The 115343-nt window shown below is 37.8% G+C and carries 100 protein-coding genes, 1 pseudogene, 1 riboswitch and 2 other annotated features (1 of these 104 running past the window's edge); of the genes and pseudogenes, 38 read left to right on the top strand and 63 right to left on the bottom strand.

The genetic code is table 11. The features are described from left to right. Window positions 1-341, bottom strand: partial view of a tyrosine--tRNA ligase gene (gene tyrS / locus HXV90_RS16930; RefSeq protein ID WP_115674505.1) — the beginning only. It extends 928 nt beyond the left edge of the window; 341 of the gene's 1269 nt are visible here — the first part of the coding sequence; its start codon is at window positions 339-341; its stop codon lies off the left edge, out of view. Window positions 342-424: 83 nt separating this feature from the next. After that, window positions 425-633: a binding site (T-box leader), on the bottom strand. 102 nt (window positions 634-735) lie between these two features. Between tyrS and HXV90_RS16935 the strand changes: the two genes are divergently transcribed. Both HXV90_RS16935 and HXV90_RS16940 read left to right on the top strand, forming a co-directional pair. Continuing rightward, window positions 736-3774, top strand: a complete 3039-nt coding sequence (locus HXV90_RS16935) for a transglycosylase domain-containing protein (RefSeq protein WP_269897649.1) — start codon at window positions 736-738, stop codon at window positions 3772-3774. A 135-nt stretch (window positions 3775-3909) separates the two neighbouring features. Next, window positions 3910-4791: an NAD-dependent epimerase/dehydratase family protein gene (locus HXV90_RS16940; protein ID WP_269897650.1), complete on the top strand. Its 882-nt coding sequence runs from the start codon at window positions 3910-3912 to the stop codon at window positions 4789-4791. A 112-nt stretch (window positions 4792-4903) separates the two neighbouring features. Here HXV90_RS16940 and HXV90_RS16945 read toward each other — a convergent pair whose 3' ends face one another. The 5 genes from HXV90_RS16945 to acsA all read right to left on the bottom strand — a co-directional run bounded on the left by HXV90_RS16945 (window position 4904) and on the right by acsA (window position 11139). Next, window positions 4904-6034 (bottom strand): acetylornithine transaminase, encoded by a 1131-nt coding sequence (locus HXV90_RS16945; RefSeq protein WP_048393719.1) that lies wholly within the window; start codon window positions 6032-6034, stop codon window positions 4904-4906. A 73-nt stretch (window positions 6035-6107) separates the two neighbouring features. Continuing rightward, window positions 6108-6893, bottom strand: a complete 786-nt coding sequence (gene argB, locus HXV90_RS16950) for an acetylglutamate kinase (RefSeq protein ID WP_048393515.1) — start codon at window positions 6891-6893, stop codon at window positions 6108-6110. Then, window positions 6856-8088 carry a bifunctional glutamate N-acetyltransferase/amino-acid acetyltransferase ArgJ gene (argJ, locus tag HXV90_RS16955; protein WP_048393513.1) on the bottom strand — a complete coding sequence of 411 codons (1233 nt, stop codon included), beginning with the start codon at window positions 8086-8088 and terminating at the stop codon, window positions 6856-6858. Before argJ ends, argB begins: the two co-directional genes overlap by 38 nt. Before the next feature lie 56 nt (window positions 8089-8144). Then, window positions 8145-9179, bottom strand: a complete 1035-nt coding sequence (gene argC / locus HXV90_RS16960; protein ID WP_048393511.1) for an N-acetyl-gamma-glutamyl-phosphate reductase — start codon at window positions 9177-9179, stop codon at window positions 8145-8147. 232 nt (window positions 9180-9411) lie between these two features. After that, window positions 9412-11139 carry an acetate--CoA ligase gene (gene acsA, locus HXV90_RS16965; protein ID WP_369700625.1) on the bottom strand — a complete coding sequence of 576 codons (1728 nt, stop codon included), beginning with the start codon at window positions 11137-11139 and terminating at the stop codon, window positions 9412-9414. A 321-nt stretch (window positions 11140-11460) separates the two neighbouring features. On the opposite strand from acsA, the gene HXV90_RS16970 reads away from it, so the two are divergent. Genes HXV90_RS16970 through HXV90_RS16980 form a run of 3 tightly spaced genes read left to right on the top strand, consistent with a single transcriptional unit; the run spans window position 11461 to window position 13925 of the window. Beyond that, window positions 11461-12093 carry a GNAT family N-acetyltransferase gene (locus HXV90_RS16970; RefSeq protein ID WP_036078398.1) on the top strand — a complete coding sequence of 211 codons (633 nt, stop codon included), beginning with the start codon at window positions 11461-11463 and terminating at the stop codon, window positions 12091-12093. Window positions 12094-12117: 24 nt separating this feature from the next. Next, entirely contained in the window at window positions 12118-12765 is a 648-nt protein-coding gene (locus tag HXV90_RS16975; protein ID WP_048393508.1) for an acetoin utilization AcuB family protein, read from the top strand. Further along, a complete protein-coding gene (locus HXV90_RS16980; protein ID WP_048393507.1) occupies window positions 12765-13925 on the top strand; it encodes an acetoin utilization protein AcuC in 1161 nt (386 codons plus the stop codon). The genes HXV90_RS16975 and HXV90_RS16980 overlap by 1 nt, the downstream gene beginning before the upstream one ends. A gap of 178 nt (window positions 13926-14103) precedes the next feature. On the opposite strand, the gene ccpA is transcribed toward HXV90_RS16980, so the two are convergent. Beyond that, window positions 14104-15108, bottom strand: a complete 1005-nt coding sequence (ccpA, locus tag HXV90_RS16985) for a catabolite control protein A (protein WP_048393506.1) — start codon at window positions 15106-15108, stop codon at window positions 14104-14106. A gap of 174 nt (window positions 15109-15282) precedes the next feature. Beyond that, window positions 15283-16368 (bottom strand): bifunctional 3-deoxy-7-phosphoheptulonate synthase/chorismate mutase, encoded by a 1086-nt coding sequence (locus HXV90_RS16990; protein WP_004226108.1) that lies wholly within the window; start codon window positions 16366-16368, stop codon window positions 15283-15285. Window positions 16369-16541: 173 nt separating this feature from the next. Here HXV90_RS16990 and pilM point away from each other — a divergent pair, with 173 nt between their 5' ends. Beyond that, window positions 16542-18695: a pilus assembly protein PilM gene (pilM, locus tag HXV90_RS16995; RefSeq protein WP_269897651.1), complete on the top strand. Its 2154-nt coding sequence runs from the start codon at window positions 16542-16544 to the stop codon at window positions 18693-18695. 53 nt (window positions 18696-18748) lie between these two features. On the opposite strand, the gene HXV90_RS17000 is transcribed toward pilM, so the two are convergent. The 9 genes from HXV90_RS17000 to HXV90_RS17040 all read right to left on the bottom strand — a co-directional run bounded on the left by HXV90_RS17000 (window position 18749) and on the right by HXV90_RS17040 (window position 28747). Next, window positions 18749-19249, bottom strand: coding sequence for a YtxH domain-containing protein (locus HXV90_RS17000; protein ID WP_004226105.1), 501 nt, complete (start codon window positions 19247-19249; stop codon window positions 18749-18751). A gap of 135 nt (window positions 19250-19384) precedes the next feature. Further along, complete coding sequence (locus HXV90_RS17005; RefSeq protein WP_048393503.1) at window positions 19385-19888, bottom strand: DUF948 domain-containing protein; 504 nt, start codon at window positions 19886-19888, stop codon at window positions 19385-19387. 109 nt (window positions 19889-19997) lie between these two features. Next, window positions 19998-21311 (bottom strand): UDP-N-acetylmuramate--L-alanine ligase, encoded by a 1314-nt coding sequence (gene murC / locus HXV90_RS17010; RefSeq protein ID WP_004226102.1) that lies wholly within the window; start codon window positions 21309-21311, stop codon window positions 19998-20000. 229 nt (window positions 21312-21540) lie between these two features. Further along, window positions 21541-24708, bottom strand: coding sequence for a DNA translocase FtsK (locus tag HXV90_RS17015; RefSeq protein ID WP_269897652.1), 3168 nt, complete (start codon window positions 24706-24708; stop codon window positions 21541-21543). 262 nt (window positions 24709-24970) lie between these two features. Then, window positions 24971-25585 carry a YtpR family tRNA-binding protein gene (gene ytpR, locus HXV90_RS17020; protein WP_048393499.1) on the bottom strand — a complete coding sequence of 205 codons (615 nt, stop codon included), beginning with the start codon at window positions 25583-25585 and terminating at the stop codon, window positions 24971-24973. Between the two features lie 2 nt (window positions 25586-25587). Further along, complete coding sequence (locus tag HXV90_RS17025; RefSeq protein WP_112116358.1) at window positions 25588-26406, bottom strand: DUF1444 domain-containing protein; 819 nt, start codon at window positions 26404-26406, stop codon at window positions 25588-25590. Between the two features lie 70 nt (window positions 26407-26476). Next, entirely contained in the window at window positions 26477-26995 is a 519-nt protein-coding gene (locus tag HXV90_RS17030) for a hypothetical protein (RefSeq protein WP_048393497.1), read from the bottom strand. A 94-nt stretch (window positions 26996-27089) separates the two neighbouring features. Further along, complete coding sequence (locus HXV90_RS17035; RefSeq protein ID WP_054549934.1) at window positions 27090-27611, bottom strand: DUF84 family protein; 522 nt, start codon at window positions 27609-27611, stop codon at window positions 27090-27092. Between the two features lie 59 nt (window positions 27612-27670). Next, window positions 27671-28747, bottom strand: coding sequence for a M42 family metallopeptidase (locus tag HXV90_RS17040; RefSeq protein WP_054549933.1), 1077 nt, complete (start codon window positions 28745-28747; stop codon window positions 27671-27673). A gap of 165 nt (window positions 28748-28912) precedes the next feature. On the opposite strand from HXV90_RS17040, the gene HXV90_RS17045 reads away from it, so the two are divergent. Continuing rightward, window positions 28913-29227, top strand: a complete 315-nt coding sequence (locus HXV90_RS17045) for a hypothetical protein (RefSeq protein ID WP_004226089.1) — start codon at window positions 28913-28915, stop codon at window positions 29225-29227. 217 nt (window positions 29228-29444) lie between these two features. Here HXV90_RS17045 and HXV90_RS17050 read toward each other — a convergent pair whose 3' ends face one another. The 7 genes from HXV90_RS17050 to pepV form a co-directional block, all read right to left on the bottom strand. Further along, window positions 29445-30671: a carboxylate--amine ligase gene (locus HXV90_RS17050; RefSeq protein WP_269897653.1), complete on the bottom strand. Its 1227-nt coding sequence runs from the start codon at window positions 30669-30671 to the stop codon at window positions 29445-29447. 127 nt (window positions 30672-30798) lie between these two features. Further along, entirely contained in the window at window positions 30799-31662 is an 864-nt protein-coding gene (locus HXV90_RS17055; RefSeq protein ID WP_048393489.1) for a YtnP family quorum-quenching lactonase, read from the bottom strand. Between the two features lie 11 nt (window positions 31663-31673). Continuing rightward, window positions 31674-32324, bottom strand: coding sequence for a tRNA (guanosine(46)-N7)-methyltransferase TrmB (trmB, locus tag HXV90_RS17060; RefSeq protein WP_016991781.1), 651 nt, complete (start codon window positions 32322-32324; stop codon window positions 31674-31676). Window positions 32325-32419: 95 nt separating this feature from the next. Then, window positions 32420-33349 carry a diacylglycerol/lipid kinase family protein gene (locus HXV90_RS17065; RefSeq protein ID WP_269897654.1) on the bottom strand — a complete coding sequence of 310 codons (930 nt, stop codon included), beginning with the start codon at window positions 33347-33349 and terminating at the stop codon, window positions 32420-32422. A gap of 3 nt (window positions 33350-33352) precedes the next feature. Further along, window positions 33353-34357 (bottom strand): nuclease-related domain-containing protein, encoded by a 1005-nt coding sequence (locus HXV90_RS17070; protein WP_048393486.1) that lies wholly within the window; start codon window positions 34355-34357, stop codon window positions 33353-33355. A 223-nt stretch (window positions 34358-34580) separates the two neighbouring features. Then, on the bottom strand, window positions 34581-35435 hold the full coding sequence (gene dat / locus HXV90_RS17075) for a D-amino-acid transaminase (RefSeq protein WP_054549929.1): 855 nt from the start codon (window positions 35433-35435) through the stop codon (window positions 34581-34583). Between the two features lie 27 nt (window positions 35436-35462). After that, on the bottom strand, window positions 35463-36869 hold the full coding sequence (gene pepV, locus HXV90_RS17080) for a dipeptidase PepV (RefSeq protein ID WP_103118673.1): 1407 nt from the start codon (window positions 36867-36869) through the stop codon (window positions 35463-35465). A 357-nt stretch (window positions 36870-37226) separates the two neighbouring features. Here pepV and HXV90_RS17085 point away from each other — a divergent pair, with 357 nt between their 5' ends. After that, window positions 37227-37448, top strand: a complete 222-nt coding sequence (locus HXV90_RS17085; protein WP_004226074.1) for a DeoR family transcriptional regulator — start codon at window positions 37227-37229, stop codon at window positions 37446-37448. 395 nt (window positions 37449-37843) lie between these two features. Then, window positions 37844-39013 carry an MDR family MFS transporter gene (locus HXV90_RS17090; protein ID WP_004226066.1) on the top strand — a complete coding sequence of 390 codons (1170 nt, stop codon included), beginning with the start codon at window positions 37844-37846 and terminating at the stop codon, window positions 39011-39013. Window positions 39014-39071: 58 nt separating this feature from the next. Here the strand turns inward: HXV90_RS17090 and HXV90_RS17095 are convergent, their stop codons facing one another. From HXV90_RS17095 to asnB, 4 genes are all read right to left on the bottom strand, one after another. Further along, complete coding sequence (locus HXV90_RS17095) at window positions 39072-40589, bottom strand: GGDEF domain-containing protein (protein WP_269897655.1); 1518 nt, start codon at window positions 40587-40589, stop codon at window positions 39072-39074. Between the two features lie 167 nt (window positions 40590-40756). Then, window positions 40757-41470, bottom strand: coding sequence for a pseudouridine synthase (locus HXV90_RS17100; RefSeq protein ID WP_048393477.1), 714 nt, complete (start codon window positions 41468-41470; stop codon window positions 40757-40759). A 10-nt stretch (window positions 41471-41480) separates the two neighbouring features. Then, the gene (locus HXV90_RS17105; RefSeq protein WP_081011001.1) at window positions 41481-43094 is read right to left on the bottom strand and encodes a putative polysaccharide biosynthesis protein; all 1614 of its coding nucleotides are present in this window, start codon (window positions 43092-43094) and stop codon (window positions 41481-41483) included. Between the two features lie 262 nt (window positions 43095-43356). Then, a complete protein-coding gene (gene asnB / locus HXV90_RS17110) occupies window positions 43357-45207 on the bottom strand; it encodes an asparagine synthase (glutamine-hydrolyzing) (RefSeq protein ID WP_269897656.1) in 1851 nt (616 codons plus the stop codon). Between the two features lie 287 nt (window positions 45208-45494). On the opposite strand from asnB, the gene HXV90_RS17115 reads away from it, so the two are divergent. Continuing rightward, window positions 45495-46745 (top strand): BaiN/RdsA family NAD(P)/FAD-dependent oxidoreductase, encoded by a 1251-nt coding sequence (locus HXV90_RS17115; RefSeq protein ID WP_115674514.1) that lies wholly within the window; start codon window positions 45495-45497, stop codon window positions 46743-46745. A 41-nt stretch (window positions 46746-46786) separates the two neighbouring features. On the opposite strand, the gene HXV90_RS17120 is transcribed toward HXV90_RS17115, so the two are convergent. Both HXV90_RS17120 and HXV90_RS17125 read right to left on the bottom strand, forming a co-directional pair. Further along, window positions 46787-47479, bottom strand: a complete 693-nt coding sequence (locus HXV90_RS17120; protein WP_054549925.1) for an AIM24 family protein — start codon at window positions 47477-47479, stop codon at window positions 46787-46789. A gap of 269 nt (window positions 47480-47748) precedes the next feature. Beyond that, window positions 47749-49017, bottom strand: a complete 1269-nt coding sequence (locus HXV90_RS17125) for an L-lactate MFS transporter (protein ID WP_004226054.1) — start codon at window positions 49015-49017, stop codon at window positions 47749-47751. 915 nt (window positions 49018-49932) lie between these two features. Between HXV90_RS17125 and HXV90_RS17130 the strand changes: the two genes are divergently transcribed. From HXV90_RS17130 to HXV90_RS17160, 7 genes are all read left to right on the top strand, one after another. Then, window positions 49933-51420, top strand: coding sequence for an ATP-binding protein (locus HXV90_RS17130; protein WP_269897657.1), 1488 nt, complete (start codon window positions 49933-49935; stop codon window positions 51418-51420). Then, window positions 51417-52085 (top strand): response regulator, encoded by a 669-nt coding sequence (locus HXV90_RS17135; protein ID WP_112116379.1) that lies wholly within the window; start codon window positions 51417-51419, stop codon window positions 52083-52085. The genes HXV90_RS17130 and HXV90_RS17135 overlap by 4 nt, the downstream gene beginning before the upstream one ends. Window positions 52086-52365: 280 nt before the next feature. After that, window positions 52366-53400: a DctP family TRAP transporter solute-binding subunit gene (locus HXV90_RS17140; RefSeq protein ID WP_066038082.1), complete on the top strand. Its 1035-nt coding sequence runs from the start codon at window positions 52366-52368 to the stop codon at window positions 53398-53400. A gap of 57 nt (window positions 53401-53457) precedes the next feature. After that, window positions 53458-54504 (top strand): DctP family TRAP transporter solute-binding subunit, encoded by a 1047-nt coding sequence (locus tag HXV90_RS17145; protein ID WP_269897658.1) that lies wholly within the window; start codon window positions 53458-53460, stop codon window positions 54502-54504. 244 nt (window positions 54505-54748) lie between these two features. Next, window positions 54749-55246, top strand: coding sequence for a TRAP transporter small permease (locus tag HXV90_RS17150; RefSeq protein WP_004226043.1), 498 nt, complete (start codon window positions 54749-54751; stop codon window positions 55244-55246). Continuing rightward, entirely contained in the window at window positions 55227-56495 is a 1269-nt protein-coding gene (locus HXV90_RS17155; protein ID WP_004226042.1) for a TRAP transporter large permease, read from the top strand. Before HXV90_RS17150 ends, HXV90_RS17155 begins: the two co-directional genes overlap by 20 nt. A 9-nt stretch (window positions 56496-56504) precedes the next feature. After that, window positions 56505-57716: an MFS transporter gene (locus HXV90_RS17160; RefSeq protein WP_269897659.1), complete on the top strand. Its 1212-nt coding sequence runs from the start codon at window positions 56505-56507 to the stop codon at window positions 57714-57716. A 15-nt stretch (window positions 57717-57731) separates the two neighbouring features. Here the strand turns inward: HXV90_RS17160 and HXV90_RS17165 are convergent, their stop codons facing one another. From HXV90_RS17165 to HXV90_RS17180, 4 genes are all read right to left on the bottom strand, one after another. Then, window positions 57732-58637 carry a DMT family transporter gene (locus HXV90_RS17165; RefSeq protein ID WP_269897660.1) on the bottom strand — a complete coding sequence of 302 codons (906 nt, stop codon included), beginning with the start codon at window positions 58635-58637 and terminating at the stop codon, window positions 57732-57734. A 157-nt stretch (window positions 58638-58794) separates the two neighbouring features. After that, window positions 58795-60006, bottom strand: coding sequence for an amidohydrolase (locus HXV90_RS17170; RefSeq protein WP_048391128.1), 1212 nt, complete (start codon window positions 60004-60006; stop codon window positions 58795-58797). Next, entirely contained in the window at window positions 60003-61253 is a 1251-nt protein-coding gene (locus HXV90_RS17175) for an amidohydrolase family protein (RefSeq protein ID WP_269897661.1), read from the bottom strand. The genes HXV90_RS17170 and HXV90_RS17175 overlap by 4 nt, the downstream gene beginning before the upstream one ends. 44 nt (window positions 61254-61297) lie before the next feature. Beyond that, window positions 61298-62857 carry a glutathione ABC transporter substrate-binding protein gene (locus HXV90_RS17180; protein WP_269897662.1) on the bottom strand — a complete coding sequence of 520 codons (1560 nt, stop codon included), beginning with the start codon at window positions 62855-62857 and terminating at the stop codon, window positions 61298-61300. A gap of 182 nt (window positions 62858-63039) precedes the next feature. Between HXV90_RS17180 and HXV90_RS17185 the strand changes: the two genes are divergently transcribed. The 7 genes from HXV90_RS17185 to HXV90_RS17215 are packed head-to-tail and all read left to right on the top strand — an operon-like array spanning window position 63040 to window position 69683. Further along, on the top strand, window positions 63040-63942 hold the full coding sequence (locus tag HXV90_RS17185) for an ABC transporter permease (RefSeq protein ID WP_112116388.1): 903 nt from the start codon (window positions 63040-63042) through the stop codon (window positions 63940-63942). A gap of 14 nt (window positions 63943-63956) precedes the next feature. Continuing rightward, window positions 63957-64877 (top strand): nickel ABC transporter permease, encoded by a 921-nt coding sequence (gene nikB / locus HXV90_RS17190; protein WP_048391119.1) that lies wholly within the window; start codon window positions 63957-63959, stop codon window positions 64875-64877. A gap of 15 nt (window positions 64878-64892) precedes the next feature. Further along, complete coding sequence (locus tag HXV90_RS17195; protein WP_054549920.1) at window positions 64893-65906, top strand: ABC transporter ATP-binding protein; 1014 nt, start codon at window positions 64893-64895, stop codon at window positions 65904-65906. Further along, the gene (locus HXV90_RS17200) at window positions 65903-66895 is read left to right on the top strand and encodes an ABC transporter ATP-binding protein (protein ID WP_066038090.1); all 993 of its coding nucleotides are present in this window, start codon (window positions 65903-65905) and stop codon (window positions 66893-66895) included. Before HXV90_RS17195 ends, HXV90_RS17200 begins: the two co-directional genes overlap by 4 nt. 37 nt (window positions 66896-66932) lie before the next feature. Further along, complete coding sequence (locus tag HXV90_RS17205) at window positions 66933-67685, top strand: sensor histidine kinase (protein WP_269897663.1); 753 nt, start codon at window positions 66933-66935, stop codon at window positions 67683-67685. A 38-nt stretch (window positions 67686-67723) separates the two neighbouring features. Next, on the top strand, window positions 67724-68422 hold the full coding sequence (locus HXV90_RS17210) for a response regulator transcription factor (protein WP_004226027.1): 699 nt from the start codon (window positions 67724-67726) through the stop codon (window positions 68420-68422). Window positions 68423-68444: 22 nt separating this feature from the next. Next, on the top strand, window positions 68445-69683 hold the full coding sequence (locus tag HXV90_RS17215) for a permease (protein ID WP_269897664.1): 1239 nt from the start codon (window positions 68445-68447) through the stop codon (window positions 69681-69683). Window positions 69684-69718: 35 nt separating this feature from the next. On the opposite strand, the gene HXV90_RS17220 is transcribed toward HXV90_RS17215, so the two are convergent. Next, complete coding sequence (locus tag HXV90_RS17220) at window positions 69719-70654, bottom strand: DUF4181 domain-containing protein (protein WP_066038092.1); 936 nt, start codon at window positions 70652-70654, stop codon at window positions 69719-69721. Next, on the bottom strand, window positions 70641-71162 hold the full coding sequence (locus tag HXV90_RS17225) for a sigma-70 family RNA polymerase sigma factor (RefSeq protein ID WP_269897665.1): 522 nt from the start codon (window positions 71160-71162) through the stop codon (window positions 70641-70643). The genes HXV90_RS17220 and HXV90_RS17225 overlap by 14 nt, the downstream gene beginning before the upstream one ends. Window positions 71163-71512: 350 nt before the next feature. Between HXV90_RS17225 and HXV90_RS17230 the strand changes: the two genes are divergently transcribed. Further along, entirely contained in the window at window positions 71513-72694 is a 1182-nt protein-coding gene (locus tag HXV90_RS17230) for a NupC/NupG family nucleoside CNT transporter (protein ID WP_048391105.1), read from the top strand. Window positions 72695-72829: 135 nt separating this feature from the next. Here the strand turns inward: HXV90_RS17230 and leuS are convergent, their stop codons facing one another. The 4 genes from leuS to HXV90_RS17250 form a co-directional block, all read right to left on the bottom strand. Then, window positions 72830-75247 (bottom strand): leucine--tRNA ligase, encoded by a 2418-nt coding sequence (gene leuS / locus HXV90_RS17235; protein ID WP_054549916.1) that lies wholly within the window; start codon window positions 75245-75247, stop codon window positions 72830-72832. A gap of 86 nt (window positions 75248-75333) precedes the next feature. Continuing rightward, window positions 75334-75544, bottom strand: a binding site (T-box leader). Window positions 75545-75609: 65 nt separating this feature from the next. Beyond that, entirely contained in the window at window positions 75610-77352 is a 1743-nt protein-coding gene (locus HXV90_RS17240; RefSeq protein WP_269897666.1) for a SulP family inorganic anion transporter, read from the bottom strand. 56 nt (window positions 77353-77408) lie between these two features. Further along, window positions 77409-77756, bottom strand: coding sequence for an ArsR/SmtB family transcription factor (locus tag HXV90_RS17245; protein WP_048391099.1), 348 nt, complete (start codon window positions 77754-77756; stop codon window positions 77409-77411). A gap of 147 nt (window positions 77757-77903) precedes the next feature. Then, a complete protein-coding gene (locus HXV90_RS17250) occupies window positions 77904-79082 on the bottom strand; it encodes an MDR family MFS transporter (protein ID WP_048391096.1) in 1179 nt (392 codons plus the stop codon). Window positions 79083-79307: 225 nt separating this feature from the next. Here HXV90_RS17250 and HXV90_RS17255 point away from each other — a divergent pair, with 225 nt between their 5' ends. Continuing rightward, window positions 79308-80264, top strand: coding sequence for a tRNA modification radical SAM protein MnmL/YtqA (locus tag HXV90_RS17255; RefSeq protein WP_048391094.1), 957 nt, complete (start codon window positions 79308-79310; stop codon window positions 80262-80264). Continuing rightward, entirely contained in the window at window positions 80261-80839 is a 579-nt protein-coding gene (locus tag HXV90_RS17260; protein ID WP_269897667.1) for a tRNA 5-(aminomethyl)-2-thiouridylate-methyltransferase MnmM, read from the top strand. The genes HXV90_RS17255 and HXV90_RS17260 overlap by 4 nt, the downstream gene beginning before the upstream one ends. A gap of 60 nt (window positions 80840-80899) precedes the next feature. On the opposite strand, the gene HXV90_RS17265 is transcribed toward HXV90_RS17260, so the two are convergent. Together HXV90_RS17265 and HXV90_RS17270 are read right to left on the bottom strand one after the other, a co-directional pair. Further along, a complete protein-coding gene (locus HXV90_RS17265; protein WP_269897668.1) occupies window positions 80900-82408 on the bottom strand; it encodes an alanine/glycine:cation symporter family protein in 1509 nt (502 codons plus the stop codon). A 126-nt stretch (window positions 82409-82534) separates the two neighbouring features. Further along, window positions 82535-83341 (bottom strand): alpha/beta hydrolase, encoded by an 807-nt coding sequence (locus HXV90_RS17270; protein ID WP_269897669.1) that lies wholly within the window; start codon window positions 83339-83341, stop codon window positions 82535-82537. Between the two features lie 134 nt (window positions 83342-83475). On the opposite strand from HXV90_RS17270, the gene HXV90_RS17275 reads away from it, so the two are divergent. Beyond that, window positions 83476-83988, top strand: a complete 513-nt coding sequence (locus HXV90_RS17275; protein ID WP_016994472.1) for a gamma carbonic anhydrase — start codon at window positions 83476-83478, stop codon at window positions 83986-83988. A gap of 179 nt (window positions 83989-84167) precedes the next feature. Here the strand turns inward: HXV90_RS17275 and metK are convergent, their stop codons facing one another. Beyond that, window positions 84168-85364 (bottom strand): methionine adenosyltransferase, encoded by a 1197-nt coding sequence (metK, locus tag HXV90_RS17280; RefSeq protein WP_004225981.1) that lies wholly within the window; start codon window positions 85362-85364, stop codon window positions 84168-84170. Between the two features lie 258 nt (window positions 85365-85622). Then, a riboswitch (SAM riboswitch) is annotated at window positions 85623-85741 on the bottom strand. A gap of 393 nt (window positions 85742-86134) precedes the next feature. Between metK and pckA the strand changes: the two genes are divergently transcribed. Next, window positions 86135-87721, top strand: a complete 1587-nt coding sequence (gene pckA / locus HXV90_RS17285; RefSeq protein ID WP_066038097.1) for a phosphoenolpyruvate carboxykinase (ATP) — start codon at window positions 86135-86137, stop codon at window positions 87719-87721. Between the two features lie 65 nt (window positions 87722-87786). Here the strand turns inward: pckA and HXV90_RS17290 are convergent, their stop codons facing one another. From HXV90_RS17290 to HXV90_RS17335, 10 genes and pseudogenes are all read right to left on the bottom strand, one after another. After that, window positions 87787-88563, bottom strand: coding sequence for an alpha/beta hydrolase family protein (locus HXV90_RS17290; protein ID WP_048391082.1), 777 nt, complete (start codon window positions 88561-88563; stop codon window positions 87787-87789). Beyond that, window positions 88547-89013 (bottom strand): annotated as a pseudogene (locus HXV90_RS17295) (NUDIX domain-containing protein). The gene HXV90_RS17290 and the pseudogene HXV90_RS17295 overlap by 17 nt, the downstream one beginning before the upstream one ends. A 202-nt stretch (window positions 89014-89215) precedes the next feature. Then, on the bottom strand, window positions 89216-90139 hold the full coding sequence (locus HXV90_RS17300; RefSeq protein ID WP_269897670.1) for an aminopeptidase: 924 nt from the start codon (window positions 90137-90139) through the stop codon (window positions 89216-89218). Between the two features lie 11 nt (window positions 90140-90150). After that, window positions 90151-90912, bottom strand: a complete 762-nt coding sequence (locus HXV90_RS17305) for an IclR family transcriptional regulator (RefSeq protein ID WP_004225962.1) — start codon at window positions 90910-90912, stop codon at window positions 90151-90153. 134 nt (window positions 90913-91046) lie between these two features. Beyond that, window positions 91047-92315: a M20 family metallopeptidase gene (locus HXV90_RS17310; protein WP_048391075.1), complete on the bottom strand. Its 1269-nt coding sequence runs from the start codon at window positions 92313-92315 to the stop codon at window positions 91047-91049. Next, window positions 92308-93261 carry a DUF1177 domain-containing protein gene (locus tag HXV90_RS17315; RefSeq protein WP_048391073.1) on the bottom strand — a complete coding sequence of 318 codons (954 nt, stop codon included), beginning with the start codon at window positions 93259-93261 and terminating at the stop codon, window positions 92308-92310. Before HXV90_RS17315 ends, HXV90_RS17310 begins: the two co-directional genes overlap by 8 nt. 44 nt (window positions 93262-93305) lie before the next feature. Beyond that, window positions 93306-94313, bottom strand: coding sequence for an ABC transporter ATP-binding protein (locus HXV90_RS17320; protein WP_112116398.1), 1008 nt, complete (start codon window positions 94311-94313; stop codon window positions 93306-93308). Continuing rightward, the gene (locus tag HXV90_RS17325; protein ID WP_269897671.1) at window positions 94297-95319 is read right to left on the bottom strand and encodes an ABC transporter ATP-binding protein; all 1023 of its coding nucleotides are present in this window, start codon (window positions 95317-95319) and stop codon (window positions 94297-94299) included. The genes HXV90_RS17320 and HXV90_RS17325 overlap by 17 nt, the downstream gene beginning before the upstream one ends. Window positions 95320-95336: 17 nt before the next feature. After that, on the bottom strand, window positions 95337-96203 hold the full coding sequence (locus HXV90_RS17330; protein ID WP_004225950.1) for an ABC transporter permease: 867 nt from the start codon (window positions 96201-96203) through the stop codon (window positions 95337-95339). Between the two features lie 2 nt (window positions 96204-96205). Next, the gene (locus tag HXV90_RS17335; RefSeq protein ID WP_004225947.1) at window positions 96206-97168 is read right to left on the bottom strand and encodes an ABC transporter permease; all 963 of its coding nucleotides are present in this window, start codon (window positions 97166-97168) and stop codon (window positions 96206-96208) included. 219 nt (window positions 97169-97387) lie between these two features. On the opposite strand from HXV90_RS17335, the gene HXV90_RS17340 reads away from it, so the two are divergent. The 4 genes from HXV90_RS17340 to HXV90_RS17355 all read left to right on the top strand — a co-directional run bounded on the left by HXV90_RS17340 (window position 97388) and on the right by HXV90_RS17355 (window position 101939). After that, window positions 97388-98989 (top strand): ABC transporter substrate-binding protein, encoded by a 1602-nt coding sequence (locus HXV90_RS17340; RefSeq protein WP_269897672.1) that lies wholly within the window; start codon window positions 97388-97390, stop codon window positions 98987-98989. Between the two features lie 63 nt (window positions 98990-99052). Then, window positions 99053-100123: an amidohydrolase family protein gene (locus HXV90_RS17345; RefSeq protein ID WP_048391066.1), complete on the top strand. Its 1071-nt coding sequence runs from the start codon at window positions 99053-99055 to the stop codon at window positions 100121-100123. Continuing rightward, entirely contained in the window at window positions 100120-101262 is a 1143-nt protein-coding gene (locus HXV90_RS17350) for an amidohydrolase (protein ID WP_269897673.1), read from the top strand. The genes HXV90_RS17345 and HXV90_RS17350 overlap by 4 nt, the downstream gene beginning before the upstream one ends. Before the next feature lie 5 nt (window positions 101263-101267). Further along, window positions 101268-101939 (top strand): AroM family protein, encoded by a 672-nt coding sequence (locus HXV90_RS17355; protein WP_054549906.1) that lies wholly within the window; start codon window positions 101268-101270, stop codon window positions 101937-101939. Between the two features lie 44 nt (window positions 101940-101983). Here HXV90_RS17355 and HXV90_RS17360 read toward each other — a convergent pair whose 3' ends face one another. Continuing rightward, window positions 101984-102301 (bottom strand): hypothetical protein, encoded by a 318-nt coding sequence (locus HXV90_RS17360; RefSeq protein WP_009371464.1) that lies wholly within the window; start codon window positions 102299-102301, stop codon window positions 101984-101986. A gap of 137 nt (window positions 102302-102438) precedes the next feature. On the opposite strand from HXV90_RS17360, the gene ytzI reads away from it, so the two are divergent. The 4 genes from ytzI (at window position 102439) to HXV90_RS17380 (ending at window position 104147) form a co-directional block, all read left to right on the top strand. After that, window positions 102439-102585: a YtzI protein gene (ytzI, locus tag HXV90_RS17365; RefSeq protein WP_004225932.1), complete on the top strand. Its 147-nt coding sequence runs from the start codon at window positions 102439-102441 to the stop codon at window positions 102583-102585. A gap of 29 nt (window positions 102586-102614) precedes the next feature. Further along, window positions 102615-102776 (top strand): hypothetical protein, encoded by a 162-nt coding sequence (locus HXV90_RS17370; RefSeq protein WP_016992522.1) that lies wholly within the window; start codon window positions 102615-102617, stop codon window positions 102774-102776. Next, window positions 102773-103006, top strand: coding sequence for a membrane protein insertion efficiency factor YidD (yidD, locus tag HXV90_RS17375; RefSeq protein WP_016992521.1), 234 nt, complete (start codon window positions 102773-102775; stop codon window positions 103004-103006). The genes HXV90_RS17370 and yidD overlap by 4 nt, the downstream gene beginning before the upstream one ends. A gap of 109 nt (window positions 103007-103115) precedes the next feature. After that, complete coding sequence (locus HXV90_RS17380) at window positions 103116-104147, top strand: metal ABC transporter solute-binding protein, Zn/Mn family (RefSeq protein ID WP_269897674.1); 1032 nt, start codon at window positions 103116-103118, stop codon at window positions 104145-104147. A gap of 21 nt (window positions 104148-104168) precedes the next feature. On the opposite strand, the gene HXV90_RS17385 is transcribed toward HXV90_RS17380, so the two are convergent. The 6 genes from HXV90_RS17385 to HXV90_RS17410 form a co-directional block, all read right to left on the bottom strand. Next, entirely contained in the window at window positions 104169-105320 is a 1152-nt protein-coding gene (locus HXV90_RS17385; RefSeq protein ID WP_269897675.1) for a transglutaminase domain-containing protein, read from the bottom strand. 131 nt (window positions 105321-105451) lie between these two features. Beyond that, the gene (locus tag HXV90_RS17390) at window positions 105452-106876 is read right to left on the bottom strand and encodes an o-succinylbenzoate--CoA ligase (protein WP_269899044.1); all 1425 of its coding nucleotides are present in this window, start codon (window positions 106874-106876) and stop codon (window positions 105452-105454) included. A gap of 217 nt (window positions 106877-107093) precedes the next feature. Further along, the gene (gene menB, locus HXV90_RS17395; protein ID WP_004225917.1) at window positions 107094-107912 is read right to left on the bottom strand and encodes a 1,4-dihydroxy-2-naphthoyl-CoA synthase; all 819 of its coding nucleotides are present in this window, start codon (window positions 107910-107912) and stop codon (window positions 107094-107096) included. A 63-nt stretch (window positions 107913-107975) separates the two neighbouring features. Further along, on the bottom strand, window positions 107976-108785 hold the full coding sequence (gene menH, locus HXV90_RS17400) for a 2-succinyl-6-hydroxy-2,4-cyclohexadiene-1-carboxylate synthase (protein ID WP_269897676.1): 810 nt from the start codon (window positions 108783-108785) through the stop codon (window positions 107976-107978). After that, window positions 108782-110497, bottom strand: coding sequence for a 2-succinyl-5-enolpyruvyl-6-hydroxy-3-cyclohexene-1-carboxylic-acid synthase (menD, locus tag HXV90_RS17405; RefSeq protein ID WP_269897677.1), 1716 nt, complete (start codon window positions 110495-110497; stop codon window positions 108782-108784). Before menD ends, menH begins: the two co-directional genes overlap by 4 nt. Continuing rightward, complete coding sequence (locus tag HXV90_RS17410) at window positions 110490-111875, bottom strand: isochorismate synthase (protein WP_066038112.1); 1386 nt, start codon at window positions 111873-111875, stop codon at window positions 110490-110492. The genes menD and HXV90_RS17410 overlap by 8 nt, the downstream gene beginning before the upstream one ends. 247 nt (window positions 111876-112122) lie before the next feature. Here HXV90_RS17410 and HXV90_RS17415 point away from each other — a divergent pair, with 247 nt between their 5' ends. Further along, window positions 112123-113043, top strand: coding sequence for a 1,4-dihydroxy-2-naphthoate polyprenyltransferase (locus tag HXV90_RS17415; protein WP_054549900.1), 921 nt, complete (start codon window positions 112123-112125; stop codon window positions 113041-113043). Between the two features lie 12 nt (window positions 113044-113055). On the opposite strand, the gene HXV90_RS17420 is transcribed toward HXV90_RS17415, so the two are convergent. The 3 genes from HXV90_RS17420 to HXV90_RS17430 all read right to left on the bottom strand — a co-directional run bounded on the left by HXV90_RS17420 (window position 113056) and on the right by HXV90_RS17430 (window position 115316). Further along, window positions 113056-113982 carry a dipeptidase gene (locus HXV90_RS17420; RefSeq protein ID WP_066038114.1) on the bottom strand — a complete coding sequence of 309 codons (927 nt, stop codon included), beginning with the start codon at window positions 113980-113982 and terminating at the stop codon, window positions 113056-113058. Window positions 113983-114029: 47 nt separating this feature from the next. After that, window positions 114030-114479, bottom strand: a complete 450-nt coding sequence (locus HXV90_RS17425; RefSeq protein WP_131521250.1) for a TraR/DksA C4-type zinc finger protein — start codon at window positions 114477-114479, stop codon at window positions 114030-114032. A gap of 75 nt (window positions 114480-114554) precedes the next feature. Further along, window positions 114555-115316: a MerR family transcriptional regulator gene (locus tag HXV90_RS17430; RefSeq protein ID WP_103118696.1), complete on the bottom strand. Its 762-nt coding sequence runs from the start codon at window positions 115314-115316 to the stop codon at window positions 114555-114557. Window positions 115317-115343: the final 27 nt, after the last annotated feature.

Consider the following 115343-nt stretch of genomic DNA (forward strand, 5'->3'; position numbering starts at 1 on the left):
GCAAATTCGAAAATACGTTCTAATTGACTACGGATTCCTTGAACGTTTTTATCGATTTGCTCTACTGTTTGTAATTGGCGCTCTTCTGAACGGCCAGATGGGTCACCGATCATCCCTGTCGCACCACCAACAAGTAAAATTGGACGGTGGCCCGCTTTTTGGAATCGACGAAGTGTTAACAATGGAACAATATGTCCAATATGCATGGAGTCAGCTGTTGGATCTACCCCACAGTATAAAGATACAGATTGTTCATCTAATAATTTTGCCATGCCTTCCGCATCTGTTTGTTGGTATAGCAAACCACGCCATTCTAAATCTTGTAATAATTCGTTTGTCATGTTCATTCCTCCTAAAATGGTTAAATTCATTACGTGCATGGACATGTTTAAATAAAAAAAGTCCCTACACGCAAACAATTGCATGCAGGGACGTTAAGTTGCAAACTAACGCGGTACCACCCAGCTTGAAGATGTCATCCACCTTCCACTTCATTCAGCCGCCTTTATCGCAGGCGCGCACGTCTAAGCTCCAAGCACGTAATTCGTCTCTACAATATGACCAGTTTTCACCAACCACTGGCTCTCTAAACAGGGAATATAGACACTACTGCAAGCTCTTCATCACCAGAAAACTATAAACATAATTTTATACGATTCTTTTTCAAAGTCAATAACTATGTTCGTGCTAAAACAATATGTGCTATAATAGACAAGATTTTAGGAGGTCGATACATTGAAAGATTGGATTGAAAAAATCAATGCAAAGATCGATGAATTACTTGAACAAAAATGGATGAAGAAATTACGTATTTCAGGTAGTGTTACCTGGAACTTATTTTTACTATTTTTAGTCTTTGCATTGGTTGGCACTGTATTTGTCGGTTCAGTTGGAGCTGGTTATTTTGCTTCTCTTGTAAAAGAAGAACCGTTACGCTCAAAACAAGAGTTAAGGGATCAAATTTTTAGCTATGAAGAAACCAGTGAGATTTATTTTGCCAACGATATTTATATTGGGAAATTAAGGACAGATTTAGATCGACGTGAAACTTCGCTTAGCAATGTTGCACCAGAGGTCGTGAATGCTGTTCTGGCAACAGAAGATGAATATTTCCGAGAGCATAACGGAATTGTTCCTAAAGCAGTTATTCGTGGGTTATTACAAGATGTCACAAACTCTGCAACGCAGACAGGTGGTTCTACACTTACCCAGCAGCTTATTAAAAACCAAGTACTAACTAATGAAGTATCATACGAGCGTAAAGCTAAGGAAATTTTACTAGCGATGCGTTTAGAACATTTTATGACGAAGGAAGAAATATTAGAGGCTTATTTAAATATCATTCCCTATGGTCGTAACTCTTCAGGACGAAATATTGCAGGTGTTGAAACAGCTGCGGAAGGAATTTTTGGCGTAAAAGCAAAAGAATTGACTCTTCCTCAAGCTGCGTACATAGCTGGTATTCCACAGGCACCATTTGCTTATACACCATTTACAAATACAGGTGAACTGAAAAGTGAAGAAGCTTTGAAACCAGGTATTGATCGTATGAAAACAGTACTTTATCGTATGAAAGAAGCTGGTTATATTGATGATGCACAGTATAATGAAGCGTTAAACTATGATATTGCTGCCGATTTCCGTGGACCAGAAATGCGCGCGGAGGATCGTTATCCTTGGTTGACTTATGAGCTTGAAGCTCGTGCAAAAGATATTATTGCTGAAAAATTAGCAAAAGATGATGGGATTGACCCAGAGCGCTTAAAGTCAGAAAAAAAATTAAAGGATAAATATACGATTTTAGCAGATCGTGATGTTCGTTCAAAAGGCTATCGTATTTATTCAACCATTAATAAAGATATGTATGATGCGATGCAAAAAGCAGCAAAAGACTTCCAGTATTATGGTCATACGTATACTGGTAAAGGGAAAGATCCTGTTACTGGTGAAGAAATTGATATTGAGATGCCGGTACAAGTAGGTAGTATTTTAATAGAGAATACGACAGGTCGTATTTTAAGCTTTGTCGGTGGTCGAGACTTTAAAACCACTCAAGTAAACCATGCAACACAAGCTTATCGTTCTAACGGTTCTACAATGAAACCATTACTTGTTTATGGACCTGCCATTGAGTATGGCGTAATCGGTGCGGGTAGTCCATTAGTTGACGTGAAATTCTCAATCGGTTCTTGGAGTCCAAGTAACTATATTACGAGTGATGAGCGAGGTCTTATTCCAGCACGTGAAGCTTTAGCAGATTCTCAAAATATTTCAGCACTACGTTTATATAATGATATTATTAGTAGACGCCCTGCAGATTTGTTAGTAAAAATGGGATTCTCAAAATTACATCCAGATGATTTTACTAACCTAGCAACTGGGATCGGTGCTTTAAGCGAAGGAACTACTGTTGAAGAAAATACAAATGCATTTGCTACCTTTGCAAATGGTGGCCAATTCATTGACGCTTATATGATTGATCGAATTGAAGACCAAGAAGGAAATATTGTTTACCAACATGAAGTAGAACCTGTTCAAGTATTTAGCCCAGAGACATCTTATATCGTGACAGATATGCTACGTGATGTTCTCACTAAAGGAACAGGGACAATGGCACGAAATACATTAAAATTCTCTTCTGATTTCGCTGCAAAAACAGGGACTTCTCAAGAATATAAAGATGTTTGGTTAGTTGGTTATAACCCTAATGTATCTCTTGGTGTTTGGATGGGTTACGATCAACCTCGTACACTTTATGCATTTAACAACACCTATTTACAGCCAAGCGTTCGGGTGAATAAGCTATGGGGTACTTTAATGAATGCTGTTTACGATGCGGACCCTCAGCTAATTGACCCTCCAACAAGTTTTAAGGCGCCTAAAAATGTTGTGACAGCATCATTCTGTGGCATTTCCGGCATGGCCCCTTCTGCAGCTTGTGCTAGCGCAGGTCTTGTACGCTCAGATTTATTTAATGCGAAAGTATTTTTACCATCACAACCTGATGATAGCTTAGCATCTTCAAGTGTTGTGACGATTAAAGGAAAAACTTATAATGCGTTGCCAAATACACCAGCAGAGTTTGTAAAAGCAGGTGGCGCAGGCATTAATCAAGACTTTATTAAACGAATGTTAGGTAGACTTGGCGGGAACCCTGCTAGTCTGTTACCAAAGAATTCTACATTGTCGAATTCATCTGTATCAGCAGTTGATTTCCCAGCGGATGGTAGCCCTCCAGCAGCTGTCTCAGCTTCAGTAAATGGCTCTACATTATCATGGTCAGAGTCATCGAATGATGTTGTTGGTTATCGTATCTACAACGTTACGAATGGCGGTAATACACTTGTAACGTCCGTACTAGAGTCAACACAAAGCATTACCGTTGCTAGTGGACAAGCTTATGTAGTGGTCGCTGTAGATATTACAGGTTTAACATCACCACACTCCAATGTTGTGTCTACTGGCGGTAGTGAAAATGAACCTGACCCAGAGGAAAACGACCAAGAACCAATACCACCTACAACACCACCTACTAATGGCAATGGCAATGGTAATGGTTCGGGTAGTAACGGCAATGGCTCCAATAACGGGAACGGGTCTGGTAATAACGGCAATGGCTCCAATAATGGTGATGGTTCTGGTAACAATGGCAACGGCTCCAATAACGGGGATGGCTCCGGAAGCAATGGCGATGGATCTGATAACCCCGGAGATGGCACAAACGGAGGAGACAATGGTAATACCACTACTCCAACTGAAACATCAAGGCGCTAATCCATTATGCCTTAGCAAAAGCATTTGTATTAGATAATCAATTAAACAGACTTACTGCATATTACTTATGAATTGTAGTAAGTCTGTTTTTTTGTCATTATTAAGAGGACTACTATTTTGAAGGGGTGAAAATATATGAACATATTGATTTTAGGAGGCACACGTTTTTTTGGAAAAAAGCTAGTTGATCTTTGTATTCAAAATGGACATAATGTAACAATTTTAACACGTGGTCAAAGTGGCAATCCCTTTGGTACACATGTTAAGCAATTAGTAGTAAATCGTAATGATCGTGATGCTTTAGAGCAGGCACTAGCCAATACAACATGGGACATTGTCTATGATAATATTTGCTATTCGCCCAAAGAGGCACAAGCGATTTGCGAGATATTAAAGGGAAAAACGAAAAAGCTCGTCTTTACTTCTACTCTTTCAACATATGAGGTAGATGGTAAGATGAAAAAGGAAGAAGACTTTGATCCATACCAGTATCAAATTCGTATGGGACATCAAGAGGAATTTTCTTATGGAGAAGGAAAACGACAAGCAGAGGCAGTCTTATTCAAAGAAGCTTCATTCCCAGTCGTAGCTGTACGTTTCCCAATTGTGATGGGTGAAGATGATTATACTCGACGTTTACATTTCCACGTTGAACATATTTTACAGAATCAGCCAATTACTTTACCGAACATAGATGCAAAGATGAGTTATATTACAGATGGGGAAGCTGCTGAATTTTTATACTTTGCGGGCGTTACTCCTATTGAGGGACCATACAATGCTACCGCATCAGGGGCCATATCTCTCAAATATCTAATTGCTCTAATTGAAGAAGCAAGTGGTCAGCGCGCAAAAATTTCCCTCATTGGTGGTGATGAGGAATCACAGTCTCCTTATGGGGTGCCTGCTGATTGGTATATGTCCAATGCTAAGGCTGAGAAGGCAGGATTTACGTTTAGTCAGCTTGAAGATTGGTTACCAAAATTAGTGACAACATTAGTAAAACAGCTACAATAGCATTTATAGCGCAAAGAATCTGCTCATATCTAGCAGATTCTTTGTTCATCCCTAATGTCTAGACATTTTTGCCGCTAATGCCTCACTTTCATTGCTGAACGAAAGTGTATTATCACGGTAATATGTTCTTTAAAATAGCTACTGCTTTGTCAATCTCTTCCTTCGTGACCGTTAATGGAGGCAAAAGACGAATAACTGTTGGCCCTGCCCCTACTAATAAAAGACCACTTTCTTCCGCTGCCGCGATATAAGGCGCAACTTCAGTGTCCCCACAGCCAATCCCTAACAAGAGACCCTGGCCTTGAACAGTATAGCTAGAAGATAAATGAGCCCTTAGTTGTGCCACAAAATAGGCAGATATTTCTCGTACCTGCTGTAAAAAATCTGGCTCAAACACATGATTTAAAACAGCTTGTGCCACATTCATCGCAAGAGGGTTTCCACCGAATGTTGTACCATGTGTTCCTGGACTAAATGTAGCATGAAGCTCAGCAGTTCCGAGCATTGCACCAACAGGGAAACCACCACCTAAGCCTTTTGCCAAAGTTACGATATGTGGCTTTAATACCGTTTGTTCAAATGCATAGCGTGTTCCTGTTCTTCCAATGCCCGTTTGCACTTCATCAACAATTAGTAGTACACCTTGCTCCTCACAGACTTTTGCAATAGCTGCGGCAAATTCTGCTGATACACTATTGACGCCACCCTCTCCCTGAATCATTTCTAGCATTATAGCTGCAACTGAATCATCAACGGTTGCTTCAAGTGTAGCAGCATCATTAAATGGCAAAATCGAAAATTTTTCTACGAGTGGTCCAAAGCCATTATGTACTTTGCCTTGACCTGTTGCAGACATTGCTCCAAAAGTACGACCGTGGAATGATTTTTCAAATGTAATAATATGATGTTTGCCTGTATGCTTACGAGCTAATTTAATGGCCGCTTCATTAGCCTCAGCCCCGCTATTACAAAAAAAGGCATGTGAAAAGTGTGTATTAGCAATTAATTTTTCTGCCACCTTTTCCTGACCTGGTATTTCAAAAAGATTTGAAATATGCCATAGCTTTTGGCTTTGCTCTTGAAGTGCCTGTACAACGGCTGGATGGGCATGACCAAGACTCACCACAGCAATGCCACTAGTAAAATCCAAGTATTGCTTCCCTGTTGAATCCTCAACAATTGTCCCCTGACCTTTAACAATTTGTGCACGACGCTTGCCGTAATTCTCAAATAAAACACTCATGTTATCATCTCCACTATCATTTAAAATAGTTTCTTTCAACAACTATACTTCTCAAGCTATCCTATTTAGAACACTAGGAAGAAAGAAGTTCACTTGTGGCTACAATTGTTGTACCAATTAAAGTTGCGCCTACAATTTGTACAGAAGGAATCCCTGCCCGTAAACAGTCAATCGCTCCTTGCACTTTCGGAATCATTCCACCGTAAATATGGCCCTGCTCTGTCCATTGATCTATAAGACTAGGTGTAGCTATTGCTTGATATTCATCTTCAATACGGATACCACTCACATCTGTCACGAGTAGTAAGCTATCTGCTCCGACGGCTAAAGCAATTTCACTTGCTACCGTATCGCCATTAATATTAAGAGCCTGACCTGCTTCGGTCGTACCTACGCAGGCAATAACAGGTACAATCCCTACACCCATTAAAGCTTCCAATAAGGATGTATTGATATTTTTAATAGCTCCTACATACCCGTAAGTCTCTTGATCTAAAAAGTCTACGACTATCAACTGATTATCAAAGCCATTTAATCCGATGGCTGCTATACCAGCTGTTGTTAACTCATGAACTAATGCAGTGTTTACTTGCCCTATTAGGGTCGATTGGACAACTTTAATTGCAGCCTCGTTAGTGACACGTATTCCATTTAATGTATGTGATTGTAGGCCTTGAGCAGCTAGTTCTCGATTTATGGCTGGCCCACCCCCGTGGGTAATAATAAGCTCTACCCCACTCTCTTGTAATCTTTTAAAATTATCAAAGAAAGCCTCATTTAAACCTTCCAGTGTACTGCCCCCAAGCTTAATGACCACACGTTTATGAGCGGTATGATGCATTGATTTGGACATAGTCATATGTTAAGTCACATCCCCAAGCATGCCCCTTACCATCACCCACACCAAGGGACACATAGATTTTTACTTCATGCATTTTTAATATTTGAATTAACTCGTCCTCAGAAAAGGGAATTGGTTCACCGTTTTCTACCATAGTAGCACCACCGATTTGGATAGTAATTTTATCTGGATCAACTGTTGCGCCACTATACCCTACTGCTGCAATAATACGCCCCCAGTTGGCATCACAGCCGAAAACTGCAGTCTTTACAAGTGGTGAACCAACGACTGTTTTTGCAATTTTACGTGCCTCCTCGTCTGAAATTGCACCAACAACTTCCACTTCGATAAGCTTCGTTGCTCCTTCACCATCTTTGGCAATCATTTTTGCTAAATCTTCCGCTACTGTTTGCAAAGTGTTAAAGAAATTTTGCCAATCTGGATGCTCTGGAGTTAAAGAATTATTCCCTGCCAAGCCATTAGCCAATATTACCACTGTGTCATTAGTGGATGTATCCCCGTCAACTGTAATAGCGTTAAATGTTAAATTAGTAATAGTCGATAAAGCTGCTTGTAACACATCAGATTCAATGTTGGCATCTGTTGTAATAAAGCCTAGCATTGTTGCCATATTAGGTTCGATCATACCTGAACCTTTTGCTACACCAGCAATGATAACTTCCTTGCCATCCACAGTTGTACTATAGCTTGTGTTTTTCATGACGGTATCTGTTGTCAAAATAGCCTGCGCAAAGTCAATCGCACTTTCTAAATTGTCCTTTGGCTCTAACTGAAGAATACCATTTGCTACTGGCTCTAATTTCATCATTTCTCCAATAACACCTGTCGAGCAAACTCCCACCAAATTTGGTGCAATCCCTAATTTTTCAGCAGCTAGCGCTTGCATTGTTTGGGCATCTTTTACACCTTGTTTACCTGTACAAGCATTCGCATTGCCTGAATTCACGATCATCGCTTGCATTTTCTTAGTTGCATAAACAACTTCCTTCGTGACTTTTAATGGTGCTGCTTGCACAGCATTTGTAGTAAAAACACCCGCAACACTTGCTGGGACTTCACTTACTAAAAGGGCTAAATCCTTTTTCTTATGTTTTAAACCACAGTGTAATCCGGCTGCCTTAAAGCCTTTTGGTGAAACAATATTTTTACTTGATAATTTTTTCATTACATTCGTTGAAGTGGTAACTGTCATCCGAAATTCCTCCTTAGATTAATAAATAAGAGAAGCATACAGTTGCCTGCATGCTGTTAAATAAAGAACGGTACAACATCTAGCCCTGTCGTTTGTGGTAAGTCAAATTGCACATTCATATTTTGGATAGCTTGCCCTGCTGCTCCTTTGACAAGGTTATCAATTACACTAACAATTGTGGCGCGATTTGTACGGGAATCTACTTTCACTAGAATGTCACAATAATTTGATCCCTTGACACGATTTGTCCCTAAACTCGATGCATCCGTAACGATTCGAACAAATGGATGATTCTCATAGGTTGCCTGTAAGCAAGTGATCAATTGCGACTCTGTAATTCCCTGCATTACTGGTGCATAGGATGTCGCCAAAATTCCCCTGGTCATTGGAACCAGATGCGTATTAAAAGTAACCTTTGTATCTGCTTGAGCAAACATGGAAAGTGCCTGTTCAATTTCGGGAATATGTTGATGTGTATTTACTTTATAGATCGAAAAATTCTCATTTGTCTCACTAAAATGGGTAGTTTGTGAGGGCTTATTGCCTGCTCCTGAAATGCCACTCTTTGCATCAATAACTAGAAAACTAGGATCAATTAAACGTTCTTTTACAAGTGGTAGTAAGGATAATAAAACTGCTGTTGGGTAGCAACCCGGATTAGCAACAAGTGTTGCTTGACGTATAGGCTCTTCATTCCATTCTGTTAAACCATATACACTTTGTTGAACACTATGGAACGGTGCAGCTTTTTTGCCATACCAGGTTTCATAGCTTGCTAGATCTTTTAACCGAAAATCACCAGATAAATCGATTAACTTTGGTCCTTTCCCAACCAAAGGCGGTAATAGCTCACTTGTCACCCCAGATGGTGTACTCGTAAAAATAACATCGAATTTTTCTAAAGTGTCATACGCTATCTTTTGTAACGGTGTATCAGCTATCCTAACAAGATGGCCAAATTTCGAAGAAAATTGGACACCCTCTTCTGAAGAAGTAAATAAATCAATTCGTTCTACAGCTGGATGATTATGTAAAAATCGAATAAGTTCTAGACCACCATATCCAGTTGCTCCAATAATACCTACTTTCACTGCACTCACCTCTGAAATAAGTTAAAAATAGTATACGTCTGCATATTTATTAAGTCAACTGAATTTTTATTTAATTCATTGTTTTTTGAAATAGATAATATTTCACCTACTCTCACCTCTATACTATTGTAAATCCAGAAAAAAGAAGGCAAGAATCCTTTCGCCCATCGAATGAATCCCTGCCTTCTTTTTATGCACATGTTGTATAAATATCAATTGATGTTGTAGATAATTAATCTTCCATGGTTGATAAATCACCAGTTGGTAAATTTAATTCCCAAGCTTTCAAAACGCGACGCATAATTTTACCACTACGTGTTTTTGGCAATTTATCTTTAAATTCTATTTCACGTGGTGCTGCATGTGCAGATAAACCTTTTTTAACAAAATCACGTATATCTTCAATTAATGCATCAGAAGGTTCAATCCCTTCTCGTAAGGATACAAAGGCTTTAATGATTTCACCTCGCACCGGATCTGGTTTCCCGATAACACCCGCTTCAATCACATCTGGATGCTCAAGTAGCTTACTTTCTACTTCAAAAGGTCCTACACGTTCACCAGCCGTCATAATGACATCATCCACACGCCCCTGGAACCAGAAGTAACCTTCATCATCCATATAGGCTGAATCTCCAGAAACGTACCATTCTCCTTTTAGGAAATAAGATTCATAGCGCTCTGGATTGCCCCAAATTTGGCGCATCATGGCAGGCCAACCACGACGAATAGCTAGATTCCCCATTGTAAATGGTGGAGCCTCATTGCCTGCATCATCTACAATCGTCGCATGAATACCAGGAAGAGGTTTCCCCATTGAACCTGGCTTAATATCCATCGATGGATAATTACAAATCATATGTGCTCCCGTCTCTGTCATCCACCATGTATCATGTATACGATGACCTAGTTCCTCTACTCCCCAGCGAATAACTTCTGGATTCAAAGGCTCACCAACAGACAGCACATGGCGTAAAGATGTGAGATCATAGCTTTCAAGCAAGCCACTACCTGCGCCCATCAGCATACGGAACGCTGTTGGTGCACTATACCACACTGTCACACTATAATCTTCTATAGCCTGATACCATGCTTGTGGTGAAAATCTTCCTCCGACGATTAGCATTGTTACACCGTTTAACCACGGACCAAAGATGCCATAGGCTGTTCCTGTAACCCATCCAGGATCAGCTGTACACCAATAAATATCATCTTCACGTAAATCAAGTACCCATTGTGTCGATTGATATTGCTGAATCATAGCATTATGGACATGCAATACACCCTTTGGAGCACCTGTTGATCCAGAGGTATAGTGAAGAATCATCCCATCTTCTCTGTCTACCCACTCTATATCAAAATGAGCTGAAGCTTCTTTTAAATGTTTAGTAAAGTCTAGTATTTGAGCTGTTTCCTCAACGCCCTCCCCTACTAAAAAGATATGCTCCAATTTAGGTAATTTAGCTAAAGGTACACGTTCAAGTAAAGCAGGTGTCGTGACTAATACTTTCGCCTCACTATCAGCAAGTCGATCATACACAGCACCTTCCATAAAAGCTTCAAACAATGGTCCAACAATAACCCCCATTTTCAACGCACCTAATAATGAAAAATAAAGCTCAGGTGAACGAGGCATAAAAATAAATAAACGATCACCTTTCTGCAGATTAGTAGTCGCTTTAAAAACATTTGCTGCTTTGTTTGTTAACCTTTTCATTTCATTAAATGAATATGCCTCTTTCCGTTTACCATCATTAAAATACAATGCCACCTTATTTTTGCGATGTGTTTCTGTATGGCGATCAATAGCCTCATATGCCATATTCACTAAACCTGTTTCGCTCCAACTAAATGCCTTTTCCGTATCTGCCCAATTATGAGATTCTGCCACTTCTTCATAATTCGTTAAATGGTGTTGACCAGGTAAAGCCATTAACTTCTCCTTCATTTTCATCCCCATGAAAATACCCCTTTCTTTGCTTTTGTTTTTGACTAAATTTCAACAATCCCCCCTGTTGAAATTCAGAGAATTTCCCAAAAGCAAAATTGATATGTAGCAATTGTTATATAACAGTTATCCATAGTATTAATGTTCGAATCCCTAATAGCACTACTTTTATCTGTTAAATAACAGAAGCAATATAATCTTATTTTACACGAATTCAGATAGATTGTCTCAATATTTTTATTTTTCCAAAAATACAGGTATATTTTGCAAAAATAAGCGTTTTTACGCAAAAAATCAGCTATAATGGAATTATTAAACTCAGGTGGTGTAATTATGGAACATAAAAAAACTTTTTTTTCTGTCACAAAGGAAACAAAGCATGGTACTGTGTATGTGGAAGGACCTGTGCCTCCAGAAAAATTAGCTACATATTCATTCCATGAAGGCTTGGTTGCCTTCAGACCTCCAAAACAGCAACAGCAGGCCATTATAGAAATTGCTGGACTACCCGAAGGCCGTATTATTATTATTCGAAACGAAGATATTATTGTAGGCTATGTTACCTATCTTTACCCTGATCCACTTGAACGATGGGCAGAAGATCGTATCGATGACATGATTGAATTAGGTGCCATTGAAGTCATTCCAGACTACCGTGGTACTGGTGCTGGGAAGGCACTACTAGCCGTTTCATTTATGGGGGATGAAATGGAAGATTATCTTGTGATTACTACCGAGTACTATTGGCATTGGGATTTAAAAGGAACTGGTTTAAATGTTTGGGATTACCGCAAAATGATGGAGAAAATGATGAGCTCTGCTGGTTTCGAATATTTTGCAACAGATGATCCTGAAATTACATCACATCCAGCCAATTGCCTGATGGCGCGCGAAGGAAAAAGGGTGCCTCCTGAGACAATGGAAAGATTTGATAGACTTCGTTTTAGAAATCGTTTCATGTATTAAAACTAATACAAAGGGGATGCATATATGATTGTAGAAGAAATTATGAATGATAAGCCTTATACATTAGCTCCTACCAATACCGTGCAGGAGGCACTAAAGTTAATGCGTGAAAAGAAAGTTCGTCATTTACCAGTTGTAGATGATGAACACCACGTTTTAGGTGTAATTACTGAACGAGATATTAAAGAGGTCTTGCCCTCATCTTTGCAGGATGAACCAAACTCTCCTATTTTTAATGCAAAAGTAGAGGATATTATGGTGAAAGACCCCCTTATAGGTCATCCACTAGATTTTGTTGAAGAGGTGGCACTTACGTTTTACGAATCAAAAATAGGCTGTTTACCTATTGTCTCTGGTGGAAAATTGGTAGGCATTGTTACGACAACAGATTTACTCTATACATATATAGAGCTGACTGGTGCTACAGAGCCTGGGTCAAAAATCGAGATTCGGGTATCCGATACCCCGGGAGTTTTATTTGAAATTACCAAAATATTTCATCAACATCATGCCAATGTCCAAAGCGTCTTAGTTTATCCTGACTCTGAAAATACACAAAACAAAATTTTAAGCGTCCGAGTAAAAACACTAAATCCTTTAGCAATGATTGAAGATCTACGCAAAGAGGGCTTTGATGTCCTATGGCCAAATTTACCGGGTGTTTCGCTATAATGAAAAAGGCCGTATTCGTATACTCGCCAGAACAACTCGGATATAAATTTTCAGATACACATCCTTTCAATCATAAACGCTTGACGCTAACTATGGATCTACTAAAAAATATTAATGCACTCGATGATGTAGATATTGTACCAGCACGTGTTGCAACGGAAGAAGAGCTATTGCTTGCACATGATTCAAAATATATAGATATTGTAAAAAAAGCAGGACATGGTGAATTATCAGAAGCACAATGTGAAAGCTATGGGATTGGCACTGAAGATACCCCTATTTTTGAAAATATGCATGAAGCAAGTGCACAGCTAGTTGGTGGAACTTTAACCGCTGTTGATTATGTAATGGAAGGAAAAGCCGAACACGCCCTTAACCTTGGTGGAGGACTCCATCATGGTTTCCGTGGTCGTGCATCAGGTTTTTGTATTTACAATGATAGCACAGTGGCTATTCGTTACTTGCAGGAAAAGTACAACGCTCGTGTACTTTATGTAGATACAGATGCTCATCATGGGGATGGTGTCCAATGGAGCTTTTATGAGGATCCTAATGTTTGTACACTGTCCATACATGAAACTGGTCGTTATCTATTCCCTGGAACTGGAAATATTACTGAGCGCGGCAATGGGCAAGGCTATGGAACCTCCTTTAATTTTCCAATGGATGCGTTTACTGAGGATGAAAGTTTCCTAGAGATCTATGAACAGTCAATGCGAGAGATTTTTGAATTTTTCAAGCCAGATGTTGTATTAACACAAAATGGTGCAGATGCACATTATTTTGATCCATTAACACATTTACATGGAACAATGAATATTTATCGCGAAATTCCTAAGCTAGCTCATCAATTAGCACATGAGTATTGTGATGGTCGATGGATTGCAGTGGGGGGCGGTGGCTACGATATTTGGCGAGTGGTGCCCCGTGCCTGGTCCATGTTATGGTTGGAAATGACTGACCAAGCGTTACCAATGGGGCCACTCCCTCAAGCATGGCTGGATCGCTGGCAACCAGAAGCACCTGTTCCTTTTATTCCAACATGGGAGGATCCGATTCCTTTATATGAGCCAATTCCTCGTAAAGCGGAAATAGAGGAAAAGAATGCTCAAATGTTAGCCAAATCGCTACATATTATTCGGAATGAAAGACGGGATTAATTTCTTGGCCTCACGATATTCGTGAGGCTTTTTAAATTAGATGAATGCTTTTGGTGGTATATCCATCAATTCTTTTGTTCTATCCCTCACCTTTGAAACGCTATCCTCTATTTTTGACGTTCCATCCAGCAAATAAAAACACGCAAATCCTTCATTAGCGATTTACGTGTTAGTATCATTATTTACTTTTGACAGATTGTCGATGCTCAATACGGTGTGGTAAAATAACCGCTTCGTCCTCGACAGTTTCCTTGCTCATTAATTTTGTCAGCAGGCGCATTGCAACAGCTCCAATATCGTAAAGCGGTAGCGCGACACTTGTTAACTGTGGGCGAACCATTCGTGCTAACTTTGAGTTCTCAAAGCTGATAACTTCAATATCTTCTGGAACATTTTTGCCCGCATCTTGTGCGCCATGAATTAAACCGATGGCCAATTCATCACTTCCTGCAAAATAAGCTGTTGGTGGCTGTTCAAGAGCAGATAAAATCTCCCAAGCCTCTAAGCCCATATCATAGCTGGACTCTTCTGCAGCAATTAATGCTTCATCTATTGGTAAACCAGCATCCTGCAATGCTTTCTTATAGGCTGCTAGCTTGAATTTTCCGTTAATTGTATACGAAAGTGGGCCAGTTACAAAACCAATCCGTGTATGGCCATTTTGAATAAGTAATGAAATAGCTTCATAAGCCGCCTGGAAATAATCGATATTCACAGTTGCAATTGTTTGGGATTCATCCACAGAGCCTGCAAGCACAATTGGTACTGGCGAATGATCCATCGTTTGCTGCATCTTTTCTGTAACCTCATCACTCATCATGACAATACCATCAACCTGTTTTCCAAGCATTGTATCCAGTAGCTGTAACTCTTTATCTTCATGTTGATCTGAGTTGGCTAAAATAATATTGTAACGATACATTGTGGCAATATCCTCTACACCACGAGCCAGCTCCGCATAAACATTGTTTGCAATATCTGGGATAATCACGCCAACTGTTGTTGTTTTCTTACTTGCTAAACCTCGCGCTACTGCGTTTGGACGGTATTCTAATCGTTCAATTACTTCTAGTACTTTTTTTCGTGTTGCTGGTTTTACGTTTTGATTACCATTGACTACACGAGAGACCGTTGCCATGGAAACATTTGCTTCTCTTGCAACATCATAAATTGTAACAGTCATCGTACGTGCCTCCCTTTTTTCCTATTATAGCCTTATCATACGATAATTTTCATATTATTTTCAAGAAGAACTACGTAAAAACCAAGTACTAATAGTCCTATTCTAGACATTATTTTGTCACGATATAACAAACACCGCCTGCCGAAGTAAGCAAGCGGTGTTCGCTGTTAACAATTAAGCATGAATTTCATGGTTTTTCATGAATTTTTGTAGCGTTTCATAGAATGCGTCAAATGTTGGGATGTCCATTTGTTGTTGTGAGTCAGACAATGCCACAGATGGATCTGGATGCACCTCTGCCATGACGCCATCAGCACCAATTGCAATAGCTGCTTTTGCACAAGGTAATAATAAATCACGACGCCCTGTTGAATGTGTAACATCTACGAATACTGGCAAATGCGTTTCTTGTTTTAAAACTGGTACGGCTGAAATATCTAATGTATTACGAGTTGCTTTTTCATAAGTACGAATACCACGTTCACAAAGGATAATGTTTTCATTTCCTTTAGACATAATGTATTCTGCAGCATGAATGAATTCATCAATTGTTGCAGCTAAACCTCGTTTTAATAAGACAGGTTTATTTGTTGCACCTGCTGCTTTTAATAATTCAAAGTTCTGCATATTACGTGCACCAATTTGGATGACATCAATATAATCCAATGCTTCCTCTAAATGACCTGGTGTCACGATTTCTGTAATAACACCTAAACCATATTCCTCGGACACACGTTTTAAGATTTTCAGACCTTCTAATCCAAGACCTTGGAAGTCATAAGGAGAAGTACGTGGCTTATAAGCACCACCACGAATTAACTTTTCGCCTTTTGCTTTAATAGAAGCAGCAACTGCTGCTACTTGCTCATAAGACTCAACCGCACAAGGACCAAATACGAAAGATGGTTTTCCTTGCCCAATTAATTCACCATTGATATTAATAATTGTATCTTCTGACTTCTTCTTACGAGATACAAGCAACTCTTTCTTTTTATCAGCCTCAAGTTGTTTTAAAGCTGTTTTAAAGATTTGCTTAAATATATAATCAACCGTCATTTGGTTTAATGGACCTTGATTGTGTTCTTTAATAAGATCAAGCATGTGTCTTTCACGCAGCGGATCATAGCGATTCACACCTTGTTTTTCTTTAATTTTACCGATTTCATCAACTACAGCTGCACGTTCATTAATTAGACGAAGAATTTCTAAGTTTAAACCGTCTATTTGACTACGTAAGCTTTCTAAATCTTTTTGGCTCATGCTTTCTTGCTCCTCTCCTCATGACAGACACTTTCAGAACTCTGAAATGTATGTTACATTTTTAGATAATAGCATTATTATAATCAATGTTGTTCAGAATGTCACGCATTTTTAATTTAGCGCTTCAACTCGCTAAATTATTTTCAAGTATGACGCGAAAGGAAGCGATTACATTGAGTTCTAAACTATTCGCACTTGATATTGGCACTCGCTCAGTGGTCGGGATTATTCTCCAAGAAGAAAATGATCATTTTCATGTGGAAGATATTTTAGTAAAAGAGCATAAAGAACGTGCCATGGTAGATGGACAAATACATAATGTCATGTATGTGGCAGAATTAATTAATGAAATAAAACGTGAACTTGAAGAGAAACATGGGCCTCTCACAAAGGTAAGTGTCGCTGCAGCAGGTCGATCTTTGAAAACTGAACAAGCTAGTGTGACCATCAATATTCGTAATCGACCAATTTTTACTGAAGAAGATATTAGTCGCTTGGAACTTCAGGCTGTTCAACAAGCACAGCAGCAACTCTTGCAACAAAAAGAGGATGCAAAAATTAGCCACTATTATTGTGTAGGTTACTCAGTCCTGTATTATCGCTTGGATGGCGAGGAGATCGGAAGCTTGTTGGATCAACAAGGGGATGAAGCCCAAATCGAAGTGATAGCAACGTTTCTACCTCGTGTAGTTGTGGAATCATTGATTGCCGCTCTTAAACGAGCTGATTTAGAGATGGAAGCATTGACGTTAGAACCGATTGCTGCCATTAATGTGCTGATTCCTCCAACGATGCGTCGCCTAAATGTGGCACTTGTTGATATAGGAGCAGGTACATCAGATATTGCCATTACGGATAAAAGTACAGTTGTAGCTTATGGCATGGTCCCTACAGCTGGCGATGAAATAACAGAAGCTTTAAGCGACCACTATTTGCTAGACTTCCCTGTAGCTGAACAGGCTAAACGTCAGCTACAAACCTCTGAAGAGATATTGATTCAAGATATTCTAGGCTTTGATCAGTTCTATCCAAAGGAAGAGGTTTTTTTAGCAATTGAGCCTGCAGTTAAACAGTTGGCGAAGTCTATCGGAGAAGAAATTCTACGACTCAATAATCGAGTAGCACCCAAAGCCGTTATGCTGGTTGGTGGCGGTAGTTTAACACCCAACCTTACTACAGAACTAGGTCAAGTTCTAGATTTACCAGCTAATCGTATTGCTGTTCGAGGCATTGATGCTATTCAAAACTTAACAAAAGAAGATCATATAAAAGCCTCACCTGAATTAGTCACACCTATTGGTATTGCCATTGCTGCTAAAAAAATGCCGATTCAATATATGAGTTTAACAGTCAATAACCAAGTGGTACGCCTTTTTGAACTAAAAGAAATGACTGTTGCAGATGCCTTTCTAGCTGCAAATATTCGTGCAAAGCAATTATATGGAAAACCAGGACATGGACTATCTATCAGTGTCAACGGACAGGACATATTTATACCAGGTGGACATGGTCAGCCTGCTGAAATATTGGTAAACGGGCAACAGGCATCAACAAAAAGCCTGATTAAAACTGGAGATGCCATTCAGTTAATAGAAGGCCAAGATGGGCAACAGGCGACGGCTACAGTAAGAGATCTTATAGATGATGCAGCAATAAAGACTGTGACAATCCAAAACACCAAATATGTGATTGAGCCCAAAATTTCTGTCAATAACTCTTCTGCATCACTCGATACCGTTTTAAATGATCGTGATATCGTCGTTTTTGATATTGCCGAAACAATTGAGGATGTATTCAAAATCACTAATAATTGGCATTTATTAAAGCAATTTGAGTCCTATACGATTCAAGTAGATGGACAACCTTTATATTTACCAGAGTTCTCTTCTCAGCTAATGATTAATGGAAAAGTAGCCAAATTGAGCTATGCTGTACAAAATGGAGATGTGATAAGCTTCCAACAACCATCTCTACCAACAGTACAGCATATCGCAGACCAAATGAATCTTTTGCTAGAGGATAAAATCATTATTCATTTCCAACAGGAAGTTTTGGAACTAAAGAAGACTGCAAATGAAGCGATTGTTAATAAAATGGTTGTGTCACCACAATCCACTGTACCCAATGGAGCGACTTTAGTATTTAAAGAAAAGGATCGTAGTCGTTGGATTTATCAAGATGTTTTCCGATTCTCTAATTGGCAGCTGCCAAGTGCCTTTAAGGGGAATTTTACGATTTTAAGAAATGGTCAGCCAGCGAGCTTTGATACAGAGATATTTGGTGGTGATCAATTAGAAATAATATTAGAAGCTACACCTATCATTTAAAAAAAGGGATACGTTACAACTTTATCTTGTAACGTATCCCTTTATATTATGCATTATGCACGAACTTCTTCATTTGTTTCTTCTTTTTGATCTGCTTTTTCTGTCGTTTCTTCGGCTTTTGGTTCCTCACTTGGAATATAATCCTCTAATGGTTCTTCCCCTTCAAAGGAAACCGTACCATCATCAAAAACAGTTGGTGCTTTTGCTGTTTTTAGTGTTTTTACTTTCTCTACTAATTGTGTAGATTGCTCTTGAATTTGTTTAGAAAGTTGAACTGTTTTATCTTTTGCAGTTGTCGAGAAGTCTGCACTCTTATCTTTTAGCTGAACAGCTTGTACAGCCACATCACTGCGTAAATCTTTTCCTGATTTTGGAGCTAACAGTAGACCTGCAGCAGCCCCTACGATTCCACCAACTAATGCGCCAATCACAAAATCTTTCATGTTTACACGCTCCTCTTCATAAATCGAGTCTTGCGGATGATAAAGCTGAGGCAAAGAACTTTCAAGCTGCTGTTCCTTTACTTCGTTAAAATTTGGCTTTTGAGTTGTCATGCAACAATTCCTCCCCATCTAATTATCAAATTTGTCTAGACTGGTTGTCCATCTATTTTCACAGATGCATCTTCAACTTATATGTCTAAGACTTTATTTTTATTCAGCCAGCATAGAATACTCACTGAATAATTATCATTTTTTACGACCCCATTTTCTTTTTGGTGTTTCTTCTACTTGCACAGTTTCAAATGCATAGGCATCAGGTGATACCGTTTCCTGCTCGATGATTTTTCGCTTTTTCCATTTATCAGCAATACCCATCGCAACATTACTCCATTGTACAACTTGTGCAATTTTTTCTTCATTTTGTTCTACGCTTTTAGAGACAGAAGTAGTAATCTGCTGAACAGAATTATTTAAACCATTAACGGAGTCACCAATACCTTTAACAGCTTGAACAACTGAATTTAATTGTTCAGATTTATGTTGAATATCCTCTGCTAAGCTATTTGTTTTTGATAATAAAGAAGTTGTTTCGCGTGTAATGCCTTCCATTTGGCCTTCAATCCCAGATAATGTCCCTGCTAAGCTGTTTAAGATGGATTTAAGCGAGAATAATGTCATGCCCACGCTCACACATAAAATTAAAAAACCGATTGCAGCAATAATGGCTGCAATATACAAAATCACTTCCATAAGTTGACCTCCTGCTAGTAAATTGTCTTTACTATTACTTTCCCTATCTTCGACAAAAAAAACGGAATTCCTGCTTAAATTTGAGAAAAAACAGCTTAACCCCTACGGACTAAGCTGTTTCATTGTTTTTAAGCACGTCTTCAAAAGCATCTTGGAACTTGTGAACATCACCAGCGCCCATAAATAAAAATACTGCGCCATTATGTTTTGTTAATATATCAATTCCTTCAGTGGTAATCACTGCACTGCCTTCAATAAGTGACGCTAAATCATGAATAGAAAGCGCGCCTTGCGTTTCTCTCGCAGAGCCAAATATATCACATAAATAGGCTGTATCTGCAAGGCTCAAACTATCCGCAAAATCTTGTAAAAAAGCTTGTGTACGTGTAAATGTATGTGGTTGGAAAATCGCAACTAGCTCACGTTCAGGAAATTTTTGTCGTGCTGATTGAATTGTCGCGCGAATTTCCGTTGGATGGTGTGCATAGTCATCTATTAAAACATTATCCCCTATATCCGTCTCAGTAAAACGTCTTTTTACACCTTTATACGTGTGTAAACGCTCCTGAATAATATCTGGAGAAATGCCTTCATATTCACATAGCGTAATAACCGCCAATGTATTTAAAACAGCATGATCCCCAAATAATGGGATAAAGAAAGTGCTATAAAATTCATTACGTACAAAAACATCAAATTTTGTACCCTCAGTTGTTTTTTCAACATTACGAGCTTCAAAGTCATTTTCAGCACCAAATCCATAATACACAACTGGTACTTTTGCTTGAATACGTTGAAGCTGTTCATCATCACCACATGCTATAATTGCTTTTTTCACTTGTAATGCTAATGATTGAAATGCAGAATATACGTCCTCTATATTAGCGAAGTAATCTGGATGATCAAAATCGATGTTCGTCATCACAGCATAATCAGGATTATATGCTAAAAAGTGACGGCGGTATTCACACGCCTCCATTACAAAGAAATCAGCATTTTCATGACCTGCCCCAGTACCATCACCAATTAAATAAGATGTCGGTTTATAGCCACCTACCACATGTGCCATTAAACCAGTCGTAGATGTTTTACCATGTGCACCTGTGATGGCAATAGATGTATAGTTGCCAATATATTCACCTAAAAATTTATGGTAACGAATGACTTCTACACCTATTTCTCGAGCACGTACTAATTCAGGGTGATCATCAGAAAATGCATTACCTGCGATCACTGTCATACCTTCTTTAATATTATCTGCATTAAATGTAAAAATTGGAATATTACGTTCACGTAACGGTTGCTCCGTGAAGAAATATTTATCGACATCTGAGCCCTGTACTTGTTCACCAGCATCAAATAAGATTTGTGCAAGCGAACTCATGCCAGAACCTTTAATGCCTGTGAAATGAAAAACTGTCATTAATTAAACCCCCCGGGAATTTCAATATCCCATCTATCATCTATTAGGTGTATCGTATTATTTCACGAATGGTTAGGTATTAATACCTTCACAAGTGTTAAAAAATACGTACTATTCAACACATCTTGTCTATTATAGCACTTTTTATGCATAAGGATAGATGTGTAACTTTTCTAAAAAAACTAAATTCGACGTAAATTAGATAATCTAGACGAAAACAATGCAATTCTTATTCAAACATAGTAATTAAATCTTCTTCTGTAATGTAACTTTCACGTGGCTTACTTCCTCTTGCTTCCGAAACAAAACCATGTGATTCTAACATGTCAATTAAACGAGCAGCACGATTATAGCCAATATGATACTTTCGTTGAATCAATGAGGTAGAAGCGCCACCTTGCTCATAGACAAATCGACAAACATCTTCAAATAAATCGTCCTGTTCTGCGGACACCTCTGTTTTCTTTAATAATTCCTCTTGATCGAAAATATAATCAGGCTCACCCTGTTCACGAACATGCTCAATAATCGATTCAATTTCATCATCTGTAACAAAAGTTCCCTGTAAACGCACGGGCGCTGACATACCATTACCTAAATATAGCATATCCCCTCGACCAAGTAACCTTTCAGCTCCTTGCCCATCTAAAATGGTACGAGAATCAATTTGAGAGGAAACTGCAAAGGCAATACGTGTAGGGATATTTGATTTGATTAACCCTGTAATAACATCCACTGAAGGTCTTTGCGTTGCAACAATTAAATGAATACCACATGCACGTGCCTTTTGAGCAATACGGCAAATGGCCTCCTCTACATCTGCTGGAGACATCATCATTAAATCTGCTAACTCATCAATGACAATTAAAATGTAAGGCAACTTCAGGCTATGTTCATTATTTTTATCAGCTATGGCATTAAAACGTGTAATATCACGTGCACCTGCATGAGCGAATAGTTGATAGCGACGCTCCATTTCCTCAACTGCCCATTTTAGTGCCGCCGTTGCCGCCTTTACATCTGTAATGACAGGACTAACTAAATGCGGAATATGATTAAATGGCGCCAGCTCTACCATTTTAGGGTCGATCAGCATAAGTTTTAGCTCGTGTGGTGCAGCTTTATATAATAAACTAACCAAAATAGAATTAATACAAACGGATTTACCCGAACCCGTTGCACCAGCGATTAAGCCATGTGGCATTTTACGTAAATCTAACGTAACAGGTTTTCCAGTCAAATCAAGTCCTAATGCTGCCTCTAATGGTGAATCTGACTCAACGAAGGAGGCACTATTTGTTACCTCAGATAAGCGAACAGCTCGTGATACTCGATTTGGGATCTCAATACCGATCGAACTTTTCCCAGGAATTGGTGCTTGAATACGAATATCTTTTGCTGCTAGGGCAAGTTTTAAATCATCTGCTAAGTTTCGAATTTTACTCACCTTTGTACCATGGCTCACCGTTATTTCAAATTGAGTAACAGCAGGACCTTGCATAATCGATTCAATTTGCGCAGAAACTTGGAAATAAGATAGTGCTTCGACTAATGTGTCGCCCTGTTGCTCCATCCAATCCGTATCCTGTGTTTTTTCCTCTGGTGGCTCTAGATATTCATCCGTTGGCTTTTGATAAACGTGTACAGGCTTTGCTGGTATCTCAGCTTCTACTTCTACTTCTACTTCTACTTCTACTTCTTGTGGTGCTACTTGATTCTCAACAGATTCTACCGGAGCATACTCTACAATTTCTGAAACTACTTCAGGTTCGATAGCTAGTTCTGGTTCTGACACTTGGTCCCGTTCTGAAGATAGTTCAAGTTCTGGTTCTAACTCAAGCTCTGGCTCAATAGTTGCAGAAATTTCATCAGCAGCTGCTTTTTCAATTTCTATTCTTTCATTTGTTGAGATACTTGACATGGATGTAACAGGAGCCATTGTAATTACAGCAATAGGCTCTTCAGCACTACTTTTTGTAGGGACACTTTCTACTTCATCTTTTACCTCAAGTTGCACTGGACCATCTACTTGCAATTGAACAGTCTCTGACATATGGAAATCGTTGTCATCTTCTGGTGGTGAAACGGACATTTCATTTGTTGTCATGCTGTCTAAGGACGATGATTTTTCTGGCATCACATCCACTAGTTTGTTTTTCTCTGTTTCTGGCATGCTCTCTACACGTATAGGCTGCTGAGCCATCTTCAATTGCTGTTGGATTCTCCATTTTTCTTTATCTGTTTTTAACATTAGTACATTAAATGGAATTCGACTTTTTTCTTCCCTCGATGCAGTATCAGGAGATTGGTCATCCATTGACGGTTGAACGACAGTAACTTCTCCAATATGGATCGTAGAATTTTCTATTTGTACTTGTTCCACAATCATTTCTTTGACATGGATTTCCGATTGATCTGCTGAAAGTTGTTGAACTGTTTGATCTTGAACAACAGCTTCCTTCTCTTGCCCTTCAAAATCCATAGCAAAAGAAGTCGTTTGAGGCACAGCTACATTTGATGACAAATTTTCCTTATCATCGTTCTCTTCAACCAACAGTTCTTCCTCAAAAATAATTGGTTCACTTACTGTCGAAAGTTCTTTCGATTGAATAATCTCATGGTGTTCCGTTAAAACCGTTTGGTTTGTGCTAGCCGGCTCTTTTTCTTCTAGTATATTTTCATTGACCTCATTTGTTGTCGCTTCTTTTAAAGGCATTGCAACAGTAACCCTTTCAACTGCCTGTACATCGGTTTCTTGCTTCTCATATTCCTCTTTTCTTTTATCTAATAAATCTTTGATGGGACTTGGTTTTGCAAAACCATAGACAGGTGAAGGCACATCTGTTGGAACAAATCGTTTGCGATTCTCAGGCATAATATTTTCAACTTTTTGTTCTTTTCGCTGACTCTTTTCTTTTGGTGCAGGTGCAGTCATAGGACTTATAGTAGCTGTTTCATTTTGTGCATCTCGAAAGACTAAGCTTGCTCTTGAACGAAATTCTTGTTCTGAAGGCTGACTTTTCATCATTGTTTTTCTACCTGTACGTTTAGAGCGATTTGCTAGTAAATCTCGAATTCCTGAAACCTCAACATCATAAACACTAGAATCGACAATATGATGATTTAAATGTTTTGGTAACGATAAATCCCCAATTTGTCCATAATCATCATCTTCCATTTGATCAAACATTTCTTTTGAGTGCGTATAGGATGCTTCACCTTCATCATCGTCAATCAAAGGGAAACGGAAAGTCTTTTGCTTAGCGATTGGTGGTTCTTTTTGTGTATGTAATTGCTCCGACTGAACTTCTCCATAATCCTCATAATATTCTTCATACTCATAGTCTTCATCTTCTTTATTAATAAATTTACTAATTTGTTTTTTAAACCAGTTCACTTCGTTTCACTCATTTCTCTTACACTTCATTTATAGCATTGTCTAGTTTTAAATTTATCAATAGCTCAATGTCTACATCAAAAAGCATACCATAAAAACGGTCTTGAAACTTGCATTTAGAGGCTCATTCTAAACAAAAAAATCGTTATGCTACTAGCATATTAGTAACATAACGATTTAGGGCATTTCACCTTGACACAAGGAATAATATCATGATAAAACATTTAAATTTTAATAATTTCTTTTTTAAATAGGGGAATTTTTATTTAGTTGGTGATTCAAAAGCACTACCAACTATAGCATCCTCTGGTAATACTAAAATTCCTTTTTCAGATGGTGCATTAGGAATCGCTAATTCACGCGCTGAACAAAGCATGCCGTAAGACTCAACACCACGTAAATTTCCTTCTTTAATAAGCATTCCCGAAGGCATTACGGCACCAATTTTCGCAACAACTACCTTCTGACCTGCTTCTACATTAGGAGCTCCACATACAATTTGTAGTATCTCATCTCCTACATTCACTGAACATATACTCAATTTGTCAGCATTTGGATGCTTGTCCTTTGTTTCTACATAACCAACCACAAATTTTGGTGAAAAATCAACATCAAGATTAATATTAGCTCCATTTTTTTCGATTGCCACCGCTAGCTGTGCTACTAATTCTGGTGTCACTTCTACTAAGCCTTTAGCATCTGTTTGGATGTAACTGCTCGCATTAAATAAATTGAAGGCTTTAATTTCTCCCGTTTGAGCTTCCCTTAAAATAGCAATATCACCAGCACGTTCTACTTCTGTTTTCACAATAGCCTCCGTTGCTAGTTGAACTAGTAAGACATCTCCTACATGCTCTTTGTTGTAAAATACGTTCATTGTTATTCTTGCTCCTTTTTCACTCTGTTTTTTGCTAAGATAAAGATTGGTTCTAGTTCTCCATCTTCATAAATAAAAGATAATGACGTAATCGGTACAGTACCGACTGCAAAGAAATGCATCGTCATCTGTGCTAATACATCATACCCTGTTTCATTACGAATATCACCTATAATTAATACATCTTGATGAGGCACGGATAATGTCATATCGCCCTCTACTTGTGCCTGCATTTCTTTTAAAAAGCTCTCATTTAAAATACGGCTAGCATCATAGCCATCATTCACATTGACAAAATAAAAAATATTACCTGCTACCTCATCTTTTTTATAGGCGGTTGGTAGTTGTTTCACCGAAAAGCGTGCCATTTCTCGAATTTGTTCTACCGTTAATTGTAAGGCTTCTAGCATGGATTCATCAATAAAGCGATAGGTTTTACCTAAATCGAGTGCATAAAAAACGCGCGTTTCAGCTGTATGCTCAGTTGTAATAAAGGCATGCCCTTCTTTCGATGCCTGTGGATAAGAAGTGGCACGAATCACGGGATAAATCTGTGTAGTCGTTTGGAAACCCTGTTCTTTTTCTTGTACCATCGCATTAAAGGTTTGCTCAATTGTATATACAACTTCTTCAATCGCTGACTCTTGCTTGTCATTATATTTTGCTAAGATCCCAGGTAAGGAGAGCTCCATCCCTTTTTCAATTGTCTTATGATTCAAGCGTAATTTATCGTACTTTTTATCAAAATGAAATTCATATTTCTCTTCAGTTAATTGCTTTTTTAATAGCTCGACTAGTTGTTCAGACTTCATTCGCTTCAACTTTTTCACATCCTAACTTCAAAATGAAACGGCTCACATGTTTGTGAACCGTTCTGTTCATTCCTTCTATTTATTTCATCTTAACCGAATGAACGATTTTCGTCATCTCACGCAAATTATTTTCAATTTGTTTTGCTTTTGAAATGGTTGTCATCTTCACACCACCACTACTAACAATGAGCTCCATTTCATTTTCTTCGTCCGTTTTTAGAACCGCTGTGAAGCCAAAACGACCATCCTTATCAAAAGTCGATTCCTCGATAATTTTGTCCGCTTCATTTTCTTTTAAAAGATTATAATAAAGTTTACTGTCTTGTGCTTCACGATCATTGATAAAAAGAATGTAGCTTTCTTTGCCTTTTGAAATCACAATATTATAAGCATCTGAACTGTCTTCAATTTTAAAGTTTGAAGGTAAGTATAATTTGATATCCCCAATTTCTACTGTATGTTCTTCTGGCTCTTCAGCAAAAACCTTCTCCGTTAATTGGAGCCCATTAGCAATTTGATCATCAATAGATTGATTGCAGCCAGAAAGGACAAGAAGTATAAGCATTAGGCCAATTGCTCTTAGCCATGAAAATAACATGTCTCTCTTCCTTTCACTACTAACTTTTTTCTATTTTAAAAAAATTAATCATAAGATGCAACCTAACTATCCTCTCACCACTAATTCTTTTTAACTATTTTTGTGAAAATGTGAACAAATATTGACCAACTAAAAGCGAGACAATATGCTCAAACATCATCTGTCTACTAACTAAACCTTGCGTAAAAATACCTACAGCACCTGCGCCTTGACGAATATCTCGACGCTTTGTATATTGCTCCATAATCGGTCCAAGTTCTCCACCAGTTCTTATTTCCTGGGCAATTTCTTTTGGCAGAATAATTTGTGCGCCAGCAGCTGTAAACATTGTTCCGTCTGACACAGTTAATGCACCCCAGTTACAAACATACATGTCATCATCGATTTCAGTTACGCCACCTTCTAAGCCAAATGATAATTCTGCATCCGTTAAAATCAAGGCGTTTTTAGCACGATTCATTGCCCCTAATCTAGTTTCTTCATTACTTATCGGTTGATCTGATACTTCAGAAGCAGCTTTGACATGAGTAAAGAGAGAATCCTCAAAGTATTTGCGAACAATTACTTCAACTGCTTCTGTTTTGGCCTTATTAGTTGTGCCAATTGCTATTTTCATTTAATCCCCACTTTCTTTCCATAGAAAAAGATGCCTCTAAAAGGCATCTTCCTAGCTTCTTATACATTAGCGTGAATTGACTCTAATGTCGAACGATCTGCTTTTTTCACTAATTCAACAATTAAAGCTTTGGCAGCTGCATAATCATCAATGTGAATAATTGACGCTGATGTATGAATATAACGTGAGCATACACCAATAACTGCACTTGGAACGCCATCGTTTGCTGTATGCACTCGACCAGCATCTGTTCCACCTTGGGAGACAAAGTATTGATAAGGGATATGATTGGATTCGGCCGTATCTAAAATGAATTCACGCATACCACGATGTGTTACCATTGTACGATCTAAAATACGAAGTAAAGTACCTTTGCCGAGCTGTCCAAATTGACTTTTTTCACCTGACATATCATTGGCAGGAGAAGCATCTAGTGCAAAGAATAAATCTGGTTTAATCATGTTTGCTGATACTTGTGCACCGCGCAAGCCAACCTCTTCCATTACATTTGCACCTGAGTATAAATGTGAACCTAATTTTTCGTGCTGTACTTCTTTCATTAGTTCAATCGCTAGACCACAGCCATAGCGGTTATCCCAAGCTTTAGCCATAATTTTCTTCGGATTAGCCATTGGTGTGAATGGACAAATTGGTATGATGGATTGTCCAGGACGAACACCCATAGACATAGCATCTTCTTTATTATCAGCACCAACATCGATAAGCATATTTTTTATATCCATTGGCTTCGCTCGTTCTGCATCTGTTAATAAATGGGGTGGGATGGATGAAACTACACCAGGAATTGCCCCATTTTTCGTATATACTTCTACACGCTGTGCAAGCATAACCTGGTTCCACCAGCCGCCCAATGTTTGAAAACGGATCATTCCATTATCTGTGATAGAAGTAACCATAAATGCTACCTCATCCATATGACCAGCAACTAATATTTTCGGTGCATCCGTAACATCACTGTGCTTAACACCAAAAATACCCCCCAAATTATCTTGAACGATTTCATCCGAGTACTTTTCTAACTCAGAACGCATGAACGCGCGTACTGCGTGTTCATTACCCGGAGCGCCTGGTAATTCTGTTAATGTTTTAAATAATTGTAATGTTTCCTCATTCATGATGACTCTCTCCCCACGAAGTAGAATATTCTTCCTTGCCTATTGTAACACAATTATTTCCGAATTCGAAATATTGATACATTTCCTCAATCCGCTTAATTGTGAACGTGCATTCACTCTATAGGCTATGCTAAAATAAAGGTATAGAAAAAGGAGGAAAAAAGTATGAAATTACGTGATTTTTTAATTGGTGTCGCAACTGGCTTAGCTGCCGCAGTCATTATTAAAGAAGCTAGTGAAAAAGTTTCTCCGTTCGTACCTGCAGGACAAGTACTTGAAAACATAAAAAGAGAATTTAAAAAGGATTCACCGATTGATGGTTCTTGGATTTTTATGAAAACTGAAGATTTTACAAACGGTATTATTACCATCCCAGTATATCGTGGGGGGATCTCGCGTATGCATGAAGGTGAGATGCAGACATTCGAATTTGCAGCCGATGCACGCTCTGGTGTTGTCGTGGAACTAACAGAAGTTTAATTATGTATATACAATAGAAGCCATCTCATAAATTGAAGATGGCTTCTTATAATGTTAAAAAACAAAACATTTTTGTGAAAGGTGAAAAGAGATTTCCAATGCGCTGGCGGAACGGAAATCAACCCCTCACCTTGCTAAAGGGCCTTTTCTGCTACTCATAATATCTAATTCAACAACATAAGAAGCCATCTCATAAAATGAAGATGGCTTCTCTATGTTATTCGGATAAACCTTTATTATTAAAGTACTTTTTATACTTACGGTAATAATTTAAATTATTGAGTGTTAGTTTCACCCAACGCTTCGCATTCATATCCTCGTTAAAGTAAAGAGAATTTGTGTATTTACCCTCACTAATTAATTTTTTTGCTTCTAGTTTGAGCTTTTCATTCGATGCATATTTGAATAATACACCTTTAGGAATAATCATCCATAAATGCTTGTCCTGCACATATGTGACTTCTTGCTCGATATTTAACATATGGTCATCCGCAACATACTTCATTAAATTATGCCCACTTGCTGTTACATAATAGCTAGAACGCCCATTACGTAAATTGATTTCAAAAAGTTTATATTGCTTGTCTCGAATATCATATTTCATATCAAAATTCGCAAAACCTGTATAGCCAATGTCCTCTAGGAAGAAACGTACTTGATCCATTAATTCTTTATCATAGGTTGTCACGATGGCTGCATAACTTCCGATTCCTTCAGGAGAATGTTCTTCTAGAATAGGGTTACCTAGACACATCAGCTTCACTTTTCCATCCTTTCCTACATAGGCATTTAACACACGCATATAGGAATCGTCCCCAGGAATAAATTCTTGAATAATCATTGTATCCTGATAAGTAGAGCTATAAATAGCTTTTAATATAGCCGTTTTTTCCGCTTCATCATGTGCAACAAATACTTTTTTCTTCCCAGGGAATTTACAAGCCCAATATTCTACAGAGTTGGAAGCCTTTAAAATGATAGGGTAAGAAAATGGTGGTGTAAAGTTTTCATAGTTGTCAGCTGTCACCGTTGTTGTACCTGGATATTTAAAATTATATTGATCACACATTTTATAGAAATTTTCTTTCAATAAAATTTCATCCATCAACGATTCGTCGATATAAGGTACGGTAAAATGCTCTTGTAATGCTGGCTTATTTTTGATGATCAGCTTGGCATAATCGTCTCCACATGCTAAAAGTAATAGTTTTTTATCAGCATATTTTTTTGCAACTTCTGCAAGGGCAGGTGCAAAAACATCTTGTTCATTTAAACGGTCTATTTCTTGAAATTGTAGGATATGGCTATCTTGTGTTGCTGTTAAATGAGAACGTCCTAAAACAAGTGGTTTAATACCATATGCTTCATAAAACGCACGTGCCATACCATATGCATTCATATCTGATCCAAGTAAAACGGGTAAAAATGGTTGTTCAGTTGCCATGTTTATTTCAACTCTCTTTTGTATTTTAGTATCGTGTTAAGTGTATCATATTTTCTATCCTGTTCACGAACAAAAACGCGAGGTATTGACATTTTATATGCCAAATACCTCGCCTTTGCTTGCTCGATTAAAATGTAATAACAGCTTGTCTACTACGCTCTAGTTTATCCACAATCTCTTTGCCTGACTCATCCCATCGAATCATACGGTAATAAGCATCGTGATAGAAAATAAAGCCATAGTTATTTGCAAGGGCTTCTTTCATCAGTCGCTCTTTTGCAAATACACTTGTCATTGGATAATCGTCATAGGCTAATACCCATAATGGATTTTGATGAGCATGAGTCGGCATAATATCTGCCATATGCAATAACACTTCATCATTTTGCGTTAGCTTGATGACAGCATGACCCTCACTATGACCACCAGTATGAAGCATTTCGATTCCAGGTACTACTTCCAATGACTCTTCGTAGGTTTCAACTAAATGCTGAACTGGCTCCCAATTTTCTTTCCAATAAGTATTTTTAGAACGGATATTGGGGTTACGCATTTCATCCCATTCAATTTTCGTTACAAAAATCTTGGCATTTGGGAAAGTTGGTACAAGTACATCCCCTTCCCACTGTGTTAACCCCCCAGCGTGATCAAAATGTAAATGCGTCATTAACACTGCATCAATATCTGCTGTCGTTAATCCTAACTCTTGTAAGCTATCAGCTAACGAAGATTCTTCTGTTACACCAAAGTTTCGTAGCTGCTTTTCATTTAATTTGTTAAAGCCAACACCCGTATCAATAAGGTAGTTTTTGCCCCCAAATTGAATAAGGATAGGTTCTGTTGGTAATTCAATTTGGTTTTTTTCATTGACTGGATATTTGCGGGACCAAAGAGGCTTTGGTACAACACCAAACATCGCACCACCATCTAGGCACGTAACACCCCCGTTTAGCCATGATAATGACATATTGTGAAACTGTAACTGATCCATCCATATTCCCCCTACAATTTAGTGATAAATTGCGATTCTAAGCGATAAATCGGCTGCCCCTTGGCAGAAAACTTCTCTTCATATTCTGTCATCACATTATCCTCTGGCATATTTGCATGCAGGTCGAGAGATACATACTTTAATAACATCCCATATTCAGACATACTGATTAAAGAATACTCGAAAAGACCTCGGTTATCCGTTTTAAAATGGACTTCCCCATTATCCACTAAAATCGACTCATATAATTTCAAAAAATCCCCGTGCGTTAAACGTCTTTTTGCATGTCGTGTTTTTGGCCAAGGATCTGAGAAATTCAGGTATACACGTGATACATCGTTTTTGTCAAAGAATTTATATAAATCTGCGCCATTTACTTTTAGTAAACGTAAATTCGCTGGAGATTTTGCCTCTAGCACTTTTTCTAGTGCACAAACAATCACACTATCGTAAAGTTCAATGCCAATATAATTGATTGTTGGATTTTGCAAAGCCATACCGGTCACAAATTGTCCTTTTCCAGACCCTACTTCAATATGAATAGGGTTGTCATTGCCGAAAACAGCCTGCCAATTTCCTTTAAAGTCTTCAGGATTTGGAATAATCACCTCTGGGTGATCTGTAATCATTTCCTCTGCCCAAGGCTTATTTCTTAATCTCAATGTTGTTCCTCATTTCTTTCTTGTGAAATTATTGATTTTTTATAGTATAACGTATTCCCTTATAATTCGCATGAAATTATTGCACAATGATATTTTTATGAATCCTTAACAATAACCTGCCAAGCATTTTGTTGTATTGTACAGTGGATATTGGTCTCTTGATTGACAATGCCAATATAATTACCATCCATATGGCAGTCAACCTTATCAGCTACGATAAGATCAAAGACCTGCCCCTGTAAAAAAGTAACTTCCTTAAATTTTGTATGTTTTTCAAAAAACACAGTGACAAATACCAGTAATAATTTGATACGAGAAATACCATGTACAATTGTGATATCCACTTGCCCATCATCTGCTTTTGCGGCAGGTGATATTTTCATGCCGCCTCCAAAATAAGGTTGATTACTCATCGCCACAAACCACGTCTGCTGAAATTGCCATTCCTGTCCCTCTGAACGTATCGTTATGTCAAAGCGTTCAAAGCGAAATAACCCTCTAATTACAGCGACAGCATACGAAAGTTTCCCTAATCCAATCTTATTGAGATAAAACTTAAGACGAGAAGTGTTAATTGATTTTGTCACAAAGGCATCGAAGCCTATGCCAGCATTATTAACAAATATTTCTTTTCGTTGATTATCAATCTGAACGATCCCTGCATCCATTCTTACATTAGCCAAGGTAGTCTTTACATAATCCTCGATTTGCTGGGCATTGGAAAAGGTATGAAAATAACGTGCAAAGTCATTACCAGAGCCAGCACGAACTACACCAATTATGATGTATTTATTATGTATAACACCACTAACTACTTCATGAATGGTGCCATCACCACCAACAACGACAAGCAATTTCTTCTCTTGTTGCTGGTGTGCCCATTGTTGAGCGATTTCCTGTCCATGTCCTGCATATTCAGTAAAAGCCACTTGATAGGAAATCGTTAGTTGCTCTTGAAGTTGGAGCCAAACTTTTTTTCCTTTTCCATTCCCAGCGGCCTCATTGACAATAAATAGAACGTTCATACATCATTCCTCTGTTGGCTGAGATGCTTGCTGCCATATATCTCGGTTAAAGGAGGTGGTTTGGACCGTATTTAAAATTGTCTGTGCAGCTCGGATTTGCATATGCTTCATAGGAGAGGAAACTTTTCTTAAATGCTCTATCCATTCATGGTAATTTCGACGATCAACAAAGCGTACCCCAAATGGTGAACCAGGATAATCAAAATACCCATTACGAGATAGCACAACCTTACGGATGGGCATATCAATATCCTCTTGTTTAAATAATTGCGACAGGACCGATTCCATCCGCCCTAAGTTAATCGTTGGATTCAAAACTTTAGAATCCTTCGTCCCTACTTTTTTAATCCAGAAGCGATCGCTGCCACCTACATATACAGCTTGATTTTCAGCCTCTAAGACCGTAATACAAATACACTCTGTCGGCGACATTAACACTACATCTAGCTCTATAGGTGCTTTTCTAATTTGTAGTATTGGATAATAAAACAATAGATAATTATCTGGCAATGTTTGCAATAGCATACGGAGCAATGAGTCACGCATGAAGCGAGGATCTACATATGATTTTTCCCGTAATGTTGAACTGGCCCATTTCATTTGAAAATGAAAGAACTGATCAATAAACATTCGTTTCAACTCATGGATGGATTGTGGTGCATACACAATTTTAGGTTCAAATGTGAGTGTCGTTTCTTCTTCAGGAATTATATCCTCATCACTGACAAGCTCATTTGATATTTCTACTTCTTCAACATCATCTGTTGTTTCCTTTTGCCGTCCAGCAAACCATTTTTTTATGAAGGTAAAACGTTCTTTTTCCTCGTAAGCCTCCGCTTCCACCTCATTGTCGACATGTTGCCACTCGCTAATATCTTCTCCCAATTCCCACTGTCGCTTAATGCGCTCCCATTGGTTTTTCTTCAAGCGCACAAATTGTGTTGGGTATCTCGCTAAATCAATTTGATAGCGTGAAATGTAATCTTGTAATTTCACCAATTGTGCCATGTAAAGGTCACTCCATTCTTACTCACCATATCTATAGTTCTCTTTTTATCTAGATTGCTTTGGTAGAAAAGAGGCATTGTATTCAATACATCGACAATTATTCTACAAATTTCAATCTGTAAAATTATTCATTACTATCCTTTTTATTTTACATGACGATACCAAACATTACATCCATAAAAAAGAGAACTACCCTTATCGATAGTTCTCTTAAACGGTTCTTTTATTTTGTATTCAAAGAAAGTGGTAATTTCGCCTCAAAAGCTTGTTGCAATTTACGCGTCCATTCACCTGGCACTCCAGTACCGATTTGGTTGCCATCCACATCAATAACAGGAGTAACTTCTGAAGATACAGAGGATACAATAATTTCATCCATTGTTAATAAATCAGCTTTTGTCATTGGTTCTTCAACTACAGGTAAACTAATCTCTTCTGCACATTTTAAAATGACCTGACGAGTAATACCGTTTAAAATGAAGTTATTTGCTGGGTGTGTATAAAGCTTACCGTCTTTAATCCCATAAACATTTGCTGATGAACATTCTGTTACGATATCCCCGCGATGTAAAATTGCTTCGTAGCAGCCCTTTTCAGCTGCCTCTTGTTTTGCTAATACTGCACCAAGTAAGTTTAAAGATTTGATATCACAGCGCAACCAACGAATATCCTCTACAAACGTAGCCTTAACCCCTTTTTCAAAGTTTTCATATGCACGTTCACCAGCTTTCACATTACCCGTTAATACAGCTGGAACACTTGCATCTGGGAAAACGTGATTACGTGAATTGGCACCACGTGTAATTTGGAAATAAACATGCCCTGTATCAAGATTATTTTTTTCAATCAGCTCATGTAATAATTTGTGTAAAACGTCTTTTGTATAAGGAATAACAAGACGAATTTTTTCGGCGCTTGCATAGAAACGATCAATATGCTCTTGTGCTGTAAACATATTTCCGTTATAAACTTTGATTACTTCATAAATACCGTCACCAAATTGATAGCCTCTATCTTCTGGTGATACTACAATGGATCCTTCTTCAACAATTTGATCATTCCATAATGAATATGCCATGTTTTGTTCATCCTTTTCGTCTTTGAGTTATTTTTTTCCTGCAAGTTCAACAATTGCTTCAGCATAAATTGCCGCTGCTTTTACAAGGTTTTCAACGACAACAAACTCATCCGCTCGATGCGCTACATCTGGCTCCCCTGGGAAGAGCATGCCAAATGCCACGCCTTTTTTCATCACACGTGCATACGTCCCACCACCAGTTGATAATAAAGGTGTTTCTGTATCTCCCGTTTGACGTCTATAGATAGCTGCTAATGTCTGGATGAATGGATCATCTTCGCTGACATAATGTGGCTTGGAGTCGTCTTGTATGTCTAGAGAAAACCCTTTTTCTACCGTTAAGCGTTGTGCTGCTGTTATTTTTTCATCGAATGGATAGGAAACTGAATAGCGCATACTAATTACTAAACTGCCGCCTTTATGGACATCATAGCTTACGATCCCTGGATTTAATGTTGTTTGTCCTGACATTGTATCCTCAAACTGCAGATCGAGCTGACTACCATAATGATCCTGATAAAAAACATCTGCAATAAAGTCGACAAATTGTTTACTTGCTTCTGTCGTCAACTCTTGTTGTAAAAATGCTGCAAGATAAACAGCTGCATTGATACCTTTATCTGGTTCCATTGCATGGGCTGCTTTACCTTTGATAGTTATTATATAGCGAGACTCCTCCATTAATAAAGAGCCTTCTAGCTGATTTTTACTTAAAAATGTTTGAAAATTCTGTTCGAATGATGCTGTTACGTGCTGAATTATTGCTTTTGCAAAATCAGGTACCATATTTGGGCGCTTTCCTGCATTAAATAGTAGTAGTTGTTCTTTCGTTGCATCACCCACTTTATTTTGAGAGAACACAAGCTCTGCAATGCCTTTTTCTGCATTGATGAGCGGGAAATCCGCATCTGGTGCAAAACCAATTGTCGGCATTTCCTCCTGTTTAAAATAGTGGTCGACACAGCGGAATCCTGTTTCTTCGTCTGTACCAATAATCATTCGTACTCTTTTTTCTAACGGAATACCTGCATCTTTCACAAGTTTCATGGCCATCCATGCCGCAATCGTAGGCCCTTTATCGTCAATCGCACCACGTGCAAATAATTTACCATCAGCTACTGTGCCGCTGAAAGGAGGGTAAGTCCAATCTGCTTCTTCTCCAATTGGGACAACATCAACATGACATAAAATACCAAGTAAATCTTCACCAGTTCCCATTTCAATATGTCCAGCATAATTATTAACATTTTTCGTGAGCAGGCCTTCATTTTGACCTTTTGCAAGTAACCATTCAAGCGCTTGAAGTGGACCATCTCCAAAAGGTACTTCAGTAGTTATTGTATCCTCATCGAGCACACTATTTATTTGCACAAGCTCCTGTAACTCTTGTATTAATTCGTCTTGCCTTTCTTTTGCAGCTTGTAACCAATCCATACCATGTACCTCCTTCAAAGTATTAACATTATTCTACACCTAACAACATATATGACAATCAGCTTTCTGACAACTATTTTCAGTAACTTCTACTGTCACTACCATATATAGCACGTTTTTCACGTATTCCCACAAAATACAGTATAAATTTTATATATTAATTGTAAATTTCTCTTGCATTCACTAGAAAATTAAGTAGTTTTTCTATATAATAAAGTTATCAGAATAATTGTTCTGACTATAAAATTAGAAAAGGGGATGTCTAAGGCAGCTACTTATTAGCCTAAGTGCACTCCGCACATATTGTCGTCCGCTAGTCTTTGCCAAGAGAATTAAGATGAAGGAGTGGTTCATTTAATGAAACCAACTACTGATCGAATGCTTAATCGTATTAAAGACGTGTACATGTTTATTTTAGACAAAGGAACCGTGTCTACACAGGATTTAGTCGAAGAGTTTAGTATCACTCCTCGCACCGTTCAAAGAGATTTGAACGTGTTAGCCTTTAACGATTTGGTGACGAGTCCAAGTCGAGGCAGATGGACAACGACGAAGAAAAAAGTAAAATTAACGTCTTAGTTTTACGTTTTGTACGTAAAGCATTGTGTATGGAAAAAGAATGACCTTTCGTCGGGGTCATTCTTTTTTGTCGTTAGAAGATTTTTAGATTTTTTTCCCACTTTGCTTACTGACTTCTCCAGCTTGCTTTCTGTGTAAAGTAATTATTTACATCACTTTTTTAGTCATCTATCTATGCAAAGCAATGATTTTTATCTTACTTCCATTCATCTATATAAAACGATTATTTACATTGCTCCTTTACCCTTCAATCTAAGCTTCACATCTTAGCATAGCAACATAAAACTGCGCGCCATTATCTGCTCTGTGCTCTTTCAAGATTATTTTAACTATTTACAGTTGCTTAACAATCCGTTAAACTCGAAACATTCTAAATGTTGAGAGGAGGATTTTATATGACTTTGTCAAAGTTGTTTCATCCATTAGTTTGGATTATTTTAGGTGGAACAATTTTTACACGTATTGCAAGCTTTATGGCAATGCCTTTTTTAGCTATTTATTTACATAATGAAATTCAAGCCTCTCCCTTACAAATTGGATTGACAATTGGTATCGCGCCGCTCATTTCCACAGTAGGTGGATTTTTCGGGGGTTATTTAACAGATCGCTTTGGTAGAAAAAGCGTTATTCTATTAACAATTATCGTTTGGAGTCTTGTGTTCTTTGGCTTCGCCACAGTTCATGCTGTTTGGCTTTTTATTCTATTCAATGCTTTGAATGGACTTTGTCGATCATTTTTTGAACCTTCCACACAGGCATTGATGATTGATTTTACACCTGCCGATAAACGAAAAAGACTATTTTCCTTACGTTATACAGCCATTAATATTGCAGCAGTTATTGGTCCAATTATTGGCGTGTATATCTCACAGCTATCCAGTCCAAGTATCCCTTTTATGCTGACAGGGATGATGTATATTATTTACGCAGTCTTTTTATTTTTTGTGTTAAATCGCTATCAAATGCAGCAACCCAAAGCGGTTACACAAACAAAAATACTCAGTACATTCACGATTCTTTTGACAAATCGTGTGCTGCTTAGCTTCATTTTGGGTGCCATTTTAATCAATATTGGTTACTCGCAATTTGACTCAACGCTACCACAAATTATCGAATTAAAAATTGATGAAGGTGCGAAACTTTATTCGTTATTAATCTCTCTCAATGCAGCAGTTGTGTTATTACTACAATTACCTATTAGTATAGTATCAGAGCGCTTTTCATCTACAGCAACATTATTAGTAGGTGTACTGTTCTTTGCTATTGGATTATGTATGTTTGGATTCTCCAATAATTATACGCTCTATATCATTGCCATGATTATTTTTACCATAGGTGAAATCTTTGCCTTCCCTACAATGAATGTCATGATTGATGAAATTGCGCCAGATACTCAAAAGGCAACCTATTTAGGTGCTGCACAATTTAAAAATTTAGGTGGCTTTATTGGCCCAATAATAGGCGGTTGGCTCTTGACTCATTATATGAACGCTATGTTTCCAGTCATCGCTGTTCTTGTTTTATGTAGTTGTATCTTTTATAGAACAAAAATAGCTGCTCATTAATAAACGCCCCATTGCTATCAAAATAGCTAATTATGCTATCGATAGAATGGGGCGTTTTTTAACTAATATAATCCTCGTCAGCAGCGACCTCTGCAAAACTAGAATATTGATCCTTACCAGCATTTTTGGATTGATAAAGCGCTTTATCGGCCCGTTCAAATAAGCTCATTTCTGTATCCTCAGCATGATTATAAATGGCTCCGCCCATGCTCACAGACAACACAGACCATTTCTCGCTAGCTTGGCCATCATATCTAACTGATCTTATTTGAGTCAAAATGTCCTCTGCCATGTGCTGCATCTGTTCCTCTGTTGTATCGTATAAAACAATGGCAAATTCATCCCCACCGAAGCGTACGACAAAACCACTTTGTTTCACAACATGCTTTAAAATTTTCGCTGTTTCAATGAGGATATGATCTCCTTCTACATGACCAAATTGATCGTTTACTTGTTTAAAGTTATCTAAATCAATTAACAATAAACCTGGCACATTCAATTTTCTTTTTCTTAATAAATTATCAATTTTCCTAATATATGTAGCACGGTTAAAGACACCAGTTAACGGATCGAAGGTAGCTAGGTGTATTGTTTTAGATAAAATTTTATTAATAACTAACAGCATAATAAAGGATGTTAGTAGGGCAATAGACAGTAGAATCCAAAATTGTTTCGTATTTTTTTGGAGAGCTTCCATTTTAGTGAAATTGATAAATTTCACATAGACAATTCTTTTGGATGACTCCCCTCTCACTGTCTCTGCTTCATAGGGCAGAAAACGATGTGTTTCTATATAACCATTGTCTAAAGCCTTTTCATACTCAACTGGCTCCATTGTTTTCTTTGCTAGCTCGAAGTATTCTTGAAATTGCTTAGATTGCTCCTGTACAGTGATTCTCTTCGATCTCGAATCATTAAAGAAAACGCCACCTGCATTAATAGCTTGCACATCCACTAAATCAATATACTTACCTATTAAGTACTGTGCAGTTTTCTCAAAATTAAAGGTTTGGAAGACAGGATCATTTAGTAGGTCTATACCTAACTCGAGCAAATATTTCTTATCATGTGTTGCCAGATAGCCAAATTTCCGATATTCACCTGTTGATGTTGAAATATCGAGTCCATCTGTAAAAAATTCGCCACTAGCGCGCCGTTCATCTAATAAAGCAGAAAAACGTTGACAGCAAAGCGAGAAATCCAAGCCAATATCTTTGACAAAAGTTGTGTAAACTACTGTATTTGATTGATCCACTATGTAAATATCCATACCATGTTTCTTTTTCATTTGCTGCAAATCCCAAGTAGCTACATTAGGGTTTTCATGGTAATAGTTTTTTAGCTGTCTAAGCTCCTGTTCCATTTTGTCTGAAATATTATTATCAAAATAAAAATGGGCATCATCGACAGTTTGCATATCTGTCAAAATATGATTTTCAATTAATATTTTATTCATGCTCACTTGCTTTTCTATCTCTGTTACCAGTATTTGTCGGTTCACATATGAAATAACAGCAACAAGTATGACTGCAAATGCTATTAGAGATAGTAATAATTTAATACGCAGGTTCTTCATTTAATTGTCCTCTACTTATTTTATACCATCGTCTTTTGGGGAATATTTCAAAATATGATACATTCTATGACTATATCACAATAACTCATTTCATATTATACAGTTACAGTCATATTACTGTATATAAAAATCCCCGATGCTATGTGATGCATCGAGGAATAATATGTTTAATGATTGTTTTGTAGACCGTTTAGCTCTTCAGCAGTGAGCTCACGATATTCACCTAACGCTAGATTTTCATCTAATTTCAGGCTTCCCATGGAAATACGCTTTAAATATGTTACACGTTTTCCTACAGCCTCAAACATTCGCTTTACCTGATGAAACTTGCCTTCTTGAATCGTTAGCTCTATTTCAGATTGCTGTGCAGACTTTAAGATCACAAGCTTTCCAGGCTTTGTAACATAGCCATCATCTAGCTCAACACCATTTGCAAATTTCTCGGCATCTTCTTCTGTCACAACGCCTTCAATCTGTGCGTAATAAACTTTTGGCACATGCTTTTTGGGAGACAATAAATTATGAGCTAATTGACCATCGTTTGTTAATAAGAGCAATCCTTCTGTGTCTTTATCTAATCGACCAACAGGAAACGGTTGAAAATGCTGGTGTAATGGCTCTAATAAATCAATGACTGTTTCATCTCTTAAATCTTCAGTGGCAGAAATAACACCAGGCGGTTTATTCATTATAAAATAAACAAATTCTGTATAAACAACGCGCTCTCCAAACACTGATACAATTTGCTTTTCTGGGTCTACGTGTAAAGCTGCATCCTTGACATAATCACCATCTACTGTGACTGCTTTTTGCTTTAATAGCTGCTTTACTTCCTTACGAGAGCCGTACCCCATATTTGCTAGTAATTTATCTAAACGCATCGTTCCACTCCTATTTCAATCCCAGTTTACTCATAATACGGGTTAATCGTTCACCTAATAGCTTTTGGGCTAAACCTAGGCGTAATGATAAAAAGCCATAAACAGCCGCACCAACACCCGCACAAATAATTGAGAATAGTAATGCTGAGAATTTACTATCAACTGGTCCCATTAGTAATTCCAATAATTTATGCACAATCAGCACGCTAATGGCCATCGCCATTGTCAATAAAGCAATTAGCATGACACGACGCACAACCATTTCTGATCGATAATTCAACGTTTTTCGTAAAACAAGCATATTAATGATAATCGAAACACTGTAGCCAATAGCTGTAGCTACTATAGCACCATCAGCCTCTAACCAGCGAATTAAAGGAATATTTAATGCTAGCTTTACGAAAATTCCAGATAATAAGCTAAAAACAATCCACTTTTGAAAATCAATTCCTTGAAGTAAGGCTGCTGTGACTTGGAATAACGCAAATAAAATCGCAACAGGTGCATAATGCGCTAAAATGGTTGCTCCCATTTCGCTTTCTGAATAAAGCATAAAATAAATTTCATTGGCTAATAGAGAAATACCAACCACAGCTGGCAATGTAATAAAAATTAAAATTTGATAGGTTTTATCCATTGCATGGCGGAGCGCTAAATACTCCCCCTGTGTAAAATATTTTGTAATTGTTGGTACAAGCGCCATCGAAAATCCAGTCGCTAGCATAACAGGGATAATAACAACTTTATGTGTCATAAAGTTAATCATCGATAAATAAGTATCTGTTACTTCTGCTAAACCAATGGACGTCATTGCTCCATTAAACGTAAGCATGTCGACTAATTGGAACAACGGATTCGCCACCCCTACAAACACCATTGGGATGGAATAGGTAATCACTTCTTTATAAATATTGGACATTGGTAGCTGTGTGGAAGTCACACTTTGGCTGCGTAATAAGTTAAATTCAGGCTGATATTTTTTCCAGTAATAATAAAGAACACCTAATCCACCGATTGCCCCGATAAATGCAGCAAACACAGCAAAGGAGATGGCTGTCTCTGGTTTTCCTTTAAACACAATCACCACTAGGAACGACCCACCAAGTAACACAACAATCCGCACAATTTGTTCCACCAATTGTGAAACGGCAGTAGGCTCCATTTTGTCGTAGCCTTGGAAGAAGCCCCGCCATAGACTCATAAATGGCACTACGATTAAGGCAAAACTAACCCATCGTATTACTGAGGCAATTTGTTCAACTGTAAAGACCTGTTCCTCACTCTTAATAACTAGCCCTGCAATTGGCGTAGCAAGTAGAAAGAGGGCAATAAATGCTGCAAAGCCAGTCATCATCATAATAAGAATGCCAGATTTCATCAGCTTGCGCCCCGATTGATAATCTCCCATTGCATTATATTTGGATACAAATTTAGAGACGGCTATTGGCGCACCTGAAATGGCGATTGCCAGCATAATTGAATAGGGAATATATGCATATTGGTAAAGCGCAATGTTCTTCTCGCCAACAATTGCATAAAACGGAAAAATATAAATTAATCCGAGTACCTTCGATAAAAACATCCCCATTGTTAATATCGCAGTACCTTTCATTAAATTGGACATCATACCCATCCATTCATTGTAAAATCAATATTATTATCGTAACACTTCAAAGGATACTTATAAAACTTTTTCGTTTTAAAACAAACGATATGCAAGCGCTGTCACTCTAAGAGCAATAAAGTAAACCAACTGTAATCTTAACATATTTATAGGAAATGAGACGCATAAAAACACCAAAAAGTTCATTCATAAAGAAACTTGATGAAAAAAGGCCTTAAAATAATCGGTGAGGAATTGAACATCCCCACCGATTAGGTATTTCTTATACCATGTCCACAAAGAACTTTTTATACCATACTAGGAATACATAAACTGTCCAAATATAACGACCGCGATTTGCTTTCCCTTCGTAGTGCTCATCTAGATAGCCAACTAATTGTTTTGTATCAAAAAATTCATTTGCAAAGTCAGTTGTAAACATTTCTTTTACCATACTGTAATACTTTTCTTCACGTAACCAGTGGCGAATTGGCACTGGGAATCCGAGTTTCGGACGCTTTGCCCATTCTTCTGGCAATTCCTGATGCGCAGCTTGACGTAGAACATATTTTGTATCGATATCATTCACACGGTATCTTGAAGGAATATTTTTCGCTAATTCCATTACTTCTTTATCTAAAAATGGTACACGTAATTCAATTGAGTGTGCCATACTCATTTTATCTGCCTTTAATAAAATATCACCAGGCATCCAAAGATTTAGATCTAGATACTGCATTTTAGTCACATCATCATCGCCAGGTACTTCATCATAAATACGTTTTGTAATCGATTTTACAGATGGGGCATTTTTATAAGCTGGCTTTAAAACATTAATAGCATCCACTTCATCCCAAACTACCGCTTCCCCAATAAAACGCTCTTCTACTGTTTGAGCACCTTTAATAAGGAAATTCGTGTATTGATTTTTCGGTAGGGATTCTGCCATTCCACGTAATGTTTTACGAAGACCTAATGGTAATTTTTCGTATTTTTGCATTCTTCCTGAGTTTTGATACCAAGCATACCCACCAAAAATTTCATCAGCACCTTCACCTGATAAGACAACCGTTACATCTTTTGAAGCAAGCTCCGAAAGGAAGTAAAGTGGCACTGAAGATGGATTGGATTGTGGTTCATCCATATGCCATTGAATTTTAGGTAGCGCTTCAAAGCACTCATCTGCGGTAATGTATCTACGTTCATTTTGAATATTCAACGTATCTGATAAATCTTTTGCAAGATTTGTCTCATTGAACATATCTTCATAGTCCGCAAACCCGACTGAGAAGGATTTATCTGGGCGTAATAAAGACGTAATATAACTAGAGTCAATACCACCCGATAAGAATGAACCAACTTTTACATCACTGATTTGATGAGCCTCTACAGATTCTTTAACAGTTGAACGAATTTCTTCAATATATTTTTCGATTGGTGCTTCTTTTGCATGGAATTTTTTATCCCAATATTGCACGATTTGCTTTTGTCCATTTTGAATCAGCATATAGTGTGCTGGTGGTAATTTAAAGACACCTTTAAAGAATGTTTCATCCATAGATGAATACTGGAATGTTAAATAGGGGCGAAGTGCCTGTTTATTTAACTCTTTAATAAATGATGGGTGTGGTAAAAATGATTTAATCTCAGAGCCAAAAATAAACGTACCGTCTGTTGTATGCTCAGAGTAATACAATGGTTTGATTCCAAAGCCATCGCGCGCAATGAACTGTAAATCATTCTTTTTATCCCAAATACAGAAGGCAAACATCCCACGCAGTTTCTTCACAAAATCTACGCCATATTCTACATAGCCATAAATAATGACTTCACTATCTGACTGCGTTTTAAACGTATGACCTTTTTCAATTAAATCTGCACGCAGCTCTTGGAAGTTAAAAATCTCTCCATTAAATACAAGCACAATATTGCCGTCTTCACTATATAATGGTTGATTCGCTACGTCTGATAAGTCAATAATACTTAATCGACGGAAACCTAACGTTACTTTATCGTCACTATGAATACCGCCGCTATCCGGTCCGCGGTGAATAATTGTATTCATCATATTTTCTATCGTCTGATGATGATCAATCACATTTGTTCCATTAATATAACCTATAAATCCGCACATTCTATTTTTCACCTCATAATTTAGTGCATAACCTTTACCATAATAGCACGAAAAGACATTCATTTCATGCTGACAATGCTAATAAAGGAAAACTTTCATTCATCCAATTGTATAACAAAGAATATTGTGTTTCATTCTACTGTATAAGCTCTTCATCCCAAAAGAAGAGATAAAGAATTATAAAACACTTTTCTATTATTTTCAATGTCAAAGAAAGTCCCTCTCTATATAGACTTCATGTATAATAGGAAAGATTCCTAATTTGAACAGAAAGTGAGTTTCTAACTATGTATGATGTAATCGTGATTGGTGGTGGCCCATCTGGTTTAATGGCGGCGATTGCTGCTGGAGAGCGCAAAAAGAAGGTGTTATTGTTAGAAAAAGGCACAAAACTAGGCAAGAAATTGGCCATTTCTGGCGGAGGACGCTGTAATGTTACAAATCGTTTGCCTATTGAAGAAATTGTGAAGCATATACCCGGTAATGGCCGTTTTCTCTATAGTCCATTTACCGTTTATAATAATGAAGATATAATTGCATTTTTTGAAGGGCTTGGTGTCGCCCTAAAGGAAGAGGACCACGGTAGAATGTTCCCTGTATCCAATCGCGCACAAGATGTCGTTGATGCGCTGATTAGACAGCTACAACGTCTTCATATTGAAGTTCGTTTACACACAGCTGTCAGTAAGCTTCTAATGGATGAAGATAAAATTTTGGGTGTACGTCTTGCTGACGGCACCGAAGTCCGTAGTCAAGCAGTCGTTGTAGCCGTTGGGGGTAAGGCGGTTCCACAAACAGGCTCAACAGGTGATGGCTATCCTTGGGCTGAACGTGCGGGTCATACAATCACAACCTTATTCCCAACAGAAGTCCCTGTTATTTCAAAAGAAGATTTTATTCAAGCACGTGAGCTACAAGGACTAGCATTGCGTGATGTTGCTGTCTCCGTGCTCAATAAAAAAGGCAAGACACTCGTCACCCATCAAATGGATATGCTCTTTACCCATTTTGGTTTAAGTGGTCCTGCTATTTTGCGTTGTAGTCAATTCGTTGTGAAAGAATTAATGAAAACAGGCTATGAGCCCGTGACAATGCGTATTCAAACACTGGTACATTATAATGAAGAAACATGTCTACAATATTTAAATAAATTAATAAAAGAAGATCCGAAAAAGGCTGTGAAAAATGTTTGGAAAGGCATAGCACCTGAAAGATGGCTCTTGTTCTTATGTGAGCGATCACACATTGATGTTCAATTGACAGGCGCTGAATTATCCCAAGAGAAAATTCGTCAGCTAGCACGTTTACTAGTAAACTTCACGTTAACAGTGAGTGGCACACAGTCACTTGATAAGGCATTTGTAACAGGTGGCGGTGTCTCTGTAAAAGAAATCGAGCCAAAAACAATGGCCTCAAAGAAAAAAGAGGGACTGTTCTTTTGTGGAGAAATTCTTGATATTCATGGCTATACAGGCGGCTATAACATCACTTCAGCCCTCGTAACGGGACGTATTGCAGGAATGCATGCGGCATTATAATAGAAGAAAAAGCGTGTCCGTGGAACAACGGACACGCTTTTTTAGCTTTCACTAGACATATAAACTTCTTCAAATGGTTGGATAATAACAAAGCCCTCACCAGAAAACGCCATCTGGATGGATTCTCCACTGCCTCGGCCGATAAATGTACGGAAGCTAATATCTGTTTTAAATTCAGGTGTTAAGTTGCCTGACCATGCGACAGTAGCATGCGGATCAGTGTATACTGTTTCACCTGGTTTCACTAATAATGTCAGTGGTTCAAAATGAGTTGTAATCGCAACCTTCCCTGTTCCTTGAAGGGTTACATTAAATAAACCACCTGACATGATGCCAGCCATTTTACGCATCAAACGTATATCCCATTCGATGCTAGGCTCAAAGGCAAGTAAATCATTGCCATTGACACAAATACTGTCGTTTTTCAAATCAAAAACAGTTACTTTCTTTCCTTGGTCCGCTAAATAGAGTCTGCCCTTTCCACTAGCTTTCATCAATTGCGTACCTTCACCCGTTAAAGCCTTTTTAAACATTTTGCCAAAACCATGCTCCAAGACGCGCTCACGTTCAAATTTAATATCACCTGTATAAGAAATCATAGCGCCCATTTTTGACCACACTTCACCGTTTAGATTAACCTCTAATACACGTTCAGTTTCCAATTCAAAATAATCATTCTCATTATCGTCCTGCTGTGTTTTATGAACAAATTCATCTAAAGAAAATTTCCCCATGATTGATCCCTCCCTAATTACTTTATATACGTTGTTCTTTGAGAAAAGATTCAATTTTTAATAGTTTGTTCCTCATCATGAATTTCGTTACAAAATTTCTCTTTTAATTACGAAATCACTTTATTTCCAGTAATGTTATTGACATCAGACATGTACTGTTATACATTAAACAAAGAAATTACAATTGTTATATAACAAACACTTCAAAAAAATAACTATATAAGTGCCATCCACGAAATGACACCTATATAGTAAATTGAAAGTTCATATTATTGTGTAGCAGATACATCTCCAACATTTTGCGCTGCTTTTAAAGCTGTTTGCTTACGTACATCTGCACGTAACGTTAAGGAAATAATCAACGAAGCTGCGATTAAACCTGCGAATACATAGAATACAGGAATATAGCTTCCATACGCATTTTTGATTGCACTTACTAACAATGGTCCAAAAACTCCACCCAATGACCACGTTGTTAATAAATAACCATGAATCACACCAAGTTGCTTTGTGCCAAATAAATCACTTGCAAATGCAGGTAGATTTGAGAACCCACCACCATAGCAACTAACAACTAGGAAGATAAGTGCTTGGAAAATAATTACGTTAGTTGTATGTGGTAAAACGATAAAGGTGATTAGCTGTGCAGTAAAGAAAATAACGAAAACGTTAGAACGACCGATATAATCAGACACAGCGGCCCAGATTAAACGACCACCACCATTAAATAACCCCATAATTCCTACCATTGCGGCAGCACCTGCTACTGATAGACCGACAATTTCCTGTGCCATTGGTGAAGCAACAGAAATCATCATAATCCCTGCTGTTACATTAACTAAATGCATGGACCAAAGCATCCAGAAGTGCTTTGTTTTAACAGCTTCTCGTGCTGACATAACAGCTAAATCTTTCTTAACTACGTCCTTACCATTATTGGCAGCTGCTTTCATATTAGCAGGCATATAACCTGGCTTAGGTGGTGCTATATATGAAGCCCCTAAAATCATTAACGTGAAGTAACTTGCCCCTAGAATAAAGTATGTTGTAGAAATGCCAACTGCCTCCATTAAGTTGGCTGCGACTGGTGCTGTAATAAGTGCACCCGATCCAAAACCAAGTACGGCCATACCTGTTGCTAGACCACGACGGTCTGGGAACCATTTTACAAGTGTTGATACAGGTGCAATATAGCCAATCCCCATTCCTAATCCACTAAGAACACCATATGTTAACCAATACATAACAACAGAATCCATTGAAATGGCTACACCAGCACCAGCTTGTCCTGCTCCAAATAAGACAGCTGCTACCATAGCCGATTTACGTGGTCCCATTTTTTCTACTAAACTACCAAATAATGCAGCTGAGAAACCAGCTAATCCCATCATAATGGTAAAGGCAATCGTTACCTTTGTTTCACTCCATCCCATTTCTGTGACAATCGGTAGCTTGTATACACTGTATGCATAGGCCCCACCGATTGAAAGGTGAATAGCGATTGCAGATAATGCAATTAACCATCTATTTTTATTCATAAATTCTCATTTCTCCCCTCTTTTGCTACCTGTGAAAATTCTATGAACGTCCATGTAAAACAATTTACCACTTAGAATTATTCAAATGCAAGATGTTTTTCTAAAAAATATTATTTCTCCAAAAAGTTTTTCATTCTTTTCTTAAAAATTAAAATCAAACAAACCTTACAGCCTCTAAGAAAAATGAAGTTTTACAAACTAAAAAATCTACATATACTAGATTTTATTATTTTTCTACTCTACTTTATCGTTATATATTAATTATTCTTGAATAATTATTTTTGTGTATATATTCACATACTGTTTATGAATAAAATCTTGATTAGAATATTAATTCTATTATTTATCTACAGAAAGAACGTTTTCTTTAGTTTATTTACGCTAGAATTTTTAAGAACAGAAGAGAAATTCGAAACTATTTTCTACAAGATTTTCACTTTTATATGTATGAATGAAAAGCTGATTCCCGTCTTTTATTTCCATATTTTTTATTTTATTTAAAAAATCAACAATACAATCAATGTATATTTCAAATTATTTATTGAAAGTGAAATATTTTTTATTATTCAAATATATATATTAGAGTGCAATTTTCTGGCATATGAACGCCACTACAACAATATAAATCATATTTATCATTTGTTTTGTTATACTACACAATAAAAAAAATACTCTTCAACAAATCTTGTATTACAACAGCTTTGTTATTTATGGTAATTTAGTATAAACTAAGAATTTTTAGTAGGTTTTAAGGTAAACATGCTTATTTTGTAGAATTGGGGGGATGAATGTATAAAAGAAAGCTAATAGCTATCGCTCTTTTATATGTCTATGAAAAATATATCTTTACGTCTAAAAATGTTTATTTTTTCATTTATTATTGTCCTTTTTTCTATAGCAACAAGTGGTGCTATCATGATCCATAACCTTTCGGGTGCATTTGAGAAAGAATTTGGAGCACGAGCCATTGCTATCGCGAGAACCGTTTCACAACTGACAGATGTACAAAATAATGTTGGGAAACCGAATGGATTTGAAGTTATTCAACCCATTGCAGAGAGAATTCGTTTAACAACTGATGTTGATTATATCGTGATTATTGATATGAAGAAAATCCGCTATTCTCACCCTTCTGAGAGCAAACTTGGCACAGTTTTTGAGGGTGGAGACGAAATAGAAGCTTTTTCACAGCATGAATACATATCAAAAGCTCAGGGAGTGCTTGGCTATTCCATCCGTGCATTCGTTCCTATAATGAATGAAGAAGGTACACAACAAGTTGGTGTTATTACAGTTGGGTTACTCACCCCAAAATGGTACAACCTACTAGATGAATATCAATTTGATATATTGATTTCTCTTTTTTGGGGACTAGCTATTGGATTAGGTGGTTCAGTCTGGGTGGCTAATCACCTAAAGCGTCAAACATTTAATTTAGAGCCATACGAAATCGCTCGCTTAGTGGAAGAGCGATCTGGCATTATACAGGCAATGGATATTGGTATATTAGCAACCGACGAAAGCGGTAATGTATCATTTATTAACCGCCTCGCAAGGCAATATACTCATTTCTTTGAACAAAGAATTTCTCGCAAAGAATTATTTAATGGGACATGGCTTGCGGAAGACATTTTACAGCAGCATGAAATATATAGACCTTTACTTATACATGACCAGATGTATTTAGTACGCACCTTCCCTATTCGAATTTTAGATCAAAATGCCGGATACCTTATAATGTTAACGGATCGTAAAGAGGCAAATATGTTAGCTGAAGAATTAACAGGGATTAAAATGCTTGTGGATTCCTTACGAGCTCAACAGCATGAATATATGAACCGTTTACATAGTATTGCAGGATTAATTCAACTAGATCGTAATGATGAAGCTCTGAGTCTTATTATTGATGAAATTACGGATGAAGAGGAAATTATACAAAATTTACATGATAAAATACTTGATTACTCGATACAAGGTTTACTACTTGGGAAGTACTCGCGAGCAAAAGAACTCGGCGTGGAACTGACCATTGATGATGATTCAAAGCTAGACGATATTATGAGCGGTTTTTCTAGTGGTGATTTGGTAACTATAATTGGAAATTTGCTTGATAACGCGATGGAAGCATGCTTTGAGTGTACGTATAAAGATGTACGATTAACGTTAATTGGCGATAAGCATTATCTATATATAGAAGTACAGGATAGTGGCATGGGGATAATAGGTTTACCGCAACGAATTTTCGAATATGGTTTTACTACCAAACAAAAGGAAGGACATGGTATTGGCCTTGCACTTGTTAAACAAATTGTAGAATCTAATAACGGAAATATACAAGTGGAATCAACGGTCAATATTGGTACAAATATTACTATTGAGGTAGGGGTGATAGAAGATCAATGAGTAACATTTCAGTTTTTATTGTAGAAGATGATCCAATGGTGCTTGAAATAAATAAAGGTTTTTTAAATAAAATGGTTGGTTTTCAGCTTGTAGGCGAATCTATCACTGGTCGTGATGCTTACGAAAAAATTAAAGTGAAAAAACCAGATTTAATTTTACTAGACATGTTTTTACCAGATATGACCGGTATGGATTTATTTTTAAAACTCCGTTCAGAAAGGATTCCCTCAGATATTATTCTGATAACTGCTGCGCGAGATGCACCGACTGTTCAAGAGGCTTTACGATTTGGTGCAAGCGATTATCTCATTAAGCCCTTTCGCTTCGAACGTTTTGAAAAAGCTTTACAGCAATATAAAAATAGCTCTAAATTGTTTACTAATTGCACAGCCTTAAATCAAGAGGATATTGATAGTTGGCTAGGTATACAACAAGAGTCAAATGAATTACCTAAAGGCTTAAACAATTTAACGATGAAACAAATATTAGATTATTTAACAACATATCGAGTAGCTATAACCTCCGAGCAGCTGGCTCAAAATGTTGGAATGGCAAGGGTCACAGTTAGGAAATATTTAGATTTTTTAGCAACTAAAGGAACCGTTAGCATTGAACTACAATATGGAACAGTTGGACGACCAACGAAATATTATTCCATAAAATAGTTAAGCATAAATAGTTATTAAAATAAAAACTCATATAGAATCTGCTATTTTTCTTATTATGCATAGGTTTATGATGCTTTACTATGCACATTAATAAAAGAAAAGTAAGCAGATTCTTTTTTCTCTAGCAATTATCTTGTATTATAACAATTTATCAATATAACTAATTGTTATATACCATAAATACCAAAATGTTCATTAAAACCATAATATTGAATATTTATTCGTATAAAATACAATAGAAAGCGTTCACATCTTATACAGTTAGGAGTGAATTAACATGTGGCGTAACCCTATAAAAGTACTTTTCTTAAACTTATGTTTTTTAACCATCCTCATAGGTTGTCAACAGCAGACCTATCCAACTGACAATGAGCAATTAAGTCATGAAGAACAAATTGTCATTCGTTTTTCACATGTTGTTGGTGAAAACACACCTAAAGGAATGGCAGCAATTAAATTTGCAGAGCTTATTAAGGAACGAAGTAATGGTCATGTAGAAATTCAAGTTTTCCCGAATGGCGTACTGTACAAGGATGGTGAGGAGATGAATGCTCTTTTAAGAGGAGATATTCAGATGATTGCCCCTGCCATTTCAAAAATTACTACGTTTGTACCCGAATGGTCTGTCATGGATTTACCTTATGCATTTAAAAATGCACAAGAAGTTCATACATATGTTGAAAGCGAAGTTGGACAATCATTAATGAAGAGATTAAATAAACACAATCTAATCTCGATGGGCGTATGGGATAGTGGCTTTAAACAGTTAAGTAATAGTATTCGTCCCATCCAAAACTTAACTGATCTACAAGGTTTACGCATGAGAATAATGCCAAGTGATATTTTAGCAGAGCAATTTTCCATTGCCGGTGCCTATCCTAGACGAATTGATTTTAATACGGTCTTCCATCAACTACAAAAAGGCAATGTTGATGGGCAAGAAAATACGCTCACTAATATTACAAGCAAAAATCTACATTCACTTCAAGATTACTTAACTATTAGTAATCATGGTTATCTAGGCTATTTGTTATTAATGAATAATGAATTTTGGAATTCCCTCCCTAAAAATGTACAGGAGCTTTTGATTGATACTCTTGAGGAAGTACAAAAATGGGAGTGGCAACAAGCAGAGAATTTAAGTACGGAAAGACTTCAGGAAATGGAAGCATGTCAATGCATACAAATTCATTATTTAACGGAGGAAGAAATAGAGGATTGGGAGAACGCCTTTAAACCTGTATACGACTATTATGCAGAAAATTATGGTTTTAAATATATTGAGGCACTTCCTAAAAATCAATTTCATTAACTAGGGTTTAAAAGGTTGCCCTTTTAACTATAAATATAAATTTTAGGGGGATATAGAATGAAAAAATGGCTTTTCATGTCATTCATGGCTTTGCTTTTACTAGTACTTGCGGCTTGTGGTGGCGACAAAAAAGAAGCAGCTTCTGCTCCAGCAGCTGAGGGAGATGGTGGCTACACCAAAGAAAAACCTCTTGTTATTAAATTCTCTCATGTAACTTCAATTGATAGTGTTAAAGGTAAAGCAGCTGAGGCATTTGCAAAACTAGTGGATGAAAAAACAGAAGGTAAAGTGAAAGTTGAGGTTTATCCATCCTCACAATTATATGGAGATAATGATGAATTAGATGCCTTAGTATCAGGAAATGTGCATATGATTGCTCCTTCTGTAACGAAAATGGTAAAAATCGATCCTCGTTGGCAATATGTTGATATGCCATACCTTTTTGAAAATCAAGAGCATGCTCGTAAGTTCTTTAATTCAGATGTTGCAAAACTGATTCTAGAATCAGACCAACTAGCAGCTAACGATATTAAAGGTCTCGTGTTCTGGGAAAATGGCTTTAAACACTTTTCCAATAACAAACACCCACTTGTGACAGTGGACGATTTTAAAGGACTAAAATTCAGAGCACAAGCAGGTAAAGTTTTAGAATCGCAGTTTAAAGCTTTGAATGCTGGTTCTGCGACCATTGCATTTGGTGAAACGTACGCTGCCTTACAACAAGGAACAGTAGATGGACAAGAAAACACATTTAATAACTTTGATACTCAAAAATATCAAGAAGTTCAAAAATACTTCTCCGTATCTGAACATGGTCGTCTAGACTATGCTATCTTTGTAAATAAAACATTCTGGGAAAAAATACCTTCAGAGCTATTGACAGCAGTTGAAGAATCATTAAATGAGGCAACAACGTTAGCTTGGGATTTAGCTGCGGAAGAAAACGAAAAATCATTCGAAAACATTAAAAACTCTGGTATTGAAGTCATTGAGCTATCAGATGCTGAAAAAGAAGCCATCAAAAAACAACTGGAACCAGTTTATGAAGAGTTTACTGATGTTATCACAGAAGAACTAATTAATGGTATTCGTGATTTAAAATAAACATGGTTCTTAAAAAACTTACTATTCCAACAATTAGTTGATGTAAGGAATAGGAAATCGCAACAATTTCTTGGCTATTCTTTGTTAGGAAGTTGCCCGTAGTAGTGAGTTATCGTCAATATCAATAATTTTATTAGTATATCGCTTACTTACAAACGGGTGCTAAGAAGCTCACTTCAAACTGCAACATTTACAGTGGGAATAAAAGCACCCGTTTTTAACTTTAAATAAAGGAGGCATCAACATGAAGACCGTTTATAAAATATGGGGCTACTTAGAAGAAATTCTTGCTGGAATTTTTTTCGTAGCAGGTGTTGTACTCATTTTTTATGGGGTTATTATGCGCTACATATTCAATGAACCACAAGCATGGGTAGAGGAATTAGCACGCTATTCTATAATTTGGGGTACATTTTTGGGGTTTGGCTTAGCTCTTCGCCACAATCAGCATATACAGGTGGATATTCTATATGACAAGTTAAAGCCATCGAAAAAACGTCTATTGGATTTAGTAGCAACAGGCTTGAGCATCGCCTTTTGCTTAATTTACACGTACTATGGTTTTGTTTTAGTGGAAAATCGCTATACATCTGGTATGGTTTCACTTGATATCGGGATCCCAATGTGGATTGTATATCTAGTCCTACCTCTTTCAGGTATTTTATTTTTACTAAGATTCGTAGAACGATTAGTTAATATTCTACGAGGAAAGGATGAAGAATATGCTAATCCTCTTACTTAGTTTCTTTTTGCTATTATTTCTACGAGTACCTGTTGCTATTAGCTTAGCACTATCAACAATTCTAGTTTTCTTCCAAATAGATTTTAATATGAATATGATTCCACAGCGCATTTTCACTGCATTAGATTCCTTCCCTATGATGGCCATCCCAGGATTCGTGCTGGCTGGCGTATTAATGGCGCGCGGTGGGATATCCAAATATTTAATTGAAGCTTTACGTGCATGGATTGGTCACCTGCCAGGTGGTCTTGCAGTTGTTACAATTGTTGCCTGTGCTATTTTTGCCGCTATTTCAGGCTCTTCACCTGCCACAGCAGCAGCAATCGGCTCTATTATGATCCCAGCAATGATTTCAGCAGGCTATAAAAAACGTTATTCCATGGGACTTGTAGCAGCAGGTGGTACATTAGGAATTTTAATTCCACCGAGTGTTCCATTAATTATTTATGGTATCACCTCAGAGCAATCAATTGGTGAATTATTTATGGCTGGGGTTCTTCCTGGATTAGCTTTAACAGGAATTTTAATTATTGCTGCCATCTTTTATGCGAAACGCAATGGATTTAATGGAGATCAACCAGCTTCTTGGGAAGAACGTGGGCGTAAATCTTTAAAAGCCATTTGGGGAGCATTTTTACCTTTTTTAATTTTAGGAACAATCTATTCAGGAGTTGTGACACCAACTGAATCAGCGGTAATTGCAGTTTTCTATGGTCTTATTGTATCCTTGTTTATCTATCGTGAGATGAAGCTAAAGGATTTCCGCGAAGTATTGGTAGAATCTATTAATATTACCGCTATGATTTTCTTAATAATAGGTGCCGCTTCGTTATTTGGGCTTTATTTAACAAATGCACAAGTACCACAACAAGTGGGCGCATGGATTGCTGAAAGTGATTTAAATAAGTGGATTTTTATGATCATTGTCAATATTTTGTTCTTTATTATGGGTATGTTCTTAGAAGCTGTCTCTATTATTTTAATTACTTTACCAATATTATTGCCAATTCTTGCACACTTTGATATTAATCTATTACACTTTGCCATTATTATGACGATTAATATGGAATTAGGTATGATTACACCACCAGTTGGATTGAATCTCTTTGTGGTAAGTGGGATAGCAAAAGAAAAACTTGGGGAAGTGGTAAAAGGCGTTATACCGTTTATCATTTTAATGATTATCTTCTTAGCACTTGTTGTCTTAATCCCACAACTTTCTCTCTGGTTACCAGAGCAAATGAAATAAGGGTTTAAGATGGGTATAAATACAAAGGGTTATTCAATAAGAGATCGTTCTTTTTGGACAATTGTCATTAGTTTGGGCGGGGCTTCTGTTTTTGTCTTTGCAGCAATGTATTCTGTTCAGCCCCTGCTCCCCTTCTTTACAGAGCAATTTCATATTTCTGTATCCGTTGCAAGTCTATCCGTATCTATGACTACTCTATCAGTAATTCTTGGATTAATCGTGCTAGGTTTTTTATCAGATCGTTATGGAAGAGTTTTGTTCATTCATTTATCCATAGTTTTTACTGTCATACCTTTTTTTTTCATGCCACTAACTGATTCTTTTTCTACTATTATTTTATTACGCTTTATTCAGGGCTTTGCTATTGCAGGTGTACCTGCAGCAGCACTTGCCTATCTTAGCGAAGAAATTGATCAACAATCAATGGGCTTTGCCACTGCATTGTATATTTCTTGTAATGCACTAGGCGGAACAATTGGTAGACTCATGATGGGGTATGTCACTGAATATTTTTCATGGAAAATGGCATTTGTTTCATTAGCCATTATGGGGTGCATCGTTATGGTAATTGTCTGGTGGATGCTACCTAAATCCAAAAATTTTTCGGTACAACAGCGTACGATTCAACAGGATTTACAAGGCTTTTGGTTTCATTTGAAAAACCCTCAATTATTGATACTTTTTGGATTAGGAGTTATTTTACAATTATCCTTTACTGGAGTTTGGTCATTTATTCCCTATTACTTAACAGCGCCTCCTTTTCTATTATCTTTACAAAGCATTTCTTTTATTTTTTTAGCGTATGGATTAGGTATTATTGGGTCGCCTATTGCTAATGCACTTGCAGGAAAAGTTGGATTACATACCATTCGAACATTTGGTGTTTGTTTATTAACTGTGGGAATACTTTTTACATTAAGCAAGTCACTTTTCATTATTGTAATAGGACTTTGTCTAGCATGTTTAGGTTTTTTTACTGCTCATGCATTAACTTCCTCATTGGTAAGTCGGCTAGCTCTTTATCAAAAAGGAAGCGCCTCTAGTCTATATTTGGTCGCTTATTACCTTGGGGTGGCCTCTGGAAGTACAATACTAAGCCCTGTTTGGTCATTATTTCAGTGGCATGGTATCGTAATCATTACTGCTTTTCTGCCAATAACATACCTATTTATTTTAAATTCGCTACAGAAACAGCAAAAAAGAGATGTACTCAAAAAATGAGCATCTCTTTTTTTGCTAATTCATTGTTTTTTTTACAAGGACAATTGCTTTAATTTCTTTATAATAAATACACAACAAAATTCCTACTAAAATTAATAAAGAGCCATATATTTGAACACTTGTAGGGAATTGTTTTAAAAATACAGCACTTAATAGCATGGCTATAGCTGGCTCAAAGTTTAACAACAACGACGCATTTGTTGAGCCGACCTCCTTCATTTTTTGATTCCACATTAAATTGCTTACCCCATGAATAATAATCGCTGATAAAATGAGCAAAAACCAGTAGGGTATTGCAACTTGCCAATTCGTCTGCGGCAAAATAGTAAATGAAAATGGCACAAGCACCAGTAAACCTATTAAATTTGTATAGAACGTAATCGACTGTGCTGACATTTTCAGACTAAGATGATTGACAATAATGAGGAACAAAGCAAAGCTTAGCATTGTAATTAAGCTCAGCACCTCACCCTTACCGATTGAAATGGTGATAAGTGCCCCTTTTGTAATGATGAGGCCAACACCAACAAATGAAAGTATTGCACCTAGCCAAAATATGCCGTTACGTGATTCATGATAGATCATTTTATTCAGCAGAGATGTGACAATCGGTGCACAGGCTAATATTAAAGCCGCAGTGATAGGAGAAGTGTGCTGGAGACTAGCATAAAAGCTATAGTGATTAATGGAAACGCCCAGTATTCCTGCAAGGATCAATAACAATAAATCATTTCTTGTAAATGTTGTTCGGTAGATTGCTTTCCAACTAATCCCCCCTAAAAAGAGAACAATGACAATCAATCTAAAAATGGCAACCGTTAAAGGATCCCAATGTTCAATTAAAATAGAGCCAATAATGAAGTTACTGGCCCAAAAAAATACACAGCTAAATAAAATCATATAGATTGTTAGTTGTTTCATATTTTATCGCACCCGCAAATAAAGAGATTTCTACATAAGTAATGGCAAATCTACTTCCCTTTCCTTTATTCATCTTTTCTATTAAAACATAAGTATAGCAAACTAGAAAATTTCTAGTTTGCTATGTTATCTAAATAAGGGGGATTTAGATTTATGCTTAATTGATAAACTTTCCTTTAGACATAACCACTCGGTTGGATGGTTTACGCGCAATAACTTCCGCGCTTGATACTGCGTCAAAGAATACAAAACTTGCTTCGTCCTTCACATTCGGCCAAACCTTCTGACCATTTGCATCTAATGGCGTGACACCACTTGTAATATATTTTAATGTTTGTCGAATAGAGCGTTCATCAAGTTTACGAGAAATATCTGCAAAAGTAGTCGCTTTTTCTAAAATATCTCCTGAGCCATTAGGACTCCAAGAATCATAAAAGCCGTCACAACCAAAATGGACATCCACGCCGTGCTCTGTTAGTAATTCAATCGGTGGAATTAATCGTCGCAAATCAAATGGCACCGTTGACATTATTTTTACTTGTTGTTGTGCTAAACGATCTGCAATTTTATGTTGCTCCATGATTGATACATCACCAAGTGAAAAGGCATGACTTATTGCCGTTCTCCCCTGATATTTGGCATCCTCCACGATGTCTATCCATTTATCGATTGTATAATACCCAACATGTCCACCATCATGTAAATGAATATCGACATCAACATTAAATTCCTGTGCAATATCCATCACTTCATAAAGAGAAGGCTCGATCGAGTTATCGATGCCAGCTGGATCTAGGCCGCCAATCATCGTCGCTCCATTGCGTAAAGCTTCACGCAATAATTTAGGGACATCATCTCTTAGTAGACCATGCTGTGGAAAGGCAATGACTTCGGATGTCACGACATCTTTATAATCGTCCAATGCCGCTAGTACACCTTCTAAATTTTTTAATCCAATGTATGGATCGATATTGACATGTGTACGAATATGATTCGCACCATTTTTAAGGATTTTTTCAATCATTGCAGCCGCACGTTGTTTACCTGTTGTAGCAAGAACGGATAACTCTTGTGCTTCACGATCAAGTCGTTCCTTTAAATTCTTTACGGGCACACAAGCCTTCCACGGTAAAGATAAGTATGTTTTATCTAAATGATTATGCATTTCCTTAAAGGCAGGTAATAGCAGCTTCCCTTTCATATCTGTGACTTCGTTTTGAGAATCGATTGCGTCTGTTGCGGGTACAATTTGCGAAATGAAGCCATCTGTAATTTCAAGGTGAAAAAGCTCCACTTTCGTTCCAACTGTATCATTTTCCTTTAGATATTCTCCTGTTTCAAGTAGAACATTTGTAAGCCAGTGCTTCATCTGAATTCTCCTTTCAACTCTCCTACATCCTGTTGGTGAATCATTTTGCCTTGTGAAATGACCGTAGTAATTGGGCATCTTCTTGCTATCACATGGGCAGTGCTCACGCCATCCACTAACAGCATATTCGCTTTATCACCAACTTGTGGCCAAACACGTTCTCCTACATCATTCAATGGTGTGATACCACCAGAGGCGTATTTCCAAGCTCGACTTAATGAATATTCATCAATAAAACGGAATCTCTCCGCCATGACATTTAATTTCATAATCGTATTACCAGTACCATATGGTGACCAATGATCTGTTAAGCTATCATGTCCCACAGATACCTTTACACCATTGTTATAAAGATAAGGAATTGGTATTGTCGAACGGTTCAAATCGATTGGTACAGTTGTTGTTACATCCATTTGTACCTCAGCCATGGCTTGAACTAATTTTTCTAAACGTGACTGTTCTAAATCAGCAAGTGCCATCGCATGGCTAATTGTGACTTGACCTTCTTTTTTCGCCTGTTTCGTTAACTCAATCAGTTTATAAAATTCAAATTCGCCTAGCGTGTTCGCTGTGTGAATATGAATATCGATCCCTGCATTATAGTCTTGTGCAATACCCATCGTTGTTTGCAATGACTTTTCGATATTGCGATCTACAATGGATGGGTCAACGCCTCCAACAAGCGTTGCTCCCATCGCCATTGCCTCACGGATTAGTCCCTCTACATTGGAGCGTAATAAGCCATGCTGTGGAAAGGCTACAATATCATAGGTGATTTGATCTTGATAGTTTGCTAAAACCTGTTTTGTAATTTCAATATGCTTTGTCCCAATTTGTGGGTCAACATTACAATGTGAACGAATATGTGTGTGTCCTTGGGAAATGAGCCACTTCACCATTTCCTCAGCTCGATAAGCAGCTGTCGGCAATTGTTTAGGTAGTAGTGTTCTTTCTTCTTCAATGCGTGTTAAAATCCCTTTAGTAATGGGTCTTGGTGCCTGCCATTCTCCGCCGAAATACGTTTTATCAATATGAATATGCATTTCTCGGAATGAAGGGACTAATAGTTGCTGTTGTGCATCTATTACTTCTACATCTTCATCAGCCACTATATCCTTATCTACTTGTTGAACATGTCCATCTTCGATTAGAACATCATAAATACCTGTACGAGTAGCAACAATGTGTTCATTTTCGCGCTCATATGCTTCTTCTAATCTCACATTTTTCAGCAATAGTTTACTCATAGTTTCCTCCCAATTGGTATTTTTTCGTCTATCACCAAATTTAATTACTCTACAATTTCAACGCCACTGATCATCGTGTAGTTAGATGCATCTAACCAGAAACCTTTTACAGCATTGCTGTAAACTGCTAAATGCTCATAGTTACGCACTGGAATATACACAGCTTCGTCTAACTCGATTTGCATTGCTTTTTTGTAGATTTCATTACGTGCCTCTTGGTTTGCTTCAGAACGCCCTTGCTCAATTAGCTTGTCTACTTCTGGATTTGAATAGTAGAAATGGTTTCCTGGAGGTCCCATAGATGCAGTGTGGAATAGATTGTATTGGTTATAATCAGCATCACCCGTTGCATTACCCCAACCACTAATAAAGATTTGATGCTGTTCTTTCGTAATTTCAGAAATAAATGCACCATACTCCATTACTTGAATATCAACATCTAATCCGATTCCTTTTAATTGAGATTGAATAACCTCCGCCATGTTGATACGCTCTTTACGGTCACTTGTCAGTAATTTAACTTTTGTTCCCTCTTGAACGCCAGCTTCTTTTAACAATTCTTTAGCCTTCACTACATCATAGTCATACGGTTTCGTTTCACTAGAATATCCAATAATTTTGGGACTCATTGCAGAATTTGCAAGTGTTCCTACATTATCATAAATACCGCTAATAATTGCTTCACGGTCGACAGCATAGCTAATAGCTTGACGTACTTTTACATCAGATAATAACGTATCTTTCACATTGAATCCGATAAATTCTACTGCTAGTCCTTCTGCACGGAATAAATTCATCGTTGAAGAATTTTCAATACGATCAATCTCTGTTACAGGTACTTGTTCAGCAATATGTGCTTCTCCACTTTCAATCATTGCTAGACGAGTAGAATCCTCTGGTACAACTTTAAATGTTACTTTATCTACTTTCGGTACAGTCGCCCAATAATCTTTATTTGAAATTAAAGTGATTTCTTGACCAGATTTCCAAGTTTCAAATACAAATGGGCCTGTCCCTACTGGATGAGTTGCTAATTCGTCCGCTGCTTCAGCAATCGCTTTCGGGCTCATCATGCTACCCTCTTGACTGGCTAAAATAGATAGAAGCGGAGCATATGGTTCTTTTAATTTCAACGTTACAACATATTCATCATCTACCACTACTTCACTAATCATAGATAATTTATCACGCTGTGGTGATCCAGTTGCAGGATCTAGAATTCGGTCAAATGTCGCTTTTACAGCCTTTGCATTAAAATCTGCTCCATCATGGAATTTAATGCCTTCATTTAATGTAAATGTCCAAGTGACTTCATCTTTTTGCTCCCACTCTTTTGCAAGTAATGGAACAATTTTACGATCTCTATCAAAAGCGACAAGTGTTTCATATACCTTGCCATGAATAATATTTGCTGATGGAATATCTGTAATAAAGTGAGGATCAAGACTTGTTGCATCTGCTGCTCTTAGAACAACTAATTCTCCTCCTACGCTTTTTGATCCCTCTTTGGAACCTTCTGTACTATTATTGCTAGCAGTAGAGCAGGCTTGCAGAATAAGTACAGTTATTAGTGCCATGAATAAAAACAACTTCATTTTCTTCATCAACATTTCCTCCTTGTGTGATTTGTTCCTTACATTTCGAATTATAAAGAAATAAAATTCACTTGTTTTTTAAAATTTTTACGTGTTTTTTAAATTTTCTGACTAATAAGCCATAAAATATTTACATTCTTTACGCTTTTCACTAAATTGAAATCAAATCAAATAGAAAAGGAGTATTCGATATGAATAAAGTAACAACTACAATTGATCATTCTGTTTTAGTGAATGCACGCAAGGCATCTAGAAAAAAGAATCTTGTTTCTTTCCTAAACAAAATCAAAAAGAATAAAGCAGCTGTCGTAGGAGGCATCATCATTCTTCTATATATATTGATGTTTCTTATCGGGCCCATTTTAGCCCCCTACGATCCCTACGACGTACAATTAGATCAAAAATTACAAGGGCCAAGCGTTGAACATCTAATGGGAACGGATGACAAAGGGCGAGATATTTTAAGTCGAATTTTATATGGATCACGTTTATCAATTGGTGTTGGTATTTCAGCTGTTTTATTCGGTGGTACAATCGGCACTTTCTTAGGTCTTATTGCTGGCTATTATGGCAGATGGGTTGATTCTATTATTAGTAGAATTTTAGATATCATGCTTGCGTTCCCAGGTATTTTGCTAGCTTTAGCGATTGTTAGTGCATTGGGGCCGAGCCTTATCAATGTCACAATTGCTGTTGGTTTTTTCTCTATTCCTATGTTTGCTCGTATTGTACGTGGCTCAACAATGGAGGTTAAAAAATTAGAATATATCGATGCTGTCAAAACACTTGGAGCAAATGATATGACGATTTTATTTAAGCATATTTTTCCAAATATTTTATCACCCATTATTGTACAAGCATCAATGCGCTTAGCAACCGCTATTCTATCTGCAGCAGGACTATCATTCTTAGGTTTAGGTGCTCAGCCACCATCTCCTGAATGGGGTGCCATGCTTTCTAACGGACGAGATTTCCTATTTACCGCTCCTTATATGGCGCTATTCCCAGGTATTATGATTTCTATACTTGTATTAGGCTTTAACTTATTTGGTGACGGTTTACGCGATGCGCTAGACCCAAGAATGAAAAATTAAAGGAGAGAAGACACATGACATTATTTATCTTAAAACGACTAGCTCAAATTATTCCAGTAACACTTGGTGTAACGCTTGTTGTTTTTCTAATTATGCAGATGATTCCCGGAGACCCAGCGATTATTTTAGCAGGAGAAGGAGCTTCTCAAGAAACGGTTGCAGAATTACGTGAAAATTTAGGGCTCAATAAACCATTAGCAGTTCAATATACAGACTATATTAAAAATCTTCTACAAGGAGATATGGGTAACTCTTTAAAAAATAATCAACCAGTATTCGAGGAAATTACCTCCCGATTACCGATTACCATAGAGCTAGCCTTTTATAGTATTTTAATCACCATTGTTCTGGGGCTTATTGCGGGTATTATCTCCGCTATCCGTCCTTATTCTTTGATGGATGTAGGATTAATGGTTGTCGCTTTATTAGGGATTTCCCTTCCAAGCTTCTGGTTAGGAATTTTATTAATGTATGTATTCTCTGTACAGTTACACTGGCTTCCTGTAGCAGGCTGGGATAGTGCCAAACATATTATTCTACCAGCTGTCACACTTGGTGCTGGTGGAGCTGCCATCGTCGCTCGTATGACTCGCTCTAGTATGTTAGAGGTTGTAAACCAAGACTATATACGAACAGCGAAAGCAAAAGGCTTAAAAGGATACATCATCATTTTAAAGCACGCATTACGCAATGCCTTGATTCCAGTTATTACAGTAGTAGGCTTACAGTTTGGTAGTTTACTTGGCGGAACAGTTTTAGTTGAATCGGTTTTCGCTGTAAACGGATTAGGACGAATGATTGTAGATGCCATTCGAACACGTGATATACCAGTCGTACAAGGTGGCGTTCTTGTTGCCTCATTAATATTTGTTTTCATTAATCTTTTTGTAGACATATTGTACCGATTCTTTAATAAACGAATGGATTTAAACTAAGGAGGGGAAAAACGGATGAAACAAGAAACCGTGTTGGAAGTAAAAAATTTACAAACCTATTTTTATTCGAGTGAAGGGGTTGCCAAAGCTGTCGATGGGGTATCCTTTACTCTTCAAAAAGGAGAAACACTGGGCATTGTTGGTGAATCTGGTTGTGGAAAATCCATGACTTCCCTGTCATTACTTCGTTTAGTACCATCGCCTCCTGGTAAAATCATCAATGGCGAAATTTTATTAAATAATACAGACATTTTGAAGCTCTCAGATGAAGAGCTACGCAAAATTCGGGGCAATAAAATCTCGATGATTTTCCAAGAGCCTATGACAAGCTTAAACCCTGTATTATCCGTTGGAGAGCAAATTGCTGAATCCATTCGATTGCATCAAGGCTTATCACGTAAAGAAGCATGGCAAAAGGCTGTCGATATGATTCGCCTAGTTGGGATTCCTGCACCCGAAAAAAGAGCGAAGCAGGAGCCTTATCAGTTAAGTGGTGGGATGCGACAGCGCATTATGATTGCCATGGCACTAGCGTGTACACCAGATGTGTTAATTGCTGACGAACCGACAACTGCCCTTGATGTAACTATTCAAGCTCAAATTATTGATATTATTCAAAACCTGCAAAAACAACTAGGCATGAGCATTATCTTCATTACCCATGACCTTGGTGTTGTAGCAGAAATCTGCGATAAGATTGCTGTTATGTATGCGGGACAGGTTGTAGAAGAAGGCACAACAGAAAGTCTTTTTGAAAAACCGCTACACCCTTATACAAATGGATTAATTCAATCATTACCAAAGCTATATGAAGACCAAGAAGAATTATCTACTATTCACGGAACTGTCCCAAGTCCCTATAATTATCCAATTGGCTGCCGTTATGCAGAACGTTGCCCATTTGCTACAGATTTATGTCGTGAACAACAGCCTGAGCTTTTGACTGTTGAGCAAGGAAAAAAGGTAAGATGCTGGATGTACAGTAATGAATGGCAAGGAGAAACACTTATGAAGGAGCTGACAGTATGACAACAGCGCAACATACACAACCACTATTACAAGTAAATGATTTAAAGCAGCATTTTTTCTTAAAAAAAGAAAAGCTCTTCGGTCCACAGCAGGTTGTAAAAGCTGTGGATGGGGTGTCTTTCGACATCATGCCTGGTGAGACGCTCAGTATTGTAGGAGAATCTGGCTGCGGAAAATCAACAACTGGTCGTTCTATTTTAAGATTAGATGAGCCTACTGCTGGAGAGGTATTATTATTCGGTAAAAATTTAGTGAATATGAACAAAAAAGAGCTTCGTGCTGCACGCAAGGACATTCAAATTATTTTCCAAGATCCCTATGCGTCCCTTAACCCACGAAGAACCATTCGTAAAATGTTAACAGAGGCCATGTCTATTCAAAAAATTGTACCACCTGAGCATCAAGAAGCACGCATGATTGAATTAATGTCTCTTGTCGGGTTACGTCCTGAGTACTTAGAGCGTTATCCACATGAATTTTCGGGTGGTCAGCGTCAGCGGATTGGTATTGCCAGAGCCCTTGCTGTTAATCCTAAAATTATTATTTGTGATGAGTCTGTTTCTGCCCTAGATGTTTCCATTCAAGCTCAAATACTAAATTTACTAAAACAACTACAAAGAGATTTAGATTTAACCTTTTTATTTATCTCACACGATTTAAGTGTTGTTCGACATATTTCAGACCGTATTATGGTGATGTATCTTGGAAAGGTCGTAGAAATTGCTGATAAGCATTCCCTTTTTACTCAGCCACATCATCCTTATACAAAAGCACTGTTTTCTTCTATACCAGTCATTGATAAGCAGCATCGTAAGGAGCGCATTATTTTAAAAGGTGACCTACCATCACCTCTTAATCCCCCTACTGGCTGTAGCTTTCACACACGTTGCCCATTCGCAACGGATAAATGTAAAGCAGAAGTGCCAGCACTACGAGCGATCACTGCAACACATAAGGTAGCTTGCCATTTCGCAGAAAATTTAGTTTAATGTATCTTACACTTACAAAATAAACGGAGAGGTCATTATGTTACAACCAGAAACCTTCAACATATATATTCTCCTATGTGTAATTGCTCCAATTATTGGAGCTTTTCTGCTTACTTTTATATTTATTTTCGAAAAGCAAATCGATAGCCTTGAGGAGGAAAAAAGAAATTTAGAGCTTGAGCAGGATTTACAAAGAGCAAATATTCTCCAGTTGAATCAGCAAATACAGCCACATTTCTTTTTTAATGCATTAAATTCATTATTAAGCCTAGCTCGCATCAATCGGAAGGAAGATTTGGTTGCGGGCATTGAGGCTTTGGCAACATTTTTTAAATTTAAATACAATAATCATGAGGTGTTAATTGCGTTAAAGAACGAGATACAATTTGTCGATAGTTATTTAAATATTCAACAATTGCGATTTGGCCATCGTTTGACTGTAAATAAATATGTTGATGATGAAGCACTATCCGTCCAAATACCACCTTTTATTCTGCAGACTATTATTGAAAATGCCTATAAACATAGCTTTGAAAAACATATAGGACCTGCAGAGCTATCCATTACAATCAAAAAAATGGATAATAGCTTATTAATTGAAATTAAAAATACACAGCCTTTAGAAAAAATAGAAATGACTACTGAACAGGTAGTAGACGAACTGCAGCAAGGTTATGGGCTCGAAAATATTAGAAAACGGCTTGAGCTCATTTATAGGCTCGAAAATATTTTATTCTCGATTCAAAACAATGAACAGCATTACACTGTTACCATCCATGTTCCCGCTTAGGCATTCTATCAACTGGAAGGAGAAAGGAGTATCTCGCCATGAATATTTTAATCGCAGATGATGAGCCATTAGAGCTTGAGCAAATGATTTATTTATTAAAGCCACATTTTCCGAATTGGACCTTCCATACTGCCCAAGATGCCTCACAAGCTCTGCAATTAGCTAAGAAGCACCGTATGACTATCGCCTTTTTGGATATTCAAATGCCTGGGAAAGATGGAATCACGTTGAGCAAGGAATTAAAAGCGCTTTATGAGGTAGACATCATCATGGTAACAGCTTATCAAACCTTTGAATATGCCCAACAAGCATTGCGTATCGGGGTAAAGGATTATCTTACAAAACCAGTCATTGCAAGTGAATTAGATGCTATTGTGGAGAAATATAAGGTGTGGAGTTCTAACCATGATGCGATACAAAGCGCACTTTCCTATATTCATGAAAACTATTATGAAAAACTGAGTCTCAATATTATTGCTGAAAAAATTCATTTGAATCCGAGCTATTTAAGTCGTAAATTTTTGGAGGAGCAGTCTATTGGCATTAATGAATATATTAATAATTATCGCCTAGAAATGGCTGTAAAGAAAATCAATGAAAATCTTGACACAAGTATGTCTGCAATTGCTGAGAGCTGTGGTTTTAATAGTCAGCACTATTTTAGTGTTGCGTTTAAGAAAAAATATAATCAATCACCACGTCAATATAAATCCTCTAAAATGAGTAAAGGTCTTTAATAGTATGCTAAGGAAGTTTTCATTGCTCGTTCCATTTGCAAGTTTAAGCACAGCAGCAGGAGTCATTATTCTTTTAGCGAGATGGATTAATGGTAATTTATTATTGTCCTCTCCTTCAGCCCTTATTTCTTTTGGTTTTATGGCGGGCATTTGTTATACATTAGCAACAGCTATTTCATTTATCATACTTGGCTCATTGCTGAATAAGAGCGATTACACACAAAATCAGCATACACAAAGCTTTTTGCTCTTTACCATACAGCGTAAATTGTCTGGAATGAATTTAAAGGTTATACGTCTATTTTACTTGTTAACAGGTATTGAACTTTGGCTTATTCAATTAATAAGCATTAGTGTATTGTCTGAAATTATGTTAAATATTCCAGTCCCTATTACACTTTTTTTCTTTTTAATCGGCATCTTACTTCTTGACCGCATCATGTCAGTGAAAAGTATACTATGGTTGGAAATTTTATTTATTATTGCTCTTTTTTCATTACTTATTTTTATCCCTATTTATTACTTTGTACTAAATGGGGCAAGCACAGTATATGAGGGTATTCGCTTATATCACCCTTATTTATTTTATTTTAAAAATAGCGAAATTCTGCTGTTCTATGTCATTATTCAACTAGCCGTTTTAGGACAAGTATTTTTTGATAAATCAACATGGTATTTAATTGCCTTTATAAAACCTAAAAAAGTACGTAGCAGTCTGTTTTCCTCAGGTGTAATTTTAGCGTTATTAACGCTATCATTTACGGCAATTTTAATGATTGCCCTATATAGCGGATCATTTGGCCAATTCCAAGTACTGATTTTTACGTTTTTATATGAAGTACAACCAGGCTTTCTGACATTTGCTTTTCTCGTCATTGTCCTATTAGCCATTGTCACAACCTTGCTTGTAGACATGCGGGCAACGAAACGTTTTTTTGTGACGAAAAGACCCTATTATTTCTATTTGATCGGCCTGATGATTATTTTATTCACCTGTTTCTTATCTATCGATTTAACGATTTTAGGTGTTATTTATTCTTTTGCCTTTATGCACATTACCATGCTACCGTTTGTGTTAATCCTTTTATTTACGAATCGCCATATTCATAAGCATAGCTGGCTTGTCATCCTGCTATCCATCATCATTGGAATTGGTGTTGGTTTAAGCTTTAATACGCTTTACGGATTAGCTACCAGCTTTATGATCTCGAGTATTTATCAATTAATGCTTCAGACTGAAACGATGGAAAAAAATACCTGAACTCGAGATTATTCGGGTTCAGGTTTATAAGTTATTTAACTGATATAAAATAAAAATAGGATTAGTGATAGCAAGCCAACAATGGCCGAACTAATGGAAAGATAATGTCTTTTTTCCTCTCGACCATAGTAATAGTCAATGAAAATAGAGCTGAAAAGGCTGACAACTAAATATCCTCCAATGATAACAGTAAATAAAATCCACCCTTTAATTATGATCACCATGAGCATCATGGTATTCAAAATTTTAATAACCCAAACAGCACGTCTATGATGACTATTGACATACTCCTTTGGTATATTAAACATTTTCCTCATTAGTTTATCGCCAAGCATTTGGATAGCTAGAAAAATAACTAGCATAACGATTAAACCTGACATTCCAAATTTAGCATCATCATTGAGAATAAGATCTAAATAAGCCTTGGCCAAATCTTTATTTTCTACTTTATAAAATGAATTGTTATCATAATCAACAATTCCGATATCCTCGTCGTTTATGAACATTTTCAGCTTCATAACCTGACCTTTTTCAAATTCTACCCAGACATCACGTTGTAATCTAAAAAAAGTACGCTCATTCATTTGAGTCACTGTAGCTTGCTGTAATAGTTGTTGTAATAACACTTTTTCTGAACTTTGCTCCATTACTCGTTGTCCAATGACCCACCCAGGTCTTCCAGCCTTAAAGATCTCCTCATCCGAATTGTAAATCATTGTATATTTCTTTATTGATTGCTGCTGTGCTAATTGAACAATTGAAGCATGTTGCGTTTGCTCTATCTGCCCTAATGGACCGATTTCTATTATCAATAGAAACATAACTATCGCGCCTATGATAATCAAAGGATATGACCAGCGTCTTGTCTTTTTTGTTTGCCGCACTTGCCGTAAAATATCCTCCTGTAAGGATTTCGTAAATCGTGGTGCTTCGCCAAGTTCTTGATCCAATTTCTCTTTAAAAGTTGTCATTCATTAACACCTCCCACTTACTATTCGCTAATTTTTCCTGTAACATTTTTCTTGCTCGATGCAATCTGGTTTTAACTGTATTTTCTGCACATGTAAGAATATCTGCAATTTCTCTAACCTTTAATTCCTGATAATAATAAAGGATGACGACTTCTCTATAAGTAATAGGTAACTCAAATAAAGCATTTGTTAATGTTGTCCGTTCATCCTGTGCTAATAGCATCGTTTCTGGTGTTCGTTTACTTGCACCAATATGCAATTTTTCCAACAGTTGATGGCGTTTATTTTTCCAGCTTCGCAAATAATCATGACTTTTATGTACAGTTATTTTAACTAAATAGGTCTTTAGAGATGCTCTTTGTTCAAAGCGATCCTGCTGCAGATAATAAGAAAAAAAGACATCCTGGACTATTTCTTCTGCCATCGCCCAATCCTTTACATAAAGAAAAGCCACTCGTAAGCAATATTCTCCGTGTTCTTCCATAATGGCCACTAAATGCTCACTCATCCAAACACCTCCTATAAACATTCACCCTATAGTCGTAACCCGAACTTAGTTGGTTTCAAAAAAAATCGAAAAGTTTCGTTAACATGAAGGTCATAAAAAGAAAAAATCCTCACACAATAAGAGGGTATTTTTTATGAATAGTAACTCCTAAAGAAATAACCTACATTTTTAAGAGTGAATTTATTTGTATGCCATGTTGCATACTTTTTTTCTTTTATCTATTGAATAACTAGCAAAAAAACTGTTATAGTGAGATTGTTTGTCTGACGTCTGACTAATTAAGATCTTTAGCTGTTCTTCTGAAATTGGAACATTAGGACAAAATATCACAGATACTTATGGAGGAACTTATGAGATACTTAATATCCTTTTGTGGATTGTTACTTGTTTTTGCCTTAGCTTTATTAATGAGTAAAAACAAAAAAGAAATAAAATATAAATATATAGTGATTATGTTGATCATCCAATTTTTATTGGCAGCTTTACTACTTAATACAACGGTCGGCTATGTGCTAATCAAAGGAATCACCAAAGTGTTTGATCACTTATTGTCCTATGCAAATGCAGGTATATCATTTGTTTTTGGTGGCTTAGCAAATGAAGGCGAATCACCCTTCTTTTTAACAGTTTTATTACCGATCGTCTTTATATCTGTTCTGATTGGGATCTTGCAGCATTTTAAAATTCTTCCTTTTCTGATGAAATGGGTAGGTTTATTTTTAAGTAAAGTAAGTGGCATGGGGAAATTGGAATCCTATAATGCTGTTGCTTCTGCTATGGTAGGCCAATCCGAAGTGTTCATAACTGTTAAAAAGCAATTAGATAAGATTGCACCACAACGTATGTATACATTATGCGCTTCTGCTATGTCGACTGTTTCGATGTCAGTAGTTGGAGCTTATATGACGATGATTGAGCCAAAGTATGTTGTTACGGCCATTGTATTAAACCTGTTTGGTGGATTTATTATTGTTTCCATCATTAATCCATATACTGTGGATGAAAAAGAAGATATCTTAACAATTGAAGATGAACAGAAGCAAGCGTTCTTTCAAATGATTGGCGAATATATTATGGATGGCTTTAAAGTAGCCATCATTGTTGGGGCAATGCTTATTGGTTTCGTAGCATTAATGGATTTAATCAATTCATTATTCGATATGATTATCGGTATATCTTTCCAAGAAATATTAGGCTATATCTTTGCGCCAATCGCTTTCCTAATGGGTATCCCATGGGCAGATGCTGTGGCTGCTGGCGGTATTATGGCAACCAAATTAGTAACAAACGAATTTGTTGCTATGATTAACCTTGGCGATGTTGCCGAGTCCATGAGTGAACGTACATTAGGTATTATTTCTGTATTCCTCGTATCTTTTGCCAACTTTTCATCAATCGGGATTATTTCGGGAGCTGTAAAAGGTTTGAATGAAAGGCAAGGGAATGTCGTTGCTCGATTTGGACTAAAGTTGTTGTACGGTGCTACACTCGTAAGTATCCTAACAGCTATTATTGTGGGATTGATTATTTAATTGTATCAGGAGCTATTTATTGAACTGCACTCAGTTAGATGGGTGCAGTCCTTATTTTATTGCTTAAGCTCTAAATTAAAAAATGTACATTACTAAAATTGAATTTAGTAATGTACATTTTTATTTTATATCTCTTTATTTTACGACAATATTGACAAGTTTGCCTGGAATAACGATGATTTTCACTAAGCTCTTTCCTGCCATGTATTCTTGAACCTTTTCATCAGCAAGTGCTACTTTTTCAATATCCTCTTTTGAAGCATCTTTTGCTACGACGATCTTAGCACGAACTTTACCAGCAACTTGTACAGCAATTTCTACTTCATCATCCACAAGCTTTGCTTCATCATATGTTGGCCATTGCTCATATGAAAGAGTTGAATCGTGTCCTAATAGTTGCCATAGTTCTTCTGCAATATGTGGAGCGATTGGAGCTAGCATTTTCACAAAGCCTTCAGCATAAGTCGTTGGAATCACATCAGCTTTATAGCAATCATTAATAAAGACCATCATTTGTGAAATAGCTGTGTTAAAGCGGATGCCTTCATAATCCTCTGTCACTTTTTTCACTGTTTGGTGGTATGATTTTTCAAGTGATTGATCGTTAGACACTTGAATTTTTGCTGAAATTGCGCCATCTTCTTCACTGACAAATAGACGCCAGATACGGTCTAAGAAGCGACGTGCTCCATCTAAACCATTTGTAGACCATGCAACAGAAGCCTCTAGTGGGCCCATGAACATTTCATATAAACGTAATGTATCGGCACCATGTGACGTAATGATTTCATCCGGGTTGACAACATTGCCCTTAGATTTAGACATTTTCTCGTTACCTTCACCTAGAATCATTCCCTGGTTAAATAATTTTTGGAATGGCTCTTTTGTATGAACAACACCTAAATCATAGAGAACTTTATGCCAGAAGCGAGCGTATAGTAAATGTAATACAGCATGCTCCGCACCACCAATATAAATATCAACAGGTAACCAACGTTTTAGTAACTCTGGGTCTGCAATCGCCTCTGTATTTGTAGGGTCGATATAGCGTAGGAAGTACCAGCTCGAACCTGCCCACTGCGGCATTGTATTTGTTTCACGACGTCCTTTTTTACCTGTCTCTGGATCGACAACATTTACCCATTCTTCAATATTTGCTAATGGTGATTCACCAGTACCTGATGGACGGATATTATCTGTTTTTGGTAGCATTAAAGGTAATTCTGATTCTGGAACTGGCGTAATCGTGCCATCTTCCCAATGAATCATTGGAATTGGTTCACCCCAATAACGCTGACGGGAGAATAACCAGTCACGTAGACGATAAGAAATTTTCTTCTCCCCTACACCTTTTTCCGCTAACCATTCAATGGCTTTCGCAATGCCATCTGCTTTATTTAAGCCATTCAGGAATTCAGAGTTAATATGTTGACCATCACCTGTAAATGCTTCTTTGCTAATGTCTCCACCTTCAAGTACAGGAACGATGTCTAAGCCAAATTCAGTTGCGAATTCATAGTCACGTTCATCATGTGCTGGCACCGCCATAATAGCACCTGTACCATAAGACACTAACACATAGTCAGCAATCCAAATCGGCACTTTTTTACCGTTAATCGGATTCACTGCATAAGCACCTGTAAATACACCTGTTTTTTCTTTCGCTAAATCTGTACGCTCTAGGTCGGATTTCATTTTAACTTTCTCTAAATAAGCCTCAACAGCTTGGCGTTGGTCAGCTGTTGTAATTTGTTCCACTAATTTATGCTCTGGTGCAAGCACACAGTATGTAGCACCAAACAATGTATCAGGACGTGTTGTGAAAACTGTGAAGTTTTGATCTGAACCGTCAATGGCAAATGTCACTTCTGCCCCTTCTGAACGGCCAATCCAATTGCGTTGCATATCTTTAATAGATTCAGGCCAATCAACTTCTTCTAAGTCATCGATTAAACGATCAGCATAGGCTGTAATTTTAAGCATCCACTGCTTCATTGGTCTGCGTTCTACTGGATGACCACCACGCTCTGATTTCCCATCAATTACTTCTTCGTTAGCTAATACCGTGCCAAGTGCTGGACACCAGTTAACAGCTACTTCATCCACATAAGCTAAACCTTTCTTATAAAGCTGGATAAAAATCCATTGTGTCCATTTATAATACTCTGGATCAGTTGTGTTAATTTCGCGATCCCAATCATAGCTGAAGCCTAGCTCTTGAATTTGACGTTTAAATGTCGCAATATTTTTAGCTGTAAATTCAGCTGGATCATTCCCTGTATCAAGTGCATATTGCTCAGCTGGTAAACCAAAAGCATCCCAGCCCATTGGATGAAGTACATTATAGCCTTGCATACGTTTAAAGCGTGATAGAATATCAGTTGCCGTATACCCCTCTGGATGGCCTACATGTAGTCCTGCGCCAGATGGATAAGGGAACATATCTAAAGCAAAGAATTTAGGCTTCGCTGTTTCATTTTCAGTTTTAAATGTTTTGTTATCAGCCCAATATTGTTGCCACTTTTTTTCAATTTGTTCATGATTAAAACTCATTTTTTTTCCTCCTTCGATTGATCGTGCTGCTCTCCATCATAATTGACAAAATATTTAAAAAATAAAAAAACTCGCCCCTTTCTTATAGAAGGGACGAGAGAATTTGTACTCCCGCGGTACCACCCAAATTAGTGATTACACTCGGCTCAAGCTTCCTTAACGCGGAAGAAACGACACACGCTGTTTCACGCGGGCAGACTCAGAAGGCGAGTTCAACTTGCATTCTTACTAGCTCCCACCAACCGCTAGCTCTCTAAAAAGAACCACAAATCTACTATTCCTCATCACAGTCTTTACATGATATTGCATTTATTCTAATGGAAAGTATTGAAAAGCACAAGCCTTTGTTTACAGCTTACCCATTACTGAACAATTAAATCCTTTTCTTCCTTAGACTTTGATAAATCCTGACATTCATGAAAAGCAAAGTGCTGACAACCAATACATTGATTGACGTTTAAATAATGGAAAGCTTTTGTAATCGCTTCTCCAGTATGCTGAAAAAAATGCTGCGCGCCTATTTTATCGTAAAGTCCATTGTGCTGAAGAGCATCCTTTAAATCTCCTTGCACACCCGTTACCAAAATAGTACCGCCCTGTGCTGTATAATTTTCAATGATATTACTAAAATATGCTTCTCCAGTAGAATCCATAAAGGGCACTTTCCCCATCCGTAATATCAAAACTCTTGAGTGCTGATGCAAAGTACTTTCAATCGTTTGTTCAAACATTTGTGCAGCACCAAAAAACAACGGCCCTTCAATTGTGTACATACTAATTTGCGGGCAATCATGCTGCTGATGCACTACATGTGGCTGTACCTTTTCACTTTTATTTGAATGATCTGGAAGTACTTTTGTAACAACAAGCTTTTCACTCATGCGTTTTGCAAATAATAGCACAGCCAGCACAAGCCCTACCTCAACTGCTAATGTAAGACTAGTGAATACCGTTAATAAAAAGGTAATCAATAATACCAGTGAGTCGCCTGATTTTAATTTTGCGATATGTGAAAAATGATGTCGTTCACTCATATTCCAAGCTACGACCATCAATACCGGAGCCATGCTTGCTAACGGAATATGAGATGCATATGGAGCTAATAACAATAATGTGATTAAAACAAACACACCATGAATGATACCAGACATAGGAGATACTGCGCCTGTTTTGATATTGGTCGCTGTACGTGCAATGGCGCCTGTTGCTGGAATACCACCGAATAAAGGCGTCACAATATTAGCAATCCCCTGACCGATTAACTCACGATTACTGTTATGCTTACTATTTGTCATCCCATCCGCCACAACTGCCGATAATAAAGACTCAATACCACCTAGCATTGCAATGACAAACGCTGGGCCAATAAGTTGTTGTAATCGTTCGAGCGTGATGTTCGGTAAGGCGAAATGAGGTAATGTATTAGGAATTTGACCATAAGCCGTTGCAATGGTAGCAACTTGTCCTGAAAAGAAGAAAGTTGCCATAAGTGTAGAGACAACGATACCCGCTAATGCTCCTGGAACCTTTGGAAAAAACTTTGGAGTTATCATTATTGTCGCCAAGCATACGACAGCAGTAAGAATACTATACGTATTTGTCGTACTAAGCTGCTTAATGATTTCCTGTATGTTGGCGATAAAATATTCATGCCTTTTAACATTTGTGAGCCCTAGAAAGTTAGCGATTTGACCTGTAAAAATAATCACTGCTATCCCTGCTGTAAAACCAACTGTTACAGGACGTGGAATAAACTTAATTAGAGTCCCTAACTTAAAAAAGCCCATGACACAAAGCAATACCCCTGCCATTAAACCCGCAAGTAATAAATCTTCATAGCCATAGGTAAGAACAATCCCCAATAGAATTGGCACAAACGCCCCCGTAGGCCCACCTATTTGATATTTAGAACCTCCAAAGAGAGAAATAAGAATACCTGCAATGCAAGCCGTATAAATCCCATATTCAGGTTTCACACCCGATGCTATGGCAAAGGACATGGCAAGTGGAATAGCAACGATTCCCACAATAACCCCTGACAATAAATCCTTCTTTACATGTTGAACTGAATATCCTTCAAAGCGTCCTGTAAACAGTGACTTCATAGATAAATCTTCCCTTCGAAATAATAAGCAAAGCCCAATTTTTCATCATCATTGATTTACTTATTCTCTTCGTCACCTTCATTACTTGTCATTTCCTCTAATCTCGAAATGGTATTAACCAAATGGTTATTAAAAATATCCTTTGCCACCCCAAGTAATGCACCAATCATTGGGTCACTTAAAGAATAATAAACTTTTTTTCCTTCCTTCACGCCATAAACAATATTTTTAGCACGCAATACACTTAATTGCTGAGAAACAGCAGAACCCTCTTTCTCTAAGCAATCTTGAATCTCATTGACACTTTTCTGTCCATCTACAAGGAGTTCAAGTATTCTGATGCGTAACGGATGTGCTAATGCTTTGAAAAAATCCGCTTTAAACTGTTGTAAGCCCTCGTCCATAAAAAACCCCTCCATATAACTACACATTCAAATATTTGAATATGTATGATTGTAATCCTGTCACAACATTTTTTCAATATCTACTATTAAAAAAAGAACAAAAACAAGTGCTTAACACTCGTTTTTGCTCTTTTCAGTGCGACATTATTAATCTGCTACTATTTTGTTCTTCTTTAAAGGATAATCGTATGTTAAACATGGAATAATCGCCAATAGTACGATGACCACCAATGTTAAAACGAGAGGAATCATGCCAAATTGATCTACCATAATACCACCAAATAGTGGACCAATCATCCGTCCTCCAGTAGCAGCACTATTGATAATCCCTTGATAGAATCCTTGACGACCTTTTGGTGCCAGTTGATTAGCAATCGTTGGTAATGCAGGCGTATAAAACATTTCACCAAATGTTAAGACAAGCATCGCTGCTCCAAACATTTTAAAATCGTTTGCAAAGGCAATAATACCAAAGGAAAGTGCAATCAGCGTTACACCAAATACTAACTGACGCTTTAAATTGTGTTCCCACCGCTTTACGAGCGGTGCAATGAGTGGTTGCCCAATGACAATTAGAAGACCGTTGATTGTCCAAAGTAAGCTATATTGCTTTAATCCCAATCCTAAGTCTTGTGTATAAGATGAAATGGTTGCACTCCATTGAGAATATGCTAGCCAGCATAAAACGGAGGATGCACTAATTATTAACAAAGCATAGAAAGGTGCCTTGTTTACAATTCGCTTACTTTCGCTCAAGACATTTTTAGGTGCAATACTGCCCGCCTCCAAACGCTTAAATGTAAATAAAGCAATGAAAAAGAATAAAATATACATACCTAAATTCACTTTAAACACATAGTCAAATTGATAATCTGCCACTATACCGGCAAGGGCGGGACCTACGGCAACACCGACATTTTGTGCTAAATAGATAGTATTAAAAGCCTTACGTCCACCTTCTGGCCAGGCAGCCCCAGCTAAGGCAAACATACCTGGGAAAACAATACCCCCACTAAAGCCTAGTATCGTTAAAAACCACACATAATGTGGCCAACCGTGCCAAATTGTTAAGCCAATTAATGAAGCAATCGTTAACAGGATACCAAGCATAATAGCTTTATAGCCACCAATTCTATCAAATAAGTAACCACCTAATAGATTACCTAATACTCCAGCAGCAGAATTCAGCATTAAGACAAAACCAGCCATAGCTAAAGATTTGCCTAAATAATCATGCATATAAATGGCATTCAAAGGCCATAAAAAAGAGTTGCCTGTTGTGTTCACAAGCATTCCGATAATTAAAAACCAAACACGTTTTGGCATAGGATGACCTCCATTATTTCGCTTCTCTAAATAGTTAGTGTATGCTGAAATACTTAAAAGTACAAGGAAAATAATTTTACCTTTTATACAAGACTTCTATCCTATTTTCAATCGTATTTAGTTTTGTTCCTTTCCATTTTTCTTTATCCAAATCATGATATTACCCTTACCCCATGACGGAACGAAATGCACATGATAGAATAGAGCGTTAGAGGAGTGAAATAAATGACAGAGACGAATTTTCCTTTTCCTTCAGAGGGGAAAAGATACTATACATGGAATCGCTATTTACGTGACCAATTTGGTCATAAAGTATTTAAAGTGGCATTAGATGCAGGATTTGATTGCCCTAACCGCGACGGCACAGTTGCTTTCGGTGGCTGTACATTTTGCAGTGCTGCAGGTTCTGGTGATTTTGCTGGTAATAAGGTAGATCCAATTGATGTTCAATTTGCTGAAATCCGAGACAAAATGCACCAGAAATGGAAGGATGGCAAATACATGGCCTATTTCCAAGCCTACACAAATACACATGCCCCTTTGCCAGTTTTAAAAGAAAAATTTGAGGCAGCTTTAGCGCAAGAAGGTGTAGTAGGTCTTTCTATTGCTACTCGTCCTGACTGTTTACCCGATGATGTTGTCGAATATTTAGCAGAGCTAAATGAGCGGACGTATTTATGGATTGAGCTCGGTCTACAAACGGTGCATGAGAAAACGGCTAATCTTATTAATCGTGCCCATGATTATGCAACGTATGTGGAAGGCGTTGAAAAATTGCGTAAGCATGGCATTCGTGTTTGCTCACATATCATTAACGGATTGCCTCTCGAAGACTATGACATGATGATGGAAACGGCACGAGCAGTTGCACAATTAGATGTCCAAGGCATTAAAATCCACTTACTTCATCTATTAAAAGGAACGCCTATGGTGAAGCAATATGAAAAAGGTATGCTAGAATTTTTAGATCAAGATGTATATACAAAACTAGTAGCAGACCAATTAGAAATTTTACCACCAGAGATGGTCATTCATCGTATTACAGGTGATGGACCGATTGATTTAATGATTGGACCCATGTGGAGTGTAAATAAATGGGAAGTACTGAATGGCATTGATGCTGAGCTTGAACGTCGTGGTAGTTGGCAAGGGAAGTTGTATAAGGCAGAGGTTATGAAATGATACTACAACGCGTTTTACAATATGCCCAGCAGTTATTAAAAGATAATATAAAAGAGGGAGATACAGTTGTTGATGCAACTGCTGGAAACGGCCATGACACATTGTTTCTGGCACAGCTTGTTGGGGATGAAGGGCAAGTTTATGCCTTTGATGTCCAAAAAGAGGCGGTTGACGCGACACTCCTCCGACTTTTAGATAATGGTTTAGAACATCGAGCACTCGTTTTAAATAAAGGGCATGAAGAAGTTACACAGTTTGTACACAAGCCAGTAACTGCGGCAATCTTCAATCTCGGCTATTTACCTGGTAGCAACCATGATATTATTACAAGACCTAATACAACAATCCAAGCCATTGAGAATATATTAAAGCTCTTAAAAGTTGGCGGTTTGATTGTTCTTGTTATTTATCATGGTCATCCAGGTGGAAAAGAAGAGCGTGATAAGGTCATTGATTATGTAAGCCAACTGCCACAAAAATATGTTCATGTCTTAAAATACGCATTTCTGAATCAACAAAATGATCCACCCTTCGTCATTGCATTAGAGAAAATGAAAGAATATCCTATTCAATGATTACATGCTAAAAGGCGATCAGTAGTTTCTATCAAACTAGCTGATCGCCTTGCTCTTTATCTACTTGTTATTGCGTTTTTCATTATAGTCAACCCAGAAATCTGCACCTTTAATTCCTAGTTTACGAGGATCAAAGACTGGGTCTTTTCCTTCTTTTTTCTGTTTCTCGTAATCTTTTAATGCGACAATAGCTGGTTTCATGATAATTAAAATAGCTATAACGTTAATCCAAACCATCAAACCAAGACCTACATCTCCCATTGCCCATGCTAGACCAGACGTACGGATTGTACCATAAAAGGCTGCAACTAAAATGGCAATTTTCGCAATCCAAATGAATACCTTTTCTGTGCTACCTCTAAATAAGTAAGCGACATTTGTCTCTGCAATATAGTAGTAAGCCATGATTGTTGTAAAGGCAAAGAAGAATAACGCAATGGCTACAAATGGAGCACCAAAGCCAGGTAATGATGAGTCAACTGCATATTGTGTATACGCAGCTCCTGCTTCAATACTTTTCGCAAAAGTCATTTGCTCATCGCCTGCTAATCCACCACTATTAAATTCTCCAATATGGATAAATGGATCTGCTCCCTCAGCTGCCTTTTCATCTTGTACATTGTACATACCTGTAAATAAAATCATAAATGCCGTAGCAGAACAAATTAATAATGTATCAATATAAACAGACGCGGCTTGTACAATTCCTTGCTTAGCAGGATGTGATACTTCCGCAGCTGCCGCAGGGTGAGCACCAGTTCCTTGACCAGCCTCATTAGAGTAAATTCCACGTTTAACACCCCAAGCAATCGCTGAACCAATAACCCCGCCAAAAATTTCTTGAGCACCAAATGCACTAGAAAAAATTAATCCGATAACTGTTGGTACTTGTGAAATATTCATAAAAATAATGACAATTGCCATAATGATATAAGCTAATGCCATAAATGGTACAATAATTTGAGCAGCGTTTGCAATTGATTTAATACCACCAATGATAATAGCACCTAGTAACACAACAATTATAAGTCCTGTGATCCATGTATCCAAACCGAAAGCGTTTTCAACAGCACCTGCGATGGCATTTGACTGCACACCAGGCATCAAAATTAACATTGCTATTAAAGCCGCCACAGCAAAAATTACTGCAAACCATTTTTGACCCATTCCTTTTTCTATGTAAAAGGCCGGTCCACCACGATATTCTGTATCTTTCTCTTCTTTATAGATTTGAGCTAATGTTGATTCTACATACGCGGTAGCCGCACCAATGAAAGCGATTGCCCACATCCAAAAGACAGCACCAGGTCCTCCCATTCCAATTGCTGTCGCAGTACCAGCAATATTACCTGTACCTACACGTCCTGATAATGCGATAGACATTGCTTGGAAAGAGGATATTCCCTTTTCCGATTTCTCCCCTTTAAACATTAAAACAAACATATCTTTAATGTGCCTTACCTGTAGGAACCTTGTGATAATTGAGAAAAATAACCCAATCAATAAGATACCATAAATAAACCATGGTCCCCATAAAATACCATTCAACTTCTCCACAATTACATCCATTTTACCCCTCCAATTTAAAATACCTTACTTTAGATCATTATAGTATTACACTTTTCAGAAAATTACAATATTATTTTTGAGTAACAATATTTAAGTAAGTAACCTAGTAAATGGAAGGGGATAAACCTATTTAATTATATAACCAATTCTTCGAAGAGCATTATTAATAAAATCTCGTGTATACATATAAATTTCTTCGCGCTCTCCCTCATGAAATAAATTATGATAACAATTTGCCCATTCTTTAAACTGAAATTCTGTGAATTCCTGTTGATGAAGCCAATTTCGGGTTTGGCGAGTGTCCGTAATTTTATCCTTCTCAGCTGTCATAATTAGCATAGGCATATTAGGCATTTCACCTTTAGGCAGCATCACTAAATTTTTCATCATTTGCTGAAGTTCTCGATACCATTTCACAGAAACAACAGACATGAGCGGTACATCATCTTTCATTTCTTCTCTGCCTTCAACACTACGCGTTAATTTCTCTAATGTAATATCATGTGTCAACTTAACATTGGCTGTTAACGCACTTAGACTTGTTAAAGCATTTGTTAATTTACCTGGTAATAGCTTTAGTTGCAACCAAGGTGATGTTAAAATAATGCCTGCACATTCATATTGTCTCTTTTGCAGTGTATGGAGGATTAATGTTGCACCTAGTCCATGCCCTATTACAAAGGTTGGTAAATTATATGAAAAAGCATTTTCAATCAGGTTTCGTGTATACTTATTGTACAATTTGAAGTCTTCATCATGGACTCTAGCAAATCTTGCATTACCACCATGATTCGGTAAATCCCCCATGACTATGTGGAAGCCTTCTAATCTTAATTTCTCTATCAGCCATGCATACCAACGGTGATTTTCATAAGCACCATGAAGAATAGCAATCACAGCTTTTGCTTGTCCATCAGCTTCCCATTTCCACATTTACATAGTCCTCCTAAAAAATAATTACACTTTGATTATATCGAAATAAATAGCACATTTTAATTTTATATTTCCATAAAGTTGCGTATTTGATACGATAATACTACATTATAGAAAGAAAAGAGGCGATTTTCATGATTTATCCATTTAAAGATAAAACGCCAAAGATCGATCCGTCTGTTTTCATTGCTGATTACGCAACTGTTACGGGCGACGTAACAATTGGCGCCGAAACAACCATTTGGTTTAATACGGTTATTCGTGGTGATGTTTCCCCAACGATTATCGGTAAACGTGTCAGTATTCAGGATCTTTGCTGTTTACACCAAAGCCCAAAATATCCGCTCATTATTGAAGATGAGGTAACAGTTGGACACCAAGTCACTTTACATAGTTGTACAATTCGCAAAAATGCCTTAATTGGTATGGGATCCATTATTTTAGACGGAGCTGAGATTGGAGAAGGTGCATTTATTGGAGCTGGAAGCCTAGTACCTCCTGGTAAAGTCATTCCTCCAAATAGTTTAGCATTAGGTCGTCCAGCAAAAGTTGTCCGAGAATTAAATGCTGAAGATAAAGAGGATATGGAACGCATCGTACGAGAATACGCAGAAAAAGGTCAATATTATAAATCACTTCAGAAATAAATAACCTACACAAAAAATCAATACTAACGAAAAAATCCCTCGCGTTTTCGTGTACCGAATATGTTCACGAATCCTAGCGAGGTATTTTTGTAAAAAAAACAAAAGGAGCAATGTTGCTCCTTTGTTTATTAATACATTAGAATAATTTTCTAATGACTTCATTACTTTAGTTCAATAGTTTATAAACGTGCTTTTTCTCGTAGCGCGTCTGCTTTATCAATTTGCTCCCATGGTACATTTAAATCTGTACGACCAAAATGTCCATACGCAGCAGTTTGTTTATAAATTGGACGACGAAGATCAAGCATTTTAATGATACCTGCTGGGCGTAGATCGAATAGCTCGCGTACCCATTCAACGATCTCGCTTTCTTTCACTCTACCTGTGCCAAATGTATCGACAGCAATGGAAACAGGCTGAGCAACGCCAATCGCATAGGCAAGTTGCACTTCAGCACGTTCTGCTAAGCCAGCTGCTACGATGTTTTTCGCTACATAACGTGCTGCATATGCCGCCGAACGGTCTACCTTGGTTGCATCCTTACCTGAGAAGGCACCACCACCGTGACGTGCATAACCACCGTATGTATCAACAATGATTTTACGTCCTGTTAATCCAGCATCACCTTTTGGCCCACCAATTACAAAACGGCCAGTTGGATTGATGAAGTATTTCGTATTAGCATCTAATAATTCACTTGGTACGACTGGTGCAATAACAAATTCTTTTAAATCTGCTTGAATTTGTTCAAGTGTTGCTTCTTCATCATGCTGTGTTGAAATAACAATTGTATCCACGCGAACCGGTACATTATTGTCATCATATTCAATCGTTACTTGCGTTTTACCATCAGGACGTAAATAGGCAAGTTCACCTGATTTACGTACTTCTGTTAAACGGCGTGCTAATTTGTGTGCCAAGCTAATTGGTAATGGCATTAGCTCTGGTGTTTCATTACATGCATAGCCAAACATTAAGCCTTGGTCACCAGCACCAATTGCTTCAATATCAGCATCTGTCATAGAGCCTTCACGTGCCTCTAATGCCTGATCAACACCTTGAGCAATATCAGGTGATTGTTCACCAATTGCCACAAGCACCGCTAAGTTCTCAGCATCAAAGCCATATTTACCTCGTGTATAGCCAATTTCAGCTACAGTGTCACGAACAATACCTTTAATATCCACATAAGTAGAAGTAGTAATTTCTCCTGCTACTAATACTAATCCTGTTGTTACAGTTGTTTCACACGCTACACGTGCATTTGGATCTTCTGCTAAAATAGCATCTAAAATGGCATCCGAGATTTGGTCACAAATCTTATCTGGATGTCCTTCTGTTACACTCTCTGATGTAAACAGTCGACGGTTTGTCATTTGGTTTTCCTCCTAAATACTCTTACAATAAGTAGTTGTGTATGAATACGGTACTCATTACCCATGTCAAGTCCGCTCCTAAGGATTGAACTCTCAAGCCGTTACTGCTGCTTTTAACACGAGGATTTCGAAAGATCCGTCATTATAATAAGGAAAGAACTACATATACTTACCTTTACATTGAATTTTAACAATAAAAAAATCCTTTTCTCACGTTACTTTACATGAGGAAAGGAATAATGACTGCGTAACCTTTCACTCTTATCGTTCAAGGGATGTTCCCTTGCATCAGGTTGGCACCAACGCATGTCGTGAAATAGTTCATGCAGGTTGCCGGGTTTCACAGGGCCTGACCCTCCACCAGCTCGGGATAAGAGTATCCGTTCAATCTCATGTTACTGAAAAGGTCGAACGTTGTCAAATATTTTCTTATGTATTACTGTATAGAAAGGAAAGAACGAACTTATTACACAAAAACTTTTCATACTTGGATGATGATGTAAATAGAAGCAAATTAATCCCTACAACATACCTAGCTACTTGTGGTAACATATGTGTGGCTCAATTTTCGTGCCTAATTACAGTAGGATTGATGGTATTCTACTCGAAAAACATTATTTTTTGTCAGTTTATTGAAAAGTGGTAAAAACTCTAAAATAATTTCTTAATTAGTATAGATTATTTAAGCAATTGTGTTATACTATTTTTGAAATTAAGAAAAAATCCCTCTAAATCAAGGGAATACTATAAAAAAGGATGGTATTTAATCGATGAATTCAGTAGAAATTGCAAACGAACTGAAGGAATTATTAAACGGCGGTAACATTAATGTTCAACTTTCAGTACCACAATTAGCAGAAAAAGCTACATCTCGTGGTGAAGCAATGTTAACAGTAGATGGCGCAGTTCGTGCAGAAACTGGCAAATACACTGGTCGTTCACCTAAAGATAAATATACGGTAGAAGAAGAAAGCACAAAAGATCAAATTGACTGGGGTAAAGTCAACCAACCGATTTCTTCTGAAGTGTTCGATAACCTATATGTAAAAGTAATAAAATATTTAAAAGAACGTGACGAGTTATTCGTATTCAAGGGCTTTGCAGGTGCTGACAAAGACTCACAATTAAGCATTCAAGTTATCAATGAATACGCATGGCACAATCTTTTTGCTCATCAATTATTTATCCGTCCAACAGCAGATGAATTAGCTTCTCATGTTGCCGACTTCACTGTCATCTCAGCTCCTAACTTTAAAGCAGATCCTGCGGTTGATGGTACTGCTTCTGAAACATTCATCATCGTATCACTTGAAAAGAAAATTATTTTAATTGGTGGTACAGAATATGCTGGTGAAATGAAAAAATCTATCTTTGGTATCATGAACTATTTATTACCACAACAAGGTATTCTTTCAATGCACTGCTCAGCAAACGTTGGTGAAGCTGGCGATGTAGCGTTATTCTTCGGTCTATCTGGTACTGGTAAAACGACGTTATCAGCTGATCCTGATCGTAAGCTAATCGGTGACGATGAACACGGTTGGTCTGATAATGGTGTATTCAACATTGAGGGTGGTTGCTATGCAAAAACAATCAACCTTTCTGCTGAAAAAGAACCAGAAATCTACAATGCAATCCGCTTCGGCTCTGTATTAGAAAACGTAGCTGTTGATCCAGAAACTCGTATTTGTGACTATGATGATGGTTCGCTAACAGAAAATACACGTGTAGCTTATCCAATCCAATACATCGAAAATATCGTTGATCCTTCTGTTGCAGGTCATCCAAAAACAATCATCTTCCTAACAGCTGATGCATTTGGCGTGTTACCTCCAATCAGTAAATTAACAAAAGAACAAGCGATGTATCACTTCCTAAGCGGGTTCACTTCTAAACTTGCTGGAACTGAACGTGGTGTGACTGAGCCAGAACCAGTATTCTCTACTTGCTTCGGGTCTCCATTCCTTCCACTTCCTGCAACAGTATACGCAGAAATGTTAGGACAAAAAATTGACGAGCACGGTGCACAGGTATACTTAGTAAACACTGGTTGGACTGGTGGCGAATATGGCACAGGTAGCCGTATGAAACTGTCTTACACACGTACAATGGTCCGTGCAGCAATCGATGGTAAATTAGCAGATGTTGAAACAACACAAGATGCTGTGTTTGGTTTACACATTCCAACAGCAGTTGAAGGCGTACCTTCAGAAGTGTTAAATCCTCGTGAAGCTTGGGCAGATAAAGCTGCATACGATGCAAAAGCTGCTGAGCTTGCAGGCTTATTCAACGAAAACTTCAAGAAATTCTCAAACGTTTCTGAAGCCATCACTACACTTGGTGGTCCATTAAAATAACGTCTATATAAAAGACAAAGGGAACAATTTATTCGTTCCCTTTGTCTTTTTGTTTTCTCTATGCTTTATTGTTGTTTCATCCACTTGCAAAGAGCACGGACAGTTTCACGATTTTTTGCTGGTGGATATTGATGTGCATAGTTAAGATCATACCAAGTTTCGAATGATTTATTTGCTTCCTCTAAAAAAAATGCCAATTGTCTGGCATGTTCAATATCCACATTTTCATCACGATAGCCATGAATGATAAGAACGGGAGCTGTTATACGCTCTATCTCAAAAAGTGGTGTTCTTGCATCATACGCTTCTGGTACACGATTAGGTGTTCCTCCAATAACACGCTTCATCATTCTGCGCATATCTGTACGTTCCCAATAAGTGGCCGTTGCATCAGAAACACCTGCCCATGTTACAACAGAAGTAATATCCCTTCTTAAAATAGCTGTCCACAGAGCCATAATACCACCTCGTGAAAAACCAAAAACATGGATATTGTCATTGCAGAATTGTTTGAGTACATCTACGGCATAGACCGCATCGTAACGGTCTGCCCCTGCAAACTCGTCACGCCCCTCTCCCCCACGATTCCCACGATAGTATGGGGCAAATACGATAAAGCCCTGCGCCGCAAATTGTGCAATACGAGATGGTCTTACCATCCCAATGCTTTGCATGCCGCCTCTTAAATATAAAAAGCCATCATATGTACCTTCAGTCTTTGGCTCTGCTAATAATCCTTTTATACGTAAGCCCTGTGAAAGATAGGTTATTTCCGTTAAACGTATAGCTGGATTTGGTGAAGGATAGGGGCGTTTTTCGATAATATCACCATTGTGTGTCACGATGTTTCAGCTCCTCCAGCATTTTCTTCATCCCCTCATCCTTCATGTGAAAACTCAAGTTAGGATGCTGAGCAAATTCTTCATCGGTTAACCAAAGCATGCCTGACGTTTCTAAATCAAATTCTATATCCTCTTGCGCTAAAAATTGTGCAGTGAAAACGGATTTACAAAAACGATTTCATCATACACTGCATACTCTGCAAACCATTGAAGATTCTTCACATGAACACCTGTCTCTTCAAAAACTTCTCGAATAGCCGCCTCCTCTAAGGTTTCCCCTTCTTCTAATTTCCCTCCTGGCACTTCTACACCACGTCGTTTATGGACAGTACATAACCATTTATTTTCATGCTTTAAAAGGACAAGGACGTGTTTAGGTTCTACTTTAAATTCGCCTCTTGTAAAACTCAAATCTACTTGTAGGCCATGTAAATCTGTAAATGTTAACATCTCTTCAACCTCACGTTCTTTCTTGTTGCAAAACAAAAGTTACTTTCTTTATCATTACTTCTATTTTATGGACGGAATTTAATCATCATCCCTATTCCTATCTATATTAACTATATTGTAAACCTACAATGACAAGCAACCCTAAGCTACAGTCTTGTAAAGCATGAAAAAAAGCGTGCTTCATAGGAAGACACGCTTTTCTTTAGATTACTTGCTGACCGTCAAAATAGACGATAGGACTTTTCACAACACAATCAATATGAACATCTGACGCATTGGCTCCACCAAATGGCGCATTACTGCCAAAAGCGATATGGATGGTCCCATACACCTTCTCATCCTCTAATACATTGCCACATAGGATAGCACTTTTATTGGCTCCGATGCCAAACTCTGCAATGACTCTACCATTGCCTTCACCAAGTAATGCCAGTAGTCGTGGACCATCAGGACCGATTGCTTCTTCTAAGCGACCATTCTTTATTTTTAATAATAATGGCTCCTTTAAGACACCAATATTAGCAATAGAGCCATCTACTAATATCTCTCCATTCGCAGATGTTTCTATTGGTGCAATATACGATTCTCCTGAAGGAATATTCCCGTACTCACCAGGTTGACGAATAACCCCTGTGGACTGAATTCCGAAACGGCCGTCTACACTAAACGTCAGCTCATGACCATCCTTGACAATACGAATATCTTTTGTCGTATTAAGTAAAAGGACATATTTTTCTACCGTAGCTTCGATCTCCTGTGCATCTGCATGAAGGGCACCTTGCTCCAGCATCTCCAATGTTACCCCTGGCATTGTTGCTACACGTCCACCCTTTTCACAGGCATGTTTACGAGCCAGTGTATGTGTTAGGGAGTGGGAGGTAATACACAGTGTAACATCGGCATTTGCCATAAGCTCAGAAACTGCATGGATTGGTTCCTGCCCAGATTTCTCTAACAGGGGCATCACCATGAACATTGTATTTGCAGTAATTGACAGTCCAGCTTCATAAAAAATTTTCGCGATGTCTTGTTTGTGGCTATCTGTCAAAATTAATAGTGACTCAGAAGATTGAACATTTAAATTGCCTTTTAAAACATTTAGTGCAATATCATGTAAATGATGCATAATAGGGCTCCTTAATTAAAATTCAAATGATATCTACGAATAATTCCTTCTATTTCATTTCTAGCTTCCGTTAAAGGTCCCAAAAAATCAGGAACACGTTGCTCTGTAAAACGATAAATTGGTCCAGAAACGGTAATAGACGCTACGACCTGTTCCTCACTATTAAATATAGGCATAGCTAGCGCCAATACATCGACCGAATACTCACTGTTACTAAGTGCATAGCCACATGTTCTAATTTTTTCTAGCTCTGCCCTTATTTCTGTGGCATCTGTCATCGTATTATTTGTATAAGCTGTTAATGGTTCATCTATGACCTTTGCAATTTGCTCTTCATTTAAAAAAGCAAGCATTGAACGGTAAGATGCTCCTACATACAGTGGCGATCTACTTCCTCTTGAAACTGTAAACTTCACCTTATTTACAGGCTCTGCTTTCAGTAATGTTAACGCTTCCAGTCCATTCAGTACGGTAAAAATAGCTGTTTCACCAGTGACATCCTTTAATTTCTCAAGAACTGGCATACATAGCTGATCTATGTTTAATGAATCATACATATTCATACCTATTTCCCATAATGCAATACCAAGAGAATATTTTTTTGTTATAGGATCTTTTGTTATAAACCCATTATTTTCGAAGGTTTCAAGAATGCGATATAAATTTGTATGATTCATGTTCATCGCCAGTGCTAACTCTCGACCACCCCATGTGGGCTTTTCCTTTGTAAACATTTTTAAAACCGCAATTGATAAATTTAATGTCTTTAGCATATCTCTCATCCTTCTGAACTATTTATCTGTACAAACGGCTGCAAATCTCTCTCTTAAGGGGGAAATAATCGACAGATTTAGCAGCCGTCAGCACCTGATATCACTTTATCAAAAGTAAGAGAGTAGCTAATCTCTTACTTTTGATATAGGAAATCAACAGCAGCAGTTATATAAACTTTTGCACAGCGTACGATATCCTCAACACGCACTTTTTCATTATAACCATGAATACTTGGTAAATAAGCTGGGCCGTATTGCAATACAGGAATATCATATTGTCTGAAATGACGAGCGTCACTACTTGCCCATTGCATGACACCATATGCCTCTTGCCCTGTAACATATGATATATTTTCCACTATCGATTGGCATACAGGATTTTCAGCAGGCGTATAATTGGCTACGCTTTTAAAGCCAAAACGTTGGATTGAATAATCGATAGCCAAGCCATCTAGTTTAGTTGTCAAGATTTCTGTTACTTCTTCTTGTGTAATACCAAATGGTAAACGACAATCGACCTGGACCTTACAGTAATCTGGGATTACGTTTGACTTCGTACCTCCCTCAATTGTACCAATATTTACAGTAATTTTCTCTAAAACTTCTTGATATTTCAAGCGATCTTTCTCCACTTCACGCATGTATTTTTTTGATACCTCGATAAGTGGCTGTACCTCTTCAGGAATTGTGATTTCTACATCCCATAGTGTACGAATCTCTTGTATAGCTCGGATTGCATCAACAATGGCATTTCGTCCAGCCAATGGTGATAGGCTTCCATGACCAGGTTCCCCACGCACCTCTAATTCAAACCAGTAAGAGCCCTTTTGTCCAATAGTTGGGTTTAAAGGTGAAGAGGGCTCAGCGATTAAACAACCATCTCCCTGCACATAGCCTCGCTCTAACAGCCAAGGAACACCAAATTCACCGCCAGTTTCTTCATCTGGTACGATCGCCAAAGTTAATTTCCCTGGTAGTTCAATGTTCAGTTTCTTTAATAACTTTGTTGCAAAAATAATACCTGCTAAACCGGCTTTCATATCACTCGCCCCACGTCCAAGCATCCAGCCATCCTTCACTTCTCCTGAAAACGGATCAAAATCCCATTTTGATAGATCACCGACAGGAACAACATCGGTATGGCCACAATAAACGAGTTCTTTTCCTTCCCCATTTCCAATAGAAGCTACTAAATTAAACATTTTATCAGCAGCTTCATATTTTTGATAAGTAATGCCTACATCATTTAAATAGTTTTCGATAAAAGCTGTTATTTCAGTCGTATCCCCTGGAGGATTGACACTTGGAATTTGAATGAGCTTTGAACAAAACGCTATCAATTCATCTTGATGATTTTCAACTGCCTCTACTAATTGAGCTTTAAGTGCTTGTAAATCATTCATGTGTGTGTACCTCGTTTCCTTTCGTTTGTAGATGACTCATGCTACCATATAAGCCTTTCATATGTGTAAATTGTGTTTCATCAAAGAAAGAGCATTTATTAGCACCGTAAGTTTTTGCTACCTCTAACACAAATCGCACAACATTTTCTACATCTGTGACATGGGTTGCACCTGTTGCACAGCCTGCCACAACAGATTCAGTTGTAATCGCTACACCTACAACAGGGCTAGATGTTGCAACTGCTGGTTGTAAAATACTATTGATATGGAATAAACCATTACCATATGGTGTAATGTCTTGCATCGTGATTGGCAGGACAACTGGAGAAATGCCAGCAGATTGTGTATATACGTGCAATAAATCATCACTAATTTTTAATATGTAACCTTCTTTGACAGTTGGCGTTATCGCAAATCCTTTATGGTTACATACTTGATTGCCTTTTGTTGTATCAATTGATAGAATAGCATCCATTGTATCTTCTACTTCATTTTCGTTCATGACACTAATATCCACTGGCGAGTTCATAAATGGCACTGGCTCATGTGGTAAGGTTGGAGCTGTTGGACAAATATGTGTGGAGAAAATAACGTCACCCTCTAATTGATCACCCTTTAAGGCCATATCAATAGCTTTTGCTGCTCCTGCCAGACATGCCAGTGCGCCGTCTCCATCTGATACAAAGCCTGTCATTTCAGGGCGTGCTCCAATACCACCTAATCGACCAATAATTCCTAATGTAGGTGCATTTCCGCCAGAGGATTTGCCGTTCTTTCCTTTGACGAGGACGCGAACAAAATCAGTTGAGCCGCTTTCGCCTTGAATAGTTTTTACCTTGACATCTGCTGTGGAATCAATATTGTGTAAATACTTCTTAATCGTGTCTCCGTTTACATAAATACTATCCATTACCTCGTATAATTCAATAACATGCTTCAATGACATAATCAGTCCGCTCCTTTTTCTGCTTCAATAAATTTTATCTTTCGTTAAATTGATGATACTTCTTGCTGTATCGACTTATATAAATGACACGATACTTGATGTGTAGCTGATACTGTATCAAGTGTCGGTTGGACCTCTGCACATTTTTCTGTAGCAAAACGACAACGCTTATGGAATGCACAGCCACTCGGGGGATTAACCGGGCTTGGAACATCGCCAGATAAAATAATACGGTCCTTTTTATCAAAAGGATTTTCCTTAGGTATGGCCGATAACAAGGCTTGGGTATAAGGATGCTGAGGGTTCTCATAAATTTCCTTGTATGTGCCAATTTCCACTATTTTTCCTAAATACATGACAGCAATACGATCACACATGTAGTTCACCACATTCAAATCATGTGAAATAAAAATATAGGTTAAGCCGAATTCTTTCTGTAAATCTTTTAATAGATTGATAACTTGAGCCTGTACAGAGACATCTAATGCGGAAACAGGTTCATCACACACCACAATATCTGGATTCAGTGCAAGAGCCCGAGCAATATTTATACGTTGTCTTTGTCCACCAGAAAATTCATGTGGATGGCGCTTTGCATGGTATGCACTTAATCCGACTGTTTCAAGTAATTCAACCACTCGCTTTTTACGGGATGCCTCATCACCAATCCCATGGATCACTAATGGCTCAGCAATAAGATATTCAATCGTTTTACGAGGATCGAGTGATGCATAAGGATTTTGGAAAACCATTTGGATGGATTTTCGAGCAGAGCGGATATCTTTTGAATTTAAGCTTGCTAAATCCGTTCCCTTAAATTCAACTATTCCCTCTGTTGGTGAAATTAGCTGGTTGATTAAACGGGCAACCGTTGATTTACCACACCCCGACTCTCCCACAATCCCCAGTGTCTCACCTTTATATAACTCAAAACTTACACCATCTACCGCCTTCACAAATTGTGTTGGTTTTTTAAAAGGAATTGAACTTTTAATGGGAAAATGCTTTTTTAAATTACTTACCTTTAAGACAAGTTCATTGTACTGTTGCATTAAAAATCCCCTCCTTCCTAGGGACAATTTGATCTTTTGCTTGTAAATGGCAGGCTACAAAATGGTTGTCCTGTACTTCCACTAAATCAGGCACAGTACTACGACAAATATCTGTCGCTAAAGGACATCGTGCTGAGAAGTGACAGCCACTATGTGGCATTGTTAAATCTGGTGGACTACCAGGAATAGCCGGCAGCCTTTGTTGCTCTTGTGTCCCCATTGTAATTTGAGACTCTAATAATCCCCACGTATAGGGATGTAAAGGTTTTTCATAGAGCTGTTTTGTTGTAGTAGACTCTACTGTACGACCTGCATACATAACATTTACTTTGTCACATAGCTCCCAAACTACACCTAAATCGTGCGTAATCATAATGATGGCTGTATCATGTTCTTGTTGTAATTTTTTCATTAAATCAAGAATTTGAGCTTGTACAGTTACATCTAGTGCAGTTGTTGGCTCATCAGCAATGAGTAGTTTCGGGTTACAAGCTAGGGCAATAGCAATCATGACACGCTGACGCATTCCACCTGAAAATTCGTGAGGATACATTTTTAATCGTTTCTCTGGCTCAGGAATCCCAACCATTTTTAACATATCGACTGCTTTGATAGCGGCATCTTTCTTCGATATTGTTTCATGTGCTTGGATGACTTCAATAATTTGATTGCCCACTGTTAAGACAGGATTCAAACTTGTAATTGGATCTTGGAAAATCATTGAGATGTCATTGCCTCGCACATTGCGCATTTCTTTTTCAGAAATTTCGATTAAATCGCGGCCATTAAATAGAATTTTTCCATTCGTTATTTTTCCTGGCGGAGATGGAATTAAACGCATGAGAGCAGTGGCTGTAACACTTTTTCCTGATCCTGACTCTCCCACAATACCTAGTGTTTCCTTCTTATTTAATTGTAAATTTACTCCATTAACAGCTTTCATTGTAGAGCCGCCACTTTTAAATTCTACTGTTAAGTTTTCTACATCTAGTAAACGTTCAGTCATGACTCCACCCCCTTCCATTAAACTTTCATTTTCGGATCTAATGCATCGCGTAATCCGTCCCCTAATAGGTTAATTCCAAGAACTGTTAATAAAATACAAATGCCTGAAAATGTCGCCATTTGGGGATTTAATACTAAAAAGTCTTTGCCATCTTTTAAAATACTGCCCCATGAAGCTGTCGGTGGTTGAACGCCTAATCCTAAAAAGCTAAGGGCAGCTTCTGAAATAATAGCGCCAGCTGTACTCATCGTTCCATAGACAATTAAAGGGGCTAAACAGTTCGGTAATATATGGCTAAAAATGATCCTCGTATGTGTAGCACCTAAAGAATGCGTTACTTCAACGAATTCTTCCTCTTTTACACTTAACACCTGTCCTCGAACAAGTCGTGCGAAACCTGGAATATTAGCAATACCAATCGCAACAATAACATTGACAAGTCCTTGCCCTAATACCGTCATTAATGTAATAGCTAGTAATATAAATGGGAATGCGAAAAGACCATCCATTGTGCGCATAATAATGGAATCAATGCGTCCACCAAAATACCCTGCCACTAAGCCTAGCAGTGTGCCAAACACAGCACCAAATAGCACCGCCGCAATCCCAACAATCATTGAGATTCGTGTACCGTAAACTAAGCGACTAAACAGATCACGACCATAGTTATCTGTTCCTAATAAATGTCCTTCTGTATTCATCGGTAAAAACGATTTACCGACAATCATTTCATTCGGTGGATGGGTAGCAATCAATGGGGCAAAAATAGCAACAATACCCATTAAAGTGACAATGATTAACCCAATTGTCGCTAATTTATTTTTTAGCAACTTGCGCAATAACGTATTTCTTTTTTTCGTTTCTTGGACGATTGCTTGAGTCATTGTTATTTTTTCCCCCCATCCGATTCTAAATTGACCTTAGGATTGACCACTTTATAAAGTACATCGACTACTAAGTTAACAAGCACAAAGATAAACGCAATGAAAATAACAGTACCTTGGACGACTACAAAGTCACGTTTATCAATGGCATCTACAATTAATCGACCCATCCCAGGCCAACTAAAAATTGTTTCTGTTAAAACCGCTCCGCCCAGTAAATTAGAAATTTGCATTCCTAACACGGTTAAAATCGGTGTTAGCGCATTCTTAAATGCATGTTTACCAATTACTAAATATTCTTTAATACCTTTAGAACGAGCTGTTTTAATATAATCTTGCGAAATAACCTCTAACATACTTGAACGGGTAATCCGTGCAAATGTCGCCATTGGAATCGTTGCTAAAGCAAATGCTGGCAAAATTAAATGCTTCAAATAGGTCCATAGGCCATCGCTGATATTCCCCATCCCAGTTGCTGGGAACCAACCAAGGTTAACACTAAAGAATAAGACAAGCATGATGCCCAACCAGAAAATTGGCATAGATACACCAACTAATGACACAAGCATTACAACATAATCAATGATGGTATTTTGCTTTCTCGCTGCAAATATTCCTGCTGGGATGCCAATCACGACGGCTATTAACAGCGCTGCCAATGCCAATATCACTGTATTAGGGAACCTTTCGAGAATAAGTCCGATGACAGACTCACTATAAGAATAGGAATATCCTAAATTTAACTGTGCTAGATCTCCTACATATGAAATAAATTGCGAAGGCATGGATTTATTTAATCCTAGCTCTTCTCTTAAATTCTCTACATCTTCTACACTCGCTTGTGGTCCAAGCATGACTGAAGCCGGGTCACCAGGAATCATTCGCGTAATAATAAAGACGATAATTCCTACTACTAGCAGTGTCGGGATGAGGTTAACTAATCTTTTTAAAATAAATGAGCCCATCTTAGCAAGACCTCCTTTTCATTATTAGAATCAGTGGTTCATATTGTGAATAATCACATAGTACACCACTCATTAATTGTTTGTAAATATATTTTTTTCTGAATCTTTGTAATTTTATATTTACTTTCTATTTATAAGTGTGCTAATTTTAATCTCGAACCTACCATTTTTGAATCAACGGTTCATATTGTGAAACAAAAACTAAGGAGGCTAGTGCATATGAAGAAATTAAATGTAAGAAAGTCTTTACTACTACTCTTTTTAACTTTACTAATTGGTGTTTTAGCTGCTTGTGGTGGAAACACTGAGAAAAGTACTTCAACGGATGAAAAAGAGGGAGAAGCTACTTCTGGAGGCACATTAAATATTGGTCTGTCAGCCAATGCAAAAACATTTGATCCTATCAAATATACAGGGGTTTATGAATCACAGGTGATGCGCCAAATGGGTGATACGTTAGTTGTTTATAACAAAGATCTATCTGATATCATCCCTTCGTTAGCAACTGAATGGAATGTATCAGAGGATATGTTAGTCTACACATTCAAATTACGCGAAGGTGTTAAATTCCAAAAAGGTCAGTATCAGGATGGCCGTGAAATGACAGCTGAAGATGTGAAATACTCTTTAGAACGCTCTGCTAAAGAATCTGCTATGAATCGTTTAAGTGGTGTAACAGAAGTGAAAGTGTTATCGGAATATGAAGTAGAGATTCACTTAGCTACACCAAATGCTGCCCTACTTGCTATGCTAACGGATGCAGGGAATATTATTATTCCAAAAGAAGAAGTTGAAGGATGGGGCGATAATTTTTCTGAACACTTTGTTGGTACAGGTCCATTCCAACTAACAGAATGGAAAAAAGACCAAGAAGTAAAATTAGTTCGTCACGATAATTACTGGGGCGATAAGCCAAATGTTGATAACTTAACAATGAAGTTTATCTCCGATCAAAATATGATGACAAACGCATTACGTTCTGGTGATATTGATATTGCCATGGACGTTAAAGGTCAAAACCGAGAAATCATCAACCAAGATAGTAACCTTGAGCTTTTAACAAATCCAGGTCTATCGATTGTTTATCTTGATCTTAATAACAAAGTAGGTCCAACTGCTGACAAACGCGTTCGTGAAGCGATTTATATGGCAACAAATGTAGAGGAAATTATTTCTGGCGTTAACCAATGGGGTGGCGGCGATGTTTCTTATTTACCATTACCACCTGGTTCATGGGGATATGATCAATCGTTAGTTGATATGGTACCAAAATATAATCCAGAAGAAGCAAGAAAATTACTAGCAGAGGCTGGTTACGCTGATGGCTTCAAGACAGAGATTTTCGTATCAGAAGCACGTGTTCCTTACGCAACGATTTTCCAAAGTCAGTTAAAGAAGAACTTAAATATTGATGTGGAAATAAAAGTGCTTGAATGGGGTACTTACAGTGATACTGTGGCAAAGGGTAATGCGCCAATGAATATTGGTGGCTGGACTTGGTACCCAGATCCTTATTTCTTCCTTTATCAATTATTCCACACAAATCAAATTGGTGCGTTAGGAAATGGTAAAGGCTACAGCAATCCAGAAGTGGATAAATTATTAGAACGCGCCGTATCAGAAACAGTAGTGCAAGAAGAACGTGCAAAATTATACCAAGAAGCATTAAAGCTGATTTTAGCGGATGTTCCACGTATTGAATTAGAGGCAACACAAACGGTTGCAGGTGTAAACAAAAAAGTACAGGGCTTTGAGGTTTCTGCTGATAACTCCGTACAAATTGTGCATCCAAATGGTACAAACGTATCCATTACTAAATAATTAAACTTGAAAAGTGGAGATACCAGTCTCCGCTTTTCTCTTCATAAGGAGAGATTTGATCCGATGACACGCTATATAAATGGACTTGTTTTTAATTCTGAGACTCGTAGCTTCAATAAGCAATCTTTTCAAGTGCAAGGGCAATACTTTGAACCCGCTACTCATTCACCTGAAACAGAGTTGGATTTAGATGGATACTATATTACACCAGGTTTTATCGATAGCTGCTCACAAATCGGTCTAGCTGAAATAGGGATTCGTTGGGAAGGTGATGATAGCTATGAATTTGACTCACATTTGCAATACTCTGTAGTTGATGGCATATACCCATTTGATACTGCTTTTCAAAAAGCTGTTTCTCATGGGGTGACTGCATCTCATATTGTTCCCTCTCCTAAAAGCTTGATAGGTGCAAAAACGGCTATTATTCACCATACACATACAACGGTTGATGAAATGGTTATTTCAAAAGATGTGGCTTATTCCTTCTCTATTGGACATCAGGCAAAAAGTACATTTTTCGCTGAAAAGAAAAAACCACTCACTCGTATGGGCATCGCCAAAATTTTAAGAGAAACATTACAACAAATTCAGCAACAGGAGCCCTCCATTACGAAAATCGTTATTCGAGCGCACAAAGCCGTTGATCTTGAATTCATTAGCCGCCTTCAGCAAGAATTTGGGTCAATTTTTGATTTTCATATTATCCATGGCACTGAAATTACATTCCTTCATGAAACATCCTTTAATACGGTTATAGCTGGTCCTACATTTCGATATATTGAGCACAATGAGATGATGGCACTATCACCCAAAATGTATCATCAACTGTATAAGCACAATATTCCATTCGTTTTTTGTACGGATCATCCTGTTAGCAGCACCTCGCATCTAACATTAGAAGGATGCTTAGCTGTAAGAGAAGGTATGGCACGCCAGGACGTGCTATATGCTCTCACAACGGGGGCTGCAAATTTTCTAGGGATCTCCCATAAAACAGGTGCTATTCGTGATGGTCTTCTTGCTGATTTTGTTATTTGGGATAAGCATCCATTAAATTTAGATGCACAGGTTGTCGCAACCTATATTAAAGGAACAAAAGTTTATGCACGGGAAGAAGGGTTTACACAATGATTATTTATCATCATGCAAAGTTTCATACAGTCAATGAGCAAAACGATACTTGTGAACAGTTATGGGTCGAAGATGGGCGTATTGTCTATATTGGACCAGCCAAAGAATTTCCCCCACAAGCAGAGCTAGTTGATCTACAGGGAGCTTATGTTACACCAGGGTTAATTGATATTCATGCCCATGTTGGAACATGGGCTGAAGTCACTGAAGACATTAATGATGCCAATGAATATAGCGAACCCTTTACACCTCTTATGCACGCTTTAGACAGTGTAGATATCCGACACTTTTCCTTTCAACATGCGTTAGAAGGGGGCGTAACCACTGTGCAAACTGGGCCAGGTAGTGCCAATGTCATTGGTGGTATTTGGAGCATTCTTAAAACAGCAGGACCTACCCTTTCCTCTCGTGTTCTAGTAGAGCGGAGCGGTTTAAAGGGGGCCCTAGGGGAAAATCCGAAAAACGTCTTTGGCAATCAGTATAAGCGCAAGCCGATGACTCGTATGGCCATTGCACAGCTTTTACGAGATGGTTTCCAACGTGCAAGTCAACTCAATGAACAACAACAAACTGAGCAAATTAAACAAAATGCTGAGTTACGCCCGTTTATTGAGGTACTTCGAGGTGACATGCCACTTCGCCTTCACTGCCATAGAGCAGATGACATTATGACAGCAATTAGAATTGCCAAAGAATTTAATGTGAAGCTTCATTTAGAGCACTGCACAGAAGGCTATCTCATTGTGGATGCCGTTAAAGAAAGTGGATTCCATGCAACGCTTGGGCCCTATATGTTAACGCCATCTAAATACGAAACGCGTCATTCTACACCAGCAATTGCTGCCGTTTTTAAAGAACATAATATTCCATTTGCTATCATGACAGATCATCCATTTGTACCAATTCAATACTTAAAGTATTGTGCCACAGAAGCGATTCGTTATGGTTTAGATGAAGACACAGCCCTCAAAAGTATTACGATCAATGCAGCTAAGCTTGTACAGCTTGATCACCGCATTGGCAGCCTTGAGGAAGGCAAAGATGCTGATTTTGTTGTTTGGTCGCACCCTATTTTTGAAACAGAAGCAAAGGTTTTACAAACTTATGTAAATGGACAAAAATATTACGAAGCGGAGTGAGCGTAATGCAACATTCGAAAATTGCCGTTGTAACAATTGGTCAGGCACCTCGTAAAGATATGGCAGAGGATATACAGCAATTAAGAGAAGCAGGTTTACATGTTCATGAATTCGGTGTACTTGATTCACTATCCTCAGAGGAAATTGCTACACTTTCGCCTTCTCTTGAGGACTCAGATGTTTTAGTGACACTTCTTACCAATGGTCGACAAGTAAAGCTCAGTAAACAAAAGCTCATGCCTTATATTCAAAGCTGCATTGATGATCTACATGAATTCACTTGGATACTACTTATGTGTACAGGAGATTTTACGAATAAATTATCCTATAAAAATCTTTTACTACCTGATCGTATGATGACTAATTTAGTGAAGGGCTTACATACAGAATTAGCCATTGGTTTAATAGGCCCCGAACCCGAACAACATCGAACGGTTGCAGAGAAATGGCAAAAAGCACAGTTCGATGTAACTTTTTCAGCAAGCTCCCCATACCACTTTGATAACCAACATTTATTGTCAAAAGCACAACAATTAGAAGAGCAAGGAGCCGATTTGCTTATTCTTGATTGTATGGGCTATTCCACAACAATGAAAAACATGATTAAAGATCAACTCACTATCCCCATCATCGTCCCCCGAGAAGCGGTTTTTACAATTTTAAAAGCCATTTGTTAATAGAAGAAAAGGTCACTTCTGATTCAGTGACCTTTTCCCATTCGCTAGACACGCTTGTTGAAATAAGGAAGCTGCTCAACGAATGCCTTCGTATCATCATCTCCATATTCATGAACAAGTGCATAGATTTTCATTAATCTTTTATCTATTTCATCATTTTCTCTATCTTGGTGATACTGTATATACGGTAACTGAGCACGCCATGCATTCGAAATTTCTAACAGTTGCATTTGCTGAAAGATTCTCTCAAATACATCTAATGCCTGTCGATCTACATTGAGTTCGAAATTCCATGGTCCTGCATATGGGTTGGTATAATACGTTCTATTGGCAAGTGAAAAATATACGCGCTGACGATCCATCTTTACGATTCACTCCTTTTTCCATAGTATGGAGTGATAGGTGGGGTTTTATTCGCTTTTATGTCAAACTTCCTTCACAATTAATAGGACCAGATAATTTATAATAGGTATGATGAATAAAGAACGGAGTGAATACTATGAGTTTAACTACGCTCTTAATAGTCGCAGTTATCATCGTTATTTTAATCACCATTGCGACAATTATCAGTGTAAACCGTGCCTATGCCTTTAAACATACTGTTGATGAAAAACCGAAGCAAAACTATCATCAAGAGGAAAATTAAATACCATTACTGAATTTGGAGTGAAAGAAATGGGCGTACCTTTACCAATTATCATTATGATTGCGATGATGATGCTAATGTTTGGTGTTTCTGTCATTATCATTATGAAGAAAAAAAATAATATTTTTACACAAACAATTGATCCAAAGCCTGAACAACTTACGTCTCAGCAAAAGGAAGAGCAACGATGAAATACCCCTTTATTTGGCTCATCCAGTTTTATAGAAAATTTATTTCACCTATGACGCCACCTACTTGTCGTTTTCATCCTACCTGTTCTTCTTATGGGCTCGAAGCTTTTCAAAAGCACGGTGCATTCAAAGGTTTCCTCTTAACTATTACACGTATATCCAAATGCCATCCATTTCATCCTGGTGGCTTTGATCCTGTGCCTGAAAAATGGCCTTCGAAAAAGAATTAATTTCGGAGGGCATTTTTTTCTTGTACTTTTTTAAGTTGTGCGTTATCATAATAACTGTTCTAAAAAATAAATCGTAATGATTACTATTTAAGAGAGGTATCTTACTTATATGAAAAAACTATCTGTATTATTGTTAGTAGCAGTTCTTGCTTTATTTACTGCCGCTTGTGGAGACAAATCGTCCACATCCCAAAAGACTGAGGAAAAAGATAAATTAAGTATTTATACAACGGTTTATCCATTAAGCTATTTTGCACAGCGCATTGGTGGAGATTATGTTGAAGTAGCTTCAATTTACCCAGCTGGTGCGAATGAACACACCTTCGAGCCAACTCAAAAAGATATGATGAAATTAGCAGATGCTGATATCTTTTTCTATATTGGCTTAGGACTTGAAGGCTTTGTAGAAAACGCTAAAAAAACTTTAGCGAACGAAGATGTCACAATGGTGGCAACTGCTGATGACGTTTCAGATAAAAAATTAGCTGTAAGCACAGGACATGTTCATGCAGAAGAGGAAGAACATGAAGCAGACGCTCATGAGCACGGTACAACCGAGGAAGAGCATGAACATGAAGGTGAAGAACATGGACATGATGAGCATGAGCATGGCGATATCGATCCGCATGTTTGGTTATCTCCTACAATTAGTCAAGATTTAGCACTGGCTATTAAAAACACACTAGTTGAAAAAATGCCAGCTCAGGAGGCAACTTTTAACACAAATTATGATGCATTAGTAAAAGAATTACAGGATTTAGATCAAGATTTCCAAGCAATGACTGACAAAGCACAAAATAAAACATTCTTTGTATCCCATGCCGCATTTGGCTATATTGCTGGTCAATACGGCTTAACTCAAGTGCCGATTGCTGGCTTGAATTCACAAAATGAGCCATCTCAAAAGGAATTAACAAAGATTGTAGACAAAGCAAATGAATTGCACATTCACTATATTTTATTTGAACAAAATGTCTCTTCCAAATTAGCAGAGATTATTCAAAAAGAAGTTGGTGCAGAATCTCTTGTCTTGCATAATTTAAGCGTATTAACAGCTGATGATGAAAAAAATAAGGAAACCTATTTCACATTGATGCAAAAAAATATTCAAACATTAGAAAAAGCTTTAAGCGTTCAATAATATGAGTAAGGAGGTGCCCCTCTATTGGGACACCTCCTTTATTATGACGTATTTTTCTTGTGGCATCAGTTTTTCCGTTCGATAAAAAGACCCTAGCCACTTCATTGTTTTTTGCTTAGTCACATGCTTAGCTTTTGGCTGAAGGACAACAAAAGCCATTATACTACTTTCTACTAGAATCGGTGGCCACTCAGTAAAGTTAAACTGAACTAAATTGTCTTGTTTATTTGTTTTTTGAGTAACAAGCTTCATCGGCTGTTCCACTAATTGTTGTACGGCTAACCGATTTTCTCCGATGATTGATAACCCCATAATTTGATTCAATTGATGTTGTATAGGTGTTGCTAAACTTTGTCTTTTTGTTTCTTCCTGCAAATCTATATATTTCTCGCTTGTTGCAGCAGGGAAACTTGCATAATCCCATGTATGATCTTGTGCTAATTGGCGATCCGACACTAAAAAATATTGATAGCGAACTTCTCCTTTACGATCAGGCAAAGGGTCATCCCATGTCACATCAATATGATACCAAGCATGATCAAGTTTCACTAATACCCAGGCATGTAGCTGTTCTCCTACTTTTCCTGGTACATATTGTACCTCAAAACCCAGCATTTCTAACATTCGATATAGCACTAAAGCATATGCCTGACAGACGCCCTTATTCTCCCTTAATAATGTATATGGAGAATATTGACTTCCTTCTGTTTCCTTAGAGTATTCCGCGGACAATACAATAAAATCATGTGCAGCCTGTAGTTTTTCTATGTCACTTAATCCATGCATAGGTGCAATAATATTTTCCAAAGTTTGCTCGACAAATAACGCCTCTGTTTGTGATAGATGGTACGTAAATGCAAAGGCAATGACAATATTATTGCTATAACCTTCGTACTTCCATTGGAAACTTGAAATATTAGTATAAATATAAGAGTTTTCAATTGCATTTTTAGTAATTTCTGTTAGTTCATCTTTTATCTCGGCTAAGTCACCAGTATAACGAATCGAGAATTCGGATGATAGATGCATAACTTCTTTATTAATGAGAGATTGTAGTGTTTCAATTGAATGAGCTGTTGCTACATCTTCTTTTTCATAGTTTGCAAATACTTGCACATGACTCATTTGTAGAACAAATAATATAATGACAACATTATATATATATTTCCTCATATGAGTCATTCTCCTTTACTAAATAGTTTATGCCTCTCTTTTTTTATTATGTTAATAAATGATTAATTTCATGCTAAAAGTTCAAATAAAAAAGAAGCCTTCCTTTTTAGAAGACTTCTTTCACGAAGTTTTTATTGTAATAATTTCCGTCTCAACAATTTATCCGCACCATTGCGCGGAAGACTGTCTGTAATAATCATTTCTTTAGGCACTTTATATTTAGCAAGTTTCTGTAAACAAAAGGCCTTTAGTTGCTCAACAGATACCTGCTCATTTAACACGATAAAGGCAATGGGTACCTGACCCCATTGTTCATCAGGCATACCGCATACACCCGCCTCTTTGACAGCTGGGTGTGTGAGTAGTACATTTTCTATTTCTGCAGGATAAATATTTTCTCCCCCTGAAATGATTAAATCTGCCCTTCGATCAATGACGAATAAATAACCCTCTTCATCCACATAACCAATATCACCTGTATGAAGCCAGCCAGCCTTCGTTGCATTTTTTTGTGCAAAACGTCCAATATAGCCAGGTGTGACATGAGGACCTCGTATGCAAATTTCCCCTTCACCTTTAGCATTTGGCTCAGCAATCATTATTTGATTAAAAAATAAAGGCTTTCCAGCAGAACCAATTTTCCTCATAGCATCTTCACTTGCCAATGTGGCTGTTTGTGAGGAGGTTTCTGTCATCCCATACGTTTGTGCGACAGCTAAATTTAACGCATGTGCTCTCGCTAAATAATCAACGGGAACAGGTCCACCTCCAGCTAACATTAACTTAAAATAAGATGACGCTTTCGCATTGCGTTGCTCTAGCGTATGTAGAATTCGTTCCAAGGTCACCGCTACAACAGACATATGGGTGACATCCCCATCCATAATATTTTGTGCGATAGATTCCACATCAAATTGCTCATATAAAAAGATTTGATTTCCATATAGCAGTGAACGCACTAAAATGGAGAACCCACTAATATGGAATAAAGGGACCGCGCATAGCCAAACGTCCTGAGCCTGTAGCCCAATATTTAAAACGGAGGCAGTGGCACTAGCCTGATGATTTCCAACTGTTTGGCGAACCCCTTTTGGGAAGCCGGTTGTACCAGACGTATACATAATAGTTGTTGTTTGATGAAGAGGCCATTCCTTGCCAATATCTACTGCACCCTCTGCACCCTTTTCAATTGCTGAAAATAAATGATAGGTTGTTTCAGATGGTAGCTTTTCTACATCCTCATCGGCAACTAATACCGCTACAGCCTCTGAATCCTCTAGCTGATAAGCCAGCTCATCCTGTGATAGTCTACGATTAAGCATCACCATTTCACATTGCAGATGCATGCAGGCATACATCATGATTACAAGCTCAGGCTTACTTGGCCCCATAATAGCAATTCGATCACCCTGTTGAATACCGAGTGTCACTAATTGTCGAGCACGTTTTATCGATTCATCATTCAATTCTTGAAAAGTCCAACTTTGCTTTTTAAAAGTAAGTGCCTTACGGAAAGGTGTTAAATAAGCTCTTTGTAAAATCCAGTTAGGATACATCTTTGTCACTCCAATCACCCTACATCTTAACGCTTTCCCATCTAGTTTGTCTATTATCCATGTAGTATCTAGCTTTTTAATGAATACCTCTATCCTTCACCTCTTGAGTTTTATCCACCTCTTAGACACTTCTATCCCCTATTTTTATCTTCAATCTGTTTAAGACATATAAAAAGCTCGTATCTCCAAAAGATACGAGCTTTAAACCCCATACTAATCAAGGGAATCTTGGGAATTGACCGAAATCTGGTTGACGTTTTTCTTTGAATGCATCGCGGCCTTCTTTTGCTTCATCAGTTGTGTAGTAAAGAAGTGTAGCATCTCCAGCCATTTGTTGAAGACCTGCTAAACCATCTGTATCTGCATTCATCGCTGCTTTTAAGAAGCGTAGTGCAGTTGGTGACATTTGAAGCATTTCTTCACACCATTGAACTGTCTCATCTTCCAATTGCGCATAAGGCACAACTGTATTGACTAAGCCCATATCAAGTGCTTGTTGTGCATCGTACTGACGGCATAGGTACCAAATTTCGCGTGCCTTTTTATGACCAATAATACGAGCAAGATAGCCTGAGCCATAACCAGCATCGAATGAACCCACTTTTGGTCCAGTTTGTCCAAAGCGAGCATTGTCAGCTGCAATTGTTAAGTCACAGACAACATGTAAAACGTGACCTCCACCAATTGCGTAGCCAGCTACCATTGCTACTACTGGTTTTGGAATTACACGGATTAAACGTTGTAAATCAAGAACGTTTAGACGTGGAATTTCATCTTCTCCTACGTAGCCACCGTGACCGCGAACTTTTTGGTCTCCGCCTGAGCAGAAAGCATGTTCACCTTCACCAGTTAGAATAATAACACCGATATTTTTATCATCGCGTGCACGTGAGAATGCGTCAATCATTTCCATTACCGTTTTTGGGCGGAATGCATTACGCACTTCTGGACGGTTAATCGTAATTTTTGCGATACCGTTATAGAACTCATACTTAATATCTTCATAAGTATGTAATGTTGTCCATTGACGTGTCATTGAATTGCCTCCTATATCATTATATTCGTCTCGTTTCTAGCGAGGCGCTAACGTAATCGTATATTACGTTAAATACTCCTCTACTATTGTAGCAAACTCAGCGGGATTTTCCACATGAATTGCATGTCCAGCGTCATTTACTGTTAAATGCTTAACAGTATTTAATAGCGCTTTCATTTCTAGTGCAATTTTACAAAATTTCTCATCCAATGAACCTGTAATTAACAGGACAGGTATTTCTAGTTGCGACAATCTATCCCAATTTGAAGGTTGGACGCCTGTCCCGATACCTCTCAAGCTACCAGCAAGTCCCTCTTCCTTCTGTGAAAGTCGCTCTTCTCGAATAGTTTCTCTTACAGTTTCAGGTAGACGTTGCTGTGAAGCAAAAAGCGGTATGCTTTCCCAAGCATTGACAAAGGACAGTAAACCATTCGTCATTATTTTTTGCGCTAGTGCTTCATCTCGCTTACAACGTTCATTTTGCTCTTCCATTGTTCGCAAACCAGGAGATGCACTTTCTAAAATGAGCTGATGTATACGAGCTGGATACGAAATGGCATAAGATAAAGCGATTCTTCCACCCATTGAATAGCCCAACAGCGTAAATTTCTCTAAATGAAGCTGGCAAAATAGTTCTTCTAAATCCTGTAATTGCTCCTCCATAGAAAAACGCTGTACGTGCTGTGGAATAGCTGTTTGACCATGTCCGATTAAATCAACGGCAATAACACGCACATGAGGTAGAGCTTGTGCTAGATTATGCCATGTTGCTGAGCTACCAGTAAATCCATGTAAGGCAACGACTGTATATTCACCGTTTTCATTCCATATATCTACATGGGTTTCAAGACCACGAATCATCCACTTTGTCATGCTTTTAACTCCGCATTAATTCGATTCCATAAACCTCGATGTGCATTCACATTCTCGGTTCTATCTGTAAATATTTCAACTAATCGTAAAGAATGGTTTTTACATGTTGAAAATTTCTCAGAAAGCTCCGATATTGTTTCGACACGTACATAGTCCATATCATACATATGTGCAATGTCACGGAATTCAAGGGCTGTTGGTGTGCCAAATAAATCCTCATAGTGATCTTCAACAGTTGACTGTGGTAAATAGGAAAAAATACCACCGCCATCATTATTCATCACAATAATCGTTAAGTTACATTCCTGATATCTGGAAGCAATGAGTCCATTCACATCATGTAAAAAGGCTAAATCACCAATCAGTAAATAACTTTCTCGATTATTTCCCTGACTGAAACCGATTGCTGTTGATACGACACCATCAATCCCGTTCGTTCCTCGATTGGCAAAAACACGTAAATCTTTCGGTGTAGCCAATAAAAATGTATCAATATCCCGTACTGGCATACTACTGCTAACGAAAATATCACTACCGTCAGGAATCATTTTGATTAAACGACTGACTATAGCCCCTTCATCTTTTTCTACCTCTGCGTATTGTTCAATAAACATAGAAGCAAGCTGATTTGCTTTTTGCCATTCGGCTAAGTATGTTTCCTCGATAGCCGTTTCAGTGATAGCTAATTCTGTTAGCCACTGATCGACATTCGCATGAATAAAATGCGTAGATACGCCTGTAGCATCTCTAAACATAGGGTCTTCATCGATAATCACATACGCATTTGGGCGTGACTTTGTAATAAATTGCATTATAAACTTCGAAACTGGTTGTGCCCCTATTCGGATTACTGTATCTGGTTGTACCAGTGCTTTGAAGTCATCACTCTTCATAATGGCATCATAGGTTGTCACGATAAATGGTAAACAATCCTCTGGTACGGATGTACGCATATTCGATAAACTTTCAACAATGACAGGCCACTTCAGCTGACGTACAAATTCCCAAACTATGGATAATTCTGTACCAAGAGCTAACTCACCAATGATCATAAAACCTCTTTTAGTTGATTGTATAATAGAGGATAGTACCTGTTGATCCACGCGTGTTGGGGTTAATTGTCCCATACTGCTGTGCTTAAACGTCACTGCTGGTAGCTCCTGCTGTAAATCAATTAATAGTGGTTCACGGAAAGGTACATTAATATGGACTGGTCCAAAAGGTGCGCTCGTGGCAATGGCTACCGCACGAGCAAGATGACGCTCAATAAAAGGCAATGTTGGTTCAGCACCATCTGCTAACGGAAAATCAACACTCCACTTTACATGTGAACCATATAAATTGGGTTGGTTGATAGCCTGTGGAGCGCCTACCTCACGTAATTCATGTGGGCGATCAGCTGTTATAATGATTAATGGTACACGTGCATAGCTTGCCTCCACAATCGCAGGAAAATAGTTAGCTGCTGCTGTACCAGATGTACATAAAAGAACCACAGGCTTAGTAGTTGCCTTAGCAAGCCCTAGCGCAAAGAATGCTGCTGAGCGCTCGTCTACCTGCCGATACATTTTTACTTGTTTAGTAGAAGCAACCGCATAAGCAAGCGGTGTTGAACGTGAGCCTGGACTAACGACAACATTTTCTACACCAGCTTGCACTAGCGATGCGACCATTTTATAAACATAATCTGTTAGTATTTTTCGTTCACTCATGTAATTGTCCCCCTAGCGCACGAAGCATTGGACGGAATTTTACTAATGTTTCTTCATATTCAGATTGCGGTTCTGAATCTGCGACGATTCCACCGCCTGCATATAAATAAGCTTTATCATTTAGTAAGGCTGCTGAACGTATGGCAACTGCAAATTCACCGTTACCCTCTGCATCTAGCCAGCCTATTGGCGCAGCATACAGTCCCCGATTCATCGGCTCATATTTCCGGATGGCTGCCAATGCTTCTTTGCGTGGTACACCACCTAAAGCGGGTGTTGGATGTAATGATTTAGTCAATTGTAAGATTGTTGCATCCTGATTTAACTGACCTTCAACAGGCGTATACAGATGTTGAATATCTCGTATTTTTAACAAGCGTGGTCTATCTGGCACCGTCATGTCCACACAATTTTTACGGAATGTTTCCGCAATCATATCCACAACATACTGATGTTCTCCGCCATTTTTAGGGTCATTTAATAAACTTTGTCCAAAAGCCTCATCTTCCTCTGCAGTCTTACCTCGTTTAATTGAGCCAGCAACACAAGAAGAAAATGCTCGACCATCTTCTACTTTCACAAGTCGTTCAGGTGATGCTCCGAAAAATAATAAATGTCTATGCTCTAAACCAAATAAATAGCTTTCTGGTTGTTCATGAATAATTTGAGAAAGTACTTGTGGTGCGGATACATACTCTTTAAATTGCAAAGCAAGTGATCGTGCAATGACCACTTTATCTGCCTTTTTCTGTTTAATTAATGCTGTCACTTGATCGATTGAGGCTAAATAAGGCTCTTTATATGGTTCAAAATAACTTATGATTTCAGGTTTTGTATACGTTTTCACTTCTTTAACCTGAGCTGCATGGATTAAATGATCGCGCTCTTTTCTTAGCGCTTCGAACTGATCCTCAGCCTGTTGGTCTTGTGTCAAAAGGTGAATACTTACGTATGCTTTATCATCGCGTATCACCAGTTGAAACGTTGCTAATGCAAAATAAGCCTCTGGGAAATCCGTCCATTCCCCGTCTACATTATTTTGAGGATCAAATGTAAAACCGCCAAACAAAATTGGTTGTAACGCTTGTTGACCTTTTGGACAGTTTTTCGTTATGTTTTTCCATTCCGCTTCAACTGCATCAAAGCGGTTTTCTTTAGCGTTGTTTTGAATAGTATGAGCATGTCCTAGCCCAACTAATGTCATTGTTTTTTCTCTATTTTGCCAATAAAATCGTTCACCTTTATAACATTCCTCGCCAGCTGCATAGAACGCCAGTGCAGATAGGCGACTTACTTCAATTGTTTCCATATAAAAATGAAGGCTTTGGCCCAAAGAGTCCACTTCTACTTCTGTGGCTTGGTACCACTTCTGTTGCATGAAAATTACCTCCGTTGTTGCAATGTACATAATGAATGATGGTTAAATAACACATCATATTTTAGTTGGCAACACGTTATTCGTACTGTTGCTAATTGTTCTTTTTTATTTTCAGTTCATAAATGCATGTTCTATTGTATCACTTTTTTTCATTAAACAGTATGTAATAAGCTGTGAACCTACCCATTTTCTCAATCTTCGTTTAAAATAAGAAGAGTCGACAACATTTGAAGGAGAGAAAGACCTTATGACCAAAGTCATTGAAGCTGATAGGGGTTTTAAAGTGTGGTGGCATTTAACACGTCCACATACTTTAACCGCTTCATTTGTTCCTGTATTCCTAGGAACAGCAATTGCCTTAGCAATTGAAAAAGAAACAATTGATTTTGGACTATTTTTTGCTATGCTCATTGCAAGTATGCTTATACAAGCAGCAACGAATATGTTCAATGAATATTATGATTACAAATTAGGATTAGATAACGAGCATTCCGTCGGGATTGGCGGAACGATTGTCCGTCATGGTGTACAGCCAAAAACAATTATGATGATTGCATTAAGCTTTTATGCTATTGCCATGCTTCTTGGCATTTACATATGTGCCTCAACATCTTGGTGGTTAGCTGTTGTCGGACTTGTTTGTATGCTTATTGGCTTTTTATATACAGGTGGACCATACCCAATCGCCTATTCGCCATTTGGTGAAATTGTTTCTGGCGCAGTAATGGGTATGGGCATTGTATTAATTGCCTTCTATATTCAAGCGCTTACAGTAACACTAGATGCTGTCTTGCTCTCTGTACCAAGCATGATTTTAGTCGGTGCCATTATGCTATCGAACAATATACGTGATATTGTTGGCGATACAGAAGGCGGACGAAAAACTTTAGCTATTTTGGTAGGACGTGATAATGCAATTTCCGTGTTATCAGGCTTTTTTATCGTCTCTTATTTATGGGTGATTGCTCTTGTAGCAGTTGATGGTATTACTTTTTGGGCATTAATCATCTTCCTAAGTGTTCCAAAACCATTACGTGCCATTCAAATTTTCCGAGACAAAAAAGAAGCCAAAGAGGTAATGCCTGCGATGAAATATACAGCGCAAACAAATACATTCTTCGGCTTCCTATTAGGAATCGGTTTATTAATTCATTATTTCTTTTATTAAGATGCGGCAGCCTTAACGGGTTGCTGCTTTTTTTACATAGCGTCGGAAATTTTGGCTTGCAATACCATACACTTCTTCATCTGAAAAGCGTGTACGTAATGCCTCTAGTAAATTTTGTGCCTCTCCTGCATGGGCTAAGCCACTGACAGTCCTATCAATCCCATCAAAATCGGAGCCTAATCCAATATGCTCCACACCTACCAGTTTAGCTAAATGCTCCACATGCCCCACTAAATGGTCTAGTGTTGCACCTTTGCCTATAAAGAGTGGGAAATAAACTACATGGATATGTCCTCCCGCCTCAACAAGTGCCTTTGCCTGGGCATCAGTTAAGTTACGCGGGTGATCACATAGTGCACGTGCATTACTATGGCTTGCAATAATATGCTTTGCAAGCGGCAAGACATCCCAAAAGCTTTGCTCATTTAGATGGGACACATCAATAATAATATCGCGTTCATTTAATAATTGTATAACTTCTTTACCAAATGGCTTTAAACCAAGAGTTGCATCCTGTTCAGCACCATGGGCCACTGCATTTTCTTCATTCCATGTTAAACCTACCAACTTCACCCCTGCATCCAGTACAGCTGTCAGTTTTGTTAAATCTTCGCCAATGGCACTACAGCCCTCTAAGCTTAAAATGGCTCCTATTTCGTGTGGAGCTAATTGATCTAACTGTGCCCAATCTGTAATATGCACCATGCCCTCTGTTTGTAATACGTGAGTATGGAATGCTTCGATTTGGCGCATGACCTCAAGAAATTGCAAATTTTGTGGGATTTTTGGGTCAATAAAGATAGCGAACACTTGCGCCTCTACTTGCCCTAATTGCAATCTTTTTTGATTAGCATGTATTCGTACATCCTCAGCAAAATTAGCCGTTTCAAGAGTAGTTAACTTTAAAAGCGCATCACAATGTAAATCAATAATCTTCATATCCTCACCTCTACAGTTATTATACTGCTTCTGCGAGGAAAAACTTACTAAATTTTATCCTGTGGTGTATCAGAAGAGCCGAATTCCTCCAGCTCAATAAAATCATCTGATTTTGGTGTCGAAGAAAGAACATCTTCTTCCACTGGTCGTAAATTGTCTTCTTTCTTTTCTGCATGTTCCACACATGTCAGAGCTTGCGGCATTGCCTCTAAGCGACCAATTGGAATTTCTTTACCACAGACTGTACAATTGCCATATGTACCGTCTGCCATTGCTTGAAGAGCTTCTTTTATTTCTTCAGCATTATCACCACGATGCTCATCAATAGCCATTTCTGTAAGCTGATCCGTTAAATCACTTGCATTATCAGCTGGATGATTATCATAATTCGATAATTCTGTCGCTTGAGGTCGCTCTGATTCTTCTATTCGTTGTTCTATTTCTTGTAATTCTTGCTCTAGTTGTCTTTTTAATTGTTGCATTACTTGTTGATCCACAATAATCTCCTCCTCATGCTTTCATTTTTTCCTGTTTTACGATTTCTAAAACATGTCAGCATAAGGAAGACCTATTTACTTACTTGTATAAGCTATAATGGCGTCATGCAAAAATTTTGCTGCTCCTGTTTCACCACGCTCATCATAATAAGCGGTAAAGCGTTCATCAGCAATATACATTTGTGCCAGCCCTGCATGTGCCTCTTTGGAATACTCTTTCCACGTAAAGTTGAGCCAGCGTTTATGCAACTCTGCAACTTCCATCGCAATGTCACTTGTTGTATCTCCAAGTTTCATTGCCTCTGCTAAACGTTCAAACATTTGCTGTTCTAGCTGTTGCATCGCTTGATATTGTTGCTCCGTCATGTTCATAAGCTTAGCATTGGATGCATCCACTGTTTCATTCCCATATTTCTCACGGATTTCTTTGCCGTACTGCTTTTCGTTATTCTCAATTAACTTTTCTTTAAAGCCTTTAAATTTTTCTTCATTAGACATTGGTTGTTCCTCCTCAATGGATTGTATTGTTTTTTCTACTGTCTGTAAGATCGTTTCCAACTGCTCTTTGCGTTGAAGCAAGGCAGCTCTATGTGTTTTGAGCGCCTCAGCATGCTGAAAATTTGGTGCTTGAATAATAGCCTGAATTGTCGCTAATTTCATATCCAAAGCACGGTAAAATAAAATCTGCTGCAACATATCGACCTCCCATTGGCCATAAAATCGATAACCTGCCTCATTGGTTCTTGCTGGTTTCAGCAATCCAATTTCATCATAATAACGCAATGTTCTTGTACTAACACCTGATAGTTGAGCAAGCTCCTGAATGGTATATTCCATCTCATCACCTCCACTAATGCTACTGTA

The sequence above is a fragment of the Lysinibacillus sp. JK80 genome, from assembly GCF_027557635.1.
GTDB lineage: Bacteria > Bacillota > Bacilli > Bacillales_A > Planococcaceae > Lysinibacillus > Lysinibacillus capsici.

Coding starts and splice junctions, on each gene's coding strand:
- HXV90_RS16940 (WP_269897650.1), top strand. CDS start 3,910: ATGAACATATTGATTTTAGGAGGCACACGTTTTTTTGGAAAAAAGCTA.
- HXV90_RS16945 (WP_048393719.1), bottom strand. CDS start 6,034: ATGAGTGTTTTATTTGAGAATTACGGCAAGCGTCGTGCACAAATTGTT.
- argB (WP_048393515.1), bottom strand. CDS start 6,893: ATGACTATGTCCAAATCAATGCATCATACCGCTCATAAACGTGTGGTC.
- argJ (WP_048393513.1), bottom strand. CDS start 8,088: ATGACAGTTACCACTTCAACGAATGTAATGAAAAAATTATCAAGTAAA.
- acsA (WP_369700625.1), bottom strand. CDS start 11,139: ATGGGGATGAAAATGAAGGAGAAGTTAATGGCTTTACCTGGTCAACAC.
- HXV90_RS16970 (WP_036078398.1), top strand. CDS start 11,461: ATGGAACATAAAAAAACTTTTTTTTCTGTCACAAAGGAAACAAAGCAT.
- HXV90_RS16975 (WP_048393508.1), top strand. CDS start 12,118: ATGATTGTAGAAGAAATTATGAATGATAAGCCTTATACATTAGCTCCT.
- HXV90_RS16980 (WP_048393507.1), top strand. CDS start 12,765: ATGAAAAAGGCCGTATTCGTATACTCGCCAGAACAACTCGGATATAAA.
- ccpA (WP_048393506.1), bottom strand. CDS start 15,108: ATGACTGTTACAATTTATGATGTTGCAAGAGAAGCAAATGTTTCCATG.
- HXV90_RS16990 (WP_004226108.1), bottom strand. CDS start 16,368: ATGAGCCAAAAAGATTTAGAAAGCTTACGTAGTCAAATAGACGGTTTA.
- HXV90_RS17000 (WP_004226105.1), bottom strand. CDS start 19,249: ATGACAACTCAAAAGCCAAATTTTAACGAAGTAAAGGAACAGCAGCTT.
- HXV90_RS17005 (WP_048393503.1), bottom strand. CDS start 19,888: ATGGAAGTGATTTTGTATATTGCAGCCATTATTGCTGCAATCGGTTTT.
- murC (WP_004226102.1), bottom strand. CDS start 21,311: ATGACAGTTTTTCATTTCACAGGCATTAAAGGTTCTGGCATGAGTTCG.
- ytpR (WP_048393499.1), bottom strand. CDS start 25,585: ATGAACGTATTTTACAACAAAGAGCATGTAGGAGATGTCTTACTAGTT.
- HXV90_RS17030 (WP_048393497.1), bottom strand. CDS start 26,995: ATGTTATTTTCATGGCTAAGAGCAATTGGCCTAATGCTTATACTTCTT.
- HXV90_RS17035 (WP_054549934.1), bottom strand. CDS start 27,611: ATGAAAATAGCAATTGGCACAACTAATAAGGCCAAAACAGAAGCAGTT.
- HXV90_RS17040 (WP_054549933.1), bottom strand. CDS start 28,747: ATGAATGAGGAAACATTACAATTATTTAAAACATTAACAGAATTACCA.
- HXV90_RS17045 (WP_004226089.1), top strand. CDS start 28,913: ATGAAATTACGTGATTTTTTAATTGGTGTCGCAACTGGCTTAGCTGCC.
- HXV90_RS17050 (WP_269897653.1), bottom strand. CDS start 30,671: ATGGCAACTGAACAACCATTTTTACCCGTTTTACTTGGATCAGATATG.
- HXV90_RS17055 (WP_048393489.1), bottom strand. CDS start 31,662: ATGGATCAGTTACAGTTTCACAATATGTCATTATCATGGCTAAACGGG.
- HXV90_RS17065 (WP_269897654.1), bottom strand. CDS start 33,349: ATGAACGTTCTATTTATTGTCAATGAGGCCGCTGGGAATGGAAAAGGA.
- HXV90_RS17070 (WP_048393486.1), bottom strand. CDS start 34,357: ATGGCACAATTGGTGAAATTACAAGATTACATTTCACGCTATCAAATT.
- dat (WP_054549929.1), bottom strand. CDS start 35,435: ATGGCATATTCATTATGGAATGATCAAATTGTTGAAGAAGGATCCATT.
- pepV (WP_103118673.1), bottom strand. CDS start 36,869: ATGGATTGGTTACAAGCTGCAAAAGAAAGGCAAGACGAATTAATACAA.
- HXV90_RS17085 (WP_004226074.1), top strand. CDS start 37,227: ATGAAACCAACTACTGATCGAATGCTTAATCGTATTAAAGACGTGTAC.
- HXV90_RS17090 (WP_004226066.1), top strand. CDS start 37,844: ATGACTTTGTCAAAGTTGTTTCATCCATTAGTTTGGATTATTTTAGGT.
- HXV90_RS17095 (WP_269897655.1), bottom strand. CDS start 40,589: ATGAAGAACCTGCGTATTAAATTATTACTATCTCTAATAGCATTTGCA.
- HXV90_RS17100 (WP_048393477.1), bottom strand. CDS start 41,470: ATGCGTTTAGATAAATTACTAGCAAATATGGGGTACGGCTCTCGTAAG.
- HXV90_RS17105 (WP_081011001.1), bottom strand. CDS start 43,094: ATGTCCAATTTAATGAAAGGTACTGCGATATTAACAATGGGGATGTTT.
- asnB (WP_269897656.1), bottom strand. CDS start 45,207: ATGTGCGGATTTATAGGTTATATTAATGGAACAAATGTGATTGATCAT.
- HXV90_RS17115 (WP_115674514.1), top strand. CDS start 45,495: ATGTATGATGTAATCGTGATTGGTGGTGGCCCATCTGGTTTAATGGCG.
- HXV90_RS17120 (WP_054549925.1), bottom strand. CDS start 47,479: ATGGGGAAATTTTCTTTAGATGAATTTGTTCATAAAACACAGCAGGAC.
- HXV90_RS17125 (WP_004226054.1), bottom strand. CDS start 49,017: ATGAATAAAAATAGATGGTTAATTGCATTATCTGCAATCGCTATTCAC.
- HXV90_RS17130 (WP_269897657.1), top strand. CDS start 49,933: ATGATCCATAACCTTTCGGGTGCATTTGAGAAAGAATTTGGAGCACGA.
- HXV90_RS17135 (WP_112116379.1), top strand. CDS start 51,417: ATGAGTAACATTTCAGTTTTTATTGTAGAAGATGATCCAATGGTGCTT.
- HXV90_RS17140 (WP_066038082.1), top strand. CDS start 52,366: ATGTGGCGTAACCCTATAAAAGTACTTTTCTTAAACTTATGTTTTTTA.
- HXV90_RS17145 (WP_269897658.1), top strand. CDS start 53,458: ATGAAAAAATGGCTTTTCATGTCATTCATGGCTTTGCTTTTACTAGTA.
- HXV90_RS17150 (WP_004226043.1), top strand. CDS start 54,749: ATGAAGACCGTTTATAAAATATGGGGCTACTTAGAAGAAATTCTTGCT.
- HXV90_RS17155 (WP_004226042.1), top strand. CDS start 55,227: ATGCTAATCCTCTTACTTAGTTTCTTTTTGCTATTATTTCTACGAGTA.
- HXV90_RS17160 (WP_269897659.1), top strand. CDS start 56,505: ATGGGTATAAATACAAAGGGTTATTCAATAAGAGATCGTTCTTTTTGG.
- HXV90_RS17165 (WP_269897660.1), bottom strand. CDS start 58,637: ATGAAACAACTAACAATCTATATGATTTTATTTAGCTGTGTATTTTTT.
- HXV90_RS17170 (WP_048391128.1), bottom strand. CDS start 60,006: ATGAAGCACTGGCTTACAAATGTTCTACTTGAAACAGGAGAATATCTA.
- HXV90_RS17175 (WP_269897661.1), bottom strand. CDS start 61,253: ATGAGTAAACTATTGCTGAAAAATGTGAGATTAGAAGAAGCATATGAG.
- HXV90_RS17180 (WP_269897662.1), bottom strand. CDS start 62,857: ATGAAGAAAATGAAGTTGTTTTTATTCATGGCACTAATAACTGTACTT.
- HXV90_RS17185 (WP_112116388.1), top strand. CDS start 63,040: ATGAATAAAGTAACAACTACAATTGATCATTCTGTTTTAGTGAATGCA.
- nikB (WP_048391119.1), top strand. CDS start 63,957: ATGACATTATTTATCTTAAAACGACTAGCTCAAATTATTCCAGTAACA.
- HXV90_RS17195 (WP_054549920.1), top strand. CDS start 64,893: ATGAAACAAGAAACCGTGTTGGAAGTAAAAAATTTACAAACCTATTTT.
- HXV90_RS17200 (WP_066038090.1), top strand. CDS start 65,903: ATGACAACAGCGCAACATACACAACCACTATTACAAGTAAATGATTTA.
- HXV90_RS17205 (WP_269897663.1), top strand. CDS start 66,933: ATGTTACAACCAGAAACCTTCAACATATATATTCTCCTATGTGTAATT.
- HXV90_RS17210 (WP_004226027.1), top strand. CDS start 67,724: ATGAATATTTTAATCGCAGATGATGAGCCATTAGAGCTTGAGCAAATG.
- HXV90_RS17220 (WP_066038092.1), bottom strand. CDS start 70,654: ATGACAACTTTTAAAGAGAAATTGGATCAAGAACTTGGCGAAGCACCA.
- HXV90_RS17225 (WP_269897665.1), bottom strand. CDS start 71,162: ATGAGTGAGCATTTAGTGGCCATTATGGAAGAACACGGAGAATATTGC.
- HXV90_RS17230 (WP_048391105.1), top strand. CDS start 71,513: ATGAGATACTTAATATCCTTTTGTGGATTGTTACTTGTTTTTGCCTTA.
- leuS (WP_054549916.1), bottom strand. CDS start 75,247: ATGAGTTTTAATCATGAACAAATTGAAAAAAAGTGGCAACAATATTGG.
- HXV90_RS17240 (WP_269897666.1), bottom strand. CDS start 77,352: ATGAAGTCACTGTTTACAGGACGCTTTGAAGGATATTCAGTTCAACAT.
- HXV90_RS17245 (WP_048391099.1), bottom strand. CDS start 77,756: ATGGACGAGGGCTTACAACAGTTTAAAGCGGATTTTTTCAAAGCATTA.
- HXV90_RS17250 (WP_048391096.1), bottom strand. CDS start 79,082: ATGCCAAAACGTGTTTGGTTTTTAATTATCGGAATGCTTGTGAACACA.
- HXV90_RS17255 (WP_048391094.1), top strand. CDS start 79,308: ATGACAGAGACGAATTTTCCTTTTCCTTCAGAGGGGAAAAGATACTAT.
- HXV90_RS17260 (WP_269897667.1), top strand. CDS start 80,261: ATGATACTACAACGCGTTTTACAATATGCCCAGCAGTTATTAAAAGAT.
- HXV90_RS17265 (WP_269897668.1), bottom strand. CDS start 82,408: ATGGATGTAATTGTGGAGAAGTTGAATGGTATTTTATGGGGACCATGG.
- HXV90_RS17270 (WP_269897669.1), bottom strand. CDS start 83,341: ATGTGGAAATGGGAAGCTGATGGACAAGCAAAAGCTGTGATTGCTATT.
- HXV90_RS17275 (WP_016994472.1), top strand. CDS start 83,476: ATGATTTATCCATTTAAAGATAAAACGCCAAAGATCGATCCGTCTGTT.
- metK (WP_004225981.1), bottom strand. CDS start 85,364: ATGACAAACCGTCGACTGTTTACATCAGAGAGTGTAACAGAAGGACAT.
- pckA (WP_066038097.1), top strand. CDS start 86,135: ATGAATTCAGTAGAAATTGCAAACGAACTGAAGGAATTATTAAACGGC.
- HXV90_RS17300 (WP_269897670.1), bottom strand. CDS start 90,139: ATGCATCATTTACATGATATTGCACTAAATGTTTTAAAAGGCAATTTA.
- HXV90_RS17305 (WP_004225962.1), bottom strand. CDS start 90,912: ATGCTAAAGACATTAAATTTATCAATTGCGGTTTTAAAAATGTTTACA.
- HXV90_RS17310 (WP_048391075.1), bottom strand. CDS start 92,315: ATGAATGATTTACAAGCACTTAAAGCTCAATTAGTAGAGGCAGTTGAA.
- HXV90_RS17315 (WP_048391073.1), bottom strand. CDS start 93,261: ATGTCATTGAAGCATGTTATTGAATTATACGAGGTAATGGATAGTATT.
- HXV90_RS17320 (WP_112116398.1), bottom strand. CDS start 94,313: ATGCAACAGTACAATGAACTTGTCTTAAAGGTAAGTAATTTAAAAAAG.
- HXV90_RS17325 (WP_269897671.1), bottom strand. CDS start 95,319: ATGACTGAACGTTTACTAGATGTAGAAAACTTAACAGTAGAATTTAAA.
- HXV90_RS17330 (WP_004225950.1), bottom strand. CDS start 96,203: ATGACTCAAGCAATCGTCCAAGAAACGAAAAAAAGAAATACGTTATTG.
- HXV90_RS17335 (WP_004225947.1), bottom strand. CDS start 97,168: ATGGGCTCATTTATTTTAAAAAGATTAGTTAACCTCATCCCGACACTG.
- HXV90_RS17340 (WP_269897672.1), top strand. CDS start 97,388: ATGAAGAAATTAAATGTAAGAAAGTCTTTACTACTACTCTTTTTAACT.
- HXV90_RS17345 (WP_048391066.1), top strand. CDS start 99,053: ATGACACGCTATATAAATGGACTTGTTTTTAATTCTGAGACTCGTAGC.
- HXV90_RS17350 (WP_269897673.1), top strand. CDS start 100,120: ATGATTATTTATCATCATGCAAAGTTTCATACAGTCAATGAGCAAAAC.
- HXV90_RS17355 (WP_054549906.1), top strand. CDS start 101,268: ATGCAACATTCGAAAATTGCCGTTGTAACAATTGGTCAGGCACCTCGT.
- HXV90_RS17360 (WP_009371464.1), bottom strand. CDS start 102,301: ATGGATCGTCAGCGCGTATATTTTTCACTTGCCAATAGAACGTATTAT.
- ytzI (WP_004225932.1), top strand. CDS start 102,439: ATGAGTTTAACTACGCTCTTAATAGTCGCAGTTATCATCGTTATTTTA.
- HXV90_RS17370 (WP_016992522.1), top strand. CDS start 102,615: ATGGGCGTACCTTTACCAATTATCATTATGATTGCGATGATGATGCTA.
- yidD (WP_016992521.1), top strand. CDS start 102,773: ATGAAATACCCCTTTATTTGGCTCATCCAGTTTTATAGAAAATTTATT.
- HXV90_RS17380 (WP_269897674.1), top strand. CDS start 103,116: ATGAAAAAACTATCTGTATTATTGTTAGTAGCAGTTCTTGCTTTATTT.
- HXV90_RS17385 (WP_269897675.1), bottom strand. CDS start 105,320: ATGAGGAAATATATATATAATGTTGTCATTATATTATTTGTTCTACAA.
- HXV90_RS17390 (WP_269899044.1), bottom strand. CDS start 106,876: ATGTATCCTAACTGGATTTTACAAAGAGCTTATTTAACACCTTTCCGT.
- menB (WP_004225917.1), bottom strand. CDS start 107,912: ATGACACGTCAATGGACAACATTACATACTTATGAAGATATTAAGTAT.
- menH (WP_269897676.1), bottom strand. CDS start 108,785: ATGACAAAGTGGATGATTCGTGGTCTTGAAACCCATGTAGATATATGG.
- menD (WP_269897677.1), bottom strand. CDS start 110,497: ATGAGTGAACGAAAAATACTAACAGATTATGTTTATAAAATGGTCGCA.
- HXV90_RS17410 (WP_066038112.1), bottom strand. CDS start 111,875: ATGCAACAGAAGTGGTACCAAGCCACAGAAGTAGAAGTGGACTCTTTG.
- HXV90_RS17415 (WP_054549900.1), top strand. CDS start 112,123: ATGACCAAAGTCATTGAAGCTGATAGGGGTTTTAAAGTGTGGTGGCAT.
- HXV90_RS17420 (WP_066038114.1), bottom strand. CDS start 113,982: ATGAAGATTATTGATTTACATTGTGATGCGCTTTTAAAGTTAACTACT.
- HXV90_RS17430 (WP_103118696.1), bottom strand. CDS start 115,316: ATGGAATATACCATTCAGGAGCTTGCTCAACTATCAGGTGTTAGTACA.